Here is a 115,343-nt window from a genome sequence, read left to right as displayed (position 1 = left end):
TTTTAAAGAAAATTTAGACGATATCCTCTTAAATTTTGATGAACCATTTGCAGATTCTTCGGCATTACCTACCTACTTGGTTTCTAAACTCGCCAGTGATTATGTAAAAGTGGCCCTCACCGGTGATGGTGGTGATGAAGTTTTTGGGGGTTATAATAAATATTATATGGGGAAACTTAATGGTAAGTATACCAATATTGTTCCCAAAAGTTTACACTCGCAAATTTTAAAATTGTCTGATGGGTTACTCAGCACGAAAGATGATAATCGCGGTAAGCGTTTTAAGCTTAATAGACTTCTAAAGGCTTTTAATTATGACGGAAATCAATATTGGAATATTATTTCTTTGGCTTTTACAGACCAAGAAAAAATGGAATTATTAAAGGGGGATATTTTAATAGATGATACTTTTGCTGAGATGAAAGAAAAGTACAATCAACACAATCCAAAAACGCTCACAGATTTTAGACAAGTTGATAAAAATATAAGTCTTGAAGGTGATATGTTGGTTAAAGTCGATAGAACCAGCATGTTAAACTCTTTAGAATGTAGAGCACCATTTTTAAACAAAGATTTATGGAACTTCACCAATTCGTTGCCTGAGGATTATTTAATGAAAGGTTGGAATAAAAAGTACATTTTAAAGGAAGCATTTGCACATAAGTTCCCCAAAGATTTTTTAAATAAATCTAAGCAAGGTTTTGGTGTTCCTGTTGGTGATTGGTTGAGATCTAGTTTAAGACGAGAATTAGAATCATTTATTGAACCTAAATTTTTAGAAACTCAAAAAATTTTTAATAGTATTTATATTAATACTCTGGTTAAAAACCATATAGCAGGCAAAGAAGATAATAGTTTAAGGGTTTGGTCTTTTTACGTATTTCAAAAGTGGTATTTAAATACATTTTCGGTTTTATAAGAAAAAATGAAGAAAATAATTCGAATTACAACAGTACCAGGTTCTTTGAAAGTACTACTGAAGGATCAGCTTAAATTTATTAATAAATATTACCACGTTATAGGAGTTTCCAGTTCTGGTCAATTACTATCAGAGGTTCAAAAGGCAGAAGGTATCGATGTTTTTGCGATTGATATGACAAGAACTATTTCTCCCTTGAAAGATTTGAAGGCATTATACCAACTCTATCAATTTTTAAGACGAGAAAAACCATTCATAGTACATACCCACACGCCAAAAGCAGGAACTTTGGGTATGTTAGCAGCAAAATTAGCAGGTGTACCAAACAGACTGCACACCATAGCAGGATTACCTTTATTAGAAGCTACCGGCCTAAAACGTCAACTACTTAATCTTGTTGAAAAAATTACTTATGCATCGGCAACTTTGGTGCTTCCAAATTCTTTTGCTCTTAAAGATATTATTATCAATTCGAAATTTTGTAATGCCAAAAAATTAAGAGTAATTGGCAACGGTAGCTCCAATGGCATAAATACTGACCATTATGACAAAAAACAGGTTGATGAATCAATCCAAATTAAACTAAGAAAATCACTCGATATCAAAGCAGATGATACGGTATTTATATTTATTGGACGAATTGTTAAGGATAAAGGTATTAACGAACTGGTTAGAGCGTTCGATAATCTCTGTTATAATCAATCAAATATAAAATTACTTATTTTAGGAGAAGAAGAAAAAAATCTTGACCCTATTGCCATCGATACAGCAAGAATCATAAATCAAAATTTAAATATTCATACAACAGGTCATGTTCATGACATAAGACCCTATCTTGCCATTAGTGACATATTTACATTTCCTAGCTATAGAGAAGGCTTCCCCAACGTTGTACTTCAGGCAAGTTGTATGGAATTGCCATGTATTGTATCAAACATTAATGGTTGTAACGAAATTATTATACATGATTTTAACGGATTGATTATTCCGGTGAAAAATACTGAATCATTAGAACAAGGCATGCTAAAGTTGCTTCACGACAAAAATAAAAGAGAAGAACTTTCTAAAAATGCCAGACCCAATATTATTAAAAAATACAAAAGAGAAGTTATATGGGAAGAGCTATTAGAACTTTATAATTCTTTTAAATAGTTTTCATTTATTAATAAAATTACAGGTTACTACTATTAAAATGTTCTAAGCTTTTATCTATTAGCTCTTGCTTATTCGAGAAGCTTAACAAATCAGTATTAATTAATTCGTTTAAAAGCCTTGTAAACTGCTGTGCTCCCTTATAATTTACATGATGAAAGTCTAAATAATAACTATTGGGAAAAGACATGTCGTTAAAATCTAATAAATCAACATCACTAAATTGCGATTTTAGTACATTTTGAAAAACAGGTTCGTTTATCAAATCTGCATACAAAGGATGTTGCGGGCTTCTCAAGAGAAAAACTTCTACTTTATTTTCACGACATAAATCTATCATCTTTCTTAAATAGGTCAAATTGGTTGTTGACAAAGACTGGCTTTTAGATATCGTGCTGTTAAATCTATTTTTGGCCATCAATTCATTAATTTTGCTTAGCCTTGAATCAGCGTAACTGCCAATCTCATCTGTTAAATAATAGTCTCCATTAATGATTCGATACAAATGTTTTCGGGTTGCAATTGAATAACTCGATATTAAATCGGTTGAATTGTTTTCAAATAAAAGATTAAAGTCTTCAGAACTTAGAAAAGGACTGTAATATTGAAGATAATATGACATTTTTTCAAATCCCCAAATCCAATCGTCCATTACGCTATCTATTTGGCTATTCGAAAATTCTATGAATACAGAATTAATTTGTTTATTTTCTTCTAATACCTTTTTTAGTTTTTGGTAATTGTAAAAATAGGATTCTCCGGAAGCAGATAGGTTAATGCTATTATCGAGTAAAGAATCATCAACTGAACATTCAGAATGAGAATGACCGATGATAAGTTTGGTGATATCTTCATTAATTTTAAAACTCGACTTAGACTTAACAATATATTTAGAGCCTAATACTATAGTTGCTAATACTACAATTGATAAAAGTAGAAATAAGCTTATTTTTTTTATAAAACTCTTCATATTAAAATTGGAAATAAATAAATTCTTGTTCTTTACCAATAAATAAGAATATTAAACAAATTATACCTAAGTAGAATGTAATTCTTAAATTTCTGTTCCATGTTAGTCCTATTCTCTCTAAACCATACTTCGATTCTCTTCCGTGCCACTCAATAAACAATAAAAAAACAATAAGAACAATCACCTCAAAAGCGTGAGTTCTATTTTCAAACATTGGAATAGAGAACAAACTTTTTGAAAACATAATTTTTAAATAATCTATGGCATGCGTGACCGAATCGGCCCTAAAAAACACCCATGCAATCATGGTTAAAAAAAATGTATAACTAATATTAAAAACATCTCTTAAAGTTGGTAAGGAACCACCTTCTCCAACAATACCTAAATTTATTCTATTTTTATTAGCTAATAAGAGCGGAAGAAAGTAAATAGCATTTAAGGCACCCCAAATTATAAAAGTCCAATTAGCTCCGTGCCAGAAACCACTCACTATAAAAATTATAAAAGTATTGCGTACTTTCATCATTTTACCACCTTTACTTCCACCTAAAGGAATGTATAAATAATCTCTAAACCAAGTTGATAGTGAGATATGCCAGCGTCTCCAAAATTCAGCAATATCACGAGAGAAATATGGAAATGCAAAATTTTGTTTTAAATCAAACCCAAATAATCTAGAGGTTCCTATAGCAATATCTGAATAACCTGAAAAATCACCATAAATTTGAAAAGTAAAAAAAACAACTCCAAGAAGTAAACCACTGCCTCCGTAGTCGGAGTGGTTATTAAAAAAATCATTAGCAAAGACCGCACAATTATCTGCAACGACAACCTTTTTAAACATACCCCATAATATTTGACGCAAACCATCTACGGCTTTGTTATGTTCAAATTTACGTTGAGTATAAAACTGAGGTAATAAATTTGTAGCACGCTCTATAGGCCCTGCAACCAACTGCGGAAAGAAACTAACGAAAGCAGAAAAAGCTACAAAATTCTTCGTTGGCTCAAGTTTATTTCTATAAACATCTATGGTATAACTTAAAGTTTGAAAAGTGTAAAAACTAATCCCAACAGGTAAAATGATTTCTAATGAGCTAGCCCGTAATTCGGTTCCAAAAAAAGTAAATGCGGTAATTAAATTATCTAAAAAGAAATTATAATATTTAAAAAATCCAAGAAAACCAAGATTTACCAAGATACTTAACAATAATAAAAGTTTTCTTTTGCTGTTATTATTTTCTTTTGAAAGAGCAATGCCTATGGAATAGTCTAAAACTGTACTGAAGATAATCAAAGATAAAAATCTCCAGTCCCACCATCCATAAAAAACATAACTTGCAACTACAATGAGTATGTTTTGTAGTTTTAAATTCTTTTGGCAAAAAAACCAATATAAGACAAAAACTATTGGAAGGAAAACAGCAAAGTCTATCGAGTTGAAAAGCATAAATAGATTTTTTTATTGATTTGGGTAGGCCATTGATAATTCATTTGGAAATATAATAAAATGAATGATTGTCATCCTAAAAATTGACTAAATTTTAGTTGATATGATAGAAAAATACGTTCTGTAACGACTTGCAAACAAGTCTATATCCATATGATTATAAAACTCTTAAAATTATAACCTTTACACTTCAACTAAAATAATTAAGCCATTTAAATTTATTCCTTAATATGAAATTATGTTTGTAATCATGCAATCTGAAAAGTAATTTATTTTATTTTATGTTCATAGATCGAACATTTTTAAATATCAAAAAACAATAATTCACCTAAACAAATTAAACCGCAACAACACTTTTGGCTTTAAAATTTTAAATCTGATGTAGCGATTTATTTTATAATACCAAAACAATAAATATCCCGGAAAAAAAATAGATAAAAATGAATTTCTATTAAATAACGTCGCTTTAATTTTAACGGCATACTTAAAATATTCTTCCGGCTTTACAATAATTTTTAAAAAAGTTCCTAATGATAGTAAGTTCTGGGGCACGGTGTATTCAATTCCTATTTTTTTCTCTCCTAAATTTTGATAAAATCCCGTGTTTAAAACAGCTAAGAATCTAAGCTTATTTCTTGATTGAAAAAGACCTATTCTAAGCGCTATATTCACTAATTCTGTTGTTAACATTTCATCATTATAACAGATATGTCCGGTAGTTTTTAGTAATGCCTGATATTGTTTAAACATTTCATCTTGATGACGACCTATGTAATGGTCGTATAACCATTTTTCATTTTCTTCATAATGTTCAACAACAAATCCGTTTTCGGTTTTTCTATATTGTACAGAAGTGCCGTGGTTGGCCCCTGCAAATTGCTCATAAAGTTGCCTGTTAGCTTTGAGAATATTTGAATTGTAATCTGTGTATGGTGAAACACTAAATAATAATCCATATCGTTTGGTATCCGGCAACAGCTTATAAATTTCGTTTAAGCCTAAATATAAACCTGTTACTTTAATTTTAGCTTCAAAAAACTTATATAAAGCTTCTTGCATGGTTCCGCCCCAGCCTATATCTATAACATGTATACCCTCACTTTTTATGTCAACATTAAACGAATTTATATAGTCTTTAAAAACGGCACTGTTAGACAGCCTGTGTTGTTCATAGGCATCAAGAAATATGTTGTTTTGCTTTAATTTCGTAAATTGATTGGTATCAAAAAAATGTTGAATTTCTTCATCTACACTAAAGTCTATAGTATTATTTATTTGATTGATGAGCGCTTCATCGAAATTAAAAAACGATAAAAATTCTCTGGTTGTTGTACTTTTATAGTGTTTCCTCAAGTAAGAAAATGGCTCTTCTTCAATGGGTTTTAAGGCGATTTGTATGGAAGCTTGCCTTGATATTTTTAAATAGTGAGTATTAATTACACTGTTATTATCTAACAAATTGGCTTTAACATAAACATCAAAAAGCTTCTTTAAAAATTGGCCTTCCCTTGCTAAAAAAAATAAATTTTTAACCTTGTGAATTCTGCAGTATTTGTAAAGCCGCTCTACGAAGAAATAATAAAAAATGACATACTCTGTATAAGGTAATACTTCACTGTTATGAGCCTTTTTATAAACCTTTTTAATAACCCGTCTAAGCTGTTTTTGATCATTTCCTAAACCTCTTATCTTATTCCGACGAAGATGTACTTGATGCGGTAATAAAAAGGCATTTAGTCCGGCTTCTTTTGCATTTTTAAAATCGCTGCGCTGGTTATCTCCAATCATTAAAACATTTTCGGGATTTATTTGGAGTTCAGACAATAGTTTGTTGTAAATACTGCCTTGATGTTTACTCGACTTTAATTCGGAAGAAACAAAAACATCCTCAAATAGATCAGTAATCCCATGATAATCCAACAATTTAATAAATATTGACTTAGAAGTGTAAAAATCAGAAACGATATAGATCTTTTTTTCTTTGTCTTTACAACTTCTTAAAAAATTAAGGGTAGTTGTATTAATAAACTGTACCTCAGACTCTACTTGAAAGTGAATCAACTCTGCCAAATCTAAAAATCTATCTCTATCAGCATCGCAGGCGAAATTGGAGTTATTAAGTCGCATAAAAACTTCTTCCAAAACGCTGTGATATGGAATTTCATTATCATTCACCATGTATTTATCAGCCAAATGGCTCGTTGCAGCCTTAAAACTAAAATATAAGTCGTCTATTTCTATAGTCCATCCCAACTCTGTTATAATACGTTTAGACCAAATTCTAAGAACGCTGTTTGGATGAACGGTACGGTGCGCAATGGTGTCAAAATAATCAGTAAATACAACATTTACAGTCTCTGTATTAATTTTATTAAATAATTCTTTCATTGAAAACTGCGCAAGAGGTGAATATTGTTGAGAGTTAGAAGATAGTATTTTAAAGGGGGTTAATAAAACTTTTATTGCTCGCTACATTATAATTATCATATTGACTTAAATCTTTGTGTCATGTAAAATCTAAATAACAGACTATTATACAAGATTACTTTATTAATTGAAATTGGTTTTATTTTCTCGATATAAAACTTAATAATTCGATTACCTCAATTGTTAAGGCAAAATAATTGTTTTTTAGATATTTAACAACTAATTTGTTTTTAATTTTAGCGATTGAAGTATTATTTTTGTCTTGTCCTATATAGTGGTATTTTTAACCTTTAAAGAAAAGAAGCCTACAGGCGGGCATCTGTAATTAAGCGGATATAGAAACAAATCTATTAATTAATATTAATGAACTTTCACTTTACCAAAATTGACAAATTTTTAATTGTTATACAAATAATATTATTAGCAGGTATTGCCGGTTCGTTTTTAGATTTTGGTTTGATATCTGTATTTTTCAGTTTGTCAATGCCGTTAATTTTTGTGTTAAGTTGCATGGCTGCTTTATACCTTGTATTATTTAAAAAGTATTACTTCTCTTTAATTGGTATTGTTTTATTCTTGTTTAGTTTTAATTTTTTCTATCAATTTTCAAAAATTGATATTGATAAAACAACAAACACTGTAAGTTTAATGACTTACAATGTTAGAGCTTATGAACATTCTGTTTCTAAAAATATAGGAGCACACGCCTCTGTATCTATAGCCCAATTTGTAGACTCGATAAGTCCGGATATTTTAATATTGCAAGAATCGGATTATAAACGAGGTAGAAAAATAACAAATTATCCTTACCATTTTTTAGGTTACAGAGAAAGCATTGGTAAATCGTTACTTGAGATTTACTCCAAATATGAAATAATTGATAAAGGCTATATAGACTTTCCCGATACCCGTAATAACGCTATTTACGCTGACATCAAGATAGACGAAGATACTATAAGAGTTTACAATTTACATTTACAGTCGTATGTTATTAATCGTTACATTGCTAATACCAGCTATGATAACTATAACTTTTGGTACAACTTAAACAATGTGATATCAAAACAAATAGAACAAGCTACCTTAGTAAAAACTCATGCGCTTAAATCGAATAAAAAGTTTATCATTTCCGGCGATTTCAATGCTACCCAATTCAGTAAACCTTACAGACTTTTAAAAACGGGTTTAAATGATTCATTTATATCAAAAGGCAATGGATTGGGAACCACTTTCTCTTTAAAAAATTATCCGTTAAGATTAGATTATTTTCTGAGTCATGAACAAATAAACATCCTTAGTCACGATAATTTCGATTTGAATTTATCCGATCATGAGCCTATCTGCGTCTATTTTACAATTAAATAAATTGCTCAATCTCTACTTTCTGAAGGTAAAAAGAAATAAGTATTGTTCGGAAAAACGTGTAATGGTTTTATAAAATGCTTTAAATTATAAATACATTAAAGTTGAAAAAAAGCTATTTTTTTTAAATAATTGATAAAATATCTAGCGAACACCACATACCTTTCTATTAGTTATTTAAAAATAAATGCTTTTTTTATAATTTTAAACAAAAAAAAACTAATAATCAATATATTAAGGTGATTTATTTATATTTGGTGCTTCAAAATCTTATAATGAAATTATGAATATTTAAGAAAATAAAAAAGGACAAAAACAACAAAGTAACATCAATTAAAAGCATTCACCTAACTAAATTAAATTCAAATAATGTTATTATTTATAGTTCCTTTAAAAAGTAAAGTAGTAAGTAAAGATTGGGACCTTGTTTGTAAACTTTTAAATCGTTGTTTGAATTCAATTTGTAATCAAACCAATTCAAATTTTATGGTCTTGGTTTCTTGTCATGAAATACCTGATACAAATTATAACAATGATTCTCGAATTAAATTTTTACAAGTTGATTTTCCGCCTCCTAATTTAAAAAAGACTAGTGAAGATTATTCACTTAAAGAAGCAGATAAGGGTAAAAAAATATTATTTGCCACAGAATATTCTAAAAAACTGCATGTTAATTATGTAATGACCGTAGATGCAGACGATTGTATCAGTAATAAAATAAGTGAATTTGTCAATAAAAAGGGTAGAGATACTTTGCCTGGTTGGTATATAAATAAAGGTTATTTATATCCGGAAGGTAAGAAATATGCATATTTGAATTTAAAAAATTTCCATACTATTTGCGGCTCTTGTGTAATTATAAAACCGGAACTAATCTTTTTAATGTTCAAAAATAATTTTTGGTTTGATCATCAAGTAACTAAGTTCGATAATGGTATTTACTTAAGACCGCTGCCTTTTCCGGGTGCCTTATATAGTATGTTAAACGGGACAAATCATGTTCTTGATCGTAATGAAATGAAAATAAGAACACAAATAAAACCTTCAAATTTACAATCAATAAAAACTATTTTTAGAAGACTTGGTAAATATAGAATAGTAGCTACTTTATTTATTCGTAAGGAATTTAATTTAGACAATATATAAAGTTATGTAGCTTACAGATTATCTAATCAATAACGAGTTGTACTAATCTAATAATAGCCTATACTTTAATTATTTATTGATATCATTTATTGTAGGATTTCTCAAACAATCCTAAGTTCTTTTATTGATAGAATATAATATTGTGGTAAATGTTCTTCATCAAAAAATTCATGATGATTATAATGGATGTTCAAACCATTATCAATAAGTCCAAGAGTAGTCCAACCTAACGAATTGGGTGTTATAAAATCCTTTTTGAAATTATCTGCTATGTAGAAATATTGATTTCCATGCATTTTTTCTGTAAGAACCCGGAAATTTGTTAAATGAGGTTTTTCGGTTCCTAAGGCCTCAGAAATTACAACCTCATCAAAAAATTGAAGAATGCCAAGGCTTTCTAGTTTCGCCATCTGTGTCTTAACCCGGCCATCGGTTACTACCGCTAATTTGCCTCCTTTTTGTTTAATTTGCGTTAATAATTCAAAAACACCATCAAACAAATGTATTTCAGGTTGATGAGATCGATACCAATCAATTAACGTTGGTATCTCGATTTGATGATTTTCTGAAATAATTTCGAAAACATTTTTTTTACTTCGATGTAAAGAAAACATATAAGCATAAAGAGATTTCCAATTACCCGGTGAAAGGCGCTGAGTGATATCTTTAAATGCCGATTTTAAGTAGTCTAACTCATTATACAAGGTGTCGTCTAAATCAAAAACAACAACGGTATTTTGGTCAACCTTTATATCCATGCACTAACACTTCATCGTCATACCTAATCATGAGTAAATTATCTTCCCAAACATCAAATTGATCATCAATAGTTTTGTTTAAAAGATATTCATTGATTATCCATTTAGGAAAATTTGCTCCTGCCAAATAAGACAGTGGATAACCACCACCAAACCTGGGATTAATTTCGATACCATACACTTTTTGATCTTCATTTTTACTCAGGAAAAATTGTGAAGTTAGGCAACCAACAGCACCGTCAATAAAACTCAATCTTTCTCTAATGTATGAAACCAGATAATTTTTTTGTGCAAGACTTTTATAAACTTCGCCGTCTCTAACTTCAATACGCTTCCTAGGAACTACACACCTTAAATAGTGGGTTTTATCATAATATAAATCGCACGTAAATTCATCGTATAATTGCGAATCTAAATACTCTAAGAACATGAACCTGTTATCATTGAAGAATTCCTCTCGCAAATCATTTTCCGATTTAACAAGGTAAGTATCCATACTTCGGCTACCGTCTGCAGGTTTAATAAAAACAGGAAACTTAAAATTGATTTTAGAAAATTCGTGGGCATGCTGTATGTTGTTCTCTTTAAAAAAAGTGTGAATCAAACGCTTATTTCTACACATATTCACAAAATTCTCAGAAGAGATGACCACCTTAATGCCTAGACTTTCAAATCGAGCTTTATGTTGACTTAATTCTAAAAGTTCAGTATCAATACAAGGAATTAATAATTTTATATGAAACTTTTGACAGTAGTTTAGAAGCGTATCTATATAATTTACATCATTTAAAAGCGGAACTTCAAAATAACCGTCTGCCACATGACAGGCCGCCGAAAGTTTGGGCTCAAAGTCGGCCGCATAAACCTTAAAATGGGGATTTATGAGTTTTAATTCCTTTTGAAAAGCTCTAACAAGAGAGACTCTTCTACCGGCACAGGTTATTAAAATATTCATTTTTTCAAGTCAATTCTTTTTCAAATACAAGAATACGTAATTATTCATAAATTTAATTAAATAAGCGGTTAAATAATTGTAATAACCGATATGAGGGAATAAACAGATGGACAATTCGGTTTCAATACTTTATGAGGTAGTGGCCGAGTCTTTATCCTGACCAAATAATTTGAAAACATTTTAAATTTTTAAATCCATACTATTTATTATATCATTAAATAGAACAGTTTTTACCTCAGTTAATTGATAAAATACTTAAACACTTTAAAAACATTGAAACCATCTTTAAACATTAACGTAAAAAAGTGTTATTTATCGTGTTTATTTGGTTGGCCATAAGTTATGTTCCAACTTCGTGTTGTGATTTAATTTAATGTAATACATTATTAACAACTTAATAATGTGCAATTAACCTAAATGACACAACGATGTTCTAGACCCCATTCTAAACATATGTGAATTAATAGTATAATTTGAGAACTTAACCTGTTATCTCTATGAAAAGTAAAATTTGGCTTTCTTCACCACACATGAGTGGCACCGAATTAAATTATATACATCAGGCATTTGATAGCAATTGGATCGCCCCTTTAGGCCCTAATGTTGATTTGTTTGAGGAAAAAATTCAAAATTTCTTAGGAAATAATCATTATGCCAGTGTATTAAGTTCGGGTACTGCTGCTATTCATCTCGCGCTCATTATACTTGGTGTCAAAAAAGGTGATGAGGTTATTTGTCAATCTAAAACCTTTTCTGCTTCTGCAAATCCAATTATTTATCAAGGGGCCATACCTATTTTTATAGATAGCGAAGAAGACACCTGGAATTTATGTCCGGAACTATTAGAGAAAGCCATAAAAGACAGTATTGCCAAAGGTAAAAAGCCAAAAGCAATCATAGCCGTACATTTATACGGCATGCCTTATAAAGTTAAAGAAATTAGTGCCATTGCAGAAAATTACCAAATACCAATTATAGAAGACAGTGCCGAAGCCTTAGGCAGTAGCTATCACAACCAAAAATGCGGCACTTTTGGAGATATTGGTATTTTATCGTTTAACGGTAATAAAATTATAACCACTTCAGGCGGAGGCGCTTTAATTACAAAAGAAAAAAGTGTTAAGGAAAAAGCCGTTTTTCTTGCAACTCAAGCAAGAGACAAAGGCATTGCTTATTTGCATTCAAGTATTGGTTATAACTACCGTATGTCTAATGTCTTAGCGGGCATTGGCGTTGGCCAAATGGATGTATTAAAAGAACGTGTGCATAGCCGAAGACACAATTTTCAATTTTACAAATCACATTTAAGTGATATTGATGATCTCTTTTTTTTACCGGAACCTGAAAATAATTTTTCAAATAGGTGGCTAAGTTGTATTTTAACCAAGTCAAAACAACAAAAAGAAGACATCATTGAACTTTTAAGTATTGAAAATATTGAATCTAGACCACTCTGGAAACCCATGCATCAGCAACCTGTTTTTAAGGATTATCCTTGCTATTTAAACGGTGTTTCTGACAATCTTTTTGAAAGAGGTATTTGTTTGCCAAGTGGGTCAAACCTAAGCGAGAATGATTTATTAAGGGTCATATCAGCAATTAAACAGTATTATCACGTATGATTAAGCGTTTCTTAAATAAAATATTCAAAAAGTATGCCTCCAAATGGTTGGTGATGCTTGTTGATTTAATAATTGTTGCTGTTTGTTTTTTTATAGCTTATCTAATAAGATTTAATTTCAAATTAGAATTTGACTTCAACATATTAATCAAACAAATACCTTATGTAATTGTGATGGCCTTTTTGAGCTTTTTAGCCGTTGGCTCTCATAAAGGTGTTGTAAGATATACCGGAGTTAGAGACGTGGTTAATATTGTTATAGGCACTAATATATTGGCTACCATTTTAATTACAATTACTTACATAGCGCGTAAATACGATCAAAACAGTTTGTTAAATATACCCGGTTCTATAGTTTATATTCATTTATTACTCAATATTCTTAATTTAATTGGTTTTAAGTTTTTTATAAAATCCATCTATAATAATATTTTCAGCAATACTGTAAATTTCAACAATGCACTTATTTACGGAGCCGGTGACGCCGGTATGATTACCTATCAAGTTTTAACCAGCGATTTACAAAGCAACACCATAGTTGTTGGTTTTATAGACGATAACGAAAAAAAAATTGGTAAAAAAATTGATTTGTTAACCGTTTACAGTCGCGATAGTATTACGGAATCGTTCATTAAAAAGCATAAGATTGATGAAATCATTATTTCAATTCAAAATATAACACCCATTCGATTATTAGAAATATCAAGTTCTTTTTTCAAAGTTGGTGTGAAGGTGAAAATAGTGCCTGCGGTAAAAACATGGATCGACGGCGATTTAAGTGCCGGTCAGATTAAGGATGTAAAAATTGAAGACTTATTAGGTCGCGAACCTATTTCAATCACCAATAATGCTGTAATAGAAGAATATTCTAATCAAATTATTCTTATAACAGGCGCTGCTGGTTCTATTGGTAGTGAAATAGCTAGAAAATTAACTCAATACGATTACAAACATCTGATACTGTTAGACAATTCAGAATCGGCACTTTATAATTTAGAACAAGAATTCAAAAACAATGGTCATACCAATTTCATGCCTATTGTTGCAGATATTAGAGATTACAAAAGGTTAGAGCAACTTTTTAATGAATTTAAGCCTAAAATTGTATTTCATGCTGCCGCTTACAAACACGTTCCGTTAATGGAAAGCAATCCGTACGAAGCCATTAATGTTAACGTGATTGGCACGAGGAATCTCGCCCTTTTATCGGTTAAATACGCTGTACAAAAATTTATTATGATCTCAACCGATAAAGCTGTTAACCCCACCAATGTGATGGGCGCCACCAAACGCGTTGCAGAACTAATTATTAATACCCTTCCTGAAAAAGGTCAAACAAAATTTATTACCACCAGATTTGGAAACGTACTCGGGTCTAACGGCTCTGTTATTCCTTTATTTAAAAAGCAGATTGAACTTGGTGGCCCGATTACAGTGACTCACCCGGAAATTACACGATATTTTATGACCATTGCCGAAGCCTGTAGTCTTGTATTAGAGGCAGGTGCCATGGGGAATGGCGGTGAGATTTTTGTCTTTGATATGGGACAATCAATAAAAATATACGATTTGGCCCTCAATATGATTATTCTTTCAGGGTTAAGATTTCCGGAAGATGTTGGCATTAAAATAACAGGGTTAAGACCCGGCGAGAAAATTTATGAAGAACTACTAGCCGATGGAGAAAATACCAAGCCAACCTACCATGAAAAAATAATGATTGCCAAAACCAAACCATTAAATTTTGACGAAATTACGCACAATTTAAACCTGTTATTGGACATTAAATCAAATATGAAAAATATTGAAATTGTAGCCTTACTTAAAAATTTGGTGCCAGAATTTAAATCAAATAACTCGTACTACGAAATTCTAGATAACTAACTTATAAACAACCATAGTCATGAAACTAAACCTGAACTTTAATCAAATTGTTTTATACCTTGTGCTGCTCATGTTTTTAACGATGAGTTCTTGTGCTTCACGTAAAGATTTAATCTATTTTCAAGATGAAATTGCGACTGACCTCACCTTCGACTCTACACCACAACAACTGGTATATAAACCGGATGATTTATTGGTAATCAATGTTACGGCTGCTGATGCCGATGCAGCTTCACCATTTAATTTACCTGTTGTAGCCAATAATCTTAATGCCTTAGGTGCGCAAGCTGCACTCCAAACGCAAACATACCTGATAGATTATGATGGAAATATTGAATTTCCGGTATTGGGAACCATAAAAATGGCCGGGTTAACAAGAACCGAGGCTACGGAAATGCTTAAAAAACGCATTGCTGAATACGCCGATGATCCGATTGTAAATATCCGTCTGGCTAATTTCACGGTGACCATACTTGGAGAAGTGAACAGGCCCGGCACCTTTACCATTCAAGATGAGCGCATCACTCTAGTTGAAGCACTCGGTTTGGCAAGTGATTTAACTATATTTGGGAAGCGCCAAAATGTACTGCTCATTAGAGAGGTTGATAATAAAAAACGTTTTGCCAATATTGATTTAACCTCTATTAATGCTGTTAATTCTCCTTTGTATTATTTACAACAAAACGACGTTATAGTTGTAGAACCGAATAGAGCACGCATTAGATCATCTACTTTTAACGCAAATAATGCGGTGTTAATTTCTGCAATAGGTACGTTAACTACCATTTTAGCAGTATTTTTAATTAATTAATTCAAAAATATTCTTTTAACAACATGGATAAAACCGGGATTCTTAAAATAAACGAAATAAAGCGTGGCGTTGAATTGTATATGCGCTACTGGAAGATAATTCTTTTTTGCGTCATTTTAGGTATTGCCCTGGCGCATGTCTATTTGAGATATGCTGACTATGAATATTTAGCCAAAGCTACCATACAAATTAAAGACGACAAACAATCTCAAAAATTACCGAGCTTAAGTGAGTTAACCGGTGGTGGCATATTTTCTAAAGAAAATGACAAAATTAAAGATGAGACTAAGGTTATGTTATCCAGAAACCTTCTTCACAAGGTAATTACAGATCTAGATCTTAACATTCAATATTATAACCAAGGTAAGATTAAAGAGTTGGAATTATATAAAAATCCACCATTAAAAATCAGTTTTTTTGAGTCGGACTCGATTATTAATAAGGTAGATACTACTTTATATTTAAAGATAAAATCCCCTACCGAATTTTTATTATTTCAAGATGATGGGAAAACACTGTTTACTCAGAGAGATGATAATCTTGGCACCATTCACACCTTTGGCGACAGAATTAAAACAGGCTTTGGTGATATGGTTATTACACCAAATATGGAACAATTTAATGCTAAGAACAGTAATAATTTAAAAATTAAATTAACCTCAGTACCTAAATTAGTGAACAAATATCAACGTAGCATTTTGATTTCAACCGCTGAGGCATCGAGCATTGTTACTTTAGAGCTCCAAGATAAAGTACCGCAAAAAGCCATAGATATTTTAAATAAGCTTGTAGAAGCCTATAATGCAGATGTATTAGCAGACAAAGAAGAGGTTGTAAGGGTCACTTCAGAATTTATCAATAACCGATTAGAGCAAGTAACATCAGATCTGGAAAATGTAGATCTAAATGCAGAAGACATACAAAAACGAAACAGATTAACAGCGCTGAACTCGCAGGCAGATCTATATCTTCAAAGTGGCCGTCAAACAGAAAACCAAATTAATGAGGTTTCTAATCGGATTGAGTTGATTTCCTTTTTAGAAAGTGAGGCGACTGACGATAGCAAAACGTCTGATGTTTTACCCATTGTTGGTATTGAAGATGCCAACGTGGCACAAATCACCCGAAGTCATAACGAACTGGTAGCACAACGAGATAGAATTTTAAACAGTTCAAGCGAAAAAAACCCCATCGTTATTAAACTTAATAATCAAATTGATGCGTTAAAATCTAATCTTCAGGCCTCTTTAAGAAATATGAAAGAGACCAGCCAGATGACTTTAGACAATCTGTATCGTGAAGATGCTCGTATTCGTGGCCAACTTTATGCCGCACCTACCAAAGAGCGTCAATTTAAAGAAATTCAGCGCCAGCAAGGCATTAAAGAATCTCTATATCTTTATCTCTTGGAGAAAAGAGAAGAAAGCGCTATTATGTTGGGTATGTATACCTCTAGCGCCAAAATTATTGATAATGCCTACTCCAATTACATGCCTGTTGCGCCTAAAAGTATGTTTACTTATCTTGCCTCTGTATTATTAGGTTTGGCTATCCCTATTGGGTTTATATATGCAAGAAATCTGTTAGACACCAAAATATACCACAAAGACGATATACAAGAAATTTTAGATATTCCGTATATAGGTGAAATACCAAAAACTTCAAGAAAGGAACATCTTATCAAAAAGGTAGATTATTCTCCTAAAGCAGAAGCGTTTAGAATAGTGAGATCAAATCTGGATTTCATGTTAAAAAGCGTCACCGGAAGATCTAAAATCATCTTTGTAACCTCAACAAAAGCCCAAGAAGGTAAATCTCATACCAGTACCAACATAGCACATTCCATCTCATTTTCCGAAAAACGCGTATTGTTAATTGAAATGGATATTCGAGTACCAAAAATATTACACTATTTAAAGCTTGACAGTACTAATATTAAAGGTTTATCAGATTATATCGCAGATAAGTCTCTTAAACCTGATGATGTTATTTATAAAATGAAAGACAATAAATTCTTAGACATTATTCCATCAGGTACCATTCCGCCTAATCCGTCAGAATTGTTAATGAGTAAACGTGTTGATGAATTATTTAAATATTTTGATGATAAATACGAATACATTATCGTAGACACTTCAGCCGTCGGTATTGTGAGTGATACCTTGTTAGTGGCCCACCACGCCGATGCTTTTGTTTACGTGGTAAGTGCCAACGATATTGATAAAAGATTACTGGCACATGTTGCACAGCCATTATACAACGAAAAACGCTTGCCTAATATGACCTTTTTACTAAACGGCACAGAAGGCGGCAGTACTGGTTACGGCTATGGCTACGGGTATGGTTATGGATCTGATAAAAAGAAACCTTGGTATAAAACACTATTTAGTTAATCGGCTAATTTTCGCCGCTTACGCTCAATAGTTATTAAATTAAGCTCCCTGCTAGTCTGCCCTGCCACCGAAGTATTTTCTTCGGCGCGTCTAATGAGATAAGGCATCACATCTTTAACCGGACCAAATGGCACGTATTTGGCCACATTATAGCCTTCGGCAGCCAGATTAAAACTAATATGATCGCTCATACCATACAATTGTCCAAACCATACGTTGTTGTCGCTTCTTGCTATTCCAAGTTCTTCCATTAAATTCATGGCTAAATAGCTACTTTCCTCATTATGGGTTCCAATAAAAACCGAAATATCATTCAGGTTATTTAAAATATAACGCAAGGTCTCGTTAAAATTTTGATCTGTATCAAATTTACTCTCGCAAATAGGCGATTTATAGCCTTTTTGTTGAGCGCGCTCGCGTTCTTTTTCCATGTAAGCACCACGAACAATCTTTACACCTATCTTAAAACCTTCGGCTTTTGCGCGTTGATGTAATGCTTTCAAATAATCTAGTCGGTCCCAGCGATATAACTGTAGGGTATTATAAACAATAGCTTTGCCCTTGTTGTAAGTGCGCATCATATCCTCAACCAAAGTATCTGCAGCATTTTGCATCCAGCTTTCCTCACCGTCAATTAAAATTTCTACATCCTTGGCTTGTCCCGATTTGCAAACGGCGTGATAGCGGGCTACTACTCTATCCCACTCTTTCTGCTCTTCTTCAGTTAATGGCTTAGCAGAGCTTTTCTTTTCATATAAATGAAACCTGCCAAAACCTGTCGGCTTAAATACAGCTATTGGCATAGCTTCGCGATCATCAGAAAAATTGATAATCTTAAGCGTTTTTTCAGCGGCTGCATCAAATTGTTCTTCGGTTTCTTTGCCCTCAACCGAATAGTCTAAAACAGAACTCACACCGTAATTGTACATCTTGTCAATCACAGGTAAACAGTCTTCTTCGCTGACGCCACCACAAAAATGATCAAAAACCGTAGAGCGAATCAATCCTTCAACCGGTAGGTTGGCCTTTAGTGCAAAATTGGTGGCAGCAGTGCCAATTTTCACCAACGGCTGATTAGAAATCATTTTAAACAAAAAATAGGCGCGTTCCAACTCTGAATCTGATTTGAGCTGAAATGCTACTTTTGTATTTTCAAATATTTGTTTTTTAGACATTTATATCGATTAATGCTTATGTTATTCTCAGTGTAAAGATAACTAATAAACAATTATTTTATCATCATAAAGTTTTAATTAAATTTAGAAGAAGTAGAAGTATCAACTATTAATTTTATGAAACTTTTCTTACTTTAATTTCTAAAATCTACTTAATTTCACGCCTTAATATGCCATAGCAAATGACTACCATTAAAGCCAAAGATTACGCAGTTTATTTTAATTCTGAAGGTTATAAAGCTATCAATAAATACGTTAGCGGCACAAACATTTCCAAAATATTTATATTAGTCGATACCAATACTCATGACTTTTGTTTACCCTTATTTTTGAGCGAGTTTGAAACTCATCTAGATATTGAAATTATTGAAATTGAAGCCGGAGAAATCAATAAAAACATCGATACCTGCAAAGGTGTTTGGGAAGCACTCTCAGAATTAGAAGCAGACCGCAAAGCGCTGCTCATCAATCTTGGTGGCGGTGTCGTAACAGATCTTGGCGGTTTTGTGGCTTGCACCTATCAACGTGGCATTAAGTACATCAATGTACCAACTACATTGCTATCGATGGTTGATGCTTCGGTAGGTGGCAAAACAGGGGTGGATTTAGGTGTGCTTAAAAACCAGGTGGGCGTGATTAGTAACGGAGACATGGTAATTGTAGATGACAGATTTCTCAATACCTTACCTTATGAAGAATTACGCTCAGGATTGGCAGAAATGTTTAAGCACGGACTTATTTACAGTAAAGAATATTGGGGAAAATTCAAAAACTTAACCGAAATTAACACTGACAAATTGAGCGCGCTCACATGGGAGTCGGTTGATATTAAAAATAAAATTGTAACTCAAGATCCAAGAGAAGAAAATATTAGAAAGACCTTAAATTTTGGCCATACGCTTGGTCATGCGGTAGAGTCTTATTTTCTTAATCATCATTCGAAGTCAATGCTGCTTCACGGCGAAGCCATTGCGGCCGGTATGTTGATGGAGGCGTTTCTTTCTTATAAAACAACCAAATTATCCAAATCAGATTTAGAAGAGATCGCCGAATTCATCACCCGATTTTATCCTCAAGCTGATTTACATTTAACTGATTACAAATCCATTATCGATTTACTGAAATACGACAAAAAGAACAGCCATGGTAAGATAAATTTCGTGTTACTTGAAGAAATTGGTCAGCCCGTTTTAGATTGCAATGTTGACAATGAACTAATTGAACATGCTTTCGATTTTTATATCAACTGCTACAAATAACGTTCTTCTATAATTTCTTGGTGATGATTTTGATGTCCTATCAATATATATCCTAAAGCTCTCACCGAAATAGGATTGTTACTGGCAGTACCTTTTTGAAGTAAATCTTCAGCATTAAAACTTTTAAACAAACTAATTGTAGCATTGCGAACACTAATAAACTCTGAAATCAATTCTTCAAAATTTCTGGAATTAGCGTTACAGTTTAAAACATATTCGTCTTGGTCAAAACCGGGTAGTGCTGTAACATCTCTTCTGGCTATTCGGAGTGAACGATAGGCGAAGATTCGCTCTGTATCGATAATATGAACCAGCACTTCTTTGATAGTCCACTTATCAGGCGCATATTTAAAAAGCTGTTTTTCAACAGGAATAGATTTTAAAAAGGTTTCAAACTCCTTGCCACTTTGCTCTAATCCTTCTATAATATGCATAAATGAACATTTTGAAAGATAGAGTTCGTAATAGGGATGGTATTCTGAGGAATTAAGATTATTCATGATGTAAAATTAAAAAGCCCTTCAAAATTAAGTTTTTGAAAGGCCTTAAAAATTAAATTATTGTTAAGATAATTATAGTTCGTTAAAAATGGTGTGCATCAACCGCTTTTTGTCGTTAATGCTTTCTTCTAATGAAATCATAGTCTCAGTTCTGTACACACCTTCAATATCATCGATCATAAAAATAATTTCCTTGGCATGGGTGGTACTTTTAGCACGTATTTTACAAAATATATTGAATTTTCCGGTGGTAATATGAGCCACAGTTACATAAGGAATTTGGTTTAAACGCTCTAGTACAAACTTTGTCTGTGAGGTGTTTTGTAAAAACAAACCAACATACGCTATAAATGAGTAACCTAATTTTTGGTAGTTTAATGTAAGAGACGAACCTTCAATTATGCCGGCTTCTTCCATTTTCTTCACCCTAACATGAACTGTTCCTGCAGATACTAATAATTTTTTTGCAACATCAGTAAATGGCACACGCGTATTATCGATTAGCATGTCTAATATTTGGTGATCTACTTCATCTAATTTAAACTTTCCCATTTTCAATAAAATTATTGTTTTGGGCAAAATTAATAGAATAAAAACAATAAATCACTCTTTTTATTATATTATTTTAAGGTAATAGTAGTATTTTTTCGTTTTTCATCAAAACGAAATCGTTTTCGTAACCCTCGTAAATCGCCTTTTTTTCGTGAGTTTCCAATTTATAGCCATTGGCTTCAATTTCTTTATGACCAAAAAATGCAGACAAATTTCCTATTTTAACAACTTCGGGTATAAAGTCTATTTTTTCAGATTTTAAAACTTCTCTATATTGTATGGCCACATCATTTAAGTTTGATGTTTCATCTAAACATACATTTCTAAAAATAATATCGTAAAAGCATTTTTGGTTCAGCGGAATACTTTGATAATCTTTCAATGTGTCTGTATCGGTAATTGAATTATTTTGAATATGCTTTAACGCATATAAAAAGGCGACGTATATATAAAACCTGGTTTGGTCTCTACAGTAATCCTTTGAATAATGACCCGCTTCAAACAAAATAGTTGGCACGTTTAAACCTTGAAAAGTATCACCAACACAATTGATATTATAAGCATCGTCGTATAAGCCAATTTGTCCGGGAATCACTTTTTGTAAAGCGTTATTCATGGCGTTGATGACAGACATGGCCTTCAATCTTGTATTTGTAACCGTTAAAGCTTCATCTTGCGCAGGCGCTAAGAACGATACTGTAGCCGACTTACCATGAGTACCGGTACCAAAAATAGTGCGTTGTCCATGAAGGTTAAAGCAATAATCCGGCTTAAAGGTTTCAAAAATTTGTCTTAGAGCAATACTTTCGGGCTGGGTTAATTGTTGCGCGTCTCTATTTAAATCTATGCCATTTGCATTAACTCTTGTGTATTGTTCTGCGCCATCAGGATTAAGCATTGGGATGATAAAAAGACTCAATTCATCTTGAATCCATTTTAAATTAGGCTCATTTAGTATTGAATTGACTAAATCAAATAATGCTTTTGTGGTGGTAGATTCATTACCGTGCATTTGAGACCACATCAAAATTTTGTTTGAACCGATACCAATTTTAAGACCATAAATAGGTCGCCTTTCAACAGAATGACCAATAACTTTTATCTCAAAGTTTGTTGAGACTTTATTGATTAAAGGTCCAATTTTTTGTAGGTTAATATAACGATGAAACAAGGTGTTTTCACGGTTAGTATTAAACCACATTTGAATATCTTCTATGTCCATGGTTTTATATAAGATTACAAAGGTATACAATTGTAATTTTACATTTGTAAACACAAAAAACAATGAAATTATTACAGTTGTTAACTAACTTTTCAGTTAAAACCCCAACAAAATGCAACAAAATAATTTTTAGATTATTTATTGAATTTTATGAATTGTTTTTCAATGTTTTAAAATACTTTAAATAAAGTATAAGTTTAATTTATTTAAAGAAATTAAAGGAAAATAAGCCTTGATTAGATAATTATTATTTACATTTGTAACGAGATTACGCCCACTATCCTATTTACAATGATAAACACACCGGAATTCACCAAACGACTAGAAAAAGTAATGGAATATTACGGTGAAACTGCGTCTTCATTTGCCGATAAAATTGGGGTACAGCGCTCCTCTATTTCGCATATTTTATCCGGTAGAAATAAGCCTAGTTTAGATTTTGTTTTAAAGGTTTTGGCGCAATTTCCGGAGGTAGAATTGTATTGGTTGTTGAATGGAAAAGGAAGTTTTCCAAAAGCACCTGAACCCTATTTTGATGATGTATCGTCTAAAGCATTGACAACACCAAAATCAAATAACCCCGGCATCATTTCAAAAAATGTTTCCAAAGAAATTAAACGTATCGTTATTTTTTATGCCGATGGGACTTTTGAAAATTTTGAGCATTTATAATTTTAGCATTTCTGCCACACAAATAAATCTATTAGTTTTCAAATAGCACTGCGCGATTATTCTTAATTTTGGAAAAAAGAAAATGAAAAACATTCTATTGCTCATCCTAACCGGCTTTTGCCTTACAGCATGCTATCAAATTGAGCGCAATTGTGGGGATTTTAAGGAAGGAACCTTTAAAAGTACTATCACCATTGAAGGAAAAGACTACGTTTCTACATTTACCAGAAATCAAAAGTTACAAATTGAAACCTTTGAGGGTAAAACCGATTCTGCTTCTGTGAGATGGATCAACGATTGTGAGGTGATTTTCAAAACCATTAATCCAAAAAGCAGAGCCGAAATGAAAGATATTCATTTGAAAATACTCACCACCACCGATTCGTCTTATGTTTTTGAGTATTCTTACGTAGGCGAAAGCATCAAGCAAAAAGGCGAGGCCGTCAAACTATAATTTAAAACAGTGTTATCTGTCCGTCATCGCCTGTTTTATAGTTTTCGTTGTCATCAGCATTACTTGTTTCAGAACTGTCATTAGACGCATCAATAGTTTCCTCATCAACCACCTCTATGTCATTGGCAGGTATTTCTTCGGGAGCTTCATAAGGAATTGGATCTAATAAGCTTATGGTATTTACCTTATCTTTTGTAAGCTGATTACCTAAGGCATTAATCCCTTTGATGGTTATAAAAGATTCTAATTCCACCACCTGGTTATCTTTTCTATCCTTACCACGTTCTTTAGTGAATTCTACTTCGGCCACTGGTTTCCAATCGGTTGAAACTATTTCCAGATGACTTTTAGGATGTTCCGAAATAAAAGTTTCTTCTTTACCTTCGTTTTCAATTAAAAAGCGCTTCACAAAATAACGCTCTTTTTCACCGTCAAAATAAATAGCCGAAATAGGCTTTTTAGGAATCCATTTCTCCAATACAATCATATCGTCATCAAAATGGGTTGTTAGCTCCGGAATAATGGTTTTAACCACACCACTTTGTCTAATGATGAGCAATCGGTCTTCACCTCTAAATTCGCCTACAAGCTCTCCTCTGCCGTCTACATTTAATCTTTGTACAGCATCGTCGAACCAAATTTTTCGGGGTTTTAATGTGGAGATTCCTTTTTCTTTGAGCTCAATTCGTTTTACGCTGTACTTAGTAACCAGATTTCCTTTAGAATCTCTGCCTTTTATTAGAATATCTGCAAAGTCTAAATCCCATTTCAATTTTTTTATACTACCTACTTGCCTTAATAAAACCGTGACTACTTCTGCTTCACCATTAGGATTGGCTGAAAAATAATGTACCAGCGAATCCTTTAAACCATTGGTTAAATCGTACTCGCGATCTCTAGTAATTGAGGTCACTGAAAAACGTTTGACGTATGACGGACCGCCTTTGCCGTCGCGATAAATTAAATTATAGATGGTTCGTTTGTCTTTCTTCTTAAATACTGCTACATGAATGATGTTTTTTCCAACAAAGGTTTTACTGTCTACCTTTGTTACCATCATTTTTCCATCTTGTGTGAACACAATAATATCATCAATATCACTACAATCACACACGTATTCGTCTCTTTTTAAAGAGGTTCCAATAAAACCTTCTTCTCTGTTTACGAAGAGTTTGGTGTTGCGCATCACCACTTTCGTAGCATCTACATCATCAAACAGTCTTATTTCAGTTTTGCGCTCTTTACCGGCACCATAATCATTTTTAAGACGTACAAAGTAGGCAATAGCATATTCGGTTAAATGTTCTAAATGATATTTTATTTCGGCAATTTGCGCTTCAAGGGCTTCAATTTTTTGCTGTGCTTTATCTATATCGAATTTAGAAATTCTCTTGATTCTAATTTCCGTTAGTCTAACTATATCGTCCTCAATTACAGGCCTTTTAAGATGTGCTATAAAAGGTTTTAGTCCTTCGTCGATGGCCTTGATAACACCTTCCCAGGTTTCTTCTTCTTCTATATCGCGATAAATACGGTTTTCAATAAAAATGCGCTCAAGGGATGCGTAATGCCACTGATCTTCAAATTCTCCTAATTTTACCTCTAAGTCTTGTTTTAAAAGCTCTACCGTATGTTCTGTAGAACGACGCAGCATTTCAGAAACGCCCACAAATAAAGGTTTGTTGTCTTCAATGATACAACCTAAGGGAGAAATCGACAATTCACAATTGGTGAATGCATATAACGCATCAATGGTTTTATCGGGTGAAATTCCGCTTGGTAAATGCACGAGAATCTCTACTTCGGCAGCGGTATTATCTTCTATTTTTTTAATCTTTATTTTACCTTTTTCGTTGGCCTTTAAAATAGACTCAATTAAAGTCGTGGTGTTAGTACTAAAAGGAATTTCTGTAATTACAAGGGTGTTCTTATCGAACTGAGAAACCTTGGCTCTTACTCTTACTTTACCGCCACGCAAACCATCGTTGTAATTGGTAACATCCATGATTCCGGCTGTTGGAAAATCAGGGAACAGCGTAAACTTCTTGCCTTGCAGATGTTTAATTGAAGCATCTATTAATTCAATAAAGTTATGTGGTAAGACCTTGGTAGAAAGTCCAACCGCAATACCTTCGGCTCCTTGTGCCAAAAGCAATGGAAACATAATGGGCAAGTTAACAGGCTCCTTTTTTCTGCCGTCGTATGAAGCTTGCCACTCGGTAATTTTTGGATTAAAAACAACGTCTAAAGCAAATTTAGAGAGTCTGGCTTCAATATATCTCGAAGCAGCGGCACCATCGCCTGTTAAAATATTACCCCAGTTACCTTGGGTGTCTATTAACAAATCTTTCTGACCAATCTGCACCATAGCATCTGCAATGCTGGCATCACCATGTGGATGGTATTGCATGGTATGACCAACAATATTGGCAACTTTGTTGTATCGACCATCGTCCAGATCTTTCATAGAGTGCAAAATACGGCGCTGCACAGGCTTTAAACCGTCTTCTATGGCCGGTACGGCACGTTCGAGAATAACATAGCTGGCATAATCTAAAAACCAGTCTTTGTACATTCCATCTACTTTGGTGATGGTTTCCTGATTGTTAAATTCTGCCTCGTTGTTTGTTTCTTCTGGTATTTCGGACATGTACTAGTCTTCTTTTGCTTTTTTGTTATACTTAATAATTTTACTTAAAGATTGTTTGATGTACCGTCTTTTTTTTCGGCCCACCAAAGTTACATTAAATCGTTCAACTCGCGAACGACCACTGGGCGATTTTAAGTGAAGAACAAGATTTTTATAAACCCAAAAATTATTGAATTTAAAAGCCTTCAATTCTTGTTTGTCAAATTCAATTTTATGTTCTCTATAGTTAAAATAATCAGCCAACAGTAAACCTCTATTCATAACTACCACCTTCATACCGTCGCTGTCGTATTCAAAATATTTTGAAATTTGATGAACAATACCAAATGCCACTAAAAAAACAACTAAAATCAGCAAAAAAGTAAGTGTTGGATTTGGCGTTAAATCGGCAAAAGCACTAAATACAGTCGCCGCGAGTATGGCTACCAGTATTAAGACAAAATAGGTAGATACGATGACGTTTTTTACTTTGCCGTTATTGGTTCTCATGCCTTTAAATCTTCAACCAGATCTAATTCAACCTTTAAATTGTTGATGATGAATTCTTGTCTGTCGGGTGTGTTTTTACCCATGTAAAATTCCAGCAAACCTTCAACCGACATATTATTATCCATCATCACCGGGTCTAACCTGATACTATCTCCAATAAAATGCTTGAATTCATTGGGCGAAATTTCACCCAAACCTTTAAAGCGGGTAATTTCTGGTTTTGGTTTTAATTTTTCAATGGCATTAACGCGTTCTTCGTCTGAATAACAATAAATAGTTTCTTTTTTATTTCTAACCCTGAACAAAGGTGTTTGCAAAATATACAAATGACCTTCTTTAATTAATTCAGGAAAAAATTGAAGAAAAAAAGTAATTAACAATAACCTGATATGCATCCCATCTACGTCGGCATCGGTGGCGATTACTATATTATTATATCTTAAATCTTCAAGAGATTCTTCAATATTGAGTGCCGCCTGTAACAGGTTAAACTCCTCGTTTTCATAGACAATTTTCTTATTCATGCCATAAGAGTTGAGCGGCTTACCTCTAAGGCTGAAAACAGCTTGGGTATTAACATCTCTGGACTTGGTAATACTACCCGAAGCCGAATCACCTTCGGTTATAAACAGTGTAGACTCTAATCGTCGGTCGTTTTTTAAATCGTCTAGATGAACCCTGCAATCACGCAGTTTTTTATTGTGCAAACTTGCTTTTTTTGCCCGTTCTTTTGCCAGTTTTCTAATTCCTGAAAGTTCTTTTCGTTCGCGCTCAGCCTGTAAAATTTTGCGGAGTAATTTTTCGGCTGTTTCAGGATTTTTGTGAAGGTAATTATCTAATTGTGTTTTTAAAAAATCATTCACATAAGTTCTTACCGTTGGTAAATCGCCACCCATATCTGTAGAACCTAATTTAGTTTTGGTCTGACTCTCAAAAACAGGTTCCATTACTTTAATAGATATGGCAGATACAACAGATTTTCTAACATCGGAAGCATCGAAATTCTTGTTGTAAAACTCTCTTATTGTTTTCACCAAAGCTTCTCTAAACGCTGCTAGATGTGTACCACCCTGAGTGGTATTTTGTCCGTTAACAAAAGAGTGATACTCTTCGCTATATTGAGTTTTGTGATGTGTCATGGCAATTTCTATATCGTCGCCACGCAGGTGAATGATGGGGTAAATTTTATCTGATTGATTGATGTTATCATTTAACAAATCTTTCAATCCGTTTTCACTAAAATATTTTTCACCGTTAAAAACAATGGTCAGTCCCGGATTTAAATACACGTAATTCTTGAGCATTTTTATAATATACTCATTGCGGTATTTATAGTTTTTAAAAATGATTTCGTCGGGAACAAAAGACACTTTGGTACCCTTTCTTCTGGAAGTTTCGTCTACAATATCTTCGTTTTGAAGATTGCCTTCAGAAAACTCGGCCGAAGCCGATTTGCCGTCTCGCGTAGATTCCACTCTAAAAAAGGAAGATAAAGCGTTTACGGCCTTGGTTCCAACACCATTAAGTCCAACCGATTTCTTAAAAGCACGTGAATCGTATTTCCCACCGGTATTCATTTTAGAAACCACATCTACCACCTTACCAAGCGGAATACCACGACCGTAATCGCGCACCGTTACACGGTTTCCTTGAATGGCAACTTCAATGGTCTTTCCGGCGCCCATAACGTACTCGTCTATGGAGTTGTCTAAAACTTCTTTAAGTAAAATATAGATACCGTCATCGGCTGAAGAACCATCACCCAGCTTCCCAATATACATACCGGGACGCATTCTAATGTGTTCCTTCCAGTCTAATGAGCGAATATTATCTTCGGTGTAAGCTGTTTCCTGAGCCATTTATCAAAATTTTGGTGCGTGGCTAATATAGCATTTCAAAAACAAAAATGAAACACTGTGTTCAATAAGTAATTAACAATAAAGCTTAAGCTATTGTTGAGAAAGCACCGCATTTTTGCAGGTAATTTGGCAATTTAGCTTTCATTCCGTAAACATTTTCAAACGTGCCTTTAACTCTTTCGGGGTTTCGAACCCTTAAAGGGATGCGACAAAACTTAAACGTTGAAAAGAAAATGCATCACATCGCCATCTTTAACAATGTAATTTTTACCTTCAACGCGCATTTTACCGGATTCTTTAACTTTGGCTTCGCTTCCGTGATTTACAAAATCATCGTAGGCAATCACCTCTGCACGAATAAAACCTTTTTCAAAATCGGAATGAATCACACCTGCAGCCTGAGGAGCTGTGGCGCCTATATCAATAGTCCAGGCTCTTACCTCTTTTACACCGGCTGTAAAGTAGGTTTGTTGTTTGAGTAGTTTATAAGCATAACGGATTAATTTTGAAGAACCCGGTTCGTCTAATCCTATATCTTGCAGAAACATCTGGCGCTCTTCATAATCGTCTAATTCATTAATATCGGCTTCTGTTGCAACTGCCAAAAACAATACTTCAGCATTCTCGTTTTTAACGGCTTCTTTAACTTGTTCAACATAGGCATTTCCGCTTACCGCAGATGCTTCGTCAACATTACATACGTACATCACCGGCTTGTCGGTAATAAATTGGGCCGGTTTAACAAAATCGTTGTAATCGTCTTCACTAAATTCTAAAGCTCTAATTGAGGTACCCGTTTCTAAACCTTGTTTGATTTGGGTTAAAACCGCCTCTTCTTTTTGCGCATCTTTATTACCTGTTTTAGCGGCGCGTTTTACCTTTTCAAGCTTCTTATCTACAGTTTCTAAATCTTTTAGCTGAAGTTCTATATCAATAGTTTCTTTATCTCTAATTGGGTTGACGCTGCCATCAACGTGTACAATATTATCATTTTCAAAACAACGCAACACGTGCAAAATGGCATCTGTTTCTCGAATATTAGCCAAAAACTGATTTCCTAAACCTTCTCCTTTGCTCGCGCCTTTAACCAAGCCGGCTATATCAACAATTTCAACAGTAGCGGGAATTACACGCTCCGGATTTACCAAAGAAGCCAGCTTTGCCAAACGCGTATCGGGCACATTAACAACACCAATATTGGGTTCTATGGTGCAAAAAGGAAAATTAGCGCTTTGTGCCTTCGCATTAGATAAACAATTGAATAAGGTAGATTTCCCTACATTTGGTAAACCAACAATTCCGGCTTTCATAGTGTTTTATTTAAGGCTGCAAATGTAAGTATTTATGTTATTTTTTATGGATAAATAACATTTTTATAATGTACTTAGTAACAAGTTTGTAGTATATTCGTCTTTAGTCAAAATTACACATGATGAATAAATTTTATTCGCTATTAACATTATTTTGCCTTGCAGCAAATATTTCAATTGCGCAAAATTTAACCGCCTTAGTGGTTGACAAACAAAGTGGAAATCCAATTCCATATGCAGCCATAAAAATAGACGATTTTAAAGGTGTTGTCACTAATGACGAAGGCTTATTTACTGTAAAAATTGATGACATCAAGTATATAGAAGTATCCTGTTTAGGATATAAAGAACTTGAAGTTACTATTGAAGACATAAGAGCTAATAATTACAAAATTGAACTGCAAGCCGCAGTAAATCAACTTAATGAAGTTATTTTAAGCAATAAACTTCCTTCAGTTGATAGCATCATCGTTAGGGTTAGAAAAAACTTTTACAACAATCACAACTTAGATTTAACCGCCTTGGATGTTTTTTCAAGACAAACCAATTATTTCGATTTTGAAGATTTTGAGTTTGACATTAAAAAGGCCTCTACACTTCCTAAAAAAGAACTTACTGTACTGAAGCAAAATGCCGATTCTTTGAATATAGCTGTAATGAATAGTGAGTCCAAAAATTTTGAAGATTTTAGCGGCAAACTGTATATTCTAGAAAAAGACAGCACCAAACTGGTAGTTGATAAACTCACCAATCTTGTTGACAGAAAAAATGATTATTCAGTAGAAATCATACAGGACAAAGCACAAATTATCTTCCTAAAGGCCTTAGATACCACTACAACCTATAAAGTTAGAACAGGTATTTTTAGAATTGAAGATTCTTTAGACATTGAAATGAACGACTTAAAAGAAGAATACTCCGATACTACAAATAATAGCGCTCTTAAAGCGCAATTAGCATATAACTTATTAGATGTTAGATATCTTGAAAATCATATTTTGGATGATATTTTAAACACAAAGTATTACAATTTTACAATGAGAGATATTGTCTACACCGATGGTGACATGGCTTATATTCTCGATTTTACACCCGCCAAGGGAAAATCTAAGTTTGCAGGAACTTTAATCGTGATGGCCAACAGTTATGCTATAAAAAGAATAGATTATGCCTTTGCACCCGGAAAACGCGGTACAAAAGTTAACTTAAAACTGATTGCCGGTATTAAATATGTTGAGGAATCAGAATACGGTACTATCCATTTTAGTAGAGATGTGAACCATATGTATAAACCTTTTTACATTCAAAAAGGATCTGTTAACTATGTTTACGTTAACAGGCCTTTTACCTTTGTTGAAAACAGTAAAGAGAAAAACAAATTTGGGTTTAATTTAAGTATCGAAGGCAGAGTTGTTCAAAAAAGCGAACTGCTCTTTACAGGGCAATCGAGTATTACCCCCGAAGAATTTGCCACCATTACCGAAGCCAAAAAAGTAAATATTATTACCCTTGAAAAATACACCCCATCAATATGGGAAGACCGGCAAATCTTAGAGCCGGTTGAAGAAATGAAATCTTTTACGGTTAAAAAATAACCTTAATCCTCTGGATGCATAAAACGTTGCTTGGCAAGTAACTGCTCTTCGGTTTCTACGTGATTTTCATCGGGCACACAGCAGTCTACCGGACAAACTGCAGCACATTGCGGCTCTTCATGAAAGCCCATACACTCCGTGCATTTATCGGGTGAAATGTAATAATATTCATCGCTTATGGGCTGTTGTACCGCATCGGCATCAACCTCTTTGCCGTCTGGTAAAACCACTTTACCTTTTAAACTCGTACCATCTGAATAGCGCCAATCATCAGCACCTTCATAAATGGCTGTATTAGGGCATTCGGGCTCGCAAGCACCGCAGTTGATACATTCGTCTGTTATAATAATGGCCATGATAATCTAATTTAATTTTTCTTTTCCTTTCAGTTGAAAACACCATAAAGGCATTTTGTAACTTTGCAAAATTAAGACGGTAGTTGCTAACAAACAAACTATAAATGAATTTAGAACAAAGAATACGCGCTTTTGCTGATTTAGGTCAGTTTTTTCAACAGTATTTAAACGAACAAGCTAAAGATGAACCACAGTTTAATGAATGGCATAAAAACCTTCACACAGCTATTCAAAAATCAAAAGCTGCTAACGCCTGGTTCACTACCGAAAATATCATTTTTGCACTTAACAGCTGGGCAGAGGTTCTCACCGTAAAACAATTAGAGCAATGGTTAAAATCTTATTCTATAAATAAAGTAAAACCTAAAAGAGTAGCCATTATCATGGCAGGGAATATTCCTTTGGTAGGTTTTCACGATTTTTTATCGGTTTTGATTTGCGGACACTCGGTTTTAGTCAAACAATCTTCAAACGACCAGTATATATTACCGGTAATTGCTGATGTTCTGACTTCATTTAATTCTGAATTCCAAGAGAATATCGACATTACTTCAGAAAAACTAACCAATTTTGATGCGGTAATTGCCACCGGAAGCAATAATACGGCGCGTTATTTTGAGTATTATTTTAGAGACAAGCCGTCGATTATTCGAAAAAACCGAAACTCGGTTGCAGTACTTACAGGTAATGAAACTGCTGAGGAATTAGAGCTTTTAAGCGAGGATATTTTTAGATATTTTGGCTTGGGCTGCAGGAATGTTTCAAAGTTGTTCATTTCTGAAAACTACAATTTTGACCCATTTTTCAATGCTGTTTTTAAATGGAATGGCATTATCAATCACCACAAATACGCCAATAATTACGACTACAATAAAGCAGTGTATTTAATGAGCGAATTCAATATTTTAGACAATGGCTTTTTTATGCTGAAAGAAGATTCAAATTACGCATCGCCTATTTCGGTGGCGTTTTATGAATATTACAACAATTTAGAGGAACTTCAACTTAAATTAACTTCTGAAGGTGATCAAATTCAGTGCGTGGTTTCCGGAGCTTCTGCGGGTATTGGAATTGCTTTTGGAAGCACCCAGCAACCCAAATTATGGGATTATGCCGATAATGTTGATTCTGTTGATTTTTTGTTGAAAATTTAATGTAAAAATTACAGTTTTTTCAATGGACTTTCAACGATTAATTAGCACCTTTGTATCGGTTTTTTTAAAACCCATTCAGTAAAAAAGTAATTTTTAAACACATGAAAATACACAACTTTAGCGCAGGACCCTGCGTGTTACCACAAGAAGTATTGCAAAAATCAGCCGAAGCCGTTATAGACTTCGATAACGGTCTATCTCTTATAGAAATATCCCATCGCAGTAAAGCATTTGTTGACGTTATGGAGAACGCCCGCGCCTTGGCTTTAGAACTTATGGGGCTTGAAGGTAAAGGATACAAGGCTTTGTTTTTAGCAGGTGGCGCGAGTTTACAATTTGTGATGGTAGCTCAAAATTTACTCGAAAAACGCGCCGGATATTTAAATACAGGCACCTGGAGTAAAAAAGCTATTAAGGAAGCTAAAATTTACGATGATATTTATGAAGTGGCTTCCTCTGAAAGCGCCGGATTTAATTACATCCCTAAAGGCTACGATATACCTTCAGATTACGACTATTTCCACTGCACCTCAAACAATACCATATTTGGCACGCAAATGAAGTCGTTTCCCGATTGCGAAATTCCAATGGTATGCGATATGAGTTCAGATATATTCTCGAGAACTCTAGATTTTTCTAAATTCGGACTTATTTACGCAGGAGCACAAAAAAATATGGGTCCGGCTGGAACCACACTGGTTGTTGTTCATGAAGATATTTTAGGAAAAGTATCCCGAAAAATTCCGGCTATGTTAGACTATAAAGAGCACATCAAAGCAGGAAGTATGTACAATACGCCGCCTGTTTTTCCGGTTTACGTGAGCATGCTTAATCTACAATGGTTAAAAAAGTTAGGCGGTATAGCAGGTATTGAAAAGGAAAATGAGAAAAAAGCTCAATTAATTTATTCTGAAATAGATTTAAATCCGCTTTTTAAAGGTTACGCCGTTAAAGAAGATCGCTCTAACATGAACGCGACTTTCACCTTAGAAAACGAAAATTTAAAAGAAACCTTCGAAACCATGCTTAAAGAAGCCGGCATTAGCGGACTTAGCGGTCACCGAAGTGTTGGTGGCTACAGAGCCTCAATGTACAATGCCTTAAGCTTAGACAGTGTGAAAGCTTTGGTTGAAGTTATGAGTGAATTAGAACGTAAGGCATAATTAATTAGATAAATAATTAGAATGAAAGTACTAGCAAACGACGGAATTTCAAAAAGTGGTATCAAAGCACTGGAAGCAGGCGGTTTTGAAGTTATTACCACCACTGTTGCTCAAGAGCAATTGATAAATTATATCAACCAACACGATGTTTCGGTTTTATTGGTTAGAAGTGCAACCACAGTTAGAAAAGATTTAATTGATGCCTGCTCCTGTATAAAAATTATTGGACGCGGTGGTGTTGGGATGGATAACATTGACGTTGAATATGCCAAATCAAAAGGTATACACGTTATCAATACACCTGCAGCTTCGTCTCAATCTGTAGCCGAGTTGGTTTTTGCACATTTATTTAGTGGTATACGTTTTTTACACGATGCAAACCGCAATATGCCATTAGATGGCGACACCAAATTTGGTGCACTCAAAAAAGCCTATGCCAAGGGTATTGAATTAAGAGGGAAAACACTCGGTATTGTTGGCATTGGACGTATTGGCCAAGAAGTTGCAAAAATTGGATTAGGACTTGGCATGAAAGTGATAGCCACAGATAAATTTATAGATGAAGTTGAAGTATCAGTCGATATTTTTAATGGCCAATCACTTAAAGTTAAAATAAAATCTATCGATTTTGATAGTGTTTTACGTGAAAGCGACTTTATAACACTACACGTACCTGCACAAAAAGAATTTGTAATAGGTGCTGCCGAAATAGAGAAAATGAAAGATGGTGCCGCCATCATCAACGCCGCCCGCGGTGGCGTTATTGATGAAGTAGCGCTCATTGAAGCTTTAGATTCGGGCAAATTGTCGTTTGCAGGATTAGATACTTTTGAAAACGAACCAACGCCTGCCGTTAAAGTTCTAATGAATGAAAAAGTTTCTTTAACGCCGCATATTGGTGCTGCTACTAACGAAGCCCAAGATAGAATTGGCACAGAATTAGCCGCTCAAATCATTAGCATTCTTAAATAACAAAAGCAAAAAGAAATTTTGTGTTGTATACATTAAATAATTTATTAATTTTAAGCAATTCAAAATCAAAATTATGGCCGGGATATTAGATTTACTCAGTTCAGATGTAGGGCAAACCATTATTAAAGGTGTTTCAAACGAAACCAAACAGCCTGAGAACAAAACAAAGAGCATATTAACCATGGCGATGCCGGTTTTAATCGAAGCCATGAAAAGAAATGCCAACACACCCGAAGGTGGTGAATGCCTTATGAATGCTATTTCTACAAAACATAATGGTAGTATTTTAGATAATTTAGATAGTTTTTTTGAAGGAGGCGTTAATGAAAGTGATAAGCTTGATGGTTCAAAAATTTTAGGTCATATTCTTGGTAATAAAACACAATCAGTTGAAAAGGCTCTTGGAAGTAAAGCCGGGCTTGATGCCGGAACTGTAGATCAAATATTAAAAGTAGCCGCTCCCGTTTTACTAGGTATGATTGGAAAACAAGCCAATCAAACCAAGGCCAAAAACCCATCAGATTTAACTTCCATTTTGGGTGGATTACTCACCAATAATTCTGCCGATAAAAAGCAGGCCTTCTTAACCAGTATTCTCGATGCTAATGGTGATGGATCTATCATGGATGATGTTGCCGGAATGGTGTTGAATAGAAGCAATAAAGGTGGTATTGGTGGTTTGTTAGGGAGTTTATTTGGAAAAAAATAATTCTTTTTAAAACTTATATTTAAAGTCGGTTTTTAACCGACTTTTTTATTTAAGCTATTTTGGTTGCTTTTTCTTATCTTTAAATCATGAAGGTTCCTGTAAGATATTACATTGGCATTGTGCTTTTTCTACTCGTGCTATCTTCGGCATGTCATAGTCCAAAATCATCTAATGCCATAAATGATGAGCGACTTCAAAATCAAAAATATTCAGATACTGTAAAAATGACCAGCGATAATGGCGAATACCAAATCATCATAATAGAACCCGGTTTTTATGGATGGCTTAACTCGATTGCAAGAGCTCGAGGTTATTACTCACAAAGCTTTTTTGAAACCAGAAATCTTATGCTGGTTCAAGAATATAATCTAAGAGTTCAGCAGCCTGATAGATTTGACCAAAATTTATACCCCTTCAGAATAGAGTATTATCCCGCTATTAATTATGGTTATGAACTTAATTACCAACTGTATAATTATTTTGTGTACTTCCAATTGCATTATAATCAGCGTTTGACTCCAATTGAACCGAGAATTTAGTAATTTTGCACCCGAATTGCACATGAAAAGATTTAAAGAACATTGGCAGATTACAAGTAACTGGCAGTTATTGTTCCCGGTTTTGGGAATGATCTTAGCTGTTTACAGTGCTTTCAGGCTAGCAAATTTACTTTTTCAGGACCAAGACCAAGCATTATTATTGATAACAATGGCCACCATGATTTTTAGTGTTATGGTGATTGGTATTTCGGTTTGGGTAATTAATAAGCTCGAAGGAAGATGGATTGTTGATGCCAAATGGGAGCTCATACGTATTTTCATAGTATTTGCTGTTACAGGTTCGTCATCTGTATTTGTTGGAAGACCTATTATGAAGCTTATGGGTATTACTAAAGAAAACTTAAATATTATAGTTTACTGGGTTTTATTCATTATCATTGGCCTTGTTTTCTATCAACTGTTATTAGTTTTTTTTGGATGGGCTTTTGGCCAGTTTAAGTTTTTCTGGAATTTTGAAAAAAAAATGCTCAAACATTTTGGTTTGAAACGTTTTATAAATGAATAAGAACAAACTTCATATAAGTTTTAGAATATTTGCAATGGTGCTGGTAATGGCCATATTGGCTCCTGTTGGAGTTAAATTGGCACATAGCTTAAACCATCACGAACACGAAGTTTGTCAAGGTTACGCCGAAACTCATTTACATAGTCTTGATTTAGACTGTGAGTTTTATAAATTTAAGTTAAGCAACGAATTAAATATTAATGTTTATAACTATCAAAACGCCGTAAACGCAGTAAATAGTTATTTAATTCAGACATTACATTTCTTACCATACACTCATCAGCATTTATCTTTCTCGTTAAGAGCACCACCGGCTTCTGCATAATTTAATCAGAAGTTAGTTCAACCTAAGGTGTTTTATAAATGAAGTATTTTTATTGGGTTATTGCCTTTTTTATCATTTATTACGGGCAAGCTCAAAATTGCAGTTATATTTTTTCGGGTAAAGTTTTAGATTTCCACGACGGTAAGGCCATCGAGGCGGCTACTGTATACATCAAAGAATTAAATAGATTTACGGTTACCAATCGTGATGGAGATTTTAAAATTGACAAGCTTTGCACCGGTGAATACACTGTAATTTTCACGCATATTGGATGTGAAGATAAAGAGATAAAAATAAATCTTACTTCTAATTTAACACAAACGGTAAGGCTTGAACATCATATTGAAGATCTTAATCAAATTAGTTTAACAGGAAAAGCACCAAAGCAAACCAGAAGCGGTCAAGAAACACGAATTTCAGCCGAAACTTTAGAAAGTTACAGTTCCCTGAGCTTAGGAGACGTTTTAAAAGAAGTTTCAGGTGTTACCTCACTCAATACCGGTAACACCATTGTAAAACCCGTGATAAACGGCATGCATAGTAGCAGAATTATTATCATGACCAATGGCGTAAGACTTCAAGACCAGGAATGGGGTGTTGAACATGCGCCTAACATTGATATTAATAATGCAGGTGCGGTTTCGGTTATAAAAGGTTCTGCCGCCTTAGCTTTTGGAGGTGATGCCATTGGTGGCGTAGTAAATCTTAAACCATTTCAGTTTAAAAAAACAGATTCTATTTTTGGGAAAACCATTTTAAGCGGGCAAACTAACGGTCGTGGTGGATCGTTGCATACGGCCATCACCAAAACCTACCAGTCAGGTTGGTACGCATCATTAAACGGAACACTTAAAAATTATGGCGATTTTGAGGCGCCAGATTATGTGTTATCTAATACAGGTATGAGATCTGGCGCACTGGCTTTTCAAACCGGGTACGACACTTTTGAAAAAGGTTTTGATCTCAGCTATAATTACATCCACAACAATATTGGTATTTTAAGAGCATCTCATATAGGTAACATCAACGATTTGGTAAACTCTATTAATAGTCAGCAACCATTGGTTATTAATCCGTTTACAAGAGATATTAATTCACCAAGACAAGATGTAGATCATCATTTGGTAAAGCTGAGTGCTTTTAAAAGAATCAAAGATTTTGGCAAAATAATGGTGCAGTACGATTATCAAAACAATCGTAGATTCGAATTTGATGTACGTATAGGAGATAATCGTAATACACCGGCTGTTGACTTAGAACTTAAAACGCACTCTGTATTGGCGCAGGTTAGAAAAGATATAAACTTAGATCGTATTTACACCTTCGGAATCATGGGACGTTATCAAAATAATTTTGCAAATCCCGATACCGGTGTTAGGCGACTCATTCCTGATTACGACAAATATGATTTTGGAGCATTTTTTACCTCTGAATGGAAAATTACAAACGATTTTATAATAGATGCAGGTTTGCGATATGATTTTAACCGAATTGATGCCCAAAAGTTTTACAGAATTAGCCGATGGAACGATTTGGGATATAATGAAGATTTTCCTGAGTTTGTAGTGAATGATACCGATTTTGGAACACAAATGCTTACCAATCCGGTGTTTAACTATCACAATATTTCAGCGGCTATTGGATTGACCTACGATTTAAATGACGAGCATAAATTGCTAACCAATTTGAGCATGGCCATGAGACCACCAAATCCTGCCGAATTATTCAGTGAAGGATTGCACCACTCTGCCGCGAGAATTGAAATTGGTGATTTGCGCAACGATCAGGAAACAGCTTACAGATGGTCGGGAACTTACAACTATCAAAACAATCAAACTAATGTGGTGGTTGAAGCTTTTTATAACTACATTAATAATTATATCGTGATAGAACCTACAGGAACAGAACAAACCATTAGAGGTGCGTTTCCTGTATGGCAATACCGTCAAACCAACGCGCAGTTGTTCGGAATTGATTTAAGTGTAACACATGAAATCTCAGAACGTTTCAGTTTTAGTAATAAATCCTCATTTATTAAAGGTTATGAAACAAATAACAATCGTCCGCTTATAGACATTCCAGCTGTTAGAACCATTAATAGCATTGAATTTAACAAAACGGAATGGAATAATTTTAGCACGGCCTTAACAAGCGAATATGTGTTTAGACAAAATGAGTTTCCCGATAATAACTTTGAGCAGTTCATTGCATCTGAAGACCGATTTGTACTGGTAGATGTTAGCACACCGCCGGCAGCCTATCACCTGCTTAACTGGAAAGCGTCTATGGATTTTAAACTATCGGAAAAATCAATATTAAACGTAAATCTATCTGTAAACAACTTATTAAATGAAAATTACAGAGATTACCTTAACCGACTAAGATATTTTGCTGATGATCTTGGAAGAAATGTAATGTTACAATTAAAAATAAATTATTAACTATTAATTATTAAAATCAAACAAATGAAAGCAATTAAATTTTTATCGATGTTAGCAATCGCAGCATTAACCTTTAACAGTTGTTCAAACGATGACGACGCTCCAGACCCTGTTAATGAAGAAGAAGTTATTACAACCGTTATTGTAAGTTTAACACCACAAGGCAGTGGCACAGCTGTAACATTAACTTCAAGAGATTTAGATGGTGACGGACCAAATGCACCTATAGTTACAGTTTCAGGACCTTTAAGTGTTGGTACTGTTTACAACGGCAGTATTCAATTTTTAAATGAACTTGAAAACCCGGCTGAAGATATTACCGAAGAAGTTGCTGAAGAAGATGATGAGCACCAGGTATTTTACAGTGTTACAGGAGGAATTGGTTCAATCACTTATACCGATAGCGACGGTAATGGAAACCCATTAGGTTTGGCATTCACATTATCAACGAGTGCTAGTGCAACAACCGGCGTAATGACGGTGATTTTAAGACATGAGCCAAACAAAAATGCGGCAGGTGTTAGTGATGGAGATATTACAAACGCAGGTGGTGAAACAGATATTGAAGTATCTTTTAATGTAGCTGTAAATTAAGCTTTATTACCTTATAAAAAAGCGGCTTTTCGCCGCTTTTTTTTTTTTGATATTAGCCTTTCACTTCTATAACATGATCTTCGTTTTTACTAAAAACATAAGTATAAAACCACATGATAGTGAATGTTGGAATGATATCAAGGCCCGGCAGTATTTCTTCAATAAACGATACAACTCCGGCAACCTTACCTTTATTACCGGGATACATTCTCGTCATAATATAAGCCGAAAGCGGTGCCCAAATAACATCAAATATTGTAATGAAACCGATGAAATCCAACACAAGGCTTAAAGCTAATTTTTTATATTTTCCCATGTCTCAGTTATATTATAAAACCAATAATAACAATAAATGTACCAAATTATTGTGTAGTGCACCTTACAAAGGTTTGTATAGTTTAACATATAGTTAATAAAAATTGCAAAGCGCAAAACTTAGCTTTGCCATACCTAATAAACAAATACTTTTTGCAACCTTCACAATCAAAAAATAACGTCTCTCAATTCATCTGCCATTTCTTAGTTGTAATTATTTTGGGTTTTCAATATCAAACTGTTTTTAGTCAAGATATTCCTCCAAAAAAAAGGCTACAAATTGCACGTACACATCAAGCACCAGTCATTGATGGTATTCTTAACGACTCCATTTGGAACCACGCCGAGACCACCACAGGTTTTACACAATACAAACCTGATATTGGTCTACCGGCTACCCAAGATAGAAGAACAATTATACAAATGGCATTTAATGATAAAGCCATTTATATTGCTGCAAAATTGTACGATGATCCAACTTTAATGATGAACCAACTAACAGCGAGAGATAATTTTGGGCAAACCGATTATTTTAAAGTCACCATTAATCCCAATAACGATGCCCAAAACGACACCCAATTTGTAGTATTCAGTTCTGGCTTACAAGCCGATGCTATTGCTAACCCTACCATTGGCGAAGATTTTAGCTGGAATGATGTTTGGGAAAGTGCGGTTGTTAGAACCGAAGAAGGCTGGACATTAGAAATGGAACTTCCTTATAGAACTTTGCGTTTTGCCGAAGAAGAAAAACCTGTGTGGGGCATACAATTCATTAGATTTTTTAGACGTGAACGTTCTGAATATGCCTGGAACCCAATTGATCCAACCAAAGGAATTGTAGGATTGTATCACGGAGAATTGGTAGGTCTTGAAGATTTAAAACCTCCGGTAAGGCTTAATTTATACCCCTTTACAACCGGTATAGTTAACAATTTTGACGGTAAAACCGAGACGAAACTCACTTTTGGAATGGATCTTAAATATGGTCTATCAGATAATTTCACTTTAGATGCCACATTAGTGCCAGATTTTAGTCAGGCCCGTTTTGACGATATTGTTTTAAACCTAGGACCGTTTGAACAAACCTTCGCAGAGCAGAGACAATTTTTTACCGAAGGTATTGACTTGTTTTCAAAAGGTAATTTGTTTTTTTCACGTCGTGTTGGCAGTAGACCTACCGGAAATGTTGACTTAAATGATAACGAAATAACACAAGATTTTCCTGAAGAAACCAAAGTTCTTAACGCCGCTAAAATATCGGGAAGAACAAAAAATGGACTAGGTATTGGTTTGTTTAATGCTGTTACCGCCAATACCTTTGCTACAATTAGAGATACAATTACGGGAGCGGCGAGACAGCAACTGGTGGAACCACTAGCCAACTACAACATTTTGGTGGTAGACCAGCAATTCAACAGAAATTCTTCTATTAGCCTCATCAATACCAATGTATTAAGAGAAGGAAATTTTAGAGATGCCAATGTAACTGCTGCACTGTTTGATATTGTAAATAAAAGAAACACCTACAATGTTGCAGGTGATATTAAAATGAGCAGACTTAATCTTCAAAACACAGAACAAGTTGGTTATAGTAGCAGTTTTAGAGCAGCCAAAGTACATGGTAATTTTAGATATGGTATGAGACACAGCTTTGCAGATACGCAATACGATATTAATGATATTGGATTAATATTTAGAAACAATTTCAATAATTTTAGAGCAGAAGCGTCCTATCAAATTTTTGAACCTACCAAAAAACTTAATAGCTACAGTTTTCAGTTGAGTTACAATCATAACCGTTTAGCAAATCCAGGCGTTTATACCGGGACCAATATAGGCTTGTCTTATAGAGCCAGTACAAGAAAATTAGATTCTTACGGTTTTAATTTTGATCTACAACCGGGTAAACAATATGATTATTTTGAAGCAAGAACACCAGGTAAATTCTTTATTTACGAAAATTATGTGCGCCTTGGCGGTTTTTTATCAAGTAATTACAACCGAAGATTTGCAGTCGATCTCAGACCAAATTTTGAAACACTTTTTGAAGACGGTAGAGAATATACAGCTTGGAATACCAGACTGAGTCCACGTTTCCGATTCAACGACCATTTTTTAATGGTTTATACCTTTGCCTATAACTTTAGAAATAACGATCGCGGTTTTGCTACACGTCAAGCCGGCGAGCCTGTTTTTGGTGAAAGGGACAGACAAATTATAGAAAACAGTATTTCGACGAATTATACGTTTAATCCGTTTCAAGTATTGTCATTAACTTTTAGAAATTATTGGGATACCGTTACTTATGACAATTTTTATAGTTTACTGGACAATGGTAGATTAGTTCAAAACAACAATTTTAACATCAATACTTTGGATAACAATCCCAATATCAATTTTAGCACATGGAATTTAGATTTGAGTTATTCATGGCAATTTGCTCCCGGTAGCTTTTTAACAGCCTTATACCGAAATCAATTGTTCAATAATACCAATAGCTCAACCGAAAATTATACCGATACACTTAACAACTTGTTCAACGCTCCTGCCCAGCATACCATTTCGGTTAGGGTTCAGTATTTTCTGGACTATGCCAACCTAAAATCTGTTTTTCAGAAAAATAACAGTTAATATTTGTAGAAAGTTGTTTTAAATAGTACTTTTCAAAATCATAAAGACAAATGATTCAAGCAAAACAAATTTATAAAACCTACGGTGATTTACAGGTGTTAAAAGGCATCAATCTCGAGATTGCCAAGGGTGAAATTGTATCTATTGTTGGCCCGTCGGGTGCAGGAAAAACAACCCTTTTACAAATTCTGGGAACTTTAGACAAACCTGATAAAAATCCCAATACAGAACTCATTATTAATGGTGAAAATATTTCGTCGCTAAACGATAAAAACCAGGCAAAATTTAGAAATACGCATATCGGTTTCATTTTTCAGTTTCACCAGTTGTTTCCTGAGTTTACAGCCATCGAGAATGTCTGTATTCCGGCATTCATCAAAAACACTTCAAAATCTCAGGCAGAAAAAGAAGCTAAAAAACTACTGGATTATCTTGGCTTGTCTCATCGTATCAACCACAAGCCAAACGAACTTTCAGGTGGTGAACAACAACGTGTGGCAGTTGCCAGAGCGCTAATTAATAATCCGGGATTGATTTTTGCCGATGAACCTTCCGGAAATTTAGACAGCGAATCAGCCGAAAGTTTACACCAGTTATTCTTTAAACTTCGTGATGAACTTGGTCAAACATTTGTGATTGTTACCCACAATAAAGCATTGGCAGATATGGCCGATAGAAAGTTGACAATGGTTGATGGCAATTTCAAAATTTAATAAATAAGTGGCGAAATCGTTAAAATTTTTAGAACTAAAAGATTTTTTAGACGAAAAAGTATCGCTTTACAACCACCCAAAATTCATTGAATCCGACCCTATTCAAATTCCGCATCAATTCAGCTTAAAAGAAGATATTGAAATTGCAGCGTTTTTAGCAGCGACAATTGCTTGGGGTAACCGTAAGAGCATCATTAACAATGCACATAAAATGATGCAATTAATGCATCAATCGCCCTATGATTTTGTTTTAAACCATACCAACGAAGATTTAAAACAGCTAAACACTTTTGTGCATCGCACGTTTAATGGCGATGATTTTATCCAATTTATTAAAAGCTTAAAGCACTTATATACAAAACATAACGGACTAGAAGCAGTTTTTGCTCATCATGCCGAAACTAATTCTATGCAACATGCCATTCATGAATTTAAATTGAAATTCTTCGAAATACAACATCTCAAAAGAACCACGAAACACATTAGTGATCCTCTGAAAAATTCAGCCGCTAAACGCATCAATATGTTTTTGCGATGGATGGTACGTAACGACGGTGCCGGTGTTGATTTGGGTATTTGGAAAAGTATCAAACCGTCTCAACTCTCCTGCCCGCTTGATGTACATTCCGGTAATGTAGCCAGAAAACTAGGCTTACTGAAACGTTCACAAAATGATACCAAAGCATTGGCCGAATTAGATGCAAAACTCAGAAAACTCGACCCAACGGATCCTGTTAAATACGATTTTGCGCTTTTTGGGTTGGGTGTTTTTGAGAAGTTTTAAATGTTGCCATGAATCCACCAAGTATCTTGGGGACAAGTTGCTCGAATATATGTTTAAATATAGTCCGTAATTAATAGGTTAAACAAAAAATAATTAAATTCGTGCATTCGTGGCTAAATCAAACATTATGAAATCAAAAATAACTCTGCTCACCCTATTATTTACAGTATATCTAACAGCTCAACCTATTGATGTTCCAATTGATACTACTTACATTACATCACACTCAGTTAATATTAAAGGTACCGCTGTTACTTATAACGCACATACGGGTATGCTACCGGTTTGGCACAAAGACGAACCGGTTGCTACCTTGTTTTACACCTATTACAAACGCAGCAATATAAAAGACGTCGCTAACAGACCCATTGTATTTTCATTTAATGGTGGTCCGGGTTCGGCTTCGGTGTGGATGCATGTGGCTTATACCGGTCCGAAAGTTTTAAATATCGATGACGAAGGTTATCCCTTACAACCTTATGGAGTTAAAGACAACCCACATTCCATTTTGGATGTAGCCGATATTGTATATGTGAACCCCGTAAATACGGCCTATTCAAGAATGCTACCCAACAAAGAGGGCAAGCTTCCTGAGCGTGATTTATTCTTTGGAATTAATGCTGATATCAAATATCTGGCCGAATGGATGAATACCTTTGTTACACGTTATAATCGCTGGCCATCACCCAAATATATTATTGGCGAAAGCTACGGCGGAACGCGTGTTATGGGATTGGCACACGAACTCCAAAACAGCCAATGGATGTACTTAAATGGAGTTATTATGGTATCGCCGGCTGATTATAAAGTGTTGCGCGTTGGCGGACCGGTTTCCTCTGCACTTAATTTACCATATTACACGGCAGCGGCCTGGCATCATAACAAATTGCCGCAAGAACTTCAGCAAAAAGATCTTTTGGAGATTTTACCTGATGCAGAAGAATTTGCTATTCAAGAATTAATTCCGGCGTTAAGTAAAGGCGGATTTATCTCAGAAGCTGAACGAAATAAAATAGCGGAGAATATGAGTAAATTTTCCGGACTAAGTTCTAAAGAAATTCTTCAGCTCAATTTAGATGTGCCAACCTCCTATTTTTGGAAATCGTTGTTAAGAGACGAAGGCAAAACCGTTGGCAGATTAGACTCTAGGTATCTTGGTTTCGATAAAACCGAAGCAGGCACCAGTCCCGATTACAATTCTGAAATAGATTCTTGGCTGCACTCATTTACTCCGGCCATTAACTACTATATTCAAAATGAATTGAAATTCAAAACCGATCTCAAATACAATATGTTTGGCGATGTGCACCCATGGAATAACGAAAACGACAATGTAAGGGACAATCTGCGATTAGCAATGGCCCAAAATCCGTTTTTAAAAGTATTGGTTCAGTCGGGGTATTACGATGGTGCCACCACTTACTTTAACGCTAAATACACCATGTGGCAAGTTGACCCAAGCGGCAAGATGAAAGACCGTTTTAGCTTTAAAGGCTATAGAAGCGGACATATGATGTATTTGCGAAGCGAAGATTTAAAAGCTGCCAATGACGATTTACGAGAGTTTATTAAAAATTCACTTTCAAATGGCAAAGCGGCGAAATATGAGCGCCAAAACTAAGAATTTTTAATAATAGTTAACGGTTTATTAAGTTAGATTGCATATCGCAATTTCATATCATACATTCTTGTTGTATTATTCCTCTAATATTGTGCTTAAAATGCTGTATATCAAGCTTTAATATCCCAATAACAGCGAGCAATCGTACTTCTAATATCGTACTTTTAATATTGTACTTTTAATATCCCACCTCCGGCGGGCGGGCGTACTTCCTATATCATCCTCCCTTTTGCCCAACAAACTGTTGCGTCTTTAATTTGAACAATACATTAAAACTGGTTAAGCTACCATAACTTCGGGTGATGTATTGCTGCAAATCAAATTTTTCTTGTTCATCTAAATTACTGCTGTTGATTTTTTGCTCCATAACTCTCAACCTATCGCGTACCATGGTGATTTTATGAAAAAAGGTGTCAATTGGCAATTCTTTGCCTTGTAAGGCTGTATCTCCGGGTTCTAAAATGAGCTTACCACCTTTCCATTTATCGGCTATAGGAACTACTTCTGAAGCATCACTCCATTTTTTTAGAATTTCAACCAAGCTAGATTCTACATCAAAAAAGCTAATAGTATCAACAGCATCTTCTTGCGCTTCTATTACCGTAAAATCGCTATCTAATTCAATAGTTTCTAATCCACTTTCAATAAATGTTACCCAATAATGTCTGGATGTTACGTTGGTAATAACGCCTTTACCGTGTTCGGGGTGCTCAATTCTTGAGCCTATTCCTAATAATTTCATATGTTTTTGATTGTAATAAATTCTATTTATATCGATAAAATCAAGTCTAATTTCACTCTAAAATCACCATACAATAATAAGAAAATTGGTTTTAAACTTCAACTTAGTTTCGCAACTAAAATTGTAACTTTGTTGTTTGGTTGTTTTAACACAAAAATTGGCCTTATTGCTATGAAGGAATTTACTGAAGCGATCGAAGTTAAAGGCGCTCGCGTTCACAATTTAAAGAATATAGACGTTACCATTCCAAGAGATCGGTTGGTGGTTATTACCGGTTTATCGGGTAGTGGTAAATCTTCTTTAGCGTTCGATACCATCTATGCTGAAGGTCAACGGCGCTATATCGAAACATTTTCGGCTTATGCCCGACAGTTTTTAGGCGGATTGGAGCGACCCGATGTTGATAAAATAGATGGATTGTCTCCCGTGATAGCCATCGAACAAAAAACAACCGGTAAATCGCCACGTTCCACCGTTGGCACCATTACCGAAATTTACGATTTTCTTCGCCTTCTATTCGCCAGAGCGGCTGATGCTTACAGTTATGAAACCGGTGAGCAAATGGTAAGCTATACCGATCAGCAAATCAAAGATTTAATTAAAGAAAGCTTTAGCGGTAAACGCATCAATATTTTAGCTCCGGTTATACGAAGCAGAAAAGGGCATTACCGCGAATTGTTTGAGCAGATCGCCAAACAAGGTTTTGTAAAAGTAAGAACCGATGGCGACATTGTTGATATTGAAAAAGGTATGCGTCTGGACCGCTATAAAACCCACGATATTGAAATTGTTATAGACCGATTACAAATTGATGAGACAGAACAAAGTGATAAACGCCTTGCTGAATCAATAAACACGGCAATGTATCATGGTAACGATGTACTCATGATTGTTGAACAAGAGTCTGAGACACCTCGTTATTTTAGTAGAAATCTAATGTGTCCATCTTCAGGCATTTCATATCCAAACCCAGAACCTAATAACTTTTCATTTAATTCACCTAAAGGCGCTTGCGATACTTGTAACGGCATTGGAGACCTGCACGTTGTTAATGTTGATAAAATTGTTCCTAACACAAAATTATCTATTAAAAACGGAGCTTTAGCACCACACGGACCTCAGAAAAACAGTTGGATTTTCAAACAATTCGAAATTATAGCACAACGTTATAATTTTTCGTTAAATGATGCCTGGAAAGATATTCCTGACGAAGCTAAAGAAGTAATTCTATATGGCGGAAAAGAAAAATTCTCTGTTGAAAGTAAAACACTAGGCGTTACCCGCGACTACAAAATAGATTTTGAAGGCGTTGCAAATTTTATAGAAAGTCAGTACCAAAGTAACGACTCCAAATCCTTAAAGCGATGGGCAAAAGAGTACATGGACAAAATTACCTGCCCTGATTGCCATGGTAGCCGACTTAAAAAGGAGTCGCTATATTTTAAAGTGAATGGTAAAAACATTGCCGAATTATCTCTCATGGACATTGAAGAGTTGGCACATTGGATTGAAGATTTACCCAAAAATCTAAGCGCCAAACAACTGGCAATTGCCGAAGAAATCATCAAAGAAATCAAGAACCGTGTACAATTTTTACTCGATGTAGGTTTGAATTATTTAAGTTTACATCGCAGCTCAAAATCTCTTTCAGGTGGCGAAGCACAACGAATAAGGTTGGCTACCCAAATTGGCTCTCAACTTGTTGGGGTTTTGTATATTTTAGACGAACCCAGTATTGGTTTACACCAACGCGATAACGAACGACTCATCAATTCTTTAGAATCACTAAGAGATGTTGGTAATTCGGTGATCGTGGTAGAACATGATAAAGACATGATTTTAAGAGCCGATTATGTAATTGATATCGGCCCGAATGCCGGTAAATATGGAGGGGAAATCATAAGTATAGGAACACCGGCCGAAATGCTCCTTCAAAATACCATTACAGCACAATATTTAAGCGGTGAAAAACAGATTATATTACCTGAAAAGCGTCGTAAAGGCAATGGAAAAAAATTAGTATTAACGGGTTGTACAGGTAATAATTTAAAAAATGTTGATGTAAGCTTTCCGCTAGGTACCATGATTGGTGTTACCGGAGTTTCGGGTAGTGGAAAATCTACGCTAATTAACGAAACGCTTTATCCAATTTTAAACGCACATTTTTTTAATGCTGTAAAAAAACCCATGCCCTACAAAAGTATCAAGGGTTTAGAGCATATAGATAAGGTAATTGACATAGACCAATCGCCCATAGGCAGAACACCACGCAGTAATCCCGCTACCTACACAGGCGTATTTAGTGAAATCAGAAACTTGTTTGCCATGATACCCGAGGCGATGATTAGAGGTTATAAACCCGGCAGATTTAGTTTTAACGTGGCCGGTGGACGATGCGAAACTTGTCAGGGTGGCGGATTGAAGGTAATAGAAATGAACTTTTTACCAGATGTTTATGTAGAATGTGAAACTTGCCAGGGCAAAAGATTTAACCGCGAAACACTTGAAATAAGGTACAAGGGTAAATCGATTAGTGATGTATTGGAAATGACCATTGATGAGGCTGTTGACTTTTTCGCGCACATACCAAAAATTTACATCAAACTCAAAACCATTCAAGATGTTGGATTGGGATATATTACCCTCGGGCAGCAAAGTACAACACTTTCGGGTGGCGAAGCACAGCGAATTAAACTGGCATCAGAACTTAGTAAACGCGACACAGGAAACACCTTTTATATCTTAGACGAACCCACAACCGGCCTTCATTTTGAGGATATCAATGTTTTGATGAAAGTACTTCAAAAATTAGTAGATAAAGGAAATACCGTTGTAATTATCGAACACAATCTTGATGTGATAAAAATGGTAGATTATATCATTGACATTGGTTATGAAGGTGGTAAAGGAGGCGGAAAAGTTGTAGCTGTGGGAACTCCTGAAGAAGTGATCAAAGACAAAAATAGTCACACCTCTAAATTTTTAAGAAAGGAACTAAACGTAGTTGTTAGCAATTAACAGCTTTCTAACTCGATTTATTTTTTGAAATAATTATTTTTACAGATATTGAAATAACCCAATCCACCAACTGTGTTGGGACAAGTAACTGAATAACTATAAATAAAATGAGAACAGAACAAAAACATAAAGGCTGGAATGAAATTAAAACCAACGACTCTTGGGCCATTTTCAAAATAATGGGCGAATTTGTTAACGGATTTGAGCGCATGAGTAAAATTGGTCCGTGCGTATCCATCTTTGGATCAGCACGTACCAGACCGGGAGAAAAATATTATGATCTAGCCGTTGAGGTAGCGCAAAAAATTGTAGAACACGGTTATGGGGTAATTACGGGTGGTGGACCGGGCATTATGGAAGCCGGTAATAAAGGTGCGCATTTAGGTGGTGGAACATCGGTTGGACTTAATATTGACTTGCCGTTTGAACAACACGACAATCCTTATATAGATTCAGATAAAAGTTTAGATTTCGACTATTTCTTCGTTAGAAAAGTAATGTTTGTAAAATATTCTCAAGGATTTGTTGTAATGCCCGGTGGATTTGGAACTTTAGATGAATTGTTTGAGGCAATCACACTTATTCAAACAAGAAAAATTGATATGTTCCCAATAATTTTGGTAGGCACTGATTTTTGGGGTGGTCTCTGGGAATGGGTTAAAACTACCATGCTCGAAGTCGGCAACATTAGTGCAGATGATTTAAATCTGGTTCACCTTGTTGATACTCCTGATGAAGTTATAGAAATACTCAACAACTTCTACGAAAATTATAGATTAAGCCCTAATTTCTAATATACAACCGATAACTTATGTTTAAAATAAAGCTTTTAATAATTGCAGTATTTTGCTGTACAGTCTCTGTTTCAGCACAATCTCAATTTAAAGTTATGTTTTATAACCTTTTAAATTACCCCAACGAAACCACCTTCCCAAATAGAGATTTAGACCTGACAACCATACTCAGTTCTTATCAACCTGATTTATTAATGGTGTGCGAAGTCAATAACGAAAACGGTGCCAATCAAATTTTAAACATTGCCCAAAATAGTATTACTGTGAATTATGCTTCGGCAAACTTTGTGACTAATAGTTCAGACGATTTAACCGGAGACAATAACGAACTTCAAAATATGCTTTATTACGATAGTAGTAAATTCACACTCGAATTCCAGACCGAAATCCCCACATTGATCAGAGATTTTAATCACTATCGTTTAAAATTAAAAACAGAAAACCAAGAAAGTGACCCCATTTATTTAGAGGCTTTTGTTGGTCATCTTAAAGCCTCTTCCGGTATTGAAAACGAAAATATACGCTCACAACAAGCCCTGGATTTGATGAGTTACATTAGCACATTACCTGCTGACAGTCATGTGGTTTTTGGTGGTGATTTAAATTTATACACGGCATTTGAATCGGCTTTTCAGGTTTTATTAGATAATACCTATCCTATAACTTTAGCCGATCCGCCCAATCGCGTTGGTCAATGGAGTAATAATCCGGAATTTTTAGATGTGTTTACCCAGTCTACAAGAACATTATCAAATTTAGGCGGTGCTGCAGGTGGATTTGACGATCGTTTTGATTTTATTTTAACTTCGGAAAATATGTTAACCAATTCCGATTTATATTACGCACAAGACTCGTACCAGGTTTTTGGAAATAACAACAATCCAAATTGTTACAATCGCGCCATCAACGGTGACGATTGCAATGGCGAGTTATTCAATCTAAGCATTCGTCAGGCATTACACGATTTTAGTGACCACTTACCCGTTACCCTAACATTGGAAACACCACAAACTTTAGGTGGATCAGAATTTGAAACCACTACAACATTTGCGGTAATAAATACGTTTATCAACAACGGTTTGTTACAGATAAATACTTCAGATTACTCAACCTTAGTAATGGTTAACAGTTTAGGACAAATAGTTAATTATTATTCTTTACCTCAAGCTACTAACATTACAAAAGATGTTAGTAATTTAACTAGCGGTGTGTATTGGCTTATGGATAACACCAACAAAAATATAGTTGTGAAATTAATTATAAGCAATTGAATTATTTAAAATTCATACTGTTACTAATATTGTGCACGGGTCAATATTATCTAGTGGCTCAAAACAGTATGAGCATTAAAGCCAAACTTAATGTTTCTGAAAAATCCTTTACTATTAATCAGGAGATTATTTACAAAAACACCTCTAACGATTCTTTAACTTCTATTTATCTAAATAATTGGAATAACGCTTATTCTACAAAAACAACGCCCTTGGCAAAGCGCTTTGAACAAGAGTTTAGCACAAAGTTTCACTTGGCTAAAAGTAACGAAAGAGGTTATACGGTTGTTACCCAAATTACTGATAATTTAGATAATGAACTAGTAAACCATAATTTAAAAGATCGTCCGGATGTAATAAAAGTCGAACTTGCACAACCATTGTTACCCGGTGAATCTTATCATATCAAGTTGAATTATATTTTAGTTGTACCGGATGATATCTTTACGGGATATGGCATTACAAAAAATAAGGAATTCAATTTAAAATACTGGTACATATTGCCGGCGGTATATGACGGAAAGTGGCACTATTACAGCAATAAAAATTTAGATGATTTGCTTATTCCAAAAGCTGATATTCATCTTGAATTAGAACACCCACGAAACTATACCGTGGTTTCAGAACTAGATGTGGTAAATTTTAGTCCGGACGGTAATATTCAAACAACCACTTTATTTGGTAAAGATCGTACAGATTCGTTTATTGTAATAGGAAACTTCCCCAATTATAAATACGTTCAAACAGATCAAATAAATTTGATATCAAATATCAACGAAACAGGACTACAGCCGCAGGATAAAGCCATTCTTACCGATAAAATTGTACGCTATTTAAACACCAATTTAGGTACTTATCCGCATAACAAACTATTAGTTTCTGAACTGGCATACAAACGCGACCCATTATATGGTCTCAACCAATTACCAAATTTTATAAAAGTTTTTCCCGATAATTTTCAATACGAACTAAAACTGCTTAAAACAGCATTAAAAAAGTACATCGATAATATTCTACTCATGCACCCGCGAGAAGATTATTGGCTTTCAGAAGGATTGCAGATTTACTACCTGATGAAATATGTAGACGAAAATTATCCTAATACTAAACTTTTGGGAGGATTGTCAAATATCTGGGGTATAAAATCTTTTAATGTAGCAAAAGCAGATTTCAACTTTCAATATTATTTGTTTCACATGGAAATGGCTCGAAGAAATAACGATCAGCCACTAGCCATGTCTAAAGATAAACTCTTAAAATTCAACTCAAATATTGCCAACAAATACAAAGCCGCTATAGGATTGGTCTATTTAGATCAGTTTATGGAAGACGCTAATCTCTCACAGTTATTGAAAACTTTTATCGACGATAATAAACTCAATTATACAACCACAGATGAATTTCAGGATTTTTTGAGCAACCAAACTTCTAAAAATATTGACTGGTTTTTTGATGACTATGTTGGTACTCGAAAAAAAATTGATTTCAAATTAAAAAAGGTCAAAACAACCGATGACTCTATTCAGATAACAGTTAAAAACAAACGCAATCACAGCATTCCGGCTAAACTTTACGCTTATAAAGGTGATTCGGTAAAAAACACCTATTGGCTTGAAAATATAAAAGATGAATTTGAATTTACCATTCCAAAAGACAGTATTACCAAATTAACAATCAATGAGGATTACATTATCCCTGAAATTAACCGACGTGATAATTTCGACAATCTGAAAGGAATTTTTGGTTCAGGAAAGCCATTTCAAGTAAGGATATTTAAAGATTTGGAAGACCCGAGATACAACCAGATTTTTATGATGCCGCTTATAGAATATCGCAACATTTACGATGGTTTGGTTATTGGAACCAAATGGTATAATAAAACTTTGTTGCGCCGAAGATTAAATTATCAATTTTCACCACAATACGCCATTAACTCGAACACCATCACCGGATCAGCTTCTGCTTACTACACGCATTTAATTGAAGATAAGGATCTTTTTGACATTACCTATGGCGCTAATGTAAGGTATCAATCGTTTGCACAAGATGCTTTCGTAACCTCGTTTACGCCACAAGTGGCTTTTACTTTCAGAAAAGACAGCGATTTTAGAAGCGACCTCATACAACAAGCTAGTGCGCGTTATGTTGGTATTAGAAGAAATCTTGGACCAGATGCTCTGGTTAATATAACCGAACCGGATTACGGCGTATTTAATTTACGTTATGTACTGGTAAACCCCGGAATAATCAACTACGCGAGGTTTTCGGGTGATTTTCAGGTAGCAGAGAATTTTAGTAAGGTGGCCGTTAATTACGAATTTCGAAAACTTTTTGAAAACAATCAGCAATTTAGCTTTAGGTTTTTTGCCGGAGCTTTCATAAAAAATAATACACCTGTAGACAGTGACTTTTTTAGTTTTGCCTTAGACAGACCAACCGATTATTTATTTGACCTACCCTATTTAGGAAGATCTGAAGCCTCAGGTATTTTTAGTCAGCAAATCATTATTGCCGAAGGTGGATTTAAATCTAAACTCGATACACCTTTTGCCAATCAATGGATGACAACAGCTAACTTTAGCACGTCTATTTGGCGTTACATTCAGGCTTATGGCGATATTGGGTTGGTTAAAAACCGGTTTAATCCGGCAAAATTTGTTTACGACTCAGGAATAAGATTGGTGTTGGTTGAAGATTACTTTGAACTTTTTTTTCCGATATATTCAAATTTAGGTTGGGAAATTGCCCAGCCTAACTACGATCAAAAAATTCGCATCATGTTTACAGTAGACCCACAAGTTTTACTAGGGTTATTTAGACGAAAATGGTATTGAGTTATTTTTAACAAAAAGTCTGATTTTTAGCATATTTTTAATATTTAATAAAATTTATGCCTAATTTTTATTAATTCTTTAATTTGAAGACAAAATAGTGCTTGTCAAGATTTATTTATTTCATTAAATTTGCATGCCAATAGATAACCAATGAAAACACAAACCGACTCAAAAACCGAAATTACCTTCGAGGATTTTAAAGCAGAAGTCTTAAACGACTATAAAATCGCTGTGGTGAGTCGAGAGTGTAGTATTTTAGGTCGCAAAGAAGTTTTAACAGGAAAAGCAAAATTCGGAATTTTTGGCGATGGTAAAGAAATACCACAACTAGCTTGGGCAAAAGCCTTTGAAGATGGTGATTTTCGGTCGGGTTATTATCGAGACCAAACCTTTATGATGGCTATTGGTGAGTTAACCATCGAGCAGTTCTTTGCCGGTTTATACGCCAATACTAATTTAGAAGAAGAACCTATGAGTGCCGGCAGGCAAATGGGTGGGCATTTTACTACTCATAGTTTAGACTCAAACGGCCATTGGAAAGACCTTACAAAACAAAAAAATTCTAGTGCCGATATCTCTCCTACAGCGGGACAAATGCCAAGACTGCTAGGTTTGGCTCAGGCATCAAAAATTTACAGAAATGTAGAAGGTATTGATACCAATAAATTTTCGGTTGAGGGCAATGAAGTAGCTTGGGGAACTATTGGAAATGCCAGTACTAGTGAAGGACTTTTCTTTGAAACTTTCAATGCAGCCGGAGTCCTTCAAGTACCAATGGTTATAAGCGTTTGGGATGACGATTACGGTATCTCCGTTCATGCCAAACATCAAACAACAAAAGAAAATATTTCTGAAATACTCAAAGGTTTTCAACGCGACGAACACAATAAAGGCTTTGAAATAATGCGTGTTAATGGTTGGAATTATCCCGAATTAATCGATACCTATCAGCGGGCTTCACAGTTATCAAGAAAAGAACACGTACCAGTACTTATTCACGTTCAAGAATTAACACAGCCCCAAGGTCACTCTACCTCTGGATCTCACGAGCGCTACAAATCTGAAGAACGCCTGCAATGGGAACGCGACTTCGATTGTAATCTTCAAATGCGTAATTGGATTATTAGCAATAACATTGCTACCTCTGAAGAATTAGAAGACATTGAAAAAAGCGCAAAAAAAGAGGTAAGAGAAGGAAAAAAAGCAGCTTGGAACAACTACCTGCAACCTATTTTAGAGGAGCGCACACAAGTTGTTCAACTTATTCAAAACGCAGCACTTAAGAGCGATAATAAAGTTTTTATTGATAAGCAGGTCAACGAACTACTCGACATTAAAGAACCTTACAGAAAAGATGTTATTTCGGCAGCTAGAAAGGCATTGCGTTACATGATAAGCGAATCGTTTAGTGAAAAAGAACAACTCAGCCAATGGATTGCTAATTATTTTGAGAAAATTCAACCAAAATACAGCTCACATCTATACAGTCAGACAACTTTAGCCGCTACCAATCAAAAAGCGGTTAACCCAACATACAATAATCAACCACCAATGGTGGATGGCAGAATTATCTTGCGGGATAACTTTGACGCCATCTTTGTAAAGCATCCAAATGCATTAATTTTTGGTGAAGATGCCGGATATATTGGTGATGTTAACCAAGGGCTTGAAGGTTTGCAGGAAAAACATGGCGAATTAAGAGTGGCAGATACAGGTATTAGAGAAGCTACCATTGTTGGTCAGGGAATTGGGATGGCCATGCGCGGTTTAAGACCCATTGCCGAAATACAATATCTGGATTACTTAATGTATGCCTTACAAATTATTAGCGATGATTTAGCAACACTTCACTACCGAACAGTCGGAAAGCAAAAGGCACCACTTATTGTTAGAACACGCGGTCACCGATTAGAAGGTATTTGGCATTCGGGTTCTCAAATGGGTGGAATATTAAACCTGGTTAGAGGTATGCATGTATTGGTACCAAGAAATATGACCAAAGCAGCAGGTTTCTACAACACTTTGATGGAAAGCGATGAACCTGCATTGGTTATTGAATGTTTAAACGGCTATCGCCTTAAAGAACCAATGCCCGAAAATATAGGTGAATTTAAAACACCTTTGGGTGTGGTTGAAACCTTAAAAGAAGGAACCGACATTACCTTAATCTCCTATGGTTCTACACTTCGACTTGTAGAACAAGCCGCTTTAGAACTGCATGAAGTTGGAATTGATGCCGAAGTTATAGACGTGCAATCATTACTGCCATTCGATTTAAACCACGATATTGCCGAAAGTGTTGCTAAAACAAATCGCGTTTTAATAATAGACGAAGATGTAGAAGGTGGTGCTTCGGCTTACATTCTTAATCAATTGATTCAAAATCAAAATATTTTTCAGTACTTAGATAGTGTACCAAAAACTTTAACGGCCAAGCCACATCGTCCTGCCTATGGCACTGATGGAGATTATTTTAGTAAACCTTCAGCAGAAGATATTTTTGAGACGGTTTATCGAATAATGCATGAAGTTAATCCTTTGGATTACCCGAAATTTATATAAGTTATTTAGTCAGGCAAATAACTTGCTATTCAAAAGAATTATCTAATAAAAAAACCATCGTTAATTCGATGGTTTTTTTAAACTTATAATTTATGTCTTTATAGTGTTACCCTTTTAACCAAGCATTACGCAAATTTAACTGTGCCTGAGTTGGATCTGTAACTGATTGTAATGAAACACCTGTTGCAAAAGCTTCGGTGAGTGTTGCTTTAAGAATTCTGCTTTCCCCGTTACGCTCTAATTCCAGTTCAATTTCCATACCCGGTTGCCACATGTACATACCTCCTAAAATCATTTGTGCAGCCTCCATTGTAAGTTCAGTACCGTTTACTTTTTTAATGATATCACCGGCTTGAATATCTTGCGATGCCCAAAATGAGTTTTGTAAAGCCAAATCATTAAAAAAGATGTCTCCTTTTTGTTGATCGGCACCAAAAATAAAGGCATTTCCACTTTGGATATAATTTGTTTTTACCTGCTTTTCGGCAAATTCTAAACCAACCTTTTCAAAAAAGTCGGCGTAGTTGATAGGTGTATCGCCTTCAACATGAACTTTTAAAAATTCACCAACCTCAGGATATGTCATAGCAGTAATTTCAGTTATCAAATCGTCATCTTTAAAAGGCTTATTTTTCCCGTATTTTAATGATAATTCTTTCATTAACGATAACATACTTCTGTTACCACCGCTTTGCTCTCGCATCAAAATATCTATACACATACCAATTAAAGCACCTTTTTGATAGACGTTATAATAATTGGATGCATAAGGTTCATCTAATACATTCTCGCTCATCACCGTAAAACTCATATCATCATTCATGGTTAATGAACTTTGTATTTTTTCGGTAATAACATCGTAAAATTCTTCATCAGTCATTAATCCTTTATAAACCTGAAAATGTTGTGCGAAATATTCTGTAACGCCTTCGTACATCCATAAATGTTTAGAGAAAGTTGGCTGGTAATAATCAAAGTAATGAATATCTTCAGAGTGAACTGATAAAGGTGTTACAATATGAAAAAATTCGTGCGCAACAATATCAATAATTGATTTAGATAATGAATTGGCATCCATCGCCTCGGGCATCACCACTACGGTTGAAGTATGATGCTCTAAAGCACCAAAACCTTTCGGTTGATCCTCGCCGGCACCGGCCAAATAAATATAAATGTCGTATCGTGGTGTGCTGTCTATATCGCCCAAATATGCCTTTTGAGCTTCCATCATTGTTATTACTGTTTCTTTTAAGCTTTGAGCTGAGTGCAATTTGTTAGGGGAATACACACTCAACACAATTTTTATGTCGCCCACCATAAAGGTTTCTACCTCAAGCTTTCCGTACATCATAGGGTTATCGGTGATATCGAAATAGCGAGGTGCATAATAGGTAGTGGTTATAGTTTGTCCATCTGCCGAAGTCTTACTGCCTGTTTCCTGTAAAGCAGAAGTTCTCACAAAATCTGCCGGGGCATCAATATCAACTGTGTATTGAGCTGATTTTAAATGGTCGAAATAACCTATAAACCCATGTAAGTTTAAAACGTAATTGTCGGGAGAGATGTTAGTACCGGCCGGAGAAAATGGCTGCTCGCCTCCTATTCCGCCACCAACTTCAATATCGAAGGTATCATTAACCAAATATTTAATCTTATCTACTTGTGTGGCGTTAGTGATAGTCCATGAATTCTCATCTGTTTTGGTAACACTTACAGTATTTCCATTGTAATCTACAGCCTTCAAATCATCTACATATTTACCAAAATCACTTACAGAATAGGTTCCTTGAACTACTCTGGGCAATCGATAAATTACGGTATCTTGTGTAAATCTACCCGGATTTACAACTACCGGAACTCGATCGTCTACAACAGCAGTTAAATCCAGATTAACGGCAATCGGGTTACTTATGGCTAAATCTGAAACTTGCTTGTTGGAACCGGTTTTGCAAGCGGTTAATAATAAAAGTGAAATAAAAAGCAGATAAAAGTTTTTCATAATATTGATTAAATGAATTTTAAAATATGAATAAGACGTGCAAAGCTACAAAGCGTTACAGGAATTTTATATAAAATTTATGATTATTTAAACGCTATGAAGAAGTTTGAGATAAAAAGGGAAGTTTCGGGATGGATGACCGTAAACCATATTTAGGTAAGATGATTTTCTGGAAAAGGCTTCAAATCAAAGATAAATATGAACTTCAAGAATATAACACTCGATTTTTTAAATTTGTACTATGAATCAGCCGTTGATAAGTATTCTAACTCCTTTTAAAAATACAGCCGAGTTTTTACCTGAGTGCCTAAATTCTATAATTTCACAATCTTACCAGAACTGGGAATTATTGATTGTTGACGACTACTCAACCGACAACAGCTACCAAATTGTTGAGAAATTTGCCCAAAATGATAATCGGATTAAGCTTTTTAAAAATAACGACCACGGAATTATTGAAGCATTAAAAACAGCCTATAGCAATAGTGAAGGTAACTTAATAACGCGCATGGACAGCGACGATGTCATGGCTAGCGCGAAGCTGGAGACAATGGCAAAACAACTACTTGACTATGGCAAAGGCCACATTGCATTAGGATTTGTAAAGTATTTTAGTGAGGAAGGTATTAGCGATGGTTACAGTAAATATGAAAACTGGTTGAACAACCTAACCGAAAATGGCAACAATTACAGCGATTTGTATAAAGAGTGCGTTATTGCTTCACCTTGCTGGATGGTTTATAAAACCGATTTAGATAGATGCAATGCCTTTAATCCAAACCGATACCCTGAAGATTACGATTTGGTTTTTAGATTTTACGAAGCAAAATTAAAATGCATTCCTTCAAGCCAAATTTTACATTACTGGCGTGATTACAGCTGGCGAACTTCAAGAACACACGAACATTACGCCATGAATTACTTTTTGGATATTAAGATGTATTACTTTTTAAAACTTAATTTTGACTCTAGCAGACCACTGGCATTACTTGGAGCAGGTTTTAAAGGAAAGGTTATTGCAAGTCACTTGGTCAAAAACAATGTCCCATTTCATTGGATTTGCGACAATCCCAAAAAAATTGGCCGAAAGATATACGATGTGATGCTCCACGATTACCCATCTATTGAAACACTTAAAAATCCGCAAATAATAGTATCAGTAGCTAACGCTGATGCACAGAAGGAAATCAAACAACTATTAAACAATAAGCAAATAAAACCTATGGAAGATTACTTCTTTTTTTGTTGATTATTATAAGGACTATAAGCTAGCTAAAAAAGACATTACATTCTTTTCTATTCTGCTTTGGATATTTGTAGTGTTAGATTTTATAAAAGTTTCGCCGGTAATGTTTTCATATAGTTCAATATAGCGATTACTAATTTCTAAAATATAATCATCTGACATTTCAGGAAGTTTTTGTTCTTCAAGACCTTGAAAACCGTTAGCAATTAACCATTGTCTTACAAATTCTTTAGATAGCTGCTTTTGTGCTTCACCTCTATCTTGTCTTTCTTGGTAGCCTTCGGCATAAAAATAACGTGAAGAATCGGGTGTGTGAATTTCATCTATCAGCACAATTTTACCGTCTTTGGTTTTTCCAAATTCATATTTGGTGTCTACCAAAATTAGGCCTCGATTGGTTGCAATTTCAGTACCGCGATTAAACAATTTATGCGTGTAATCTTCTAGAATGACATAATCTTCGGCGCTAACAATGCCTCTTTTTATAATATCTTCTTTTGAAATATCTTCGTCGTGTGCGCCCATTTCAGCTTTTGTAGCTGGCGTGATGATCGGATTGGGAAATGCATCGTTTTCTTTCATGCCTTCGGGCATTTCAACGCCGCATAAGAGTCGTTTTCCTGCTTTGTATTCGCGTGCAGCATGACCTGATAAATAACCTCTTATCACCATTTCAACTTTAAAAGGCTCGCATAAATGACCAATAGCTACATTTGGATCTGGCGTGGCCATAAGCCAATTGGGAACCACATCTTGTGTGGCAGCCATCATTTTTGTAGCTATTTCGTTTAAGATTTGTCCTTTAAACGGGATTCCTTTTGGCATCACCACATCAAAAGCACTAAGCCTGTCTGTAGCAATCATTACCAATAGTTCGTCATTAATATTGTAAACTTCCCTAACCTTTCCCTTATAAACACTTACTTGTCTTGGAAAATTAAAATTGGTTGCAGTAATGGTATTAGGTAACATGGTATATTTTTTAAACCCTTAAATTATATGGTTTTTTAATCTCGAAACCACAAACTATAAACTCTGAACATAAAACTAATCCCTATTCTCAATATTTTTATAGGCCGCAATAATTTGCTTCACCAGCTTGTGTCTTATCACATCCTTATCGTCTAAAAATACCATGCCAACACCTTCAACGTCTTTTAATATCAATAAAGCTTCTTTTAAACCCGAAATAGTTCTGCGAGGTAAGTCTATTTGTCCGGGATCGCCGGTAAGCAAAAACTTAGCGTTTTTTCCCATACGGGTTAAAAACATTTTCATCTGGTTATGCGTGGTATTTTGACCTTCATCTAAAATAACAAAAGCATTGTCTAAGGTTCGGCCACGCATAAAAGCCAAAGGAGCAATTTGAATGACACCGGTTTCTAAAAAATTTGCAAGCTTTTCAGCTGGTATCATATCGCGTAACGCATCATACAGCGGTTGCATATACGGATCTAATTTTTCTTTTAAATCACCCGGTAAAAAACCTAAGTTTTCACCGGCTTCAACCGCAGGTCTTGTTAAAATAATACGCTTTACTTCTTTATTCTTTAACGCTTTAACAGCAAGAGCAACACCGGTGTAAGTTTTACCGGTTCCGGCAGGGCCAATGGCAAAAACCATATCATTTTTACGCATACTTTCAACTAATTTGCGCTGATTGGCCGTTTGTGGTTTGATGATTTTACCGCCAACGCCGTGCAAAATCACATCGCCGGCTTGGTCTGATGTGGTATAGTCTGCGCTACTTTCGCTTGTTAAAACCCTTTCAATCATATTTTCGTCTAAACGATTGTATTTGCCAAAATGAACCATTAGCATGGTCATGCGGCGATCAAACTCCTCTAATTGCTCTTCCTCTCCATAGGCCTTAATTTTATTGCCTCGGGCTACAATTTTTAACTTCGGAAAATACTTCTTTAATACTTCAATGTTGACGTTGTGTGCGCCAAAGAATTCTTTTGGGGAGATTTCTTCTAATTCTAGGATAAGTTCGTTCAAAAGCGATGGGTATTTAGTAAAATTATCTGTTTTGTTTTATTAGTTTTGTGCTTGAATTAAAGATAAGATTTTAAGATTATCTATTACAAATCTAAATGAAAATATTTAGAGTAAACATTTTCGTTTAAACTAAAAACAAAATAGTTTTTAACATGCGTTAAGACCTTCATTTTTAAAATTAAATCATAAAAAACTAACAACATCTTAACATGGCAATCATCACACTTACAACAGATTTTGGCGAAAAAGACTATTTCGCCGGAGCCGTTAAAGGTGCTATTTACAGCGAGCTTCCCGATGTTAAAATTGTTGATATCTCGCATTCTGTTTCGCCTTTTAATATTTCGGAGGCTGCTTACATAACTATGAGTGCCTATAGCAGTTTTCCTAAAGGAACGATTCATATTATTGGAATAGATTCTGAATTACATCAGGAGAACAAACACATAGCTGTTAAGCTTGACGACCACTATTTTATTTGCGCAAACAACGGCATAATGAGCATGGTTTGCCAACAAATAGCCCCTTCCGAAATTGTAGAAATCAATATACACGACAAAATTGAAACCAGTTTTCCCGTTTTGGATGTGTTTGTAAAGGTTGCCTGCCACATTGCACGTGGAGGCACTTTAGGTGTTATTGGAAAAACGATTGACACCATCAAACCAATTAAAAACATGGTGCCATTGGTAAACGACGAGAAAAATCAAATTATTGGCAGTGTTATCTACATAGATAATTACGGAAATGTGGTTTCTAATATAAAACATAAGTTTTTTCAGGACATTCAAAAAGGACGCAGTTTTCAAATTTCAGCACGTAATCATAAATTCTCAATCATCTATAAAAAATACAGCGATGTGGTTAATTTCGATGTAGGCGAATCTGAATACGAAGGTCGCGGACTTGTGGTTATCAATACAGCGGGTTATCTTGAAATTGCCATTTATAAAAGCAACAACAATACCATTGGCGGTGCATCTACGCTAATGGGTCTAAAAGAAATGGATACCATTACCATAAATTTTACATAAAACAAAACCCATGTTAGTAAGAATTGTAAAAATGAGTTTTGAACCGGCAAAAATTCCGGAATTTCTCGATAACTTTCACCAAAATAAAAAAGCCATCAGAAATTTTGAAGGTTGCCAATTACTAGAGTTGTATGCCGATAAAAATCAGAGCAATATCTATTTCACTTACAGCTATTGGGAAAATGATTATAATTTGGAAAATTACCGTAATTCAGACTTATTTAAACAAGTTTGGGCCAAAACAAAACCGTTGTTCAATGATCAACCCCAAGCATGGAGCGTTGATAAAATTGTAACTTTATAAATTATTACTAATCATGAAAGCCATATTTATTAAAGAAATTAACTCATTTTTTGCGTCACCCATTGGCTATTTGGTGGTTGGTATCTTTTTGATTATTAACGGACTTTTCCTTTTTGTATTTAAAGGGGAATTCAATATACTCGATAATGGCTTTGCAGATTTATCAGCTTTTTTTGTTCTAGCACCATGGGTGTTTTTATTTTTGGTCCCGGCTGTAACCATGCGCAGTTTTTCCGAAGAAAGAAAACAAGGTACTATTGAGGTTTTACTTACAAAACCAATTTCATCATTTCAATTAGTGTTTGGTAAATTTCTTGGCTCATTTACGCTCATATTTATAGCGTTATTGCCTACGCTTTTATATGTTTTTACAATTTGGCAATTGGGCAATCCTGTAGGTAATTTAGATTTAGCAGCCACAACAGGATCTTATATAGGTTTGTTGTTTTTGGCAGCTACTTTTACTGCAATTGGTGTATTTGCCTCCACCCTATCTCAAAACCAAATTGTAGCTTTTATTATTACCATTTTATTGTGTTTTATAATGCTGTATGGTTTTGATGGTCTGGCAGATCTTAATGTATTAAATAACACATTTAAGATTGAAACTTTGGGTCTAAATTATCATTTTAACAGTGTTAGTCGCGGAGTTATCGACACACGTAATCTCATCTATTTTGTAAGTGTTACGACTGTATTTTTAGTATTTACAAAACTCAACCTTAACCAAATTAAACAATGATTGTAACACCTGCTTTAGTTATTTTTTTAGTTCTTACTTTTATTCCTGTTTTTCTGTTTGTGCGAACCATCGATAAAAGAAAATGGTTAAGCCTGTTGGTAAGTGTCGTGTTAACACCCCTTATTTACTTTTATATGCTTTATCCGTTCTTAAATATTATTGTGCCTTTTCACCATGAAAAATATTTTAATGCCGAAAAATGGGAGAAGAAACCCGGTTTACGCTACGAAATGATTAGTCATATTGTAAATGACAGCGTTTTCTTCGGAAAAACTAAAACTGAAGTCGATAATCTCATAGGAACTTATGAATGGTTAAGTTGGGACGACAGTTTAAAACAACACGACGAGAACAAATGGAACTACGGACTTGGCCTATTGCCCGGCGCCTTTAATGAAGAAAAAGAGTGTGCTACCTTCATCTTCAAGAATGATACTCTGGTAGAAATTGAACGCTATAAGGAGCAAATTGTATACGAGGATAATGAGTAATTCTAAATTTAAAATACCTGTTATTGTTATAATTTTAGTGGTAATTGCTAACATTGTTAGTCAGCAATTTTACGGCAGGTTCGATTTAACAAAAGACAAACGCTACACCCTTTCTGATGCTGCTATTGAAACAGTAGTGAATGTAGATTCACCTATTATAATTGACGTGTTTTTAGAAGGCGAATTCCCTTCGGAGTTTAAACGACTCAGAAATGAAACGCAACAATTATTGGAAGAATTTAAAGTCCACAACCCAAACATTATCTTTAATTTTTTTAATCCAACAAAAGACGAAACCAATAAAGAAGAAATCATTTCGCAACTTACCGAACGCGGACTACAACCATATCAAATTAACGTGAAAGAAAGTGGTAAAACGTCGCAAACCATTATATTTCCTTGGGCATTGGCAAGTTATGAAGATTATTCGGTTAAAATTCCTTTGATTAAAAATCGATTGGGAGATACCCAACAGGATTTAGTTAATAATTCTGTTCAGCATCTAGAATACGCCTTTGCCGATGCTTTTAAAAAGCTTACGCAAGACAAGGAAAAAAGAATTGCAGTGCTCAAAGGTAACGGACAGTTAGAAGACATCTACATCGCCGATTTTTTACAGTCTGTACGCGAATATTATTTTATTGCACCATTTACTTTAGACAGCGTTGCACAACAACCACAAAAAACCTTAGAACAACTTAAATCTTTCGATTTAGTGATTTCGGCAAAACCTAGTGAGTCGTTTTCTGAAGAAGAAAAGCTGGTTTTAGACCAACACTTAATGTCTGGAGGTAAAAGCATTTGGCTTACTGAAGGTGTTATTATGGATCGCGATAGTCTTTATTCAGAAAGTGGTAGCGCAGTAGCAGTAATTAAAGACTTAAATCTCAACGATTTTTTCTTTAAATATGGCATACGCATCAATCCTAATATTGTTTTAGATATGTATTCGTCACCCATTCCTTTGGCTGTAGGCGAAGGAAATAATATGCAGTTAATGCCCATTACCTGGCAGTATTCGCCATTAGCGGCCAGCAACCCCGAGCATCCTATTACCACCAATCTTAATCTTGTTAAGTTTGATTTCGCAAGTCAAATAGATACACTCAAAAATAATCTTAATAAAACAGTTTTATTGCAAAGCTCTCCATTGTCTAAACTTCAAGGTGTGCCGGCAATGATAAGTCTCGATATAGTAACGGCAGAACCCGATAAAACTTCATTTAACAAGGGTCCGCAAAACTTAGCTGTGCTAATCGAAGGCGAATTCACCTCTGTTTACAATAATCGTGTTTTACCTTTTGAACTCACTAATTTTAAAAGTACCGGCAATAATTCTAAAATGTTAGTTATTTCTGACGGCGATGTCATAAAAAACGATGTTTTAAGAAAACAGCCACAAGATTTAGGTTTTGATAGATCTGGTAACCAACCGGTTGGAAATAAAGAATTTTTACTGAACGCGGTTAATTATATGTTGCAAGACGACGGACTCGTTAAACTGCGCAGTAAAGAAGTGGCCATTGCCTTTTTAGACCCTGAAAAAATTGCTCCCGAAAAAACAAAATGGCAAGTTATCGCAGTAGCCTTACCGCTTTTAATTCTTGCTGTTTTCAGTCTTGTATTTGGGTATTTAAGAAAACAACAATACACTTAAAACTTGTTAATAAGTTTGTTTTAAAAACCAACAGTATTGAGATATATTTGTAAACCTGAATAATAGTCAAAAGAAACCAAAATAATATACATGAAATTCATTGTATCGAGTACAACTTTACTAAAGCAATTGCAAGTGTTAGGCGGTGTTATCAACACGTCGAATACTTTGCCTATTCTGGATAACTTTTTGTTTGAACTAAAAGATTCAAAACTTACTGTTTCTGCTAGCGACTTGGAAACAACCATGTCTTCAACTTTAAGCGTCGAGGCCGATGAAGACGGCAGTATTGCGCTTCCTGCAAGAATTTTGTTAGACACGCTTAAAACCTTTCCGGAACAACCTTTAACTTTTGTAGTAGAAGATAATCACACTGTAGAAATTAGCTCCAGTCATGGTAAATACGCTGTGGCCTATGCTGAAGGATCTGAATTTCCAAAATCGGTAAATCTGGAAGATCCAAGCAGCACTACAATGGTTGGTGATGTATTGGCAACTGCTATTAGCAAAACCATTTTTGCAGCCGGTAATGATGATTTACGTCCGGTTATGAGCGGTGTGTTCTTTCAGTTTTCGACCGAGGGTTTGACATTTGTAGCCACAGACGCACACAAGCTGGTAAAGTATAGTCGCAGTGACGTAAGTGCTTCACAAGTAGCCGAATTTATTATGCCTAAAAAACCTCTCAATCTTTTAAAAGGTATTCTGGCAGGAAGTGAAGATGAAATACTAATTGAGTACAACGAATCTAATGCCAAATTTACCTTTAATAACACGCAGTTGGTCTGTAGATTAATTGATGGTAAATACCCTAACTATGAGGCCGTAATTCCAAAAGAAAATCCAAATAAACTACTTATCGACAGATCACAATTTTTAAGTTCAGTGAGACGTGTGAGTATTTTTTCTAACAAAACAACACATCAAATAAGATTAAAAATTGCCGGTGCCGAACTAAACATTTCAGCCGAAGATATTGATTTTAGTAATAAAGCCGAAGAACGTTTAAGTTGTGATTATCAGGGAGACGATATGCAAATTGGTTTTAACTCACGTTTTCTAACAGAAATGTTGAACAATCTTAGTTCAGATAACGTTCAACTAGAAATGAGCTTGCCAAATCGTGCCGGTATTTTAACACCCGCCGATGGTTTGGATGAAGGCGAACAAATTATCATGCTGGTAATGCCGGTCATGCTAAATAACTAACAACTAATACAATCCAAAATTAAAGCCCGCAGTAATGTGGGCTTTTTTATTTGATGTGTTTGGTATGAGTCTACAATTAACACGTAACCCACGGTTGAAACCGTGAGTTTATTGAATAAATCGAATACTTAACGGATAAGAAGGCATCTCCCCATTACTGGCTTTAATAGCATTGATGATGGGGAAAACAAAAGAGATAATTCCTATTATGATAAGACCTAAAATCCCGAGTCCGATTAAAAAAATCAATGGAACGCAAATAATAGCGTAAATGATCATACTCAATTGAAAGTTTACGATAGACTTACCGTGTTCGTCCATGCCTTCTATTTTGTCTTTTTGAGTTAACCAAAGTATCAACGGAACGAGCAAACCGCCAAATCCTGTAATATAGCTTAGCATTTGTGATAAATGCGTTATAACTATTAATTGATTGTCAACGCGTTTTAAAGTGTGGTAGTTAGATTCCATAATATATCCATTTATACTATTTAGACTACCAAACTTTAAAAATGTTACATTTTTTAACTTTTAACCTTAAAAACTTTCTCCAAAATAGTATCCATTAAACACCATTTGGTTAAAGACGATTGTAACAAATTGGCACCAACAAAAGCTGTGAACCACAACCAGTTAATGTTTACATAAATTGCTAACAGCAAACTAATTAATATAAAGGTACCTGCTATACCTCTTACAATTCTGTTTTTCATAAATATAGATTTATTAATGATTTAATTTCAAATTGATTGTTCTATCGGAATTACTACTGCTCTAATAGGATTATTGGTTTCAACTCCTTGATTAAAAACACTGATGAGTTCAAATAAATTTTTAATGTTTTCGTCTTCGGTAAATGAAAAAAACATCACCGACTCGCTCGCACCTTTCACGCTGGGAAACCAACTGGAAGTTGCCAATAAATCGTTTTGATTTTTATAGCCTTCTATTTCTGAGCCACTAAAACTCTCGATATTGGCTTTTTTAAAGAGTTTCAAAACATCATCTTGAAAATCTTCAACGGCTGTTACAATTACTAATTTCATTTTAGTCTATTATTTTATTGTTCGCTAAACTTATTCTCATCTTTTAAATGAAACACCATCTTTGTGAACCTCTGCAGTTCTCTATGTAACTTCGCGTTATAGCTGTATCACAAAGGGTCGCAAAGTAGCTCAAAGTTTCACGAAGATTTTAGTGAATTTTTGTTTTGCTATGTATTAATAATAATTTTATCATTTATAATTTTTCTTTTCAATCATGTAATACACCAATGGCACCACCAACAGTGTTAAAAATGTTGACATAATGGTACCGCCCATTAATGAGATGGCCAATCCTTGGAAAATAGGATCAAATAAAATCACAAAGGCACCAATCACCACCGTACCGGCTGTTAATAAAATTGGTGTAGTTCTTACCGCACCGGCTTCTATTACCGCCTGTTTTAAAGGAATACCTTCTTCTAATCTCAAATTCACAAAGTCAATAAGTAATACCGAATTCCTCACCATAATACCTGCTAAAGCTATCATACCTATAAAAGAGGTTGCAGTAAAAAATGCACCCATCATCCAGTGACCTAATACAATACCAATTAAAGATAATGGTATGGCCACCATCATCACGATTGGCGCTTTAAAGTTTTGAAACCAGCCAACAATCAAGATGTATATAATGAAAATGACTCCTAAAAATGCCACACCTAAATCTCTAAATACCTCAAGTGTAATTTGCCATTCGCCATCCCATTTAACCGTGTAGTTATCTTCAAAATCGGGTTGTTTGATGTAAAGTTCATCTAGTTTGTAGCCTGCTGGTAAATCTATGGCTTGCAACTTATCGCTGATGCCTAATATGGCGTACACCGGACTTTCGAGCGCTCCTGCCATATCGGCCATTACATACACCACACGCTTTTGGTTTTTTCGGTAAATACTTTTGGGTTTAATACCTTCTTCAATGGTTACCAAATCAGATACCGGTACCATATTGCCTGTATTAGATTTTATTTGTAAACCCAACACATCGTCAATACTCGTTTTTTCTTGTTCGGCTAAGGCTAATACCACACCCACTTGTTTAGACGCATTCTCATCATATAAATTGGTAATGGCACGCTTGCCTAAAGCCATATTCATGGTGTGTGTGATTTGCTCCGGCATTACCCCGTAAAGCATGGATTTTTCTTTATCAATAATAAGCTGATATTCTTTTTGATCGGCTTCTACCATCCAATCTACATCCACCACATCGGTTGTGTTGATTAAAATATTTTGAACCGCATCGGCTACTTTTATTTGCTCTTCGTAATCCGGACCGTAAATTTCGGCTACAATGGTTGATAATACCGGTGGTCCTGGTGGTACTTCTACCAACTTCACATTAGCGTTGAACTTGGCAGCAATCTTCTGAATATCTGGGCGTAGCAACTTTGCAATGTCATGACTTTGGGCTTTTCTATCGTGTTTATCTGTTAAGTTCACTTGAATATCAGCCATATTACTACCGCCACGCAAATCGTAGTGGCGTACCAATCCGTTAAAAGTAATTGGTGCCGATGTACCAACATAACTTTGATAATTTACCACTTCAGGTCTTGTGGCTAAATACTGTGAAATTTCTTTAGTCACTACAGCTGTACGCTCCAATGTAGTGCCTTCAGGCATATCGATAACTACCTGAAATTCGTTTTTGTTATCAAATGGCAACATTTTAACCGCTACCGTTTTTGTAAAAAACAATCCTACAGAACCTAACAGTAAAAAAAAGGTAATACCTAAAAACAACCAGCGCTTGGTTTTATTTTCAATCAGCGGATTTTCAAATTTTGCATAAATCTTGTAGATCATGGTATCTGAAATATCCTTGGCTTCTTCTACTTCACCGGCCTCATTTTTCTTGTCTTTTTCACGTAAGAAAATGTAACCTAAATACGGTGTGATGGTCAAGGCTACAAACAGAGATAAAATCATGGCAATAGAAGCACCTATGGGCATCGGACTCATATATGGACCCATTAAACCACTTACAAAAGCCATTGGTAGCACAGAGGCAATTACTGTAAATGTGGCTAAAATAGTTGGGTTACCTACTTCATTGATAGCATACAAAGCTGCCTGTTTAAAAGGCAAACGTTTCATTTTAAAATGCCTGTGCATATTTTCGGCAATGATAATGGAATCATCCACCACAATACCGGTAACGAATACCAAAGCGAATAGTGTAATTCTATTTAAAGTGTAATCTAATAAATAGTAGCTCAATAATGTTAAAGCAAAGGTAATTGGAACCGATAAAAATACCACCAAACCACCGCGCCAGCCCATTGCCAGCATTACAACGATGGTTACGGCGATGATAGCACCAATTAAGTGCAATAACAGTTCTGAAACTTTTTGCGAGGCCGTTTCGCCGTAATTTCTCGTGATTTCAACATGAACATCGTCGGGAATTAAATTGCTGCGTAAGTGTTCTACCTTATCCAGAATAATATCTGAAATCTTCATAGCATCAGCACCTTTGCGCTTAGCTACAGAAATGGTAACGGCAGCATATTCGCCTTTGAATTCAGATTTTTTAGTGCTGGAACCACCAAACCCCAAAGCACTGTAGGTTTCAGGAATTTCCGGTCCATCGATAATATCGGCGACTTGTTTTAAGTAAACAGGCTGATTATCTCGTGTGCCAACTATAAGTTGTTCTACATCGGTAGTCGATTTTAGAAATTCGCCTGTGGTTACAGAAAATTCGGTATCTCTATTACTAAAATTACCGGCACTTAACTGCTGATTACTCGCGCGAATCATTTGGGCAACAGTCAAAAAATCGAGACCGCTGGCAGCTAATTTATCTTTATCTAATACTACTCGAACTTCGCGATCTCGCCCACCAATACGATGTGTAATGGCAACATCGGTAATTTTTTCAATTTCGTTAGTGAGTTCCTGAGCCATCAGTTTAAGCTCATAATCATCATAGTTTTCACTCCACAAGGTTAAACCAAGCATTGGTACATCGTCAATGGCTCTGGTTTTCACAAGCGGAAAGGTGACGCCTTGTGGCATTTCATCCATATGCTTATTAATCTCATTGTAAAGCTTTACAAACGAGCGCTCAATGTCTTCGCCTACATAAAACTGAACAATCACCATTCCTTGCTCATTCATGGCGGTAGAATAGACATACTCTACACCGGTGATGTTGGAAATCAATTTCTCTAAGGGTTTTAAGACCCGTGATTCTACCTCGGTTGGACTGGCACCGGGATAGCCTACAAAAATGTCGGCCATGGGCACATCAATTTGAGGTTCTTCCTCACGCGGAATTAAAAACGAACTATATACGCCAATCACCATAAACACCACCATGAGTAATATGGTGAGCTTTGAAGTCATAAATGCTTTGGCAATTTTTCCTGCTAATCCTTCTTTCATGTTTTTATATGTTTAATTTGCATTTTAAAGGGATTCCTGACTGCCGGCAGGCAGGTCCGCTTCTATCCCTAACGCATTGAAATTTAGTTATAAATTACGCTAGCACCGTTATACAATTTACTTTCGGCATTTACAATAAGGCTTTCACCATTTTGCAATCCTGATAATACTTCAACCTCGTTACCAAAAGTTCTACCTAATCTCAACCATCTCAAAATAGATGTATTAGATTCACTTACCGTATAAACACCCGTTAATTGTCCGCGATTTACTACCGCATTAACAGGTATTAAAATAGCACCTTCAATGCCATTGCTTTCCACCGGAAAATTAACAGTGGCAAACATCCCGGATTTTAAACCTTCCGGTTTATCGTTTAAAACAGCTGTCACTAAAAACTGCCCACCGGTTTGTTGTGAAGAAGCACTGACCTCTGTAATTTTTGCATCTATACTTTTATTTAATGATTTAACAAGTACGGTAACGGGCATGCCTTCAGTTATTTTAGCAATTTGCGACTCCGGCACTCGGGTTTTGATTTCAAGTACTTCGGGGTTCTCAATAGTCAACAATGTCATTCCCGGATTGGCCATATTACCTTTTTCAATAAATTTACCTGTAACCACGCCGCTAAATGGAGCTTTGATATTCACATAAGCAAACTGAGCATTGATCTCATTTTTCATTTGATTGGCTGCCTCTAATCTGGCTTTGGCCATATTGTAATGTGCAGTGATATCATCCAATTCCTTTTGAGACGCACTGTTATCAGCAAAAAGGTTTTTAAACCTGTTGTAATCTTTTTCAGCATTGGTAAAAGCCGCTGTGGCTTCGGTTATTTGTGCATTAACCTGAGCTTGTTTGGCTTGTAAATCGACATTGTTAATACTTAATAACAATTGTCCTTGTGCCACCTTTTCGCCCACCGATACATAAATATTATCTACATAACCCATATTTCGGGTGCTGAGATTGGCTGTTTTTACAGCTGAAATAGTTCCGCTACTAGACAAGAAGCCACCGCGGTTGTTGGTATCAACTTTAAGTACTTCTACTTTAACTACGGCATCGCTACTAACGTTTGTTTGTTGTTCTTTACCACCACAACTGCTTAATAGTAGTGCAGTAATGATGACACCTGTGATATATATATGCTTCATTTTTTATTGATTTTTAAAGTTAATTATTAATTGGTTTTGGTTAAAAAATCTAAATAGGATTGAGAATAGTTATACTCAAAAATAGTTTGATAATATTCTAATTGTTTTTGTGCATACTGGGTTTCGGCCATGAGTAAATCTGAGGTTGTTTCAAGACCTTCTTTAAAACGATTGGTTCTAATTCTGAGTGATTCTTCAGATTGCTCTAAAGCAAGCGCCGTTAGTTTTAAACGGTTCTCGGCGTCGGTCAAGGCACGTTTGGCCTGCTTTAATTCCATTTGGCTTTGAGATACATATTGTTCATATTCCAGCTTAGACTGTTCCAACTGCGACTTGCTTTGCTTAGATTTGGCAAAACGTGTGGAACCTTCAAAAATATTCCACTTTAATTGTGCGCCTACCAAGTAACCACTGGCATCACCTTGAAATATTTGATCGTCGTATAACTCATAACTTCCAAAGGCGTTAAGCGTTGGTAAAAAAGTCATACCATCGGCTTTATGCATGGTTTTATAAGCTTCAGTAGCCATTTCCATAGCTTTTATATCGGCGCGATTGGTGGAAACGCCATCTGAGTTGACTAAATTCTTGACTTCAAGTGATAACTCATCGGAAGGTTTGTAAACCACATCATCGTTATCGTTCATCAAAAATGATAAATAATTGGAAGCGTTTTTTACGTTACTTCTTGCTGCTTGTAATTGGTTTTGAACATCGGTCACGCGTACTTCAACAGCTAACACATCAGCACGTTGTAAATAGCCTTGCTTAAAACTATTTTCGGCTATGGTTTGATTAGACTGAGCTGCCTCCAAAGCTTTTTCTAATACATCAACTGCTTTATAGGCCAGTTGTAATTGCATATAAGCTTTGTCTACTTCAAAATTAATATAGTCTGTAATGCGCTGCGATTGTAATGAAGTTGCCTCCATTTTAGATTTAGCAGCTTTTCGCTGGTAAAAACCATCCAAGTTAATTAAGGGTTGCTCTACCTCGAGTCGGGTTGCAAAGTTTTGTGTTTGACTTGGATTATTGAGTAAATCGGGATTAAAATCGCCTTGCGTTAAAATACCCTGATTTAATTTTGAACCAAAAGCCATTAACGGATTGGTAGTTGTAAATCCGGTATGTGATACAGCAATATTGGGAAGAAAAACGGCATTGGTTTGGCGGTATTCTGCCTTGGCCTGATTAAATGCTTCCTGAGATATTTTAATGCTGCGGTTTTCTTCGTTAACCCGGTTTAAAACTTCAAGCTTACTAATAGGAGCTATTTGCTGGGCTTGGAGTAAAAAACTTAAGCTAATCAAACCAAATGTTAAGATGTATATGCGTTTATTCATGATTACTGATTTTTACAATGCAAAAGTACCTTTCAAAAACACGGTGGTCAGTAACCTTTGTTACCAAAAAAAAGGAGACTGCATTTCGCAGCCTCCTCCATTACTAACCAATAAAAACCAACAATTCTGCTAGTTTACTCTTCGCGTTCCGCCGTGTCCGCCGGCAACGATTACCATTATTTTTAAGCTTAAATAAAGAAACTTAAAAAATTGTATAATGGGATTCATCATTTTAAAACGCTGATATTTTGAAATTCTCTTTGTCATGATTAGATATATTATTCAGGAATTAACCACCATAGCGGTTTCATTTTTGCTTTGTAGATAAAGGCATGATGAAGCGCAAGTTTTAACCAATGTCCTGCCAAACCTATTGATGCAAATGTTTTACCAAGTTTTCGTCCTTGTGTATCGGCGTATGTTTTATAGTCTGGCACTATTGGAAAAGTGGTAATACTAATTCCGCTACCAGATGTTAATCCAAACCCCGCCGAAGCAATACAAGCAGCACCCATATTACCCATAGAGCCTTTGTGTTGTAATTCATTTTTTCCGCTTTTTATGGCGTCAATAATATTATCGGCAACCAATTTAGCTGTAATACCCGATGGCATACCTGTTCTTGGTGGTGCCGGGAAAATTTCGGTGCCGTTTTTACTTTTTCTTGGTTTAGAAATGCTATGCGGTGGCGCAAAAGCTATGCCTGGTGCAAAAATATTTTTATATGTTGGGTTTTGATAAGTTTCAGGCCAATCTTGTACGGTCCATTCTTCATATGGTTTAGATGTGTAATCGGCATCGACTACCATAAAACCTTTAAATAGTTTTTCTGTAATATCATTTCCGGTTTTATCGTAGGCTTTAAAACCGTGACCTGAAAAGGAAGGAATGAGCATTGCAAAATCGTAGTTTTCGGTTTTAAATTCGCCTTCAAGGTTTTCGTAATGTGCTATACCATTTTCAATTTTTTGAACACCGGCACCTAAAATCCATTTGATGTTGCGATCTTCAAAAATCATTTCTACCATTTCGTGAGATTTCATGGTCATTCCGCCGTAAGACAGTAACATGCCGTCCATACCAAAATCGCCCAATTGATACTCGTTGGAAATCCAGGTGATTTCGGCCATATCGCGAACCTTGTGTCTTCTCAGTTCTTGTTCAACATTCAAAATATACTCAAAGGCAGCACCTTGACATGTGGCTTTGGCATGACCGGTACCAATAAGAATTTTAGCTTTTTTACCTTGCTTCATTTGTTGAATTAAAGCGTTTAAGCCTTCCCAGGCATGCTCAGCATGGTTGTACGTGCACACCGAAAAAGTTTTATTTTGGCCGGGATTGAGACCTTCAGTAGCTTCAAAATTTAGTTTTGGTCCGGTGGCGTTAATCAAATAGTCGTAAGTTACTTTTTCCTTTTTACCCTTTTGTTCTCCTACAACATACTCAACTTCTACATAAGGATTTTCTAATTGGATATCGCCTTCAGGATAAAAGGCAACTGCTTTGGCTTGTTTGTAGTTGATGTGTTTTTTTTTGTAAAGTGGTTTAAGAGGAAATAAAATACTTTTGGATTTCATTCGGCCAATGCCAACCCAGATGTTACTGGGAATCCACTGGTAATTGCTGTTGGGAGAAACGACTTCAACAATATGTTCTTTTGATAATTTTCGTCTTAAATGTGCGGCCGCCACATGACCAGAGATTCCGGCACCCAATACAACAATTTTTGCCATGACTTTTAATATTTATTCAAATTTAAGACTATCAAAATCGATAGTCTGCAACAATTGTTACATAAAAAAAGAGGTTAATTTGAACCAAACCAACCTCTTTTTCCCCTACTAACCAATTTCTATAATCACTCTTCCGGTTGGTCTGTATTTTTCTTACCGCTAGTCATAAATATAACGAGGGCTGTTATTAAAGCCACGCAAACAGCGGCAAAGACGGCAATCATTATGACACCGTTAGTCCAATTGTAAAGAGCTATAGAAGATTGTAACATATTATGTTTATTAAAATCCATTACAAAAATATCTACTAGATAAATAATAAAATATGACAATTGTCATTTATGCAGGAAAGTATAAATTTTTAAATTGAAAAGGCGCCGGTTTATCCAAGTGCCTTTTCTGCTATTAATCAATTCTTAGGGTTAGAATCAACTATGATTATTTATGAGTGCTATTAAATCGTTTTTTTGAACAACACCCGATTGACGCCATAACTGTTGACCATTTTTAAACAGCATAAGCGTTGGGACACCTCTTACCTGATATTTTGCTGCGAGAGACTGATTTTTGTCTACGTCGATTTTAATGATACTCACTTTATCTCCCAAAGTGGCTTTGACATCACTTAATATCGGGGACATCATTTTACACGGGCCGCACCATTCGGCGAAAAAATCGATTAAAACCGGTTTGTTTTGCTGAATTATTTCGTTAAAACTACTCATGTTCTTTATTAAATTTAATACTCCAAATGCCTCTTACTTCGTTTAAACCATAGCCCGTAGCCTGATCTGCCGGATAACGTTCTTTTAATGTTAGTGAGGTTTTTGGCGTGATATCTTGATTTGGTTTTCCATGACATTGTAAACACATAGCGTTGGTCGTAATAGGATAATAAAACCTTACATCGTTTTCATTTTCTAAGACAATTGCTTCTGGTTCTTGATTTTTTGCTATTACCGATTTAAAATGTGCAATATAACTAAGTTCTTCCTGGTTGGCCAAATTATCGCCATTTCTCGGCTTGTCTGTAACACGTTTAATATTTGCGTTGTGAACCTTTGCCATACTATCGGTTAGATGAATGGCTTTTATGTTGCAAAAATCTACTGCGGCTTCAGTGCCATTTTTCTGAATTTGTGTCATTAAATTTTTGCCTAGAATGGCTTTGGTGCTCATGGCGTATTCTAAACCAATATCTTCATAAGATTTAACCTGTTGCTGTTGCTGATTTTCATTGGCGCCATATCTGTTGCCCATACCTTTTCCTTGGCCTTGGCCTCTACCCATTCCTTTGCCTCTTGCTCCCGGATTCATTTCATTATAATGATCCTCGAACCACTCGGGTTGTTCAATTTCAAAATCATACATGTATTCGGCAATTTTTTCTATGGTAGATTCGGGATAGGGCGTTTTTGGCATGACACCAAATCTACGTACTGCACCTTTCATTTTGGCATCGGCCTCATTAGGATTTTTAATCCATGATTGCATACTGGCTATAAAGTCTTCTTTAGTAGTGTTGCTATCAATGTAATGTCTTTTAATGGCAATCATGGGCGGACCAATTCTATCGTCGTGGCCGGCAGTTGGACTGTGGCACACGTAGCAATTGGTTTCCATTAACTTTTTACCGGGATGATCCTGATTATTCTGCTGTTTTTCAAAAGTTCTCACAGCATATTGAGATTCTTTTTTATTAGAATCACATGACTGAACAACAACAATTGCTATAAGGGATAAAAGTTGGAAAAATTTCATAACGTATAAATTATTACAAAATTACCATAAACCATTGATTACAAATGTAACAAATGTTACAATTTCAACACTTTAATGTTGTTTCTATGAAGTGAAATAGCCCCTGAATGTTCTAAACTTTTTAGTAATCTTGAAATCACCACACGAGACGTGTGTAAATCGTGTGCAATTTGTTGATGCGTTACCTGAATTTCATCGTTATGGTTAACCATAGCTTTGTCTCTTAAATATTTTAGCAAACGTTCGTCCATTTTTAAAAAGGCAATGGTATCAACCGCTTCAAGAAGTTCAGACATTCTATTGTGATAGCTTTGTAAAATAAAACTTTGCCAGCTTCTATAGGTACGCATCCATTCGTCCATTTTCTGAACAGGAATCATGATAATTTCTGCATCCGTTTCGGCTACGGCTCTTATTTCGCTTTTAGATTGCCCCATACAGCAAGACAAGGTCATGGCACAGGTATCACCGCGTTCAAGGAAATACAAAATCAATTCATCGCCGTTGTTGTCTTCGCGTAAAATTTTAATGGCACCACTTACCAACAGCGGCATAGAACGAATGTAATCGCCTATTTCTATTAGTTTTTCTCCTGCTTTAATGTGTTTTAATTCGCCTGCCTTATTGATTTCTTCGAGTAAGGCGTCTTCAAATAAATAGCCGTAGTTGGTTTGTAGTAAGTCTTTCATTAATTAGTTAATTATACTTTGTAAAGATAACTTAACTTGAAGGAAAGTGCAATATTATATTTTGATGAAAATTAAGTGTTTGATTAATATTCCATTTAAAAAAACCGTCCTAAAAATAGGACGGTCTTTATGAATTAAGGTTTTAAAATTTCATTTAATATCAAATCTTTATCTAATTTTTTGGTGCAGAAAAACCAATCATCGCAATGTAACTCATCGGTGTTATTCATTCTGTCTGCTGCGACTCCACAAGAACCTGCAGGCGATATTATTACATCTTTACCTGGTTCCCAATCGGCAGGCGTAGCAACATTAAATTTATCAGAAGTTTGCATAGCTATTAATGCGCGATACATCTCATCAAAATTTCTACCCAAACTTAATGGATAATAAATAATGGCTCTTACAATTCCATTAGGATCAATAAAAAACACAGCTCTCACTGCTTGGGTTTTATGTTCACCCGGCTGAATCATGCCATATTTATTTGCCACTTCCATGGTAATGTCTTCAATTAATGGAAATTTCACCTCGATATTTTCCATTCCGTTAAATTTGATTTTATCTTTAATGGTACGTAACCAAGCTATATGACTGTAAAGACCATCAATAGACAAACCTACCAACTTACAATTGGCTTTGTTAAATTTTTCTTCCAAATGAGCAAAAGTCATAAATTCTGACGTACAGACAGGTGTGAAATCTGCCGGGTGACTAAATAAAATAACCCATTCGCCTTTATAATCTTCGGGGAAATTAATTTCACCTTGTGTAGTAACAGCTTTAAAAGCCGGTGCCTTATCACCTATTCTTGGCATTTGCTGTTGTTTAACCGCATTTGTTGTTTCTGTTGTATTCATATCATTAATATTATTTATTGCAAATTTAGTTTATGATAGTTTTTATGAATGTGACATTTGTCACACAATTTGATTTAATTTATAAATAGTTTTGTTGGTTGAATTAATTTTTTTTGATAAAAACATCGACATTTGAAGTTTACCAAAAGACCCGAATCTAAATTAAAATGAGTCTAAGTTTTAAAATAACTGCTGCAATATTATCAGTACTTATTTTACTGAACTGCACTATTGTTACAGTGACTTATGCTTATTATGAACTTGATCCCATTGGTTTTATAGAAAAACTTTGTGTTAATAAAGAAACGCCTGAAGCTCAGTGTAAAGGTAAATGTCAACTCATGACGGTTTCAGGCTTAACCGACCAACAAAAAAATCAACCTGAGGCTGTTTTTGAATATAAAGAGATTGTTTTGTTTAATTCTGTATTGTCCTTATTTCAAATTGAATCAAAAACTATGGTAAACAACAATGTCCTCTCTTACTATCAAAATCTTTACAAATTTCTAGTAGATTTTGATAGTTTTCATCCACCACAGTTCTCATAAATTATTCATTATAATGCCTTAAAGAGGCATACTTTCATTTTTTAATTGAATAATTTATAAATCAACGGTTACTAATTAGGCATTGTTTAGCTTAAGGTAGCCAGTTGTATAACAATCATATCATGAACATAAAATATATCCTTAGCACGCTACTTTGCTTGCTCTACACAGTCGTATCCTTAAGTCAGGAAGTAAAAACGGTTACAACTGATAGTTTAAAACAAAAAACCATTAACCTAAATGAAGTAATTGTAACCGGTAGTATCAAAAAAGATCCCGTTTTTAGTGTGGTAGCCATTCAATACGCCAAAAAAGTAGTACAACCTAAAAACGTTGCCGATTTGTTTAACGATCTCAATGGCTTTAGCGTTATTAAGCGCGGTAACTACGCCATAGACCCGTCTTTTAGAGCTGCTCAATACGAACAACTTAACGTGCAATACGACGGTGGAACAAAAGTAATGCACGCTTGTCCCAACAGAATGGATCCAATAACAACGCACGTTATTCCAGAAGAAATTTCTAAAATTGAAATTGTGAAAGGTCCTTACACCATGCGGTATGGTGCTACATTTGGCGGAATTGTTAATCTCGTTACACATAAGCCTCAGCTTAATAATTTAGGCTGGTACGGGAAAGTTTCGGCGGGATACGAATCAAATGGTGATAATTTAGTTAACAGAATTGAATTAGGTCATATTGCAGAAAAATTTGATCTCACAGGTAATTTTGGTTATCGAGATTTTGGAAACTATAAAGATGGCGATGGTAATACCATTCCTTCATCATTTAGAAGTATAGATTATGGATTTAAAATGGGTTACAACTTTTCTGAAAATGAAAGATTGCAAGCCAATTGGCGTCAGTCGTTTGGGCGCGATGTCTTACACGCTGCACTACCAATGGATACAGACTACGATAATAGCACAATGTTGTCTTTAGATTATTCCAAAAGAAACATTAGCAGTAAAATAAACGCCTTAACAGCCAAAGCATATTACAGCTATGTAGACCATTTAATGTCTAACAAATTAAGACCTTCGTTTATGATGAGCGAAGCAGAAGCTGCTGTAGATGCCATCACTTTAGGCGGTAAGTTCGAGTTGGAATGGCAACTTGCAGAAAAGCTTTTGGTTTTTACAGGCATTGATGCGCTGCATATTGCCCGTGACGGTTTTAGAGACCGATTAGTGAAAATAGTAAACGGTAATGTATTGCCCGAACCACGAAGCTTCACCGATAAAATTTGGCAGGATTCTTATATAACTAACCTGGGTGTTTTTACCGAGACCAAATATGAATTAAATAAAAGCACCAACTTTACCTTTGGTATGAGATACGATAACGTAATTTCAGAAATTCAAGATCCAGACGAAAGTTTCTCAGCTTTATATGATTTAGAAAAACGCACAGAGCATAATTTTAGCGGAACGCTTTCCATAAAAAAACAACTATCTGAAACTGCTGTTTTACAAGCTGCCTATGGTAGAGGCGTTCGCTCAGCAAACATGATTGAACGTTTTATGAGCTCTTTTAATGTTGGGCAAGATCCTTATGAATACATTGGTAATCCTAATTTAAAAGCCGAAGTTAATAACCAGTTTGAAATTGGTTTTTTAGGAAATGAACCGCTTAAAAATGGTTTAAATAGTTTTAAATACGAGGCTTCTTTTTATTATGCGTTTTTTGAAAATTATATTGTTGCCTTGGTTGATACAACCAAAATACGAAAATTTAGTCCTACAACACCACCGGTAAACCCTAAGGTATTTAGAAACTTAGACGCTGCCTATAAAACCGGATTTGAAATCATGGCCCAGCTCGATTTTTTAGATGATTATTATATTAAAAGTGAATTGGCCTATGTTTACACCAAAAATAAGGATTTACAAGAATCTTTACCTTTAACAGCACCTTTTACCAGTGCATTCACTTTTGGATTTGAAAGAGAAAAATATTGGGCTAATTTAAGATTTAGTGTTGTTTCTCAACAAAATAATATAGCACCAAGTTTTGATGAAATTGTCACAAATGGTTATGAAACTGTTGATTTACGCTTTGGGGTTATTCCTTTTAAAAATTTAAATTTGGGTTTCGCCGCACTTAATATTTTTGATGTTACCTACAACAATCACCTTAATTTTGCCTTTACAAACCAAGCCAATTTTGGCAGAACACCCATTACAGATCCGGGTAGAAACCTCTCTGTTTTTGTGCAGTATAGTTTTTAAGATTTTAATTTAGGAACAGAAGTTGGTTCAACAACCGACTTCTGTTTTTTATACACTTCAAAACTCAAAAAAATCACTTTCAGTAAAAGCCAAAAACCTGAAACTATTACTGTCTAATCGGGTGTTTAAACCGGTGAATTCTGAAAAAGCGGGCATAATTAAATGCTCATTTCCAACGGCAAAACAGGGTAGTCTAATGCGTTGCCTGGCTTTTGCTTTGACAAGTACACCCGGATGTAAATGACCCGAAATACTGAAACCTTCACCTTTAAAATCTTCCAGGTTGTGAACAAAGGTGATTCCTTCAGCAATTAGTTCATTTTGAATAACTTCTACATTCAAATCTTTATAAATGGAATGATAATAGTGATCGTGATTACCTTTGATTAAAATGAATTGAATAGCTGAAAACTGCAACTTCCAATCTTTAAATTGTTGAATTTCTAAATTGTTTTCGGCATGAAACATATCGCCCACAACGATAATTTTTTGCGGATTGAAATAATGGATTAACGTTTCTAATTTATTCAAATCATTTTTTAAAACTGTATTGGGAATGGCAATGCCGTGCTTTTGAAAATGAGTAGCTTTTCCTATGTGAATATCAGCTAAAACGAGAGACTTTGAATCTGGCATATACATCGCTGAAAGATTGGTGAGCACCAAAGTTTGACCTGCAAATTTCACCCGATATTCTGCTAAACTTATACTTTTTGCCATTGCTCGTTCTGTTGCTGAAGGCGCCTAATGCGCTTGTCTAATTGTTCGCTACTTAAAGATTCTCTTAAACTGTCTACTTTTATTGGGAAACTAAGCGGTGTAAAAGATTGTAATGTTTTAAAAACCACTTTTCCGTTGTTGATACGTTGAATGGCTTCTCGCAAGCGCGCTTCTTCCAGTTGCTGGTTGAATACTTCTTCGTAAGCCTGTCGCAATAATAAATTTTGAGGTTCATGTTCTTCTAAAACTCTAAATATCAATCCTGATGATGATTGTAAACTTTTATTGGTTTGAACTTGCCCAAAAGCCGATTGTATCACCAAACCTGAAATAACAGCAATATCCCGAAATGCTCTGGAGGCCATTTCAGAAGCGTTGATACTGCCTATAACGTCTTCCATTAAGTTGTCTTCCGACAGTAATTTTTTCAGCACAATTTCATCTAACGGAATGGGCTGATCGCTCAATAGTTCAAATCCGTAGTCGTTCATGGCCATCGTAAAGCTTAGTGGTTTAATTTTTCCTAATCTAAACGCCATTAATGCAGACATGACTTCGTGTACCAATCTGCCTTCAAAAGGGTACATAAATAAATGATATCCGTCTTTGGTTTGGATGTATTCTACCAAAAACTCATCGTTTTTGGGAATATGAGACTGACTTTGTTGTAAATTCCATAACGGATTTAAAAACTGTAACTCCTTGTCTTTAGTTTGTATCTGTGCAGCCTCAGATAATTTCAGCCTTAAATAAGCACTTAATTTTGAGCTTAACGGTAACCTTCCACCCATCCAGCTTGGCGTGATGGCATTTTTAGCCTTTGTACTTTTTACGTAAACCGTCATGTCTTTTACCTTATCCAGCTCCAATGTTCGGCCGGCTAAAATAAAGGCTGTTTTTGGTTTTAATTTTGAAATAAAAAACTCCTCAATCATTCCAATATAGCCGCCCGATTTAAATTTAACCTTCAGCATGGAGTCGCTTACAATGACGCCTACATTCATGCGATGCAACATGCTAATACGCTTATTTTTTACTCGATAAAAACCATCGTCGTCTTTTGCTACCTTGTGAAATTCTTCGTACGACTTTAAAGTACTGCCGCCTTGAGTGATAAACTGAATAGCCCAGGCAAAATCTTCTTCGGTTAAATATTTAAAAGCGTGTGTTTGTTTTAATTGAAAATAGATGTCGTTTGCAGTAAAACCATCGCCGGTTGCCAGCGTTACCAGATATTGCACCAACACATCATAAGGCAGCACAACCGGTGCTCTGGTTTCGAGATGTTGATCTTTATAAGCTTGTTTTAAGGCTGAAGCTTCCAGCAATTCCAAAGTATTGGTTGGCACTAGATAAATAACAGAGGTCTCATATGGCGAATGGCCACTGCGACCGGCACGTTGCACAAATCTGGCAATACCTTTAGCCGACCCTATTTGAATAACGCAATCAACAGGTTTGAAATCTACACCCAAATCTAAGGAAGACGTACAAATCACTGCTTTTAATTGTCCGGATGCAATGCTGTCTTCAATCCAAATACGCAATTTACCGTCTATAGAGCCGTGGTGAATGGCTAATAAACCTGCTAAATCTGGTGCTGCTTCTAATATGATTTGATACCATAATTCTGCTTGTCCGCGCGTATTGGTAAAAATAAGCGTGGTGCGATGTTTTTGAATAATAGGGATGATTTTTGAAGCCATACTCCTGCCCAGATGTCCGGCCCAGGGCAAGACTTCCACCCCATCAGGAAATACGGGTTGTATATCGATTTTCTTTTTGAGTTTGGAAGTAATCAATTGTTTTTTTAATTGTGGATATGGCATTAACACCTCTGCCGCTTCTTCCAAGTTTCCAATGGTAGCGGTAATTCCCCAAATTCGAAGTTTTGGCTGAATGTGAAGTAATCTGCCAACTGCCAATTCGGTTAATACACCGCGTTTGCTTCCTAAAAGTTCATGCCATTCGTCTACCACCAAACAATTGAGGTTCTTAAACCATTTTGAATTGTTTTTTTGCGTAAATAACAATTGAATAGTTTCGGGTGTGGTAATTAGAATATCGGGCATTAATCGCTCTTGCGCCCGTCTTTCTTTTTGAGGTGTATCGCCATTTCTTACCGAAACCTGCCAGTCTAAGCCAATATCGTTAATGGCTAAACTCATGGCTTTTGCCAAGTCTTTGGCCAAAGACCGCAACGGACTCACCCAAAGCAGTTTTAATCCCTTTTGATAGTCTTGCGGATGGTTTAAATAATCAATCACCACCGCTAAAAATATTGAAAAGGTCTTTCCAAAACCGGTTGGCGCTACTACCATACCACTTTTACCTTGGTGATAGGCTTGCCAGCTTTTTTGCTGAAAATCGAATGGCGCATTTCCGCTTTTGGCCATCCATTGCACTACCAATTCATAGCCGGTTGATGTCTTGAAGTCATTTTTCATGATTTAGCCGCGATAAGTAGTTTGACCGAATCGATATCATCGATTTCAGACACCGGTTTATCCTTTCTCCACCGCGCTATTCTCGGAAAACGAAGCGCTACGCCAGATTTATGCCGATTGCTCAAGGCAATACCTTCAAAAGCTATTTCAAATACCAATTCGGGTTTTACGGTACGGACCGGACCAAATTTTTCTGTGGCGTTTTTGGTAACAAATTTGCTGACTTCTTTTATTTCGTCATTTGTTAATCCGGAATAGGCTTTGGCAACTGTTACCAGTTGATCGCCATCTCTAACGGCAAAGGTGTAATCGGTGTAGTAAGCACTGCGCCTGCCGCTACCCTTTTGAGCGTAGATTAAAACCGCGTCAATACTAAGTGGATCCACTTTCCACTTCCACCAATCGCCTTTAATACGACCCGTATGATAAGGTGATTGTTTTAATTTTAGCATTAATCCTTCGGAGTTTTGATTTCGTGCATCATTGCGAAGTTGTTTTACCTCGTCCCAAGATTTAACTATCAAGGACATAGACTGCGAAATAACCGAAGTATATTCAGGTTTTATAATAGATTGAATATGCGATTGTCTTTGAGCTAAAGGTTGCTGTCTCAAATCTTCCCCATTCCATTCCAGTACATCATAAATTCTGAAATTAACAGGAACTTCGGCCATTAATGCTTTACTGACGTTCTTTCGGTTAAGGCGTTTTTGAAGATCGTTAAATTGAAGTACGGCCGCATCTTTCATAGCCAAAATCTCACCGTCTAATACAAAACTATCGGGTAAATTTTGCACGGCCTCAACCAATTCAGGAAATTGTTTGGTAACCAGTTCTTCACCTCTGCTCCAAATAAACACCGCGTTATTGCGCTTGATTAATTGTCCGCGAATACCATCCCATTTGTATTCTATCTGCCAGTAGTCAACCTCGCCTAATTCTTCTGCAGGTTTATCTAAGGCATAAGCCAAACAAAACGGATATGGTTTTGAGTTGTCGTAGTTAATGTGATTTCCTTGAATAAGCTCTTCAAAAGTAATATCATTAACTGTCCAATTACCAATAATACTGTGCATAAGCTGATTAGACTCAATACCTGAATATTTAGACAAAGCATTTACCAGCAACTTTTTAGAAACACCGACCCTAAAACTGCCTCCTATGAGCTTATTGAGCAAGAATCGTTGGTGGGTCTCAAAGCTGTTCCATGCGTTCAGCAGATAAGATTTTTTCTCTTCCTCAGAAAAATTATTTAATCGCTTTAAATCTTGCATTACTTCGTGCAGTGATTGATTGCTGTCATTCTCGGGTGGTGGCAACAAGAGCGACAGTGTTTCGCCTAAATCGCCTACAGCGCTGTAGCTTTCCAAGAATAGCCACTCGGGTAGCTGAGTGATTTCTAAACACCATTCCTTCATTAGGCTAGTTTTAATAGGACGTTTGGGGCGTTTGCCAGTAAACAAAGCAATGAGCCATAATTTATCTTTATCAGTTGCAATGCTAAAATAATGCACCAAAGCCTCAATTTTAGCATTGGTTTTATTGGTGAGTTCTAACTGCTGTATGAGTGCCGCGAACTGTTTCATGCAGTTTTGGGTATTTCGGTTTCAGTAGTGTCGGTGTCTTCATTGGTGCCGTATTCTGTTTTCACCTCAGAGGCGGCAATACCGATCCCATTGAGATAGCGTGCAAATGTTTCCTGATAACCGTGCGTTACGTAAACCTGTTCAGCTTCGGTGGCTTTAACTGCCGAAATTAAACCATTCCAGTCGGCGTGATCGCTTACCACAAATCCTGCATCTACCGCTTGCCAACGACGGTGACCTCTTACCTGCATCCATCCTGAGCATAAGGCAATGGCCGCATTGGGAATGCGCTTAATCATATGACTGCCTAATAGCGCCGGCGGAACGATAACGATATTATTTTGAATGTCGTTTTTATTTGTGGCTGCTTGCCATAAATCGGCTTTTGGTAGTTTGATGCCCGAATTTCTAATGACTTGGTTAAGTTGATAAATGGAATTGTGAACAAACATGGGTGCGCAACCGTCTAATAACGACATGATGCGCTGGGATTTTCCCAATGAATAACCTACAAACACACTCGTTTTATTTTGTTGTTGATTGTTAAGTACCCAATTCTGCATTTGTTGCTGAATAACGCTATCATCTTGCCAATGATACAACGGCAAACCGAAGGTACTTTCGGTAATAAAAGTGTGACACTTTATAGATTGAAATGGTATAGTTAAATTATCGGGATTGGTTTTATAATCGCCGGTAAAAACGGTGACATGACCTTTGTATTCCAGTCTAATTTGCGCCGAACCAATAATATGACCCGCAGGATGAAAACTCAATTTTACACCGTTGATGGATTTTTCAATTCCATAAGGTAAACTTTCAATAGAAATATCTTTACCTATGCGATGTTTGATGATGGCCTTAGAGTCGTCTACACACAGGTAGTGTTTCATACCCCAACGCGCATGATCGGCATGTGCATGAGAAATAACTGCGTAATCTACCTTACCCCAGGGATCGAGATAGAATTTCCCGGGAATGCAGTACAAACCTTTTTTGGTAAACCTGACGATTTTCAAATAAAATGATTAAAAGGCTTCTATAAATAATGAAGCCTGCAATTTTTTTATAAAATTACGGAAAAAGGAACAAATAGTTCTTGAAAGAAACTAATTGTACTACTTTGTTATTAATACTAGCTGAAAGAAAAAAATTGGTCTTACAAAAACTAACAACAACCTGATTCAGGCGCGCAGCAAGATGCAGCTGATGGTTTTTCACCAATTCGCACTTTCAATTTTTCAGTAGGAATACCACAGTTATCCTTTGCCAGACAATCGGTCATTTTAGTAGTTAACAAAAAGTTTTGACCATTAAAATCTAAACCGAATTTTCCAATAGTTTGAGCTTGGTATTCTACTTCAATTTCAGTATTGGGCAAATTGAGGATACGTTCAGACAATTCAATAATACTTAATAATTTTTCAGGATGTAAACGGTGGTCGTAATCGTTGGCTTCCCATAACTGAAAGTTAACAACGGTTTCGCTTCTAACAGTACCGCCGCAGTCAATAAAATCTTTTTGAACCTTGCCAACTTCTGTAACGTGAAAATGACTTGGTACCAGACTACCATCGGGTAATTGAAATGCGATGGTATTTAATTGTTTTAAATGGCTTTTTATTTCGGAGAGCTTCATATAATTTGTTTTGAAAAGGAATTCGTATGGATTTTGATTAATGTGATTTTTTCACAATCACACTCATAATATATTTATATTGCAATATTACGATGAATACTCCGATTTTCCAAAATTCATTTAATTAAAATACATCAATAAAAGTCTAACTATTTGTTTTTGAGCAATAATTTGCGTAACTTAAGACATATTAACTTAAATCTAAAAATTATGGCCATTTTAAAAGTAATTGAAATTTTAGCGAATTCTAAAATTAGTTGGGAAGATGCTACAAAAAATGCTGTTTCGCACGCATCAAAAACCGTAAAAAACATTGCCTCGGTATATGTTAAAGAACAAAGTGCTGTGGTTGAAAACGGAGAAGTTGCTGAGTTTAGAGTGAATGTAAAAATCACATTTAGTGTAAATAATTAATTCATTGATCGCTTAAAAAGTATAAAGCCCTGAGAGAAATTTCAGGGCTTTTTTATGAACATAGTTATACAAATAAGTTTCATTCAATACTGAATCGGTTATTTAGAATCTATCATATTGCAAAATATTCTGGGCTTTAATAATCTTAAAACTTATTAATCTTACTCTTCGTACAAGGACAATCACTAATACCTTGTAAGAAATCAAGTCCGATGGTTATCATATGCGTTCCCGAATTATAGCCAATTAAATCGTTAGTAGTGATTTGGTATGAATAAGCAAAATACATTTTAGATTTCATGATTCCCGCCATTGGACCAACGTTTAAAGGTTTAAAGAACTGGTCGTTCAAAAAACGGTACGATAGTCCTACCCAATAGTAATCGTCGCCTCTGGTATACTTTCTATATTTAAAATTAACATCTGTTGCCGATCTACCATCACTTCCCAAGAGCTGAAAAAACACAGAAGGTTCATATTCAATATTCTTATTTTGCACATCGCGCATTACCAAACCTGTGTACACCTGATAATTACTGAGTACATTAGGTTCGAGGCCGTTAAAATTATCAATGTCTTTTGGAAGAATGTTATTGGCATTAAAACTGAAGAAGAAATCCTTATATCTATACAAAAAGCCCAAATCGAAGTTATGATTGTTGATGGCTCTGTCATCGGTTACAGCCGGATCTAAGATGGGCATCTCGGGAGTAGGCTGAAAGTTATTAATATCAATTTTAAACGAGTTGATATTATACGATAAACCAAAAGACAAAAATTGTTTGGTGTAATAATGCAAAACGATATGATGCGCAAAAGAAAATTTTGCCCCTTTTTGGAGTGTATTACCATTTTTATCATTGTAAGCCGATATACCAACTCCAGATCGATTTGAGATCCTCGCATCTATGTAAAAGGATTGATTATCTGGGGCATCCTTGATGCCTACCCATTGCGTTAAGCCATTAATTCTCACCCTTAGGTTATCGCCTATACCTGCGTATGTAGGAGAAATTACAAACTCGTTATCTGCCAAATATTGTGTCCAGGTTGGCAAATTCAATTCTTGTCCGTAGGTAGATGCCACTGCTGCTATTAGTATATATTTGAGGAATTTTTTCATAATTGTAGGTTTTTCTATTAACTAATGGCTTAATAATTATCTGTAAAGTGTAAAATGACCAACATAATCGCGATCGTTGGTGACACTATTGAGTCTAACAACATACCAGTAATCACCGGTTGGAAGTTCTTGATTGTTATATCTTCCATCCCAATATTGACCAACCCTATAGGTGCCAACCTTACGGCCGTATCTATCAAAAATGTCGAATTCCAAATTTGGATAATTTTGTGCACATCCGGGTGCCCAACCATCGTTAACGCCATCACCATTAGGCGTGAAGTAATTTGGAATACAGATATCTATAAATTCCATAAAGATATTTGCCGATGCCGAACAGCCGCTACCATCTGTAACAACTACAGTATAGTTTCCGGTTTCCCATATAATAAAGGTATTGGTATCGTACTCAACACCGTTTAAAGTGTATTGGTAATCGCCTGTACCACCGGTTGCTACTGCAACAAATTCGTTTAGACCAGTCTCATTTAAAGCTAAAACTAGAGGCTCATAAGGCAAAATCTCGAAGAATTCGGTTGTTTGGATACAGCCATTGGTATGTCTCACCTCTATATAATAGTCTTTTCCTACGGGTATATTAGTAAATACATTGCTTAGTTGATATGCGCCACCATTTAACGAATAGTCTAAATCTGAAAGATCTACATTGCCTTCTACAGTAACTGTAACCACATTTTCTGTGAGGTCATTAACACATATATTTTCAACTGTTAATAATGGCGTAAAGCTTACCGATTCAGGGAAAGTGATATTCCACTCCGATTCGCAACCTTCACTGTCTCTTACATAAACAACGTGATCTCCACCACCCAGACCAACAAAATCAAATTGTGTTTGTGTGGCAGTTCCAACAGTATAAACGCCGTCATAATTATCTAAACTTACACTGTATGGCAAAGTACCTCCTGAAATTTCAATACTGAATTCTCCATTTGCATCACCTTCACAGACTTCAGGGAAAAGTGAACCGGCAACTATATTAACGATTATTGGGTCTGGTTCGGTAACGGTGAAGTTAAATGTTAAGAAACAACCTAACTGATCCTGAACGATCACATCATAGTTACCAGGTGCCAAGTTTTCAAAAACGTTGGTATCAAAAAACTGATTCATTTGAGGTGATATGGCATACTGAATAGTACCTGTACCACCTGTTGTGATGATTTCGATAAATCCGTCATTACCACCAAAACAAGTCACATCGTTGACGTTAAACGTAGCTTCTAACGGAGCCGATGGTTGAGATATACTTACCGCTTGTGAAACCACATCACAGTCGCCACTTTCAACAATCACAACATAATCGCCGGCTACTAGTTCTGTAAACACACCAGGACTATTTTGAGTTGCAGGAATGGTGTTACCCATATTATCTTCAAGGGTGTAAACATAATTCCCCAAACCACCTTGAGCCGTGGCAGTGATACTTCCTGTATTATCGCCAAAACAGTTAATATTTGGATTGGTAGAGGTTAAATTAAGCGTTAGAGCAGGAAGCGGATCAATCGTGATTTCGTTTGAAACAGTTGCGATACAACCGTTGGCGTCTCTTACATAAAATTCATAACTACCAACAGTAACCGGGAAGGTTACAGACGATGAAAAAGAACCTAGTACAGTTGTAAAACTACTATTGCTACTGTACTCATAAGCACCTGTACCGCCAGTTGCACTTAACGTAAGTGTTGATTCGGTGTCGCAGGTTTGGGTTGAAGATACCACCAAATTGGCATTGATAGGCGTAGGCTCTGCAATAACGATATTCAGAGACGTGAATTCACAATTCAACCCATCTGTAATTGTTATGGTGTAAGTTCCTGCGGCCAAATTGTTAAACACCGGCGACGTTTGCGGACCAGAGGAACTCGGTGTTGGTAAAATAGTGTTGAGCGTATAGCTGTAATTAACACCTTGACCTCCCGAAACTGTACTAACTGTAATACTTGCATTTTGATCACCAAAACAAGATAGTAAAGTTGTGCTAGGCGTGAACGTAGCTGTAATTGGGCTTGGTTCCACTAAAACAATGTTTTCAGATACGATACAACCAGCAGCATCGATGGCGTTGACTGTATAATTTCCGGCCGATAAACCTGTAAAAGTGCCATTTGTTGAATATGCTACAGTGGCACTTCCGGTAAGTTCGTATTGGTAATCTCCAAAACCGCCACTGCCAATAGATGTGATGGTTCCTGAGTTATTATCGCAAGTAACATTAGACGTTTCTGAAACCATTAGTGTTAAAGGTGTTGGTGGCGAAACAATGGTTACAACATTTGATGTTGCTGCACAGAACGGACTGTCGGTAGCTGTAACTTCTACAGTGTAATTTCCTGCAGATAATCCGTTTATTGCTATAGGATTAGTTGTTGTATTGGCTGGGGTTGTTCCTATAACGGTATTACCTAATCCGTCAAAGACTTGGTAAGTATAATTTCCGTTGTAGTTGTTTACCGTGATTTCTAAAGCACCATTGGTGTCTCCAAAACAGGTAATACCTGAAGTGGCCGTAGCTGTAACGTCAATTAAATCGAATGGCGCAATGGTTACTGGTGTGGTTGCTATAAAACATCCGGTGCCTATATCGTTCACCTGGAAGAAATAAGTTCCCGGACTGGTAATGCTAAAAATATTTGAGGCTTGTGGTGTGCCACTCGGCAACATCTCATAAGTAAAATTACCCGAACCACCGGTAACGATAATTTCAACACTACCTGTATTATTACAATCTATAGGTGTTACTATATTAGCAACAGCTGCTGTTAATTCCTCAAGAGGATTAATAATAACATTGTTATTTGCAATACAACCGTTAGCATCTTGCACATAAATCGTAATGTTTTGAACACTGCCGTTGTCAATAATTTCAAATGTGTTGGTAGTGAAATAATTTACACCGTTGATACTGTATAAAAATGGTGCCGTACCTCCTACTTCGTTAATTGTAATTATAGAAGTATTAACAGAATTGTCGATAGCACAAGCAAAATCTGTTGCAGTACCTGCAACTTCTAAAAGCGTGGGTTCTCCAATTGTAACATCTTGTACAGCCACACAATCTCTTCCTGAAGTTACCTGAACGGTATAAGTACCGGCCGGTAATCCTGAGAAAGTATTTGAAGTTTGCGCAGGAATACTGATGGGTGCAATAATTTCATAAGTGTATACCGGATTATCATTACTCGCCGGTAAATTAACAGTGATTAAACCATCTGTGCCACCGTTACAACTTACATCGTTTACCGATGTTGTAAATGTTACAGGAGTTGCATTGTCTAAAGTAACCGACACATCTTCTGTGCACAAGGTAACAGTATCGGTCATGGTTATGGTATATGTTCCAGAAGGTACGCCTGTAAACACATTGCCGGTGATTGTAATTGATGGAGCACTTGGACTAATAGCATACGTATAGTTTCCGCTACCTCCATTGCCCGTAACTGTGATCACACCATCATCATCGGTACAGCTTGGTAAAGCTGTAATGGCAGGTGTTAATCCTAATGGCGCTTCAATATCGATGTTTACAATATCGCTACAGCCATTGACATCTCTTACCTCAATAGTATAACTGCCAGAGTTTAAATTAAATATTGTGAAAGGTAATGTTTGTGCTTGAAAAGCACTGCCATTAATACTGTAGCTATAAGGTGCAATGCCTGCCGAAGTTAAGGCCACATCAATCTCAAAAGAACCTTCGGTTGCCGTACAATCGTTGGTAACTGTTGCCGAAATAGAAGGCGAAGGATCTAATGGTAAAATAGTTTCAGAAGAGGATACAATACACCCAAAAGCATCCAGCACATGAATGTAATAATTTCCGGCATCTAAGTTGAAAGTACTAGTAGAACCCCAAGAAGTATCTGATGCCAATGGAGCCGTAGGATTAGTTGTTACTTGATACAAATATGGAGCCGTTCCATTTTGACCAATGGCACTAATTACTCCAGAAGCAACATTACAATTGGCATTTTGATCAATTGATACCGATAAATTTAAAGGAATGGCAGATTCGGTGATGTTAAAAGGAACCGTTACAACACTACAACCCGCATTAGGTCCTGAAGTTTCACTGATAAGAACATAATAATTCCCGAAAGGCAACGGACCTAAATTTGATACCGTTAACGAACCGTTTGCAGGAACAACCCCTGTTCCGCTTACACCTGTTGAAGATAATGATAATGAATCAAAAATTTCATAACTGATATTAGTAGCAGAAGCATAAAGGCTATTGACATTAAAAGTTACGTTACCGTCGGCACTGCCTGTACATGTAACATTATTTGCCGAAACAGCTGTTGCGGTTAAAGTTGAATTTGTTGGAATTGGCGTAGTTGCAGGTTCGAAATAACTACAAAGCGTTGAGGCATCATATACTATAAATGTATACAGAACACCAGGTGTTAAATTTGTAAATGTAGCTGATTGGCTTCCGGGTGCGTCCTCAGGAATCCATGAACCGGCAGGATCTGGATACACCGAAATTGGACCTTGATAAATACTAAAGAAAAACGGTCCGGTACTGGCTAATGTTGAACCAACGCTCACCACCGCTGTACCACCAGTGGCGCAATCAACCGAAGTATCGATAACAATATCTAAATCGTCTGGCGGTGAAGCTACCAAAACATCTTGTATTAATACAGAACAACCATTAGAATCGACTACATTAATTTGATACAATCCAAAATCAACCACATCAAAACTAACCGAAGTAGATCCGGTGGCATTTAATTCTGAATTATTATAACCATTGGTTCCTGTTACAAAATAGTTATATGGGGCAGTACCACCTGATACACTATTTATAATAATTGATCCTTGAGAAATTCCGCCGGTGGTACAAGTAATTGGAACGGCATCATAATCAAGAACAATGGCATCGGGCTCAGAAATGGTAATGGTTTCTGTAGCTGTACATGATCTGGCATCGGTAATAGTGATGGTATAAGTTCCTGAAGGTAACCCTGAGGTTTGTGTGCCATAATTTACTCCGGTTGTGTCGTTATTAACGTTTATAATAAACGGCGCAGTCCCAGAAGCTGTATCAATGTTTATTTGAATAGATGCATTCGAGTCGCCATTACAAAGAATAGGCTGTGTTTGCAGAACTGCATTGATCGCAGGAGGCGTTATTGGGTTAATGGTGGTTGTATTTGTAAGTATCGTACATCCCTGCGCATCGGTAATTTCAAATTGAAAAGTACCGGCTACTCCTGTGGTGTAGCTGAAGTTTGCACCTGTGGTTCCTAAGGAAGTGAAAGCACCTCCATTGACAGATACCGCATAATTAAAAGGTGCGTAACCACCAGAGATAGTTCCAGAAATAACAGCGTCTGGTGTAGCTGTACAATCAAGATCTTCGGTTAACAATGTACTAACCGATAATTGTGGCGCAATGGTTTCAGAGGATAAAGTCACTGTACATCCAAAGGCATCTCTTACCGTAACAGTGTAGATACCAGGCGTTAAATTATTAAAAATATTACCCGTTTGATAAGCACTGCCATTTAAACTGTATTCAAAAGGTGCTTCGCCTGATGTCACCGTTACTTCTATACTGGCACCATTAGAATTGTCGTAACAAAAGTCTGATGTGCTGCTAATTGAAGCAACCGGCGTACTTGGCGTAAGTAAATCAAAGTTATCTGTAGCGATACAGCCGTTTGAATCGGTTACAGTAACAATGTAGGTACCATCTTGATTTAAACCTGTAAATGTATTGTTGCTTTGATTTGGTAATACGGTGCCGTCAGGTAAAGTTAAACTGAATACATTTCCGCCCCAACCACCGGTAGCTGTTATAATCACACTACCATCTTGCAGACAGGTAATTGGGCTTACATCTGTAGAAATTAACAATTCTGCAGAAGCTTGATTAATGGTTACTGAAGTTGTGGCTTCACAATTGGTAGTATTATCGATTACTACAATGTTGTATGTACCCGCAGATAGACCCGTCAATACTACAGGAGAAGTACCTGCTGTTGTTGCACCGCCATTAATTGTATATGTGAAATCGGAGGTGCCTGAAACTGTAAATTGTGCGCTTCCGTCGGCGGCTCCAAAACAAGAAATATCATTTAAACTTTCACCAACCACCGATATGGCATCTAATGACGTAATGGTAAAAGATTCACTATAAATACAATTATTAGCATCTCTTACCTGAAAAGTGTAGGTTCCCGGAGCTAAATCAGCAAACACATTAGAGGTTTGGTATCCGGTTGCAGCACCTGAAGGAGCAATAATTTGATATTCTAATGGTGTTACGCCACCTGTGACATTAGTAATGGTAACCGTTGATAAATTTGACGGACAAGTTAATGCCGTGCTATCGAAATCTAAATCGGTTGGCGGATTTAAACTTTCGATGGTAATGGTATTTATATTTTCTGAACAACCACTTGAATCCTGAACTGTTACAGTATAGATACCATTTTGTAAACCTGAAAATGTATTTCCTGTTTGAAAATTAACACCATCAATACTATAAGTGTAAGGAGCAGTACCACCTGAGACATCTGTAACAGTAATGGTTCCATCAGAAGTACAAGTATAGGGAGCTGTTAAAGTAGCTGTCCCTAAAATAGGATCTTCGGAAGATATGGTTATGTTTTGAGGATTGGTTAAACAAACCGATGAACCAAAGCTGTACTGAACCACTACCTCATAATCACCTGCTGAAAGACCTGTAAACACTGAAGATCCCGAAAAAGTAGTACCACCATCAATGCTATATTGTAAAGTGTTGCCGTTGGCATTGTTCACATTAACAGAAATGGTTCCTGAATTAGGATCTGTACAAAGAATATCGGAAGAAGCAACACTAAAATCGGGCTGCGGAATAGCGTCAACAGTAATAGTAGTATTGGCCACACAGTTATTAGAATCAATCACCATAATATTGTAAACTCCAGGAGCAGTCACTTCAATTTCAGGTACTGTTTGAAAATCGGTTGTACTATTTACGAAGTAAAAATAAGGTGCAGTTCCACCCACCGGGTAAACGGTTATTTCACCATTCGTACAGGTTAGCGGCGCGGTTAAAGCTGCGGTTACCGTGAGTAACGGCGGTTCAACAATTTCAATTTCTTCTGAATAGACGCAACCGTCTTCAGTTTCAATAGTTGCTGTATAAGTGCCTGTGTTAAGATTGGCGAAGGTATAGGTGTTTTCAGTTATGGGTCCAACACTATTTACAAGTGTTCCACCTTGAAAAAGTGAAAAGAAATACTGGGGTTCTACATCATTTGCAGCTAAATAAATACTTCCTAAATCACCATTACAAAGTGGTTGTTCTACTACAGTTGAAACATTGAAATTGCGTTCTCTAATCTGAATATCTGGTGCTGAAAAAATACATGGATTGGTGTCAACCCCTACTTGTCTTATGCTAACAGAATAAATTCCGGGAGTATTAACCGAAAAAACATTGCTTGACTGGTAATTAACGCCATCTAAGCTATACTCGTATCCCGAAGGCACATCACCAACCGTGATGCTACCTGGCGTAGTACATACTATATCTGTTGCCTCGACGGTGGGATTTAAAAGATTCTGATAAACATTAAAATAGAATCTGTTAAAGCAACCACCGGCATAATTGATGGTTAACCTAAATTGTCCGGCAGAATTTGCATTAAAATTGGGTCCGGTACCTACTTGATTCCAAGCACAATCAGTACTTTCATTAGCACAATCTTGATTTGAAACTGCATCACAACTAGATTCGTCTAATTGTTCCCAAATAATTGAGGAAACTCCAGAAATATTAGTTTGAATTTCGGTTGAATCATTTTCACCGCATAAGAAAATAAGCGGTAAAAGTTTACCATCATTTGGACAAGTTACCACTTCATCAGCGAATGGAATTACCGGATTAGGAATATCACCACCAAAAAGTGTTACATTAAATTGTTGAACTATGGACTGACAAGGTGCAGTAGCAGTATTAAATACGTAATATGTTCCGGTTGAAGAAACTGTGATGGTTTGGTTATTTCCAATAACAGGAGTTCCCGTTGGACTGGTAGACCACGAATAAGCATCGTAGCCGTTAGCCGCTGTTAAATCTACAGTTGCACCACAAAGAATAATTTCTTCTTCAAACACGCAATCGTCTAAATCTGCCAAAAAGTTGGTGGCTTGAGGTGAGATTAAACAACCTGTATTTGTGCTAAAACTAGGGTCATCAGTTACTGTAAAATTAGGATTAAAAAAACCATTATAGGTAGCAAACGCTTGGTTATTAATAATATTGGAACATGCATCGGCCAATTGATTACAAGTTTCAACGGTCATAACCTCAATTCTAATTTCGTAAACCGGATCATTTTCTTCAACGAGGTAATCTTCTATATCAAAAACGAGTTCTCGTGTGGCAGGATTATAGCTCGAAACGGTTACACCCGGCGGTAGAACCAAATCTTCAGGATAATTAAAAATAATATTAATAGGCAGAATATCTCTAATCTGAAAATTGGTAGCGTTATCATTTCCGGTGTTTTGAAAACCGATGACATAATTTAGAGGTTGAGACAATCCTACTACTTGTCCACCAATATCGTTTCCAAATTCATCCTCAACAATTTTTGTAAGGACAATATTAGGCTCAATAATTTCAACAGCAAATGCAAAGAAATACTGGAAATAGGTATCCTGACTGGTTTCTAACCTCACAGTCGCCGAGGTAGCATCGTTTGCGATGACCGTATTTCCCGGGTTGGGAACAACCATGACACCGGTATCAAAACCCAAAGTGTTGGCGCTATTAGGGTTTCGATTAAGCACAGGCAAGGCACTTAATTGGGTAACTGTACTGTTAAAAAAATTGTTTGCAGGTCTGTCGGCAGTTGACAGCGTTACGCCATTAAGTCGGAGTCTGTCACCTTGAATTGGCGCATCACCTTCTAAAGTTGCAAATGCAAAGTTAGCTCTAACCGGTGTTGGTGCAGGTACTGTTCTAAATCCGGTGATAGGAATATCGAGCGTTGGGTTACCACCAGCTACGCTAATAGCACTAAAACCATCAAAACTTGTAATGGATTTACCAGGTAATGTAGGATCTTCATAAACAACAAAAAGTGACCAACCGGCAGAATAACCCGTTCCGTTGTACGGATCAAAAGTTGAAGTCTGACCCGTAGCACTAGAAACGTTAGCCACTGTATAGGTACCCAAATCATTGGGCAAACTTGTAACTATATCTGTTACATCAGCATAACAAGCGTAAGAAAAACTGTTTCCACCATCAACACTATTGCCATTTGCATCAAAAATAATAGTTCCCGTAATATCAACATAATCACCTGTAGGTCCTCTAAATTTTACATCTGTAATCGGTTCATCTCCACCTGTAACTGCTCCCCAATAAAGTCCGGCATATTTAATTTGATAACAATTTGGATTAGGTATTTCTAAATCTGCACTAGAAGAACTAAATGTACTTGGGTCGCCGTCAATGTCAATGTACTGCATATCTACCAAATGATTAAATACGGTTACATCATTAAATGCATCATTGTTGGGGCCCAGAATGTTGTTTCCTATTAAAACAATATCACCTCTTATGTCGTCATTAAATCTTGGAGTAAATGGTACGTAGTTTTGAGCAAAAGACTGTAAGCCTATTAATAATAGGCCAAGCTTAAATACAGTTTTTGAATAAGTAGGTTTTTTCATGGCTTCTGTTTTAATTTTGTTTAGATACAAGGGGCATTGTAAATAAACATATGGTGACATTTTTTTTATCTGAACTTAATTTTCTGCTTTAATTATTGAAAGATTTGCCCTATGTGGCTTACCTTCCTTAGATTTTACTGCTTCATTGGCTTCATCAATAGTGCTAAATTTTTGGTGATATATATAATATTTACTGGTATTAACATCATAGAAAAAGTTGATGTCTTTTTCACCTGAGGCTACGGCTTTGGTTAAGAAGTCGTCTCGTTTTGCTACATCTGTATGTACCGCAAGTATCACATAAAAACCGGGATTTACATTTTCAACATTTTTCAAAATTTGAATGCTACCACTGCGTTCTTCTCCAAAATCAAAATCTGCTTCTTTTAATGGCGTGGAGGTCGGTGTCGTGTTTTGTTTGATACGCTCTAATGTGGCTTTATCCTGCTCAAATCTATCTTTTTCACTATTAAATGCAGCGCGCTTAATACGTCGTTTTCTCTCAATTTCTGTTGCTACATTTATACTTTCTAAATTGGCTTGTAAAGCAGCTTTGGTTTGTACCGTTTTAGTTTGTTCTGCCTTTAACTCCTGAATGGTTTTTTTGTAGTTTAACAATACAGGGTCGTTCACAATGGTAGCAAACCTTACATTATCATCGTAGGTTTCTTCCAATTCCTTTATTTTTTGCTCACGTGATTTAATTACCTTGTCTAAATCTGATTTAATAGCTTCAACAACTTTATTTTCTTCTGATAAACTTTTAAATGGTTTTGGCTGAGTGATGATGCCCTGATCGTTTAAATCATTTTCTTCTTTTAAATCTTTTAAATCTCTGTCTTTTATTTGTATCGCAGCTTGGAATCTCTCTAATAGCACATTAGATTCTTCAGTTAATTTTTCAATGGCATCTACTGAGGCCGATAATTCATCTGTTTTAATGTCGTTTTTGTCTTGAGATTCTTTGGCTTCTGCCTCCTGTGCCAGACGGGCTGCTTCGTCTGCTTTAACTTTGGCTTCTGCTTCAAGTTTGGCTTGAGCTTCTTGTTGCGCTTTGGCCACAGCTTCGGCTTCTGCTCGTTCTTTAGCCTGAGCAGCCAACTTAGCTTGCTCTTCTGCCCGTGCTTTGGCCTCAGCTTGTTCCTTTTCTAAGGATCTGGCTTTTTCTGCTGCCTGAGCTCTTTCAGCATCTCTTTTTGCTTGTTCTTCTGCTGCTTTTTTGGCGTCGGCTTCTGCCTTTTCTTTTGCAGCTGCATCTACTCTCGCTTTCTGAATCAAGTCCGACTTGGCTTTAGCTTCTTCTTTTAATCGCAGCTCGGCTTCTTCTTTAGCTTTTGCTTCGGCTTGTTCTTTAGCTATATTCTCAGCTTCTAATTTGGCCAATTCGTCAGCTTTAGCTTGGGCTATTCTCTCTTTTTCTAATTGTTGTGCTTCTGACTTAGCTTCTGCTTCGGCTTTAGCTTTTGCCTCGGCTTCTTGTTTGGCCTGAGCCACCTTTGCTGCTTGAGCTTCTTTGCTTACTGATGTTTGTGTATTATTTGATCTTTTAGCAACGGGCTTCTTCTTTTTCCCAGCTGTAAAAATTGCAGCTACGTCATCTTCTCTGCTGTAATCGTAATTTTTATAAGTGCTGATTTTATAAGCTAATGTAATTTCGTGCGATGGACCAAAAAAGGCTTGATTATCAAAAGCGTTTTCGTAATTGTATTCAATGGCTATTTGTTTGGTAATGTTCAAACCTATTCCTCCAGAAAAACCAAACATACTATTGTATCCGGCTTGTGCCCATATACCTCTGGGAACCATTAACATGGCCAAACCGGAAATAATGGTTTGGTCTTCTTTAAATTCTGATCTTAATAATCCTTTAAATCTACTGTCTTCAAAAAAACCGTAGCTATCTAAATAGCCGGTATACATTACATGTGCTTGTAAGCTTTGTTCAGGATTGTCTTGAAGCAGTTCTGAATTATTAAAATTGTACACCGCCAGATTGTTTATAGATACACCAATATCTATAAAAGCCAATCCATAGTTAATTCCCGGATTAATGGTCAATAAAAAGTTTGATGGGATATTATTTAGAGATGGATCTGGAAAATTGGTAACAACATTACCACTGTTAAGTCCGCTACTGTAAGCACCAATATTCAGTCCGAATGTTAAATTACTATCGGTATTTAATCTAGCATTATAGGCAAAGTTAGCTACGCCGCCAAATGTGGTGAACACCCCATAATTTTGTTGAAACAACCCAATACCCGCTCCAATATTTTCAGCAAATCGACCCGAGTAACTAAAAATGTTGGTTTCGGGAGCATTTTCAAACTGTACCCATTCGCGTTTGTTAGTGAAACTGATAAATCTGTTTTGCTGTCTTACAAAACTAAAGGTTGGATTCATCAAAAATTGATTAAACGTTAGTGAGTTTCCAACCGGTAAAGCAAGCGCCACTACCCCATCAACTTCTTGAGAGTAGAACATCTGTGCTGAACAGATAAGTAACGTTATGATCAATATTCTAAATTTCATGTTACTTTAAAATGGTAATAGACCCTTTAATTGGGTCTTTATCGGTTGCTCTAATGATATAGTAAAAAACCGGATTGACACTAGAGAATTCTATTCTGTCTTGTGGCCAGTTATTTTGATAATCGTTGGTTTGAAAAACTACTTTACCTCTGTTTGAGAGTATAATAATTTCGGTGTTGGTTCCGCTGGTAAATTCGAGCGGAATTACCCAGGTGTCGTTGATACCATCGCCATTGGGACTTATAATATTTGGTATTTTAGCTACATCGGGGAATTGTTCGATTGGTTGTCTCATTCTGAAAAATAATTCACTTGAAACCAAGCAACCTGCAGTCTGTGAAATAACAAGTCTGTAATCACCGTAGTCTGATGCTACATAAGTATTTGTTGTAGCCCCTGAAATAAGATTATCATTTAAATACCATTTAAATTGCGGATTGGCTGCTGTTGTGCTGGCTACTACAGTTAGGGTCTCACCTTCTTCAAGTGTATTCTCTTCCGGAACATTAAGTTCGCTAGTAAAACCTTCGCTTACAAGCGTAATAGAACCAGAAGCTTGACAACCACCCAAATCAACGGTTACAGAAAAAACTCCGGATTCATCGGTTTGATAGGTTTGACTGGTGGCGTTTGAAATAGCTTCACCATCTTTAAACCACTGGTAGCTATTACCACCAATAGTTGCCAAAGTGGTTGATCCTTGAGTAGGGCAATAAGGATTCCCTAAACTAGAAACAATTGTGGCGTTGGCCTGTCCTGAGAAAACTTCAGTTATGGTTACACGATTCGAAAATGAATTAGAAGTACAGGTGCCGTAGTTGGTTTGAACAAAATATGTTCCCGGCGTGGTTACAGTTAAGCTATTACCCGTTGCTACAAAAACCGATGTTGTAGCACTGGTTTCTCTAAACCAATTAAAGGTAAGTGATGGATAGTTTAGCGGCGAATCGTTATCGCCTGTACCAGGATTGTCGATAGTTAACAAATAACTTCCACCGTTACAAAAAGCGCCGGTGGATACCAGATTGTTGATGGTAAACGGACTATCCTGAACTTTGTAATAGGCAGCAAATGGAACCGAGCCTGAGCTAGTGGCAGCCGGTGCTGTACTTTTAATTCGAATTCTGTAATTTTCGCCGGCTGTATCTTCGGGTAAAGAAAAATTTAAAGTTGCCGGAGAAGTACTAACTGCGCCCTGATTAGAGGTAAAAACAACAGTGGGACTTGCAAAACTACCTGTGGCATCAGACATTTCTATGAGAAATTGATTAGATGCACTAAGTGCACTTTCAGGTGAAAAAACAAAAGTAACATTGTAAGAATTAAATGACGCACTGGCGCATGCCTGACTAAAACCAAGATTTGGTGAGCCAATAACTAATTGAGCGTTTATTTGCCCCGGTATTAAAAGAGCAAAAACCCCTATTAGAAAAGTAAGACTTTTTAAATTAGTAGTTTTATGCATGCTATTTTGATTATAGTTGGGGTTTTGGGTTTACTTCATTTTATTTTTTAAAAAATCGCTAATGGTGTTATTAAGGTCAAACATTCCACTAAGCGCTTATCTAAAAGCCATTCCTTAGTAGTTTATTAATCATCATAATCGTTCGCAGCAATGATTTTATTGATGCGAAGTCTAAAATCCGGATATCTTGAATTGTGAGAATCAATAAAAGTTTCAGAGTCTACACCTTTGGAATAAACATTAGAAAAAGCTCTGTTACCATACCAGTTTTCGAGGTCTTCATTATTAGAATTGTAGGCCGTAAATATATTTCCTTTGCAATTGTTAAAGTACATTTCGGTTAACTTGATTTTCTCTAAACTTTCGGTATTAACTTTAATTCTATCATCTAAAATAACAGCAGGTTTAAAACCTGAAATTACTGATTTTGATATATCTACCGAAGCATCATTAGCTACATAAACAGCCTCTTTTACCAAACCAACGCTGATATCATCTTCCAAATTTTCACTTACGTTAATTAGTGTTAAATTTTCAGCGACAACATAAGTTCCTTTTTTATTGAAATCAACATCTTCTTTTTTATCGTACGAAGCAATATATAAGCATCTCGAGCCATCAGCACCCGAAACATAAGGCGAACGCACAGCTAAGGAGTTGGTTATACTGCATTGTGTTCCGTAATTAAATTCGTAGTCATTACTCTTGGTTCGGAAAGAAATCATTTTATCTAAGTTAAGCTCACCACCGATAATGTCAAACGAGTTACCTTCACTATAGCTTACCATTACATTTTCGATAATTGTTTCGGCTCCAACCCCTGCAAGAGTTAATGCACTAAAGTAACCGTAATCTTTGGTTCTTTTTCCAGCGAATTCAATTCTAACATATCTAAAAATTCCCGAATCACTTTCACTGTTTACACCACCATAATTAATATGTTCAGCCGAAGATGGTCTAAAGCCGTAGTTAATTGAGGCTACGTTTCCAAATTTGTTGATAGGTGCATCACCTAAAATAAAGATGCCACCCCAATCGCCTTCTTTCTTAACACTTCGGTTTGATGTAAAAACAATAGGATCTGTGGCTAAACCGTCAGCAATAATTTTAGCCGATTTGCTAATAATTAAGGAGCCATTAGTGTCATAATCTCCAATAATAACTGTTCCAGGCTCAATGGTTAGTGTTGCACCATCTGTGACAAAAACGCTTCCCAGTAACAAATAGGTATCTCGTTTATAAAGTTTGGTGTCTTTGGTTATACTACCACTTAATATTTGAGTTGGTTTTCCGTGATCGGATTGATTTGGACGAAATTCAGTCCAATTTGTTAGCCAATTATTTGATCCGATGATACCCTTTTCTTGTTGCGCAAATAGGCTACAGGTACATATCAAGAACAAATACAATCCTTTAGTAACATTTTTCATAAGTATTTTATTTATGCTGTTAGTAGATTTGGGTCTATTAATTTCAATGCTTCAAACATAAGTAATAATCCTATGAAATACAAATAAAATCGATAAAATACATATTTTTGTTAATATCGTATATATTTTCTTACATTTTATCAGATCACAACAACTTTCTAAAAAAATTACTCAGAAAATGGCATAAAAAAACCCGAAATCAAAATATTCCGGGCAATCTAAAAATGTTAAAAAGTTGGTAGATTAAAACGCTGTATTAATTAAACTCATTGAAAGTATGAAGCGATTTAAGTGTTTGCTCATAAAACAAAATAGCCGAAATTAGATTTCTCTTATCTGAATATGGCAACACTCTTTTTTGAAAATCGATAGTACTATCAAAATATGTTTTCGAGGCTTGTTTATTTTCTTCTAATGCTTTTCTATTCTCTTTGGTATCGGGGATGCCCAAAGTTGTCATGGTTACACCGGGTTTTGTAGCAAAGGCAATATTAGGTAAAATATTGACTATAACTTCGATACGCTCATTGTACAATTCAAGTAGCTGACCCTTCTGCATTCTGTCAAGTTCTTCTCTATCGTGGTATTTAGCTATAGCTACCTTACCACTGATAATGCTTTGAGGTTCGCCTTTTTGAGCAAAGCTAAGGCCTGTAAAAAGCAAAGAAACTACAAATATGATTGTAAATTTAGTTCTCATAGTTAGATTTTAAGAGGTTCAATATCGCAAATGTATGTAATTTAGCGATAAAAACAAGCGTTTTGTCGATTTTTTTATATTTTCTTGAACATTATCAAGGTTATACAACGATATTTCTCAAAATCAAGAGATGTAAAATCATGATAATGAAAATTATATAAACCAAAAAACATATATTGAAAATTTAATAATTGTGTTTTACAACACAAAAGCCTTGACTTTGGCTAACCACTCTCTGGCATGGGTTCTTTTATCCCGCATGAAGCCTATATCCTCTGCATTTAAGCCCACGGCATTAATCCCCTTTTTTCTGGCAGTGTATACAGCACGCTGGTTATGAAAGCGCTGGGTGACAATGGTTACACTTTTATTAGGATAATTATTAATATAACTTCTTATTGAAAAGTCAGTTTTGAGGCCACTCTTATCTTCAATGATAATGTTTTCAGAAACACCTAGTTCAATCAAGGCTTGTCTCATGCGTTTGGGCTCATTATAATTCGCTTCCCGGTTATCGCCGCTTACAATAATACTATCTACCTTTCCAGCCGAAACAAGAGCTTCGGCGGCCTTAATTCGGGCTTCAAAATAGGGATTTTTACCGCCGCCAATCACATATTTACTAGTGCCTAATACCAAAGCATAGGTGTTTTTAGGAACAGTACTTGTACTGTCAAACAAAAAATCACTTGCCTTAAAATCGATATATATATTAATACCGATAACGGCAATCACCACTAAGATTAAGATTCTAAATAACGTTTTAAACAAGGATTAATTAATTTTAAATAAAGGTAATTATTCATGACAAAACCTGTGTAAATTTAAAGTTTTAAATGTAGAAAAATTAATTACTTTTAAAAAATCTAATATCGAAATGAGAAAATTCAAATATTGCGGTTTGTTTCTTTTAAGACTTTAAAATGAATAATAAAAACCCTATTATTTTGTATATTCTTTCACCAAAAATAGCATAATGAAAAACATATTATTATTAACAACCAGCTTGGCTTTTGTTTTAGGTTGCAACAATGTTAAACAATATGAAGCACCGGTTATGAACAAGACAGAAATGAACAATTTTGAACCTGCAGATTATGTAAAACTTACTCATCCAGAATGGAGTAAAAACGCCGTAATTTACCAAATCAATACCCGGCAGTTTACTCCTGAAGGTACTTTTAAAGCAGCGCAGAAAGAGTTACCAAGGTTAAAAGATCTAGGTATTGATATCATTTGGTTGATGCCCATTCATCCAATCGGTGAGAAAAACAGAAAAGGTACACTAGGAAGTCCATATGCCGTTAAAGATTATTATGGCGTAAATCCTGAATTTGGTAACGAACAAGACCTAAAAAATTTTATCAACGAAGCCCATCAGCTGGGTATGAAGGTGATATTAGACTGGGTTGCCAACCATACCGCATGGGATAATGTTTTGGTAGAAACACATCCCGAATGGTACCAGAGAGACCACAATGACAACTTCAGGCCAACGCCCTGGTGGGATTGGGATGATATTATCAATCTTGATTATGAGAAGCCCGGACTCAGAGAATACATGACCGAAGCCATGAGTTATTGGGTGAAAGAGTTTGATATTGACGGCTATCGCTGCGACGTGGCCGGATTTGTGCCGGTTGATTTTTGGAATAACGTGCGAAAAACACTAGACAGCACTAAACCGGTTTTTATGCTGGCTGAATGGGAGTCTCGCGATTTACATGCCGAAGCTTTTGACATGACGTACGCCTGGAGCTGGAACGAAACCGTACACCAAATATGTAAAGGCAAAGCCGACCTTAATAAACTGTTTGTTTATTATTCGTGGAATGAAAGCGCGTACCCCAAAAATGCCATACGTATGACCCATATTGCTAATCATGACAGCAATGCCTGGGAAGGCACCATGTTTGAAAATTTTGGCGACGGATTGGAAGCTGCTATCGCCTTATCTGTTGTAGGCGAAGGAATGCCTATGGTGTACAACGGTATGGAAGCCGGAAACGATAAGAGACTGGCGTTTTTTGAAAAAGACCCGATTGTTTGGAAAGTTCATGAATTTAATGACTTGTTCAAAGATTTGTTTGCACTTTTAAAAAACAACAGCGCTTTATGGCATGCCAAATGGGGTGCCACCATGATAAAGGTACCCAACAACGCACCAACAGAGGTGTTAAGTTTTGTGCGTCAAAATGAAAACAACAAGGTGTTTGCTGTTCTTAATTTTTCAGATAAAGTTCAAAATGTGCAATTTGAAGACAATTTATTTTCAGGAAACTACAACCAATTTGGTAGTGGTGAGCAAATCTCATTTAATACTGAAAGTCAACTAACGCTTCAACCCTGGGATTATAAGATCTACACACAATAATGTGTTACGCCGTTTCAAATACCAAGACTCAAAAAGAAATTGAAGAGATAAGCAAAACAAGGTGGCAATCTAAGGAGCCCTACAAACCCTACTTTCATCTGTCGGCGTTTAGTTATCCCAACTTGCATGTTCAAACCATTGAGAAACAGATGTATAGTGAGAATGCTACCTGGGGATTTATTACGGAGTCGGCTTTGAGTGATATTAATTCCTTCAGAAAAAAATACCATACTTTTAATGCCAGGGCCGAAGATTTATGGGATTCAAAAATTTACGCCGAAGCTGTTAGCACACAACGATGTTTAATTTGGGCCGATGGTTTTTTTGAACCGCACCGCATCAATAAACAAAGTATTCCATATTACTGCTACGTACCTGATACTTCAAAAAGCAATAGCAGGCAATTATTTGCCTTTGCCGGTTTGTATTCGAAATTAGAAAACGAGGCACTTACCTGCACCATCATTACTACCAAAGCCAACGATTTTTTTGCTGAGATTCACAATGTGAAAAAGCGCATGCCTTTGGTATTATCGAGTCAACTTTATCAAGACTGGCTTGATTCAAATGCCAATATGCATCAAATTAAAGACTTGCTTAACAACGGTTTTACAGAAGAAGCGTTTAGAGCACATCCCGTGAGCAGCAGTATTTACAATAAAAACATCAACACTAATATTCCCGCTGTTTTAAATGAAGTTGATAAAGGAACTTTATTTTAGTTTGTGCGAAAAAATTAACAATGATGGAAATAAAGAGTTAAAAACCTTTGAATTTTAAAGTTTTACTTCCCAATACAAAAAGTGATATTACCCTTTATTATTGACTTTAAAAATTAAAAGCACAAATTCGGTACAATAAAAATTAAAGTATCGCAAAAAATAACGTTTAAACAAAGTTGGAGTTCTTTTTAAGTTTCCTTGTTGCGTTGTTTACAACAATTATTATATCATCAAAAGAGCAGAATCTAAAAGCTTTTAAGAAAATGACACAGGTTCCCTATTTGATAAAAAGTACTAAATTATATTCACTCTCAGGAATTGCAAATTTAAATTATTATATATAATTTAAAACTATTCTAAAGTAACCAATAGTGCCATTATGAATTATTTTGATTTAGGATTGAGATAATTGATTTTTAGGGCAATAATAAGAAAATTGATAGTTAATTATTATATTGCCATAAATGTTACGGAAAGAAAAGAATTGCTATATCATGTTATTTTTTCAGTATTTTGGCTAAAAGAATAGGGTTATTAATTAAGTTGTCACCATAGAAGCCATCGTGTGGGATACGAGATAGTATAATTTGATATTTTAAAAGATAGTCAGATTGGCTTCCTTTCCGTTTCTGTAAATGAAATGATAGTTTTTATTGGTCTGAAATATCGAATAAAATTTTGGCGCACAGAAAATCAAATAAATTCACGTTGTTAAAAACTTATTTATGATATTTTTATTCGATGAGAGATTTAGACATTTCACTAATGATTTTTGGCGGTTCATGTTAAATATCGATTTACACAATAACATCTGGAACTACTTTTGTATTCATTAAATGAAAATAATAAATTCACGTCAGCAATGCAATCTTTAATTTTAGCTATTTTTATTTTAATAAGTTTTTCATTAGCTGGACAAAATCATGAAATAACCAAAGAACAAAAAATACAAGTAGAAGCGTCAATAAAAAAGCATTTTGAAAAGTTAGAATTATCTGAACAACAAAAACCAAAATTTGAGGCTATAATCAAGCGCTATGCGATTCAATTTATACATTTACAAGAAAGTAATCAGGGACGACTTTCAAAATATAAAACCTATAAAGCTTTGAGTAAAAAGAGAAATGAAGAAATCCAAACTATACTTTCTATAAGTCAATTTGAGAAGTATGTTACTTTACAAAAAGAACTACAACAAAAAATGATGAATAAAAAGATGAACTAAACCAAACTCAACTAATATAACTAATATAACTAAATATAAAACTGTTGATTAAGGTAAATACTTTGTGCAATAAATGAAAACCAACAAACTTATATTTTTAATATCCTTAGGAGTTTCTGTTTTTTTCAATATCCCAAGACTTAATTTTCTTTATGGCAACAGAGATCCCTTTCTTAGCAATTTGATAGAAGTTTCTATTGAAGATACTATTTTCAGAGTATTTTCTCTTTTCTGTTTTAGTGTTGTGATACTCAAATTTAATTTAAGCTGGAATGAAAAAATCAATTTCAAGTACCACAAGTGGGTATCTTCGTTAATTAATTTGTCATTCTTTTTCTTTTGGATGCTCTTTTTGAAGCTTGTTAACCTATGGGTTTACGATTTTGATACCTTTTCTATGAGTACCCAAATAATCAATATTTCATACCTGCTTGTCATGTTGATACTCATAGTTGTTTCGAGGATTATCAGGCTAACAGAACAATCAAAACAAAATGCCATTGAAAAAGAACGGCTTGTACAACAAAACTTACAAAACGAGTTATCTGCTTTAAGAAATCAAATCAATCCTCATTTTTTATTTAATTCACTAAATTCTTTGAGCCTTCTGGTTATGGAAGACCAAAAAGCAGCCCGAACATTTATCAACAAGCTATCTTTTATGTTTCGCTATATGCTTCAAAGTAAAGATCAAGATATGGTGACTATCAAAGAAGAAGTCAAGTTTTTAGATAGTTATATACATCTTATCAAACAACGTTATCGTGACAATTTTCATGCGCTGATTGAAATTAAAGAAAAATTATTTCAACATAAAATACCTACATTAGCACTTCAAATTTTGATGGAAAATGCGGTTAAACACAATGAGATTTCAAATGAAAATCCTTTACATGTTGAAGTATTTGATCATGAAAATTATATCGTTGTTAAGAATAAAATTCAAGTAAGAACAGGAACTGTTGAAAGTACAAATACCGGTCTAAGCAATCTCAATTCAAGATTTAAGTTGTTGATGAATAAAGAGATAGAAATTTCGGCTGATGACAAATACTTTAAGGTGAAAATTCCAATATCATGAAGGTAGTGATTATAGAAGATGAAGGAGCAGCTGCAGAAAACTTAAAATTGATGTTATCTGAGATTGATACTTCAATAATAGTTGACAAGGTAATTGATACTGTGGCAGGAGCAATCACCTATTTTTCTGAGATTAATGATATTGAATTAGCATTTTTTGACATTCATTTGGCAGATGGAATTTCCTTTGAAATTTTTAACCAACAACAAATTAATATCCCTATCATTTTTACAACAGCGTATGACGAGTTTGCCATAAAAGCATTTAAAGTTAACAGTATAGATTATTTACTAAAACCTATAGACGAAGAAGAGCTGTCGGAAGCAATCCATAAATTTAAAAAAGATAAGAAAATCCAAAAAATTGATGAGCAATTTCAACAGGTTTTGCAAATTATCCAATCAGAAAAGAAAACATACAAAACAACTTATTTATTCCAGAAACGCGATACATTAGTGCCCGTTAAAGTTGAGGATATAGCATATTTTATAATAGAAGTTGGTATAGTTAAGGCCATAAGTTTTAACAATAAAGAATATATAATCGATAAGAAATTAGAAGATATTGAAAATGAATTAGACCCTTCTCAATTTTTTAGAGCCAACAGGCAATTTATTGTCAATAGGAAAGCCATTAAACATTTAGAATTGTATTTTAATGGAAAGCTTATTATTAATATTGAGCCTAAACCTTCAGAAAAAATTGTGGTCAGCAAAGCCAAAGCTCCACAATTAAAAGATTGGATGAATTAAAACTGATTACCAGTCTAAAACATTTCACTTCACCATTTGGTCGTTTCGCCCTTTTTAAAAAGTTATTCGTACCGATAACATCTAATTTTGAGCATAGTTTAATCTAAAACCGTGTCAAAAATGAAAACGAAAAAATACAATTTAAAAACCAAAATTTCCAGTTTACTATTTTTAATATTAAATTTTGCTTTGGTTGCACAGCAAAGTATATCAGGTAGCTTTTCAAGTAATGGAAATACCAGAGGCTATATTGGAGCAATTCCTGATAACCTTCAAACACCTTTACGACTTGTTATCATGTTCTGTGGTGCTACCGAAAATGCCTCTCAAATGCAACTCAGAGGCTATAATAATTTTCTTGGCAATAACAGCATGATTATTTATCCTGAACCTTTTAATGCTACTTTCGGTTTTGATAACTCAAATGGTATTGATGATTTTCAGATGGTAGAAGATCTCATTACCAATATTGCTTCAAATTATACCATCAATGTAAATGATATTTGTATTGGTGGTTTTTCTAATGGTGGTGTATTTACTTATAATCTGGTGTGCGATTTTAACAGTCCATCTTCAACACGCGCTTACAGGTTTAAGTCCTTTGCAGTTGTTTCCGGGGCTATGGAAGCCAGTAATGCCAACATAACAGATTGCCCTATAGCAAATGAATTACCTGCGATTGTTTTCCATGGAACTTCCGATCCTGTTATTCCATACAATGGTGGTAATGTTGGTTTTCCCTTAAACATTCAGACTGGAGCTACTGAAACTACAGTCAACTTTTGGGCAAATACAATAAATAATTGTACATCAACGCCAATGGTAACTTCACTTCCTAACACCAATACAACTGACGGGTCAAGCGTTGAACTTTTAAATTATGACTGCGCAACATCTGAAGAAACCTTGCTTTATCGTATAATCGGAGGACAACATGCTTGGCCTAGTGGCAATGCCAATTTTGATATTGCACAGAACAGAAATTTAGACATAAACGCCTCAGAAGTAATCAGTCAATTTTTTGAAGATCCTACAACGCTATCAAATAATGATTTTAATAATTTAGAAAATGAAATATTAATTTATCCCAATCCTGTGAAAGATTTCATTGTGGTAAAATCAACTTACAATTTAGATAAAATCGAGTTATTCAACTTGAAAGGGAAAGTGATAATGTCATACGACCAGCCTCTAACCTCAATTTCTTTAGAAAGTTTAGAATCTGGAATTTATCTATTAAAAATTCATGCTGAAAATAGAAAAATTATAAAAAAAATAGCCAAGCAATAATAATTTACCTCATTTTAATGATTCCAGTTTTTAAAAACTCTGTCTATAGAGCAGAGTTTTTTTTATAGTTATTTCACTAAACAATTGAGTCGTTTCACTTTGTTTCTAAAATTTTCTGTACAACCACATTTTAATTTTGAGCATCATTTAATCTAAAACCATGTCAAAAATGAAATCAAAAAATACTACCAAAATTTTATTTCTGGAATTACTCTTTCTGTACTTAACCAAGATTGTACGTGCACAGAATTTTACAGTAGTCCCTAAGGCACTGCTAATTGTTGACGCTATTCGTTGTACGATTTCATTTACCCATGTGAATGGAGACAAAGACCACGATGTAATCGTTACAGTTTTAAATTTATCTGGATATAACTCTAAACTTTGCACCAATGTTGGATATGGCAATTTTACAAAAATGGTTATTACAACTTTTTATAGAGTCGCTCCAAGATTGGTTGCCTTTACCAACATATAATGTTTTTAACTCTTTCTTTTAGGCGGAGTTTTTCTTAACATGCAGTTAAAGATCATTCCACATTGGATTTTAAACGCTTCACTTTATTTTCTTAAAGCCGCATTAACTACTAATTTACATTTGAATCAAACTTTAAAAACGATTCACAATGAAAAATTTAAAAAGAAATTTGACCCTGATTTTATCTTTAGTATTTATCGCCTCAAGTTGCTCAAACGATGATGATGCTTTAGCACAAAGTAATGACCCAGATCCAGTAGTTATAGATACTCCCTTTCAGGAATTGTATGATCAGGGCATCGATCGCTATTTAGGTACTTTTACTCCAACATCAACATCAATAACTGCACCTGGTATTACCGAATATTTTTTTGAAATACCTGATGGACCAATCTGCTACACCGGAAACGAATTTTCAATGTTTACAAGAGACGGCAGTAGTAACAATCTTTTGATATTCCTAAATGGTGGTGGTTTTTGCAACCCTATTGCCTGTGCTGCTGTTGAGGATGGTATTCCTTTGGTACCGTTTGGTATTCTAAGCCCGGCCGATCCTCAAAG

The 115,343-nt window shown here is 35.5% G+C and carries 91 protein-coding genes (2 of these 91 cut by a window edge); 48 read left to right on the top strand and 43 right to left on the bottom strand.

Annotation, left to right across the window (positions count from 1 at the left end):
- Positions 1-919 carry the final stretch of an asparagine synthase (glutamine-hydrolyzing) gene (gene asnB / locus FJ651_RS09745; protein ID WP_140990327.1) on the top strand. Its footprint begins 983 nt before the window's first position, so the window shows 919 of its 1,902 coding nt (coding positions 984-1,902); its start codon lies beyond the left edge, outside the window; it ends in the stop codon at positions 917-919.
- A gap of 6 nt (positions 920-925) precedes the next feature.
- Positions 926-2,071, top strand: coding sequence for a glycosyltransferase family 4 protein (locus FJ651_RS09740; protein ID WP_140990326.1), 1,146 nt, complete (start codon positions 926-928; stop codon positions 2,069-2,071).
- 19 nt (positions 2,072-2,090) lie between these two features.
- Here FJ651_RS09740 and FJ651_RS09735 read toward each other — a convergent pair whose 3' ends face one another.
- The 3 genes from FJ651_RS09735 to FJ651_RS09725 all read right to left on the bottom strand — a co-directional run bounded on the left by FJ651_RS09735 (position 2,091) and on the right by FJ651_RS09725 (position 6,879).
- Entirely contained in the window at positions 2,091-3,041 is a 951-nt protein-coding gene (locus FJ651_RS09735) for a hypothetical protein (protein ID WP_140990325.1), read from the bottom strand.
- A gap of 1 nt (position 3,042) precedes the next feature.
- Positions 3,043-4,491, bottom strand: a complete 1,449-nt coding sequence (locus tag FJ651_RS09730) for an MBOAT family O-acyltransferase (RefSeq protein WP_140990324.1) — start codon at positions 4,489-4,491, stop codon at positions 3,043-3,045.
- Between the two features lie 324 nt (positions 4,492-4,815).
- Positions 4,816-6,879, bottom strand: a complete 2,064-nt coding sequence (locus FJ651_RS09725) for an HAD hydrolase-like protein (RefSeq protein ID WP_140990323.1) — start codon at positions 6,877-6,879, stop codon at positions 4,816-4,818.
- A 402-nt stretch (positions 6,880-7,281) separates the two neighbouring features.
- Here FJ651_RS09725 and FJ651_RS09720 point away from each other — a divergent pair, with 402 nt between their 5' ends.
- Positions 7,282-8,283: an endonuclease/exonuclease/phosphatase family protein gene (locus FJ651_RS09720; protein ID WP_140990322.1), complete on the top strand. Its 1,002-nt coding sequence runs from the start codon at positions 7,282-7,284 to the stop codon at positions 8,281-8,283.
- A gap of 366 nt (positions 8,284-8,649) precedes the next feature.
- Positions 8,650-9,426, top strand: a complete 777-nt coding sequence (locus tag FJ651_RS09715) for a glycosyltransferase family 2 protein (RefSeq protein ID WP_140990321.1) — start codon at positions 8,650-8,652, stop codon at positions 9,424-9,426.
- A gap of 101 nt (positions 9,427-9,527) precedes the next feature.
- Here FJ651_RS09715 and FJ651_RS09710 read toward each other — a convergent pair whose 3' ends face one another.
- On the bottom strand, positions 9,528-10,184 hold the full coding sequence (locus FJ651_RS09710; RefSeq protein ID WP_140990320.1) for an HAD family hydrolase: 657 nt from the start codon (positions 10,182-10,184) through the stop codon (positions 9,528-9,530).
- Positions 10,168-11,139 (bottom strand): ATP-grasp domain-containing protein, encoded by a 972-nt coding sequence (locus tag FJ651_RS09705; RefSeq protein WP_140990319.1) that lies wholly within the window; start codon positions 11,137-11,139, stop codon positions 10,168-10,170. The genes FJ651_RS09710 and FJ651_RS09705 overlap by 17 nt, the downstream gene beginning before the upstream one ends.
- A gap of 497 nt (positions 11,140-11,636) precedes the next feature.
- On the opposite strand from FJ651_RS09705, the gene FJ651_RS09700 reads away from it, so the two are divergent.
- From FJ651_RS09700 to FJ651_RS09685, 4 genes are read left to right on the top strand one after another with little or no spacing between them, the layout of a single operon-like run.
- The gene (locus FJ651_RS09700) at positions 11,637-12,761 is read left to right on the top strand and encodes a DegT/DnrJ/EryC1/StrS family aminotransferase (RefSeq protein ID WP_140990318.1); all 1,125 of its coding nucleotides are present in this window, start codon (positions 11,637-11,639) and stop codon (positions 12,759-12,761) included.
- Positions 12,758-14,644, top strand: coding sequence for a polysaccharide biosynthesis protein (locus FJ651_RS09695; protein ID WP_140990317.1), 1,887 nt, complete (start codon positions 12,758-12,760; stop codon positions 14,642-14,644). Before FJ651_RS09700 ends, FJ651_RS09695 begins: the two co-directional genes overlap by 4 nt.
- A 19-nt stretch (positions 14,645-14,663) precedes the next feature.
- On the top strand, positions 14,664-15,455 hold the full coding sequence (locus FJ651_RS09690; RefSeq protein WP_140990316.1) for a polysaccharide biosynthesis/export family protein: 792 nt from the start codon (positions 14,664-14,666) through the stop codon (positions 15,453-15,455).
- A 23-nt stretch (positions 15,456-15,478) separates the two neighbouring features.
- Positions 15,479-17,848, top strand: a complete 2,370-nt coding sequence (locus tag FJ651_RS09685) for a GumC family protein (protein ID WP_140990315.1) — start codon at positions 15,479-15,481, stop codon at positions 17,846-17,848.
- Here FJ651_RS09685 and FJ651_RS09680 read toward each other — a convergent pair.
- Entirely contained in the window at positions 17,845-19,023 is a 1,179-nt protein-coding gene (locus FJ651_RS09680; RefSeq protein ID WP_140990314.1) for a proline dehydrogenase family protein, read from the bottom strand. The genes FJ651_RS09685 and FJ651_RS09680 overlap by 4 nt on opposite strands.
- 182 nt (positions 19,024-19,205) lie before the next feature.
- On the opposite strand from FJ651_RS09680, the gene aroB reads away from it, so the two are divergent.
- Positions 19,206-20,282: a 3-dehydroquinate synthase gene (aroB, locus tag FJ651_RS09675; RefSeq protein ID WP_140990313.1), complete on the top strand. Its 1,077-nt coding sequence runs from the start codon at positions 19,206-19,208 to the stop codon at positions 20,280-20,282.
- Here the strand turns inward: aroB and FJ651_RS09670 are convergent.
- The 3 genes from FJ651_RS09670 to FJ651_RS09660 all read right to left on the bottom strand — a co-directional run bounded on the left by FJ651_RS09670 (position 20,273) and on the right by FJ651_RS09660 (position 22,556).
- Positions 20,273-20,782: a DinB family protein gene (locus tag FJ651_RS09670; RefSeq protein ID WP_140990312.1), complete on the bottom strand. Its 510-nt coding sequence runs from the start codon at positions 20,780-20,782 to the stop codon at positions 20,273-20,275. The genes aroB and FJ651_RS09670 overlap by 10 nt on opposite strands.
- 72 nt (positions 20,783-20,854) lie before the next feature.
- Complete coding sequence (locus FJ651_RS09665) at positions 20,855-21,334, bottom strand: Lrp/AsnC family transcriptional regulator (RefSeq protein ID WP_140990311.1); 480 nt, start codon at positions 21,332-21,334, stop codon at positions 20,855-20,857.
- A gap of 73 nt (positions 21,335-21,407) precedes the next feature.
- Positions 21,408-22,556, bottom strand: a complete 1,149-nt coding sequence (locus tag FJ651_RS09660) for a M14 family zinc carboxypeptidase (RefSeq protein WP_140990310.1) — start codon at positions 22,554-22,556, stop codon at positions 21,408-21,410.
- 291 nt (positions 22,557-22,847) lie between these two features.
- Between FJ651_RS09660 and FJ651_RS09655 the strand changes: the two genes are divergently transcribed.
- Both FJ651_RS09655 and FJ651_RS09650 read left to right on the top strand, forming a co-directional pair.
- Positions 22,848-23,228, top strand: coding sequence for a helix-turn-helix domain-containing protein (locus FJ651_RS09655; RefSeq protein ID WP_140990309.1), 381 nt, complete (start codon positions 22,848-22,850; stop codon positions 23,226-23,228).
- Positions 23,229-23,310: 82 nt separating this feature from the next.
- On the top strand, positions 23,311-23,682 hold the full coding sequence (locus tag FJ651_RS09650) for a DNA topoisomerase IV (RefSeq protein WP_140990308.1): 372 nt from the start codon (positions 23,311-23,313) through the stop codon (positions 23,680-23,682).
- 1 nt (position 23,683) lies between these two features.
- Here the strand turns inward: FJ651_RS09650 and FJ651_RS09645 are convergent, their stop codons facing one another.
- From FJ651_RS09645 to ychF, 4 genes are all read right to left on the bottom strand, one after another.
- Positions 23,684-26,332 (bottom strand): DNA gyrase/topoisomerase IV subunit A, encoded by a 2,649-nt coding sequence (locus FJ651_RS09645; RefSeq protein WP_140990307.1) that lies wholly within the window; start codon positions 26,330-26,332, stop codon positions 23,684-23,686.
- 3 nt (positions 26,333-26,335) lie between these two features.
- Positions 26,336-26,821, bottom strand: coding sequence for a hypothetical protein (locus FJ651_RS09640; RefSeq protein ID WP_140990306.1), 486 nt, complete (start codon positions 26,819-26,821; stop codon positions 26,336-26,338).
- On the bottom strand, positions 26,818-28,680 hold the full coding sequence (locus FJ651_RS09635; RefSeq protein ID WP_140990305.1) for a DNA topoisomerase IV subunit B: 1,863 nt from the start codon (positions 28,678-28,680) through the stop codon (positions 26,818-26,820). Before FJ651_RS09635 ends, FJ651_RS09640 begins: the two co-directional genes overlap by 4 nt.
- Before the next feature lie 215 nt (positions 28,681-28,895).
- Entirely contained in the window at positions 28,896-29,990 is a 1,095-nt protein-coding gene (gene ychF, locus FJ651_RS09630; protein WP_140990304.1) for a redox-regulated ATPase YchF, read from the bottom strand.
- 119 nt (positions 29,991-30,109) lie between these two features.
- On the opposite strand from ychF, the gene FJ651_RS09625 reads away from it, so the two are divergent.
- Complete coding sequence (locus tag FJ651_RS09625) at positions 30,110-31,585, top strand: carboxypeptidase-like regulatory domain-containing protein (RefSeq protein ID WP_140990303.1); 1,476 nt, start codon at positions 30,110-30,112, stop codon at positions 31,583-31,585.
- A gap of 2 nt (positions 31,586-31,587) precedes the next feature.
- Here the strand turns inward: FJ651_RS09625 and FJ651_RS09620 are convergent, their stop codons facing one another.
- Positions 31,588-31,941, bottom strand: a complete 354-nt coding sequence (locus FJ651_RS09620) for a 4Fe-4S dicluster domain-containing protein (protein WP_140990302.1) — start codon at positions 31,939-31,941, stop codon at positions 31,588-31,590.
- Positions 31,942-32,045: 104 nt separating this feature from the next.
- Between FJ651_RS09620 and FJ651_RS09615 the strand changes: the two genes are divergently transcribed.
- From FJ651_RS09615 to FJ651_RS09575, 9 genes are all read left to right on the top strand, one after another.
- Positions 32,046-33,095 (top strand): acyl-CoA reductase, encoded by a 1,050-nt coding sequence (locus tag FJ651_RS09615; RefSeq protein WP_140990301.1) that lies wholly within the window; start codon positions 32,046-32,048, stop codon positions 33,093-33,095.
- Between the two features lie 101 nt (positions 33,096-33,196).
- The gene (gene serC, locus FJ651_RS09610; protein ID WP_140990300.1) at positions 33,197-34,258 is read left to right on the top strand and encodes a 3-phosphoserine/phosphohydroxythreonine transaminase; all 1,062 of its coding nucleotides are present in this window, start codon (positions 33,197-33,199) and stop codon (positions 34,256-34,258) included.
- Between the two features lie 21 nt (positions 34,259-34,279).
- The gene (locus FJ651_RS09605; protein ID WP_140990299.1) at positions 34,280-35,230 is read left to right on the top strand and encodes a D-2-hydroxyacid dehydrogenase; all 951 of its coding nucleotides are present in this window, start codon (positions 34,280-34,282) and stop codon (positions 35,228-35,230) included.
- A gap of 73 nt (positions 35,231-35,303) precedes the next feature.
- The gene (locus tag FJ651_RS09600) at positions 35,304-35,939 is read left to right on the top strand and encodes a DUF937 domain-containing protein (RefSeq protein ID WP_140990298.1); all 636 of its coding nucleotides are present in this window, start codon (positions 35,304-35,306) and stop codon (positions 35,937-35,939) included.
- Positions 35,940-36,025: 86 nt separating this feature from the next.
- Complete coding sequence (locus FJ651_RS09595) at positions 36,026-36,478, top strand: DUF6146 family protein (protein WP_140990297.1); 453 nt, start codon at positions 36,026-36,028, stop codon at positions 36,476-36,478.
- Positions 36,479-36,500: 22 nt separating this feature from the next.
- Positions 36,501-37,004: a DUF6787 family protein gene (locus FJ651_RS09590; protein WP_140990296.1), complete on the top strand. Its 504-nt coding sequence runs from the start codon at positions 36,501-36,503 to the stop codon at positions 37,002-37,004.
- Entirely contained in the window at positions 36,997-37,329 is a 333-nt protein-coding gene (locus FJ651_RS09585) for a hypothetical protein (RefSeq protein WP_140990295.1), read from the top strand. The genes FJ651_RS09590 and FJ651_RS09585 overlap by 8 nt, the downstream gene beginning before the upstream one ends.
- A gap of 38 nt (positions 37,330-37,367) precedes the next feature.
- Positions 37,368-39,770, top strand: a complete 2,403-nt coding sequence (locus FJ651_RS09580) for a TonB-dependent receptor (protein ID WP_140990294.1) — start codon at positions 37,368-37,370, stop codon at positions 39,768-39,770.
- 24 nt (positions 39,771-39,794) lie between these two features.
- The gene (locus FJ651_RS09575) at positions 39,795-40,364 is read left to right on the top strand and encodes a type 1 periplasmic binding fold superfamily protein (RefSeq protein ID WP_140990293.1); all 570 of its coding nucleotides are present in this window, start codon (positions 39,795-39,797) and stop codon (positions 40,362-40,364) included.
- Positions 40,365-40,416: 52 nt separating this feature from the next.
- Here FJ651_RS09575 and FJ651_RS09570 read toward each other — a convergent pair whose 3' ends face one another.
- The gene (locus FJ651_RS09570) at positions 40,417-40,680 is read right to left on the bottom strand and encodes a hypothetical protein (protein WP_140990292.1); all 264 of its coding nucleotides are present in this window, start codon (positions 40,678-40,680) and stop codon (positions 40,417-40,419) included.
- A gap of 152 nt (positions 40,681-40,832) precedes the next feature.
- Between FJ651_RS09570 and FJ651_RS09565 the strand changes: the two genes are divergently transcribed.
- The 4 genes from FJ651_RS09565 (at position 40,833) to FJ651_RS09550 (ending at position 46,428) form a co-directional block, all read left to right on the top strand.
- Positions 40,833-43,310 (top strand): DUF5916 domain-containing protein, encoded by a 2,478-nt coding sequence (locus FJ651_RS09565; protein ID WP_246085344.1) that lies wholly within the window; start codon positions 40,833-40,835, stop codon positions 43,308-43,310.
- A 50-nt stretch (positions 43,311-43,360) separates the two neighbouring features.
- Positions 43,361-44,023, top strand: a complete 663-nt coding sequence (locus tag FJ651_RS09560; protein WP_140990291.1) for an ABC transporter ATP-binding protein — start codon at positions 43,361-43,363, stop codon at positions 44,021-44,023.
- A 7-nt stretch (positions 44,024-44,030) separates the two neighbouring features.
- Positions 44,031-44,807, top strand: coding sequence for a TIGR02757 family protein (locus tag FJ651_RS09555; RefSeq protein ID WP_140990290.1), 777 nt, complete (start codon positions 44,031-44,033; stop codon positions 44,805-44,807).
- A 127-nt stretch (positions 44,808-44,934) separates the two neighbouring features.
- Positions 44,935-46,428: a S10 family peptidase gene (locus FJ651_RS09550; protein ID WP_140990289.1), complete on the top strand. Its 1,494-nt coding sequence runs from the start codon at positions 44,935-44,937 to the stop codon at positions 46,426-46,428.
- 217 nt (positions 46,429-46,645) lie between these two features.
- Here the strand turns inward: FJ651_RS09550 and FJ651_RS09545 are convergent, their stop codons facing one another.
- The gene (locus tag FJ651_RS09545) at positions 46,646-47,170 is read right to left on the bottom strand and encodes a hypothetical protein (RefSeq protein ID WP_140990288.1); all 525 of its coding nucleotides are present in this window, start codon (positions 47,168-47,170) and stop codon (positions 46,646-46,648) included.
- A gap of 171 nt (positions 47,171-47,341) precedes the next feature.
- On the opposite strand from FJ651_RS09545, the gene uvrA reads away from it, so the two are divergent.
- From uvrA to FJ651_RS09520, 5 genes are all read left to right on the top strand, one after another.
- Positions 47,342-50,188 carry an excinuclease ABC subunit UvrA gene (uvrA, locus tag FJ651_RS09540; RefSeq protein ID WP_140990287.1) on the top strand — a complete coding sequence of 949 codons (2,847 nt, stop codon included), beginning with the start codon at positions 47,342-47,344 and terminating at the stop codon, positions 50,186-50,188.
- A gap of 107 nt (positions 50,189-50,295) precedes the next feature.
- Entirely contained in the window at positions 50,296-50,982 is a 687-nt protein-coding gene (locus FJ651_RS09535) for an LOG family protein (protein ID WP_140990286.1), read from the top strand.
- A gap of 95 nt (positions 50,983-51,077) precedes the next feature.
- Positions 51,078-52,253, top strand: a complete 1,176-nt coding sequence (locus FJ651_RS09530) for a hypothetical protein (protein WP_216746116.1) — start codon at positions 51,078-51,080, stop codon at positions 52,251-52,253.
- Positions 52,254-52,321: 68 nt separating this feature from the next.
- A complete protein-coding gene (locus tag FJ651_RS09525; protein WP_246085343.1) occupies positions 52,322-55,087 on the top strand; it encodes a gluzincin family metallopeptidase in 2,766 nt (921 codons plus the stop codon).
- Positions 55,088-55,237: 150 nt separating this feature from the next.
- Positions 55,238-57,649: an alpha-ketoacid dehydrogenase subunit alpha/beta gene (locus FJ651_RS09520; RefSeq protein WP_140990284.1), complete on the top strand. Its 2,412-nt coding sequence runs from the start codon at positions 55,238-55,240 to the stop codon at positions 57,647-57,649.
- 106 nt (positions 57,650-57,755) lie between these two features.
- Here the strand turns inward: FJ651_RS09520 and FJ651_RS09515 are convergent, their stop codons facing one another.
- Positions 57,756-59,648, bottom strand: a complete 1,893-nt coding sequence (locus FJ651_RS09515) for a M61 family metallopeptidase (protein WP_140990283.1) — start codon at positions 59,646-59,648, stop codon at positions 57,756-57,758.
- Between the two features lie 241 nt (positions 59,649-59,889).
- Between FJ651_RS09515 and FJ651_RS09510 the strand changes: the two genes are divergently transcribed.
- Positions 59,890-60,897 carry a glycosyltransferase family 2 protein gene (locus FJ651_RS09510; RefSeq protein WP_140990282.1) on the top strand — a complete coding sequence of 336 codons (1,008 nt, stop codon included), beginning with the start codon at positions 59,890-59,892 and terminating at the stop codon, positions 60,895-60,897.
- Between the two features lie 12 nt (positions 60,898-60,909).
- Here the strand turns inward: FJ651_RS09510 and FJ651_RS09505 are convergent, their stop codons facing one another.
- Together FJ651_RS09505 and FJ651_RS09500 are read right to left on the bottom strand one after the other, a co-directional pair.
- Entirely contained in the window at positions 60,910-61,866 is a 957-nt protein-coding gene (locus tag FJ651_RS09505) for a phosphoribosylaminoimidazolesuccinocarboxamide synthase (protein WP_140990281.1), read from the bottom strand.
- 75 nt (positions 61,867-61,941) lie between these two features.
- Positions 61,942-62,895 carry a PhoH family protein gene (locus tag FJ651_RS09500; RefSeq protein ID WP_140990280.1) on the bottom strand — a complete coding sequence of 318 codons (954 nt, stop codon included), beginning with the start codon at positions 62,893-62,895 and terminating at the stop codon, positions 61,942-61,944.
- A gap of 209 nt (positions 62,896-63,104) precedes the next feature.
- Here FJ651_RS09500 and FJ651_RS09495 point away from each other — a divergent pair, with 209 nt between their 5' ends.
- From FJ651_RS09495 to dnaN, 6 genes are all read left to right on the top strand, one after another.
- Positions 63,105-63,929: an SAM hydrolase/SAM-dependent halogenase family protein gene (locus tag FJ651_RS09495; protein WP_140990279.1), complete on the top strand. Its 825-nt coding sequence runs from the start codon at positions 63,105-63,107 to the stop codon at positions 63,927-63,929.
- Between the two features lie 10 nt (positions 63,930-63,939).
- Positions 63,940-64,233, top strand: a complete 294-nt coding sequence (locus FJ651_RS09490) for a putative quinol monooxygenase (RefSeq protein ID WP_140990278.1) — start codon at positions 63,940-63,942, stop codon at positions 64,231-64,233.
- Positions 64,234-64,246: 13 nt separating this feature from the next.
- Positions 64,247-64,975 (top strand): gliding motility-associated ABC transporter permease subunit GldF, encoded by a 729-nt coding sequence (gldF, locus tag FJ651_RS09485; protein ID WP_140990277.1) that lies wholly within the window; start codon positions 64,247-64,249, stop codon positions 64,973-64,975.
- Positions 64,972-65,466, top strand: a complete 495-nt coding sequence (locus tag FJ651_RS09480; RefSeq protein WP_140990276.1) for a hypothetical protein — start codon at positions 64,972-64,974, stop codon at positions 65,464-65,466. The genes gldF and FJ651_RS09480 overlap by 4 nt, the downstream gene beginning before the upstream one ends.
- Positions 65,459-67,123, top strand: a complete 1,665-nt coding sequence (gldG, locus tag FJ651_RS09475) for a gliding motility-associated ABC transporter substrate-binding protein GldG (protein ID WP_140990275.1) — start codon at positions 65,459-65,461, stop codon at positions 67,121-67,123. The genes FJ651_RS09480 and gldG overlap by 8 nt, the downstream gene beginning before the upstream one ends.
- Before the next feature lie 90 nt (positions 67,124-67,213).
- Complete coding sequence (dnaN, locus tag FJ651_RS09470) at positions 67,214-68,332, top strand: DNA polymerase III subunit beta (RefSeq protein WP_140990274.1); 1,119 nt, start codon at positions 67,214-67,216, stop codon at positions 68,330-68,332.
- 108 nt (positions 68,333-68,440) lie between these two features.
- Here the strand turns inward: dnaN and FJ651_RS09465 are convergent, their stop codons facing one another.
- From FJ651_RS09465 to FJ651_RS09415, 12 genes are all read right to left on the bottom strand, one after another.
- Positions 68,441-68,803, bottom strand: a complete 363-nt coding sequence (locus FJ651_RS09465) for a DUF4870 domain-containing protein (RefSeq protein ID WP_140990273.1) — start codon at positions 68,801-68,803, stop codon at positions 68,441-68,443.
- Between the two features lie 53 nt (positions 68,804-68,856).
- Positions 68,857-69,045, bottom strand: a complete 189-nt coding sequence (locus FJ651_RS09460; protein ID WP_140990272.1) for a YgaP family membrane protein — start codon at positions 69,043-69,045, stop codon at positions 68,857-68,859.
- A 27-nt stretch (positions 69,046-69,072) separates the two neighbouring features.
- Positions 69,073-69,378, bottom strand: coding sequence for a hypothetical protein (locus FJ651_RS09455; RefSeq protein WP_140990271.1), 306 nt, complete (start codon positions 69,376-69,378; stop codon positions 69,073-69,075).
- Between the two features lie 189 nt (positions 69,379-69,567).
- On the bottom strand, positions 69,568-72,768 hold the full coding sequence (locus tag FJ651_RS09450) for an efflux RND transporter permease subunit (RefSeq protein ID WP_140990270.1): 3,201 nt from the start codon (positions 72,766-72,768) through the stop codon (positions 69,568-69,570).
- Between the two features lie 83 nt (positions 72,769-72,851).
- Positions 72,852-73,928, bottom strand: a complete 1,077-nt coding sequence (locus FJ651_RS09445) for an efflux RND transporter periplasmic adaptor subunit (protein ID WP_140990269.1) — start codon at positions 73,926-73,928, stop codon at positions 72,852-72,854.
- 26 nt (positions 73,929-73,954) lie between these two features.
- Positions 73,955-75,271 (bottom strand): TolC family protein, encoded by a 1,317-nt coding sequence (locus FJ651_RS09440; protein ID WP_140990268.1) that lies wholly within the window; start codon positions 75,269-75,271, stop codon positions 73,955-73,957.
- A 129-nt stretch (positions 75,272-75,400) separates the two neighbouring features.
- The gene (locus FJ651_RS15735) at positions 75,401-75,538 is read right to left on the bottom strand and encodes a hypothetical protein (protein ID WP_216746115.1); all 138 of its coding nucleotides are present in this window, start codon (positions 75,536-75,538) and stop codon (positions 75,401-75,403) included.
- An 11-nt stretch (positions 75,539-75,549) separates the two neighbouring features.
- The gene (locus FJ651_RS09435) at positions 75,550-77,007 is read right to left on the bottom strand and encodes an NAD(P)/FAD-dependent oxidoreductase (protein WP_140990267.1); all 1,458 of its coding nucleotides are present in this window, start codon (positions 77,005-77,007) and stop codon (positions 75,550-75,552) included.
- Between the two features lie 428 nt (positions 77,008-77,435).
- Positions 77,436-77,732: a thioredoxin gene (trxA, locus tag FJ651_RS09430; protein WP_140990266.1), complete on the bottom strand. Its 297-nt coding sequence runs from the start codon at positions 77,730-77,732 to the stop codon at positions 77,436-77,438.
- Positions 77,725-78,768 (bottom strand): c-type heme family protein, encoded by a 1,044-nt coding sequence (locus FJ651_RS09425; RefSeq protein ID WP_140990265.1) that lies wholly within the window; start codon positions 78,766-78,768, stop codon positions 77,725-77,727. The genes trxA and FJ651_RS09425 overlap by 8 nt, the downstream gene beginning before the upstream one ends.
- Before the next feature lie 56 nt (positions 78,769-78,824).
- The gene (locus FJ651_RS09420) at positions 78,825-79,457 is read right to left on the bottom strand and encodes a Crp/Fnr family transcriptional regulator (RefSeq protein WP_140990264.1); all 633 of its coding nucleotides are present in this window, start codon (positions 79,455-79,457) and stop codon (positions 78,825-78,827) included.
- A gap of 134 nt (positions 79,458-79,591) precedes the next feature.
- Complete coding sequence (locus FJ651_RS09415; RefSeq protein ID WP_140990263.1) at positions 79,592-80,317, bottom strand: peroxiredoxin; 726 nt, start codon at positions 80,315-80,317, stop codon at positions 79,592-79,594.
- 167 nt (positions 80,318-80,484) lie between these two features.
- Here FJ651_RS09415 and FJ651_RS09410 point away from each other — a divergent pair, with 167 nt between their 5' ends.
- Positions 80,485-80,865, top strand: a complete 381-nt coding sequence (locus tag FJ651_RS09410) for a hypothetical protein (protein WP_140990262.1) — start codon at positions 80,485-80,487, stop codon at positions 80,863-80,865.
- A gap of 122 nt (positions 80,866-80,987) precedes the next feature.
- A complete protein-coding gene (locus tag FJ651_RS09405) occupies positions 80,988-83,096 on the top strand; it encodes a TonB-dependent receptor domain-containing protein (protein WP_140990261.1) in 2,109 nt (702 codons plus the stop codon).
- Between the two features lie 57 nt (positions 83,097-83,153).
- On the opposite strand, the gene pdeM is transcribed toward FJ651_RS09405, so the two are convergent.
- The 5 genes from pdeM to FJ651_RS09380 form a co-directional block, all read right to left on the bottom strand.
- A complete protein-coding gene (gene pdeM, locus FJ651_RS09400; RefSeq protein ID WP_140990260.1) occupies positions 83,154-83,816 on the bottom strand; it encodes a ligase-associated DNA damage response endonuclease PdeM in 663 nt (220 codons plus the stop codon).
- Positions 83,801-86,263, bottom strand: coding sequence for a ligase-associated DNA damage response DEXH box helicase (locus tag FJ651_RS09395; RefSeq protein WP_246085342.1), 2,463 nt, complete (start codon positions 86,261-86,263; stop codon positions 83,801-83,803). The genes pdeM and FJ651_RS09395 overlap by 16 nt, the downstream gene beginning before the upstream one ends.
- Positions 86,260-87,849 (bottom strand): ATP-dependent DNA ligase, encoded by a 1,590-nt coding sequence (locus FJ651_RS09390; RefSeq protein ID WP_140990259.1) that lies wholly within the window; start codon positions 87,847-87,849, stop codon positions 86,260-86,262. Before FJ651_RS09390 ends, FJ651_RS09395 begins: the two co-directional genes overlap by 4 nt.
- Positions 87,846-88,868, bottom strand: coding sequence for a ligase-associated DNA damage response exonuclease (locus tag FJ651_RS09385; RefSeq protein ID WP_140990258.1), 1,023 nt, complete (start codon positions 88,866-88,868; stop codon positions 87,846-87,848). Before FJ651_RS09385 ends, FJ651_RS09390 begins: the two co-directional genes overlap by 4 nt.
- Positions 88,869-89,017: 149 nt before the next feature.
- Positions 89,018-89,488, bottom strand: coding sequence for a DUF6428 family protein (locus FJ651_RS09380; protein WP_140990257.1), 471 nt, complete (start codon positions 89,486-89,488; stop codon positions 89,018-89,020).
- Between the two features lie 210 nt (positions 89,489-89,698).
- Between FJ651_RS09380 and FJ651_RS09375 the strand changes: the two genes are divergently transcribed.
- Entirely contained in the window at positions 89,699-89,902 is a 204-nt protein-coding gene (locus FJ651_RS09375) for a dodecin family protein (protein WP_140990256.1), read from the top strand.
- 145 nt (positions 89,903-90,047) lie between these two features.
- On the opposite strand, the gene FJ651_RS09370 is transcribed toward FJ651_RS09375, so the two are convergent.
- The 7 genes from FJ651_RS09370 to FJ651_RS09340 all read right to left on the bottom strand — a co-directional run bounded on the left by FJ651_RS09370 (position 90,048) and on the right by FJ651_RS09340 (position 107,631).
- Positions 90,048-91,025, bottom strand: a complete 978-nt coding sequence (locus FJ651_RS09370) for a PorP/SprF family type IX secretion system membrane protein (RefSeq protein ID WP_140990255.1) — start codon at positions 91,023-91,025, stop codon at positions 90,048-90,050.
- Between the two features lie 36 nt (positions 91,026-91,061).
- Positions 91,062-100,733, bottom strand: a complete 9,672-nt coding sequence (locus tag FJ651_RS09365; RefSeq protein WP_140990254.1) for a T9SS type B sorting domain-containing protein — start codon at positions 100,731-100,733, stop codon at positions 91,062-91,064.
- Positions 100,734-100,808: 75 nt separating this feature from the next.
- Positions 100,809-103,265, bottom strand: a complete 2,457-nt coding sequence (locus FJ651_RS09360; protein ID WP_140990253.1) for a PorP/SprF family type IX secretion system membrane protein — start codon at positions 103,263-103,265, stop codon at positions 100,809-100,811.
- A 1-nt stretch (position 103,266) separates the two neighbouring features.
- Positions 103,267-104,730: a T9SS type B sorting domain-containing protein gene (locus FJ651_RS09355; RefSeq protein ID WP_140990252.1), complete on the bottom strand. Its 1,464-nt coding sequence runs from the start codon at positions 104,728-104,730 to the stop codon at positions 103,267-103,269.
- Positions 104,731-104,855: 125 nt separating this feature from the next.
- The gene (locus tag FJ651_RS09350) at positions 104,856-106,160 is read right to left on the bottom strand and encodes a hypothetical protein (protein ID WP_140990251.1); all 1,305 of its coding nucleotides are present in this window, start codon (positions 106,158-106,160) and stop codon (positions 104,856-104,858) included.
- A 256-nt stretch (positions 106,161-106,416) separates the two neighbouring features.
- On the bottom strand, positions 106,417-106,860 hold the full coding sequence (locus FJ651_RS09345) for a hypothetical protein (RefSeq protein ID WP_140990250.1): 444 nt from the start codon (positions 106,858-106,860) through the stop codon (positions 106,417-106,419).
- 198 nt (positions 106,861-107,058) lie between these two features.
- On the bottom strand, positions 107,059-107,631 hold the full coding sequence (locus FJ651_RS09340; protein ID WP_140990249.1) for a SanA/YdcF family protein: 573 nt from the start codon (positions 107,629-107,631) through the stop codon (positions 107,059-107,061).
- Between the two features lie 205 nt (positions 107,632-107,836).
- Here FJ651_RS09340 and FJ651_RS09335 point away from each other — a divergent pair, with 205 nt between their 5' ends.
- The 8 genes from FJ651_RS09335 to FJ651_RS09300 form a co-directional block, all read left to right on the top strand.
- Entirely contained in the window at positions 107,837-109,234 is a 1,398-nt protein-coding gene (locus FJ651_RS09335; protein WP_216746114.1) for an alpha-amylase family glycosyl hydrolase, read from the top strand.
- Entirely contained in the window at positions 109,234-109,956 is a 723-nt protein-coding gene (locus FJ651_RS09330; protein ID WP_140990248.1) for an SOS response-associated peptidase, read from the top strand. Before FJ651_RS09335 ends, FJ651_RS09330 begins: the two co-directional genes overlap by 1 nt.
- A gap of 862 nt (positions 109,957-110,818) precedes the next feature.
- Positions 110,819-111,181, top strand: a complete 363-nt coding sequence (locus FJ651_RS09325; RefSeq protein WP_140990247.1) for a hypothetical protein — start codon at positions 110,819-110,821, stop codon at positions 111,179-111,181.
- 73 nt (positions 111,182-111,254) lie between these two features.
- Positions 111,255-112,262, top strand: a complete 1,008-nt coding sequence (locus tag FJ651_RS09320) for a sensor histidine kinase (RefSeq protein ID WP_140990246.1) — start codon at positions 111,255-111,257, stop codon at positions 112,260-112,262.
- Positions 112,259-113,014, top strand: coding sequence for a LytR/AlgR family response regulator transcription factor (locus FJ651_RS09315; protein WP_140990245.1), 756 nt, complete (start codon positions 112,259-112,261; stop codon positions 113,012-113,014). The genes FJ651_RS09320 and FJ651_RS09315 overlap by 4 nt, the downstream gene beginning before the upstream one ends.
- Before the next feature lie 120 nt (positions 113,015-113,134).
- Positions 113,135-114,304, top strand: a complete 1,170-nt coding sequence (locus tag FJ651_RS09310; protein WP_140990244.1) for a T9SS type A sorting domain-containing protein — start codon at positions 113,135-113,137, stop codon at positions 114,302-114,304.
- A 169-nt stretch (positions 114,305-114,473) separates the two neighbouring features.
- Entirely contained in the window at positions 114,474-114,782 is a 309-nt protein-coding gene (locus FJ651_RS09305; RefSeq protein WP_140990243.1) for a hypothetical protein, read from the top strand.
- 148 nt (positions 114,783-114,930) lie between these two features.
- On the top strand, positions 114,931-115,343 hold the 5' portion of the coding sequence (locus tag FJ651_RS09300) for a pectin acetylesterase-family hydrolase (RefSeq protein WP_140990242.1). 700 nt of this gene lie beyond the right edge of the window; only the first 413 of its 1,113 coding nucleotides appear in the window; its start codon is at positions 114,931-114,933; its stop codon lies off the right edge, out of view.

This window comes from Paucihalobacter ruber, from assembly GCF_006494535.1.
In the GTDB taxonomy this organism is placed as follows: domain Bacteria; phylum Bacteroidota; class Bacteroidia; order Flavobacteriales; family Flavobacteriaceae; genus Paucihalobacter; species Paucihalobacter ruber.
Note: the sequence above shows the minus strand (reverse complement) of the source record. Positions and strands in the feature narration are given on the sequence as shown.

What these genes read in the sequence shown, in the direction of transcription:
- FJ651_RS09505 (WP_140990281.1), bottom strand. Translation starts at nt 61,866, where the DNA reads ATGTTACCTAATACCATTACTGCAACCAATTTTAATTTTCCAAGACAA.
- FJ651_RS09520 (WP_140990284.1), top strand. Translation starts at nt 55,238, where the DNA reads ATGAAAACACAAACCGACTCAAAAACCGAAATTACCTTCGAGGATTTT.
- FJ651_RS09615 (WP_140990301.1), top strand. Translation starts at nt 32,046, where the DNA reads ATGAATTTAGAACAAAGAATACGCGCTTTTGCTGATTTAGGTCAGTTT.
- FJ651_RS09585 (WP_140990295.1), top strand. Translation starts at nt 36,997, where the DNA reads ATGAATAAGAACAAACTTCATATAAGTTTTAGAATATTTGCAATGGTG.
- FJ651_RS09535 (WP_140990286.1), top strand. Translation starts at nt 50,296, where the DNA reads ATGAGAACAGAACAAAAACATAAAGGCTGGAATGAAATTAAAACCAAC.
- FJ651_RS09685 (WP_140990315.1), top strand. Translation starts at nt 15,479, where the DNA reads ATGGATAAAACCGGGATTCTTAAAATAAACGAAATAAAGCGTGGCGTT.
- FJ651_RS09460 (WP_140990272.1), bottom strand. Translation starts at nt 69,045, where the DNA reads ATGAAAAACAGAATTGTAAGAGGTATAGCAGGTACCTTTATATTAATT.
- FJ651_RS09325 (WP_140990247.1), top strand. Translation starts at nt 110,819, where the DNA reads ATGCAATCTTTAATTTTAGCTATTTTTATTTTAATAAGTTTTTCATTA.
- FJ651_RS09490 (WP_140990278.1), top strand. Translation starts at nt 63,940, where the DNA reads ATGTTAGTAAGAATTGTAAAAATGAGTTTTGAACCGGCAAAAATTCCG.
- FJ651_RS09710 (WP_140990320.1), bottom strand. Translation starts at nt 10,184, where the DNA reads ATGGATATAAAGGTTGACCAAAATACCGTTGTTGTTTTTGATTTAGAC.
- FJ651_RS09525 (WP_246085343.1), top strand. Translation starts at nt 52,322, where the DNA reads ATGAGCATTAAAGCCAAACTTAATGTTTCTGAAAAATCCTTTACTATT.
- serC (WP_140990300.1), top strand. Translation starts at nt 33,197, where the DNA reads ATGAAAATACACAACTTTAGCGCAGGACCCTGCGTGTTACCACAAGAA.
- FJ651_RS09570 (WP_140990292.1), bottom strand. Translation starts at nt 40,680, where the DNA reads ATGGGAAAATATAAAAAATTAGCTTTAAGCCTTGTGTTGGATTTCATC.
- FJ651_RS09390 (WP_140990259.1), bottom strand. Translation starts at nt 87,849, where the DNA reads ATGAAACAGTTCGCGGCACTCATACAGCAGTTAGAACTCACCAATAAA.
- gldG (WP_140990275.1), top strand. Translation starts at nt 65,459, where the DNA reads ATGAGTAATTCTAAATTTAAAATACCTGTTATTGTTATAATTTTAGTG.
- FJ651_RS09425 (WP_140990265.1), bottom strand. Translation starts at nt 78,768, where the DNA reads ATGAAATTTTTCCAACTTTTATCCCTTATAGCAATTGTTGTTGTTCAG.
- FJ651_RS09495 (WP_140990279.1), top strand. Translation starts at nt 63,105, where the DNA reads ATGGCAATCATCACACTTACAACAGATTTTGGCGAAAAAGACTATTTC.
- FJ651_RS09360 (WP_140990253.1), bottom strand. Translation starts at nt 103,265, where the DNA reads ATGAAATTTAGAATATTGATCATAACGTTACTTATCTGTTCAGCACAG.
- FJ651_RS09695 (WP_140990317.1), top strand. Translation starts at nt 12,758, where the DNA reads ATGATTAAGCGTTTCTTAAATAAAATATTCAAAAAGTATGCCTCCAAA.
- FJ651_RS09320 (WP_140990246.1), top strand. Translation starts at nt 111,255, where the DNA reads ATGAAAACCAACAAACTTATATTTTTAATATCCTTAGGAGTTTCTGTT.
- FJ651_RS15735 (WP_216746115.1), bottom strand. Translation starts at nt 75,538, where the DNA reads ATGACAAAGAGAATTTCAAAATATCAGCGTTTTAAAATGATGAATCCC.
- FJ651_RS09515 (WP_140990283.1), bottom strand. Translation starts at nt 59,648, where the DNA reads ATGAAAAACTTTTATCTGCTTTTTATTTCACTTTTATTATTAACCGCT.
- FJ651_RS09595 (WP_140990297.1), top strand. Translation starts at nt 36,026, where the DNA reads ATGAAGGTTCCTGTAAGATATTACATTGGCATTGTGCTTTTTCTACTC.
- FJ651_RS09375 (WP_140990256.1), top strand. Translation starts at nt 89,699, where the DNA reads ATGGCCATTTTAAAAGTAATTGAAATTTTAGCGAATTCTAAAATTAGT.
- FJ651_RS09405 (WP_140990261.1), top strand. Translation starts at nt 80,988, where the DNA reads ATGAACATAAAATATATCCTTAGCACGCTACTTTGCTTGCTCTACACA.
- FJ651_RS09740 (WP_140990326.1), top strand. Translation starts at nt 926, where the DNA reads ATGAAGAAAATAATTCGAATTACAACAGTACCAGGTTCTTTGAAAGTA.
- FJ651_RS09365 (WP_140990254.1), bottom strand. Translation starts at nt 100,733, where the DNA reads ATGAAAAAACCTACTTATTCAAAAACTGTATTTAAGCTTGGCCTATTA.
- FJ651_RS09350 (WP_140990251.1), bottom strand. Translation starts at nt 106,160, where the DNA reads ATGAAAAATGTTACTAAAGGATTGTATTTGTTCTTGATATGTACCTGT.
- trxA (WP_140990266.1), bottom strand. Translation starts at nt 77,732, where the DNA reads ATGAGTAGTTTTAACGAAATAATTCAGCAAAACAAACCGGTTTTAATC.
- FJ651_RS09545 (WP_140990288.1), bottom strand. Translation starts at nt 47,170, where the DNA reads ATGAAATTATTAGGAATAGGCTCAAGAATTGAGCACCCCGAACACGGT.
- FJ651_RS09445 (WP_140990269.1), bottom strand. Translation starts at nt 73,928, where the DNA reads ATGAAGCATATATATATCACAGGTGTCATCATTACTGCACTACTATTA.
- FJ651_RS09450 (WP_140990270.1), bottom strand. Translation starts at nt 72,768, where the DNA reads ATGAAAGAAGGATTAGCAGGAAAAATTGCCAAAGCATTTATGACTTCA.
- FJ651_RS09625 (WP_140990303.1), top strand. Translation starts at nt 30,110, where the DNA reads ATGATGAATAAATTTTATTCGCTATTAACATTATTTTGCCTTGCAGCA.
- FJ651_RS09510 (WP_140990282.1), top strand. Translation starts at nt 59,890, where the DNA reads ATGAATCAGCCGTTGATAAGTATTCTAACTCCTTTTAAAAATACAGCC.
- FJ651_RS09655 (WP_140990309.1), top strand. Translation starts at nt 22,848, where the DNA reads ATGATAAACACACCGGAATTCACCAAACGACTAGAAAAAGTAATGGAA.
- FJ651_RS09355 (WP_140990252.1), bottom strand. Translation starts at nt 104,730, where the DNA reads ATGCATAAAACTACTAATTTAAAAAGTCTTACTTTTCTAATAGGGGTT.
- FJ651_RS09660 (WP_140990310.1), bottom strand. Translation starts at nt 22,556, where the DNA reads ATGGACATAGAAGATATTCAAATGTGGTTTAATACTAACCGTGAAAAC.
- FJ651_RS09410 (WP_140990262.1), top strand. Translation starts at nt 80,485, where the DNA reads ATGAGTCTAAGTTTTAAAATAACTGCTGCAATATTATCAGTACTTATT.
- FJ651_RS09735 (WP_140990325.1), bottom strand. Translation starts at nt 3,041, where the DNA reads ATGAAGAGTTTTATAAAAAAAATAAGCTTATTTCTACTTTTATCAATT.
- FJ651_RS09730 (WP_140990324.1), bottom strand. Translation starts at nt 4,491, where the DNA reads ATGCTTTTCAACTCGATAGACTTTGCTGTTTTCCTTCCAATAGTTTTT.
- FJ651_RS09455 (WP_140990271.1), bottom strand. Translation starts at nt 69,378, where the DNA reads ATGAAATTAGTAATTGTAACAGCCGTTGAAGATTTTCAAGATGATGTT.
- FJ651_RS09720 (WP_140990322.1), top strand. Translation starts at nt 7,282, where the DNA reads ATGAACTTTCACTTTACCAAAATTGACAAATTTTTAATTGTTATACAA.
- FJ651_RS09345 (WP_140990250.1), bottom strand. Translation starts at nt 106,860, where the DNA reads ATGAGAACTAAATTTACAATCATATTTGTAGTTTCTTTGCTTTTTACA.
- FJ651_RS09550 (WP_140990289.1), top strand. Translation starts at nt 44,935, where the DNA reads ATGAAATCAAAAATAACTCTGCTCACCCTATTATTTACAGTATATCTA.
- FJ651_RS09395 (WP_246085342.1), bottom strand. Translation starts at nt 86,263, where the DNA reads ATGAAAAATGACTTCAAGACATCAACCGGCTATGAATTGGTAGTGCAA.
- FJ651_RS09620 (WP_140990302.1), bottom strand. Translation starts at nt 31,941, where the DNA reads ATGGCCATTATTATAACAGACGAATGTATCAACTGCGGTGCTTGCGAG.
- FJ651_RS09670 (WP_140990312.1), bottom strand. Translation starts at nt 20,782, where the DNA reads ATGAATAATCTTAATTCCTCAGAATACCATCCCTATTACGAACTCTAT.
- FJ651_RS09650 (WP_140990308.1), top strand. Translation starts at nt 23,311, where the DNA reads ATGAAAAACATTCTATTGCTCATCCTAACCGGCTTTTGCCTTACAGCA.
- FJ651_RS09665 (WP_140990311.1), bottom strand. Translation starts at nt 21,334, where the DNA reads ATGGGAAAGTTTAAATTAGATGAAGTAGATCACCAAATATTAGACATG.
- FJ651_RS09690 (WP_140990316.1), top strand. Translation starts at nt 14,664, where the DNA reads ATGAAACTAAACCTGAACTTTAATCAAATTGTTTTATACCTTGTGCTG.
- FJ651_RS09715 (WP_140990321.1), top strand. Translation starts at nt 8,650, where the DNA reads ATGTTATTATTTATAGTTCCTTTAAAAAGTAAAGTAGTAAGTAAAGAT.
- FJ651_RS09605 (WP_140990299.1), top strand. Translation starts at nt 34,280, where the DNA reads ATGAAAGTACTAGCAAACGACGGAATTTCAAAAAGTGGTATCAAAGCA.
- FJ651_RS09635 (WP_140990305.1), bottom strand. Translation starts at nt 28,680, where the DNA reads ATGGCTCAGGAAACAGCTTACACCGAAGATAATATTCGCTCATTAGAC.
- gldF (WP_140990277.1), top strand. Translation starts at nt 64,247, where the DNA reads ATGAAAGCCATATTTATTAAAGAAATTAACTCATTTTTTGCGTCACCC.
- FJ651_RS09590 (WP_140990296.1), top strand. Translation starts at nt 36,501, where the DNA reads ATGAAAAGATTTAAAGAACATTGGCAGATTACAAGTAACTGGCAGTTA.
- FJ651_RS09435 (WP_140990267.1), bottom strand. Translation starts at nt 77,007, where the DNA reads ATGGCAAAAATTGTTGTATTGGGTGCCGGAATCTCTGGTCATGTGGCG.
- dnaN (WP_140990274.1), top strand. Translation starts at nt 67,214, where the DNA reads ATGAAATTCATTGTATCGAGTACAACTTTACTAAAGCAATTGCAAGTG.
- FJ651_RS09465 (WP_140990273.1), bottom strand. Translation starts at nt 68,803, where the DNA reads ATGGAATCTAACTACCACACTTTAAAACGCGTTGACAATCAATTAATA.
- FJ651_RS09705 (WP_140990319.1), bottom strand. Translation starts at nt 11,139, where the DNA reads ATGAATATTTTAATAACCTGTGCCGGTAGAAGAGTCTCTCTTGTTAGA.
- FJ651_RS09370 (WP_140990255.1), bottom strand. Translation starts at nt 91,025, where the DNA reads ATGAAAAAATTCCTCAAATATATACTAATAGCAGCAGTGGCATCTACC.
- aroB (WP_140990313.1), top strand. Translation starts at nt 19,206, where the DNA reads ATGACTACCATTAAAGCCAAAGATTACGCAGTTTATTTTAATTCTGAA.
- FJ651_RS09680 (WP_140990314.1), bottom strand. Translation starts at nt 19,023, where the DNA reads ATGTCTAAAAAACAAATATTTGAAAATACAAAAGTAGCATTTCAGCTC.
- FJ651_RS09305 (WP_140990243.1), top strand. Translation starts at nt 114,474, where the DNA reads ATGAAATCAAAAAATACTACCAAAATTTTATTTCTGGAATTACTCTTT.
- FJ651_RS09380 (WP_140990257.1), bottom strand. Translation starts at nt 89,488, where the DNA reads ATGAAGCTCTCCGAAATAAAAAGCCATTTAAAACAATTAAATACCATC.
- FJ651_RS09415 (WP_140990263.1), bottom strand. Translation starts at nt 80,317, where the DNA reads ATGAATACAACAGAAACAACAAATGCGGTTAAACAACAGCAAATGCCA.
- pdeM (WP_140990260.1), bottom strand. Translation starts at nt 83,816, where the DNA reads ATGGCAAAAAGTATAAGTTTAGCAGAATATCGGGTGAAATTTGCAGGT.
- FJ651_RS09600 (WP_140990298.1), top strand. Translation starts at nt 35,304, where the DNA reads ATGGCCGGGATATTAGATTTACTCAGTTCAGATGTAGGGCAAACCATT.
- FJ651_RS09645 (WP_140990307.1), bottom strand. Translation starts at nt 26,332, where the DNA reads ATGTCCGAAATACCAGAAGAAACAAACAACGAGGCAGAATTTAACAAT.
- FJ651_RS09310 (WP_140990244.1), top strand. Translation starts at nt 113,135, where the DNA reads ATGAAAACGAAAAAATACAATTTAAAAACCAAAATTTCCAGTTTACTA.
- ychF (WP_140990304.1), bottom strand. Translation starts at nt 29,990, where the DNA reads ATGAAAGCCGGAATTGTTGGTTTACCAAATGTAGGGAAATCTACCTTA.
- FJ651_RS09640 (WP_140990306.1), bottom strand. Translation starts at nt 26,821, where the DNA reads ATGAGAACCAATAACGGCAAAGTAAAAAACGTCATCGTATCTACCTAT.
- FJ651_RS09575 (WP_140990293.1), top strand. Translation starts at nt 39,795, where the DNA reads ATGAAAGCAATTAAATTTTTATCGATGTTAGCAATCGCAGCATTAACC.
- FJ651_RS09480 (WP_140990276.1), top strand. Translation starts at nt 64,972, where the DNA reads ATGATTGTAACACCTGCTTTAGTTATTTTTTTAGTTCTTACTTTTATT.
- FJ651_RS09440 (WP_140990268.1), bottom strand. Translation starts at nt 75,271, where the DNA reads ATGAATAAACGCATATACATCTTAACATTTGGTTTGATTAGCTTAAGT.
- FJ651_RS09700 (WP_140990318.1), top strand. Translation starts at nt 11,637, where the DNA reads ATGAAAAGTAAAATTTGGCTTTCTTCACCACACATGAGTGGCACCGAA.
- FJ651_RS09530 (WP_216746116.1), top strand. Translation starts at nt 51,078, where the DNA reads ATGTTTTATAACCTTTTAAATTACCCCAACGAAACCACCTTCCCAAAT.
- FJ651_RS09330 (WP_140990248.1), top strand. Translation starts at nt 109,234, where the DNA reads ATGTGTTACGCCGTTTCAAATACCAAGACTCAAAAAGAAATTGAAGAG.
- FJ651_RS09315 (WP_140990245.1), top strand. Translation starts at nt 112,259, where the DNA reads ATGAAGGTAGTGATTATAGAAGATGAAGGAGCAGCTGCAGAAAACTTA.
- FJ651_RS09580 (WP_140990294.1), top strand. Translation starts at nt 37,368, where the DNA reads ATGAAGTATTTTTATTGGGTTATTGCCTTTTTTATCATTTATTACGGG.
- FJ651_RS09560 (WP_140990291.1), top strand. Translation starts at nt 43,361, where the DNA reads ATGATTCAAGCAAAACAAATTTATAAAACCTACGGTGATTTACAGGTG.
- FJ651_RS09725 (WP_140990323.1), bottom strand. Translation starts at nt 6,879, where the DNA reads ATGAAAGAATTATTTAATAAAATTAATACAGAGACTGTAAATGTTGTA.
- FJ651_RS09420 (WP_140990264.1), bottom strand. Translation starts at nt 79,457, where the DNA reads ATGAAAGACTTACTACAAACCAACTACGGCTATTTATTTGAAGACGCC.
- uvrA (WP_140990287.1), top strand. Translation starts at nt 47,342, where the DNA reads ATGAAGGAATTTACTGAAGCGATCGAAGTTAAAGGCGCTCGCGTTCAC.
- FJ651_RS09335 (WP_216746114.1), top strand. Translation starts at nt 107,837, where the DNA reads ATGAAAAACATATTATTATTAACAACCAGCTTGGCTTTTGTTTTAGGT.